At 74.2% G+C, this 101,414-nt stretch carries 97 protein-coding genes and 1 riboswitch; of the genes, 81 read left to right on the top strand and 16 right to left on the bottom strand.

Annotated features, from left to right (window positions below; all coding sequences use genetic code 11):
• The first annotated feature begins 166 nt into the window (after positions 1-166).
• The 24 genes from K7640_RS26125 to nusB all read left to right on the top strand — a co-directional run bounded on the left by K7640_RS26125 (position 167) and on the right by nusB (position 26,416).
• Complete coding sequence (locus tag K7640_RS26125) at positions 167-790, top strand: hypothetical protein (RefSeq protein ID WP_222957578.1); 624 nt, start codon at positions 167-169, stop codon at positions 788-790.
• Positions 791-933: 143 nt separating this feature from the next.
• Positions 934-1,395, top strand: a complete 462-nt coding sequence (locus K7640_RS26120; RefSeq protein ID WP_222957568.1) for a DUF948 domain-containing protein — start codon at positions 934-936, stop codon at positions 1,393-1,395.
• Between the two features lie 25 nt (positions 1,396-1,420).
• Positions 1,421-1,726, top strand: coding sequence for a hypothetical protein (locus K7640_RS26115; protein ID WP_222957567.1), 306 nt, complete (start codon positions 1,421-1,423; stop codon positions 1,724-1,726).
• On the top strand, positions 1,723-4,401 hold the full coding sequence (gene alaS / locus K7640_RS26110) for an alanine--tRNA ligase (RefSeq protein WP_222957566.1): 2,679 nt from the start codon (positions 1,723-1,725) through the stop codon (positions 4,399-4,401). The genes K7640_RS26115 and alaS overlap by 4 nt, the downstream gene beginning before the upstream one ends.
• A gap of 72 nt (positions 4,402-4,473) precedes the next feature.
• On the top strand, positions 4,474-4,935 hold the full coding sequence (ruvX, locus tag K7640_RS26105) for a Holliday junction resolvase RuvX (RefSeq protein WP_222957565.1): 462 nt from the start codon (positions 4,474-4,476) through the stop codon (positions 4,933-4,935).
• Positions 4,932-6,161, top strand: a complete 1,230-nt coding sequence (mltG, locus tag K7640_RS26100) for an endolytic transglycosylase MltG (RefSeq protein WP_222957564.1) — start codon at positions 4,932-4,934, stop codon at positions 6,159-6,161. Before ruvX ends, mltG begins: the two co-directional genes overlap by 4 nt.
• Positions 6,158-6,970, top strand: coding sequence for a shikimate dehydrogenase (locus K7640_RS26095; RefSeq protein ID WP_222957563.1), 813 nt, complete (start codon positions 6,158-6,160; stop codon positions 6,968-6,970). Before mltG ends, K7640_RS26095 begins: the two co-directional genes overlap by 4 nt.
• 144 nt (positions 6,971-7,114) lie before the next feature.
• Positions 7,115-8,638, top strand: coding sequence for a glycoside hydrolase family 16 protein (locus tag K7640_RS26090; RefSeq protein ID WP_222957562.1), 1,524 nt, complete (start codon positions 7,115-7,117; stop codon positions 8,636-8,638).
• Positions 8,639-8,714: 76 nt separating this feature from the next.
• Positions 8,715-9,947 (top strand): hypothetical protein, encoded by a 1,233-nt coding sequence (locus tag K7640_RS26085; RefSeq protein WP_222957561.1) that lies wholly within the window; start codon positions 8,715-8,717, stop codon positions 9,945-9,947.
• Positions 9,948-10,252: 305 nt separating this feature from the next.
• On the top strand, positions 10,253-11,083 hold the full coding sequence (locus K7640_RS26080) for a phosphatase PAP2 family protein (protein WP_222957560.1): 831 nt from the start codon (positions 10,253-10,255) through the stop codon (positions 11,081-11,083).
• 72 nt (positions 11,084-11,155) lie between these two features.
• Positions 11,156-12,097 carry a glycosyltransferase gene (locus K7640_RS26075; protein WP_222957559.1) on the top strand — a complete coding sequence of 314 codons (942 nt, stop codon included), beginning with the start codon at positions 11,156-11,158 and terminating at the stop codon, positions 12,095-12,097.
• A gap of 98 nt (positions 12,098-12,195) precedes the next feature.
• Positions 12,196-14,151 (top strand): delta-60 repeat domain-containing protein, encoded by a 1,956-nt coding sequence (locus K7640_RS26070; RefSeq protein ID WP_374198126.1) that lies wholly within the window; start codon positions 12,196-12,198, stop codon positions 14,149-14,151.
• Between the two features lie 192 nt (positions 14,152-14,343).
• The gene (locus K7640_RS26065; protein WP_222957558.1) at positions 14,344-15,993 is read left to right on the top strand and encodes a hypothetical protein; all 1,650 of its coding nucleotides are present in this window, start codon (positions 14,344-14,346) and stop codon (positions 15,991-15,993) included.
• Entirely contained in the window at positions 15,986-16,915 is a 930-nt protein-coding gene (locus K7640_RS26060) for a glycosyltransferase family A protein (protein ID WP_222957557.1), read from the top strand. The genes K7640_RS26065 and K7640_RS26060 overlap by 8 nt, the downstream gene beginning before the upstream one ends.
• Complete coding sequence (locus K7640_RS26055) at positions 16,908-18,413, top strand: O-antigen ligase family protein (RefSeq protein WP_308042732.1); 1,506 nt, start codon at positions 16,908-16,910, stop codon at positions 18,411-18,413. The genes K7640_RS26060 and K7640_RS26055 overlap by 8 nt, the downstream gene beginning before the upstream one ends.
• Positions 18,410-19,948 carry a lipopolysaccharide biosynthesis protein gene (locus tag K7640_RS26050; RefSeq protein ID WP_222957556.1) on the top strand — a complete coding sequence of 513 codons (1,539 nt, stop codon included), beginning with the start codon at positions 18,410-18,412 and terminating at the stop codon, positions 19,946-19,948. The genes K7640_RS26055 and K7640_RS26050 overlap by 4 nt, the downstream gene beginning before the upstream one ends.
• Positions 19,949-19,961: 13 nt before the next feature.
• Positions 19,962-20,855, top strand: a complete 894-nt coding sequence (locus tag K7640_RS26045; protein WP_222957555.1) for a sulfotransferase domain-containing protein — start codon at positions 19,962-19,964, stop codon at positions 20,853-20,855.
• A gap of 61 nt (positions 20,856-20,916) precedes the next feature.
• Complete coding sequence (locus K7640_RS26040; protein ID WP_222957575.1) at positions 20,917-21,585, top strand: class I SAM-dependent methyltransferase; 669 nt, start codon at positions 20,917-20,919, stop codon at positions 21,583-21,585.
• Positions 21,586-21,643: 58 nt separating this feature from the next.
• Positions 21,644-22,822, top strand: coding sequence for a chorismate synthase (gene aroC, locus K7640_RS26035; protein WP_222957554.1), 1,179 nt, complete (start codon positions 21,644-21,646; stop codon positions 22,820-22,822).
• Between the two features lie 56 nt (positions 22,823-22,878).
• Positions 22,879-23,403, top strand: a complete 525-nt coding sequence (locus K7640_RS26030; RefSeq protein WP_222957553.1) for a shikimate kinase — start codon at positions 22,879-22,881, stop codon at positions 23,401-23,403.
• A complete protein-coding gene (aroB, locus tag K7640_RS26025; RefSeq protein ID WP_222957552.1) occupies positions 23,400-24,479 on the top strand; it encodes a 3-dehydroquinate synthase in 1,080 nt (359 codons plus the stop codon). Before K7640_RS26030 ends, aroB begins: the two co-directional genes overlap by 4 nt.
• Complete coding sequence (aroQ, locus tag K7640_RS26020) at positions 24,476-24,922, top strand: type II 3-dehydroquinate dehydratase (RefSeq protein WP_222957551.1); 447 nt, start codon at positions 24,476-24,478, stop codon at positions 24,920-24,922. Before aroB ends, aroQ begins: the two co-directional genes overlap by 4 nt.
• A 502-nt stretch (positions 24,923-25,424) precedes the next feature.
• Complete coding sequence (gene efp, locus K7640_RS26015) at positions 25,425-25,982, top strand: elongation factor P (protein WP_222957550.1); 558 nt, start codon at positions 25,425-25,427, stop codon at positions 25,980-25,982.
• A gap of 23 nt (positions 25,983-26,005) precedes the next feature.
• Positions 26,006-26,416: a transcription antitermination factor NusB gene (nusB, locus tag K7640_RS26010; RefSeq protein WP_222957574.1), complete on the top strand. Its 411-nt coding sequence runs from the start codon at positions 26,006-26,008 to the stop codon at positions 26,414-26,416.
• 70 nt (positions 26,417-26,486) lie between these two features.
• Here nusB and K7640_RS26005 read toward each other — a convergent pair whose 3' ends face one another.
• Positions 26,487-26,975 (bottom strand): transcriptional regulator, encoded by a 489-nt coding sequence (locus K7640_RS26005; RefSeq protein ID WP_088970952.1) that lies wholly within the window; start codon positions 26,973-26,975, stop codon positions 26,487-26,489.
• A gap of 284 nt (positions 26,976-27,259) precedes the next feature.
• Here K7640_RS26005 and pyrR point away from each other — a divergent pair, with 284 nt between their 5' ends.
• From pyrR to K7640_RS25910, 19 genes are all read left to right on the top strand, one after another.
• A complete protein-coding gene (gene pyrR / locus K7640_RS26000; protein ID WP_222957549.1) occupies positions 27,260-27,844 on the top strand; it encodes a bifunctional pyr operon transcriptional regulator/uracil phosphoribosyltransferase PyrR in 585 nt (194 codons plus the stop codon).
• Positions 27,841-28,767, top strand: a complete 927-nt coding sequence (locus K7640_RS25995) for an aspartate carbamoyltransferase catalytic subunit (protein WP_222957548.1) — start codon at positions 27,841-27,843, stop codon at positions 28,765-28,767. The genes pyrR and K7640_RS25995 overlap by 4 nt, the downstream gene beginning before the upstream one ends.
• Positions 28,764-30,041 (top strand): dihydroorotase, encoded by a 1,278-nt coding sequence (locus K7640_RS25990; RefSeq protein ID WP_222957547.1) that lies wholly within the window; start codon positions 28,764-28,766, stop codon positions 30,039-30,041. Before K7640_RS25995 ends, K7640_RS25990 begins: the two co-directional genes overlap by 4 nt.
• The gene (carA, locus tag K7640_RS25985; protein WP_222957546.1) at positions 30,038-31,213 is read left to right on the top strand and encodes a glutamine-hydrolyzing carbamoyl-phosphate synthase small subunit; all 1,176 of its coding nucleotides are present in this window, start codon (positions 30,038-30,040) and stop codon (positions 31,211-31,213) included. The genes K7640_RS25990 and carA overlap by 4 nt, the downstream gene beginning before the upstream one ends.
• Complete coding sequence (gene carB, locus K7640_RS25980; protein ID WP_222957545.1) at positions 31,206-34,553, top strand: carbamoyl-phosphate synthase large subunit; 3,348 nt, start codon at positions 31,206-31,208, stop codon at positions 34,551-34,553. Before carA ends, carB begins: the two co-directional genes overlap by 8 nt.
• Entirely contained in the window at positions 34,550-35,608 is a 1,059-nt protein-coding gene (locus K7640_RS25975; protein WP_222957544.1) for a quinone-dependent dihydroorotate dehydrogenase, read from the top strand. Before carB ends, K7640_RS25975 begins: the two co-directional genes overlap by 4 nt.
• Positions 35,609-35,918: 310 nt before the next feature.
• Positions 35,919-37,193, top strand: coding sequence for an adenosylmethionine--8-amino-7-oxononanoate transaminase (locus K7640_RS25970; RefSeq protein WP_222957543.1), 1,275 nt, complete (start codon positions 35,919-35,921; stop codon positions 37,191-37,193).
• Between the two features lie 78 nt (positions 37,194-37,271).
• Positions 37,272-38,111 carry an orotidine-5'-phosphate decarboxylase gene (gene pyrF / locus K7640_RS25965; protein ID WP_222957542.1) on the top strand — a complete coding sequence of 280 codons (840 nt, stop codon included), beginning with the start codon at positions 37,272-37,274 and terminating at the stop codon, positions 38,109-38,111.
• A 174-nt stretch (positions 38,112-38,285) separates the two neighbouring features.
• Positions 38,286-38,603 (top strand): integration host factor, actinobacterial type, encoded by a 318-nt coding sequence (gene mihF, locus K7640_RS25960; protein ID WP_222957541.1) that lies wholly within the window; start codon positions 38,286-38,288, stop codon positions 38,601-38,603.
• Positions 38,604-38,629: 26 nt separating this feature from the next.
• On the top strand, positions 38,630-39,124 hold the full coding sequence (locus K7640_RS25955; RefSeq protein WP_222957540.1) for a guanylate kinase: 495 nt from the start codon (positions 38,630-38,632) through the stop codon (positions 39,122-39,124).
• Between the two features lie 33 nt (positions 39,125-39,157).
• Positions 39,158-39,424, top strand: a complete 267-nt coding sequence (gene rpoZ, locus K7640_RS25950) for a DNA-directed RNA polymerase subunit omega (RefSeq protein ID WP_091341624.1) — start codon at positions 39,158-39,160, stop codon at positions 39,422-39,424.
• Positions 39,425-39,440: 16 nt separating this feature from the next.
• Positions 39,441-40,649 carry a bifunctional phosphopantothenoylcysteine decarboxylase/phosphopantothenate--cysteine ligase CoaBC gene (coaBC, locus tag K7640_RS25945; RefSeq protein WP_222957539.1) on the top strand — a complete coding sequence of 403 codons (1,209 nt, stop codon included), beginning with the start codon at positions 39,441-39,443 and terminating at the stop codon, positions 40,647-40,649.
• A gap of 126 nt (positions 40,650-40,775) precedes the next feature.
• Positions 40,776-41,966 (top strand): methionine adenosyltransferase, encoded by a 1,191-nt coding sequence (gene metK, locus K7640_RS25940; RefSeq protein ID WP_222957538.1) that lies wholly within the window; start codon positions 40,776-40,778, stop codon positions 41,964-41,966.
• A 53-nt stretch (positions 41,967-42,019) separates the two neighbouring features.
• Complete coding sequence (locus K7640_RS25935; RefSeq protein ID WP_222957573.1) at positions 42,020-44,152, top strand: primosomal protein N'; 2,133 nt, start codon at positions 42,020-42,022, stop codon at positions 44,150-44,152.
• Between the two features lie 97 nt (positions 44,153-44,249).
• On the top strand, positions 44,250-45,233 hold the full coding sequence (locus K7640_RS25930; protein ID WP_222957537.1) for an AAA family ATPase: 984 nt from the start codon (positions 44,250-44,252) through the stop codon (positions 45,231-45,233).
• An 84-nt stretch (positions 45,234-45,317) separates the two neighbouring features.
• Entirely contained in the window at positions 45,318-46,589 is a 1,272-nt protein-coding gene (locus K7640_RS25925) for a cytochrome P450 (RefSeq protein WP_222957536.1), read from the top strand.
• Positions 46,590-46,632: 43 nt separating this feature from the next.
• Positions 46,633-47,193: a peptide deformylase gene (gene def, locus K7640_RS25920; RefSeq protein WP_222957535.1), complete on the top strand. Its 561-nt coding sequence runs from the start codon at positions 46,633-46,635 to the stop codon at positions 47,191-47,193.
• Positions 47,194-47,197: 4 nt separating this feature from the next.
• Positions 47,198-48,124 carry a methionyl-tRNA formyltransferase gene (gene fmt, locus K7640_RS25915; RefSeq protein WP_222957534.1) on the top strand — a complete coding sequence of 309 codons (927 nt, stop codon included), beginning with the start codon at positions 47,198-47,200 and terminating at the stop codon, positions 48,122-48,124.
• Complete coding sequence (locus K7640_RS25910; RefSeq protein WP_222957533.1) at positions 48,121-49,743, top strand: RsmB/NOP family class I SAM-dependent RNA methyltransferase; 1,623 nt, start codon at positions 48,121-48,123, stop codon at positions 49,741-49,743. The genes fmt and K7640_RS25910 overlap by 4 nt, the downstream gene beginning before the upstream one ends.
• Before the next feature lie 107 nt (positions 49,744-49,850).
• Here the strand turns inward: K7640_RS25910 and K7640_RS25905 are convergent, their stop codons facing one another.
• Positions 49,851-50,738, bottom strand: a complete 888-nt coding sequence (locus K7640_RS25905) for a septum formation family protein (protein WP_222957532.1) — start codon at positions 50,736-50,738, stop codon at positions 49,851-49,853.
• Positions 50,739-50,996: 258 nt separating this feature from the next.
• Here K7640_RS25905 and rpe point away from each other — a divergent pair, with 258 nt between their 5' ends.
• From rpe to ribH, 7 genes are all read left to right on the top strand, one after another.
• Positions 50,997-51,674 (top strand): ribulose-phosphate 3-epimerase, encoded by a 678-nt coding sequence (gene rpe, locus K7640_RS25900; RefSeq protein WP_222957531.1) that lies wholly within the window; start codon positions 50,997-50,999, stop codon positions 51,672-51,674.
• A gap of 1 nt (position 51,675) precedes the next feature.
• The gene (locus K7640_RS25895; protein WP_222957530.1) at positions 51,676-52,632 is read left to right on the top strand and encodes a response regulator; all 957 of its coding nucleotides are present in this window, start codon (positions 51,676-51,678) and stop codon (positions 52,630-52,632) included.
• An 81-nt stretch (positions 52,633-52,713) separates the two neighbouring features.
• Positions 52,714-52,885, top strand: a riboswitch (FMN riboswitch).
• A gap of 162 nt (positions 52,886-53,047) precedes the next feature.
• Entirely contained in the window at positions 53,048-54,109 is a 1,062-nt protein-coding gene (gene ribD / locus K7640_RS25890; RefSeq protein ID WP_222957529.1) for a bifunctional diaminohydroxyphosphoribosylaminopyrimidine deaminase/5-amino-6-(5-phosphoribosylamino)uracil reductase RibD, read from the top strand.
• Position 54,110: 1 nt separating this feature from the next.
• Positions 54,111-54,722 carry a riboflavin synthase gene (locus K7640_RS25885; protein WP_222957528.1) on the top strand — a complete coding sequence of 204 codons (612 nt, stop codon included), beginning with the start codon at positions 54,111-54,113 and terminating at the stop codon, positions 54,720-54,722.
• Positions 54,722-55,417: a nicotinamide riboside transporter PnuC gene (gene pnuC, locus K7640_RS25880; protein ID WP_222957527.1), complete on the top strand. Its 696-nt coding sequence runs from the start codon at positions 54,722-54,724 to the stop codon at positions 55,415-55,417. Before K7640_RS25885 ends, pnuC begins: the two co-directional genes overlap by 1 nt.
• Entirely contained in the window at positions 55,414-56,685 is a 1,272-nt protein-coding gene (locus tag K7640_RS25875; protein ID WP_222957526.1) for a bifunctional 3,4-dihydroxy-2-butanone-4-phosphate synthase/GTP cyclohydrolase II, read from the top strand. Before pnuC ends, K7640_RS25875 begins: the two co-directional genes overlap by 4 nt.
• 3 nt (positions 56,686-56,688) lie before the next feature.
• The gene (gene ribH, locus K7640_RS25870) at positions 56,689-57,189 is read left to right on the top strand and encodes a 6,7-dimethyl-8-ribityllumazine synthase (RefSeq protein WP_222957525.1); all 501 of its coding nucleotides are present in this window, start codon (positions 56,689-56,691) and stop codon (positions 57,187-57,189) included.
• Between the two features lie 714 nt (positions 57,190-57,903).
• Here the strand turns inward: ribH and K7640_RS25865 are convergent.
• The 3 genes from K7640_RS25865 to K7640_RS25855 are packed head-to-tail and all read right to left on the bottom strand — an operon-like array spanning position 57,904 to position 60,360.
• Positions 57,904-58,647 carry an amino acid ABC transporter ATP-binding protein gene (locus tag K7640_RS25865; protein ID WP_222957524.1) on the bottom strand — a complete coding sequence of 248 codons (744 nt, stop codon included), beginning with the start codon at positions 58,645-58,647 and terminating at the stop codon, positions 57,904-57,906.
• A gap of 1 nt (position 58,648) precedes the next feature.
• Complete coding sequence (locus K7640_RS25860) at positions 58,649-59,485, bottom strand: amino acid ABC transporter permease (RefSeq protein WP_222957572.1); 837 nt, start codon at positions 59,483-59,485, stop codon at positions 58,649-58,651.
• A 5-nt stretch (positions 59,486-59,490) separates the two neighbouring features.
• Positions 59,491-60,360, bottom strand: coding sequence for an ABC transporter substrate-binding protein (locus K7640_RS25855; protein ID WP_222957523.1), 870 nt, complete (start codon positions 60,358-60,360; stop codon positions 59,491-59,493).
• A gap of 131 nt (positions 60,361-60,491) precedes the next feature.
• On the opposite strand from K7640_RS25855, the gene K7640_RS25850 reads away from it, so the two are divergent.
• From K7640_RS25850 to K7640_RS30905, 22 genes are all read left to right on the top strand, one after another.
• Complete coding sequence (locus K7640_RS25850) at positions 60,492-60,755, top strand: phosphoribosyl-ATP diphosphatase (RefSeq protein ID WP_088973679.1); 264 nt, start codon at positions 60,492-60,494, stop codon at positions 60,753-60,755.
• A gap of 45 nt (positions 60,756-60,800) precedes the next feature.
• Positions 60,801-61,646 (top strand): ATP phosphoribosyltransferase, encoded by an 846-nt coding sequence (gene hisG, locus K7640_RS25845; RefSeq protein WP_222957522.1) that lies wholly within the window; start codon positions 60,801-60,803, stop codon positions 61,644-61,646.
• The gene (locus tag K7640_RS30660) at positions 61,643-62,611 is read left to right on the top strand and encodes a DMT family transporter (RefSeq protein WP_222957521.1); all 969 of its coding nucleotides are present in this window, start codon (positions 61,643-61,645) and stop codon (positions 62,609-62,611) included. The genes hisG and K7640_RS30660 overlap by 4 nt, the downstream gene beginning before the upstream one ends.
• Positions 62,608-63,093 (top strand): PH domain-containing protein, encoded by a 486-nt coding sequence (locus K7640_RS25835; RefSeq protein ID WP_222957520.1) that lies wholly within the window; start codon positions 62,608-62,610, stop codon positions 63,091-63,093. The genes K7640_RS30660 and K7640_RS25835 overlap by 4 nt, the downstream gene beginning before the upstream one ends.
• Before the next feature lie 357 nt (positions 63,094-63,450).
• Positions 63,451-64,101: a translation initiation factor IF-3 gene (gene infC / locus K7640_RS25830; RefSeq protein WP_222957519.1), complete on the top strand. Its 651-nt coding sequence runs from the start codon at positions 63,451-63,453 to the stop codon at positions 64,099-64,101.
• 18 nt (positions 64,102-64,119) lie between these two features.
• Positions 64,120-64,314, top strand: coding sequence for a 50S ribosomal protein L35 (gene rpmI, locus K7640_RS25825; protein ID WP_091436665.1), 195 nt, complete (start codon positions 64,120-64,122; stop codon positions 64,312-64,314).
• A gap of 32 nt (positions 64,315-64,346) precedes the next feature.
• The gene (gene rplT, locus K7640_RS25820; protein ID WP_222957518.1) at positions 64,347-64,739 is read left to right on the top strand and encodes a 50S ribosomal protein L20; all 393 of its coding nucleotides are present in this window, start codon (positions 64,347-64,349) and stop codon (positions 64,737-64,739) included.
• Positions 64,740-64,771: 32 nt separating this feature from the next.
• The gene (locus tag K7640_RS25815) at positions 64,772-65,653 is read left to right on the top strand and encodes an RNA methyltransferase (RefSeq protein ID WP_222957517.1); all 882 of its coding nucleotides are present in this window, start codon (positions 64,772-64,774) and stop codon (positions 65,651-65,653) included.
• Positions 65,654-65,822: 169 nt separating this feature from the next.
• Positions 65,823-66,902 carry a phenylalanine--tRNA ligase subunit alpha gene (gene pheS / locus K7640_RS25810; protein WP_222957516.1) on the top strand — a complete coding sequence of 360 codons (1,080 nt, stop codon included), beginning with the start codon at positions 65,823-65,825 and terminating at the stop codon, positions 66,900-66,902.
• Between the two features lie 39 nt (positions 66,903-66,941).
• Entirely contained in the window at positions 66,942-69,485 is a 2,544-nt protein-coding gene (gene pheT, locus K7640_RS25805) for a phenylalanine--tRNA ligase subunit beta (protein ID WP_222957515.1), read from the top strand.
• A gap of 192 nt (positions 69,486-69,677) precedes the next feature.
• Positions 69,678-70,679, top strand: a complete 1,002-nt coding sequence (gene argC, locus K7640_RS25800; protein WP_222957514.1) for an N-acetyl-gamma-glutamyl-phosphate reductase — start codon at positions 69,678-69,680, stop codon at positions 70,677-70,679.
• Positions 70,676-71,848 carry a bifunctional glutamate N-acetyltransferase/amino-acid acetyltransferase ArgJ gene (argJ, locus tag K7640_RS25795; RefSeq protein WP_222957513.1) on the top strand — a complete coding sequence of 391 codons (1,173 nt, stop codon included), beginning with the start codon at positions 70,676-70,678 and terminating at the stop codon, positions 71,846-71,848. The genes argC and argJ overlap by 4 nt, the downstream gene beginning before the upstream one ends.
• A 53-nt stretch (positions 71,849-71,901) precedes the next feature.
• Positions 71,902-72,783, top strand: a complete 882-nt coding sequence (argB, locus tag K7640_RS25790; protein WP_222957512.1) for an acetylglutamate kinase — start codon at positions 71,902-71,904, stop codon at positions 72,781-72,783.
• Positions 72,780-74,093 carry an acetylornithine transaminase gene (locus K7640_RS25785; RefSeq protein WP_222957511.1) on the top strand — a complete coding sequence of 438 codons (1,314 nt, stop codon included), beginning with the start codon at positions 72,780-72,782 and terminating at the stop codon, positions 74,091-74,093. The genes argB and K7640_RS25785 overlap by 4 nt, the downstream gene beginning before the upstream one ends.
• Complete coding sequence (gene argF, locus K7640_RS25780) at positions 74,090-75,016, top strand: ornithine carbamoyltransferase (protein WP_222957510.1); 927 nt, start codon at positions 74,090-74,092, stop codon at positions 75,014-75,016. Before K7640_RS25785 ends, argF begins: the two co-directional genes overlap by 4 nt.
• Positions 75,013-75,528, top strand: coding sequence for an arginine repressor (locus K7640_RS25775; RefSeq protein ID WP_222957509.1), 516 nt, complete (start codon positions 75,013-75,015; stop codon positions 75,526-75,528). The genes argF and K7640_RS25775 overlap by 4 nt, the downstream gene beginning before the upstream one ends.
• Positions 75,525-76,736: an argininosuccinate synthase gene (locus K7640_RS25770; protein WP_222957508.1), complete on the top strand. Its 1,212-nt coding sequence runs from the start codon at positions 75,525-75,527 to the stop codon at positions 76,734-76,736. The genes K7640_RS25775 and K7640_RS25770 overlap by 4 nt, the downstream gene beginning before the upstream one ends.
• 8 nt (positions 76,737-76,744) lie before the next feature.
• Positions 76,745-78,211 (top strand): argininosuccinate lyase, encoded by a 1,467-nt coding sequence (argH, locus tag K7640_RS25765; protein ID WP_222957507.1) that lies wholly within the window; start codon positions 76,745-76,747, stop codon positions 78,209-78,211.
• Positions 78,212-78,431: 220 nt separating this feature from the next.
• Complete coding sequence (locus K7640_RS25760; protein ID WP_222957506.1) at positions 78,432-79,619, top strand: helix-turn-helix domain-containing protein; 1,188 nt, start codon at positions 78,432-78,434, stop codon at positions 79,617-79,619.
• A 172-nt stretch (positions 79,620-79,791) separates the two neighbouring features.
• Positions 79,792-79,956: a hypothetical protein gene (locus K7640_RS25755; protein ID WP_222957505.1), complete on the top strand. Its 165-nt coding sequence runs from the start codon at positions 79,792-79,794 to the stop codon at positions 79,954-79,956.
• A 52-nt stretch (positions 79,957-80,008) separates the two neighbouring features.
• Positions 80,009-81,151 carry a helix-turn-helix domain-containing protein gene (locus K7640_RS25750; RefSeq protein ID WP_255609955.1) on the top strand — a complete coding sequence of 381 codons (1,143 nt, stop codon included), beginning with the start codon at positions 80,009-80,011 and terminating at the stop codon, positions 81,149-81,151.
• Positions 81,152-81,219: 68 nt separating this feature from the next.
• Positions 81,220-82,053: an arginase family protein gene (locus K7640_RS30905; RefSeq protein WP_222957504.1), complete on the top strand. Its 834-nt coding sequence runs from the start codon at positions 81,220-81,222 to the stop codon at positions 82,051-82,053.
• Between the two features lie 21 nt (positions 82,054-82,074).
• Here the strand turns inward: K7640_RS30905 and K7640_RS25740 are convergent, their stop codons facing one another.
• From K7640_RS25740 to K7640_RS25725, 4 genes are all read right to left on the bottom strand, one after another.
• A complete protein-coding gene (locus K7640_RS25740; protein WP_222957503.1) occupies positions 82,075-82,422 on the bottom strand; it encodes an MmcQ/YjbR family DNA-binding protein in 348 nt (115 codons plus the stop codon).
• A gap of 281 nt (positions 82,423-82,703) precedes the next feature.
• Positions 82,704-83,165 (bottom strand): DNA-binding protein, encoded by a 462-nt coding sequence (locus tag K7640_RS25735; protein ID WP_222957502.1) that lies wholly within the window; start codon positions 83,163-83,165, stop codon positions 82,704-82,706.
• Between the two features lie 17 nt (positions 83,166-83,182).
• Entirely contained in the window at positions 83,183-85,693 is a 2,511-nt protein-coding gene (locus K7640_RS25730) for an AMP-binding protein (RefSeq protein WP_222957501.1), read from the bottom strand.
• Positions 85,694-85,842: 149 nt separating this feature from the next.
• Positions 85,843-86,307 carry a hypothetical protein gene (locus K7640_RS25725; protein WP_222957500.1) on the bottom strand — a complete coding sequence of 155 codons (465 nt, stop codon included), beginning with the start codon at positions 86,305-86,307 and terminating at the stop codon, positions 85,843-85,845.
• Positions 86,308-86,517: 210 nt separating this feature from the next.
• Between K7640_RS25725 and K7640_RS25720 the strand changes: the two genes are divergently transcribed.
• The 3 genes from K7640_RS25720 to K7640_RS25710 all read left to right on the top strand — a co-directional run bounded on the left by K7640_RS25720 (position 86,518) and on the right by K7640_RS25710 (position 88,965).
• Positions 86,518-87,135, top strand: coding sequence for a DNA-3-methyladenine glycosylase (locus K7640_RS25720; RefSeq protein ID WP_222957499.1), 618 nt, complete (start codon positions 86,518-86,520; stop codon positions 87,133-87,135).
• 115 nt (positions 87,136-87,250) lie between these two features.
• Positions 87,251-88,342: an LLM class flavin-dependent oxidoreductase gene (locus tag K7640_RS25715; protein ID WP_222957498.1), complete on the top strand. Its 1,092-nt coding sequence runs from the start codon at positions 87,251-87,253 to the stop codon at positions 88,340-88,342.
• A complete protein-coding gene (locus K7640_RS25710) occupies positions 88,339-88,965 on the top strand; it encodes an FMN reductase (RefSeq protein WP_222957497.1) in 627 nt (208 codons plus the stop codon). Before K7640_RS25715 ends, K7640_RS25710 begins: the two co-directional genes overlap by 4 nt.
• A 40-nt stretch (positions 88,966-89,005) precedes the next feature.
• Here K7640_RS25710 and K7640_RS25705 read toward each other — a convergent pair whose 3' ends face one another.
• A complete protein-coding gene (locus tag K7640_RS25705; RefSeq protein ID WP_255609954.1) occupies positions 89,006-89,875 on the bottom strand; it encodes a universal stress protein in 870 nt (289 codons plus the stop codon).
• A 281-nt stretch (positions 89,876-90,156) separates the two neighbouring features.
• Here K7640_RS25705 and K7640_RS25700 point away from each other — a divergent pair, with 281 nt between their 5' ends.
• Positions 90,157-90,627 (top strand): cyclic nucleotide-binding domain-containing protein, encoded by a 471-nt coding sequence (locus K7640_RS25700; RefSeq protein WP_222957496.1) that lies wholly within the window; start codon positions 90,157-90,159, stop codon positions 90,625-90,627.
• A 47-nt stretch (positions 90,628-90,674) separates the two neighbouring features.
• Here the strand turns inward: K7640_RS25700 and K7640_RS25695 are convergent, their stop codons facing one another.
• Together K7640_RS25695 and ppdK are read right to left on the bottom strand one after the other, a co-directional pair.
• Positions 90,675-91,133, bottom strand: coding sequence for a hypothetical protein (locus K7640_RS25695; RefSeq protein WP_222957495.1), 459 nt, complete (start codon positions 91,131-91,133; stop codon positions 90,675-90,677).
• A 12-nt stretch (positions 91,134-91,145) separates the two neighbouring features.
• Positions 91,146-93,806 (bottom strand): pyruvate, phosphate dikinase, encoded by a 2,661-nt coding sequence (gene ppdK / locus K7640_RS25690; protein WP_222957494.1) that lies wholly within the window; start codon positions 93,804-93,806, stop codon positions 91,146-91,148.
• Between the two features lie 132 nt (positions 93,807-93,938).
• Here ppdK and K7640_RS25685 point away from each other — a divergent pair, with 132 nt between their 5' ends.
• From K7640_RS25685 to K7640_RS25675, 3 genes are all read left to right on the top strand, one after another.
• Positions 93,939-94,442: a GNAT family N-acetyltransferase gene (locus tag K7640_RS25685; protein ID WP_222957493.1), complete on the top strand. Its 504-nt coding sequence runs from the start codon at positions 93,939-93,941 to the stop codon at positions 94,440-94,442.
• Positions 94,443-94,452: 10 nt separating this feature from the next.
• On the top strand, positions 94,453-95,082 hold the full coding sequence (locus K7640_RS25680) for a YgjV family protein (RefSeq protein ID WP_222957492.1): 630 nt from the start codon (positions 94,453-94,455) through the stop codon (positions 95,080-95,082).
• A 245-nt stretch (positions 95,083-95,327) separates the two neighbouring features.
• Positions 95,328-96,698 carry a hemolysin family protein gene (locus K7640_RS25675; protein WP_222957491.1) on the top strand — a complete coding sequence of 457 codons (1,371 nt, stop codon included), beginning with the start codon at positions 95,328-95,330 and terminating at the stop codon, positions 96,696-96,698.
• Positions 96,699-96,736: 38 nt separating this feature from the next.
• Here K7640_RS25675 and K7640_RS25670 read toward each other — a convergent pair whose 3' ends face one another.
• The 4 genes from K7640_RS25670 to K7640_RS25655 all read right to left on the bottom strand — a co-directional run bounded on the left by K7640_RS25670 (position 96,737) and on the right by K7640_RS25655 (position 99,151).
• Positions 96,737-97,054, bottom strand: a complete 318-nt coding sequence (locus K7640_RS25670) for a PRC-barrel domain containing protein (protein WP_222957490.1) — start codon at positions 97,052-97,054, stop codon at positions 96,737-96,739.
• Entirely contained in the window at positions 97,041-97,421 is a 381-nt protein-coding gene (locus tag K7640_RS25665) for a hypothetical protein (RefSeq protein WP_222957489.1), read from the bottom strand. The genes K7640_RS25670 and K7640_RS25665 overlap by 14 nt, the downstream gene beginning before the upstream one ends.
• Entirely contained in the window at positions 97,418-98,644 is a 1,227-nt protein-coding gene (locus K7640_RS25660) for an NRAMP family divalent metal transporter (protein ID WP_222957488.1), read from the bottom strand. Before K7640_RS25660 ends, K7640_RS25665 begins: the two co-directional genes overlap by 4 nt.
• A gap of 135 nt (positions 98,645-98,779) precedes the next feature.
• A complete protein-coding gene (locus K7640_RS25655; RefSeq protein ID WP_222957569.1) occupies positions 98,780-99,151 on the bottom strand; it encodes a PaaI family thioesterase in 372 nt (123 codons plus the stop codon).
• 141 nt (positions 99,152-99,292) lie between these two features.
• Here K7640_RS25655 and K7640_RS25650 point away from each other — a divergent pair, with 141 nt between their 5' ends.
• Positions 99,293-99,640 (top strand): VOC family protein, encoded by a 348-nt coding sequence (locus tag K7640_RS25650; RefSeq protein WP_222957487.1) that lies wholly within the window; start codon positions 99,293-99,295, stop codon positions 99,638-99,640.
• Between the two features lie 94 nt (positions 99,641-99,734).
• Positions 99,735-101,018 (top strand): tyrosine--tRNA ligase, encoded by a 1,284-nt coding sequence (gene tyrS, locus K7640_RS25645; RefSeq protein ID WP_222957486.1) that lies wholly within the window; start codon positions 99,735-99,737, stop codon positions 101,016-101,018.
• The last annotated feature ends 396 nt before the right edge of the window (positions 101,019-101,414 follow it).

The following is a 101,414-nucleotide window of genomic DNA, read 5'->3' as shown; positions in this document are numbered from 1 at the left end:
TGAGCCGCCCGCGGTGGCCAGGGCCGCGGTCGCCGTACCACCGGCCGGCCCGACCGGCCCCGAGCCGACCAGCGGTCCGCCGCTGCGCCCCCGGGTCGAGCCGGAACCGGCCGCGCCGGCCGCCGCCGGTGGGCTGCGCGGCGCCCGGTCCGAACTGCGCCGCCAGATGCGCGAGCGGCGCCGGCTGCGGATGGGCATCCTGGCCCTGGTCAGCCTGGTCATCCTGGGGGCGGTGCCGCTGTTCTTCGGCATCCGGACGCTCAGCCACGACCCGGTCTTCGACTCCCTCGACGAGTTGGGCGTGCCCGACTGGGCGGCGACGAAGACCGTCGACGACGTCAGTGGCAGCCGCTGGTGCCTGCTCGACTGCCGGTTGCGGGAGCGCACGGTGGACTCGCAGCGACCGGTCAAGGAGACCGCGCAGGTCTACCAGCGGGCGTTGGCCGACGACGGGTGGCGGCCGTGGAAGGTCAGCCGGTGCCCGGAACAGCCGGCCAACGGCAGCTACACCTGCTGGCGCCGGGACGAGCTGACCCTCGACCTGTGGGTGCGCGAGCCGGCGTGCGTACCGCCGCCGGTCAACGGTGAGCCGGCGATCCCGCCGTCCCCGCAGCCGAAGGCCGCTGCGGGCAAGTGCGCCGGGTCGTTGGTGTCGGTGAAGGTCCGCAACGCGATCGACGACGAGCGGACGCAGCCACAGCCGAGCACCGACCCGTCACTCACCGGTGAGGATCCGTACCCCACCCTGACCGACGATCCGCTCGGCGAGCTGACACCTTCACCGTCCTGAGCCGGTTTTCATCACGGACGGTAGGGTCTGGGGCTGGCGGACCCGTCCGCACCCGTCGGCGTGCCGTCGGCGGGGTGCGGCCGGGCAGGACGGTCGCGCGTCCCGGGCGTCGGGCCACGGGGCACTGCTGGAGGAGGACAGGCGTGGGCTTTTTGGAGGTCGCGGCACTGGTCGCGGCGATCGCGTTCGCGATGCTGGTGCTGATCCTGACGCTGCCCATCCTGCGGCTGCGGCACACGGTGGACGCCGCCACCCGCATGATCAACGACCTCAACGACCGCTCCGGGCCGCTGCTCGGCGACGTCAACACCACCGTGAAGAACGTCAACACCGCCCTGGAGCAGGTGCAGACCTCCCTCGACGGGGTCAACCTCCAGCTCGCCAAGGTGGACACCATGACCACCCACGCCCAGAACGTCACCGCCAACGTCGCGAACCTGGCCACCGTGGTCTCCGCCGCCGCGGCCAACCCGCTGGTCAAGGTCGCCGCCTTCGGCTACGGGGTGCGCCGGGCCGCCTCGGCCCGCCGGCACGCCGAGACCGAGCGGGAGGTGCGCGACACCATCAAGCAGCAGCGGCGCGCCGCCCGGCGCGGCAACCGCTGACCCGGCCGAGCAGGAGGAGGAGAAGATGAGGCGGCTGTTCTGGCTGGGCATCGGACTGGCCGTGGGCGTGGTGGTGGTCCGCAAGGTCACCCGCACCGCCCAGGCGTACACCCCGGCCGGCATCGCCAGCGGCCTGTCGGAATCCGCTGGCGGCCTCGTCGAGTCGATGCGTAGCTTCGTGGAGGACGTCCGGCTCGGGATGGCCGAGCGGGAGCAGGAGATCCACGAGGCCTTCGCCCGCGGCGAGGCGTTCGACGACCAGTTCGCCGAGTTGCGCGAGGACCCGCGCATCGGCGACCGAGAGATTTTCCCGGAGGAACACCAGCGATGAAGACGGCGGAGATCAGGCGGCGGTACCTCGCCCACTTCGAGGCGAACGGCCATGCCGTGGTGCCGTCCGCTCCGCTGCCCGCCATCAGCGACCCGAACCTGCTGTTCGTCAACGCCGGCATGGTGCAGTTCGTGCCCTACTTCCTGGGCCAGCAGAAGCCGCCGTACTCGCGCGCGGTGAGCGTGCAGAAGTGCATCCGGACGCCGGACATCGACGAGGTCGGCAAGACCAGCCGGCACGGCACGTTCTTCCAGATGAACGGCAACTTCTCCTTCGGCGACTACTTCAAGGACGGGGCCATCCCGCTGGCCTGGGAGCTGTCCACCAAGTCGGTCGACGCCGGTGGGTTCGGGCTGGACCCGGAGCGGATCTGGCCGACGGTCTACCTCGACGACGACGAGGCGTACGCGATCTGGCGCTCGGTGGGCGTGCCGGAGGCGCGGATCGTGCGGCGGGGCAAGAAGGACAACTTCTGGTCGATGGGCATCCCCGGCCCGGCCGGCCCCTGCTCCGAGCTGTTCTACGACCGTGGCCCGCAGTACGGGCGCGAGGGCGGTCCGGAGGTCGACGAGGACCGTTACCTGGAGTTCTGGAACCTCGTCTTCATGCAGTATGAGATCGTCGACGTGCGCAGCAAGGAGGAGTTCCGCATCGTCGGCGAGCTGCCGGCGAAGAACATCGACACCGGCATGGGCCTGGAGCGGATGGCCTCCATCCTCCAGGGCGTCGACAACCTCTACGAGATCGACGAGGTCCGGCCGATCCTCGACCGGGCCGCCGAGCTGACCGGCAAGCGCTACGGCGCGCACTCCGGCCACGTGGCCGCCGAGTCGCACCCGGACGACGTGCGGCTGCGGGTGATCGCCGACCACGTGCGCACCGCGCTGATGCTGATCGGCGACGGGGTGACCCCGAGCAACGAGGGCCGCGGCTACGTGCTGCGCCGGATCATGCGCCGGGCGATCCGGGCGGTGCGGCTGCTCGGCTGGCAGGACCGGGCGCTGCCCGAGCTGCTGCCGGTGGCCCGGGACTGCATGTCCCCGTCGTACCCGGAGCTGTCCGCCGAGTTCGACCGGATCTCCCAGTACGCGTACGCGGAGGAGGACGCCTTCCTGGCCACCCTGCGCGCCGGCACCACCATCCTGGACACCGCGATCTCCGAGACGAAGTCGGCGGGCAAGCCGGCGCTCTCCGGTGACAAGGCGTTCCAGCTGCACGACACGTACGGCTTCCCGATCGACCTGACCCTGGAGATCGCGGCCGAGCAGGGCCTGCAGGTCGACGCGGAGGGCTTCCGCCGGCTGATGGCCGACCAGCGCAACCGGGCCAAGGCCGACGCGCGGGCCCGCAAGACCGGGCACACCGACGTGTCGGCGTACCGGTCGGTGCTGGAGGACGGCGGCGACGTCGAGTTCACCGGCTACAGCGAGCTGAACCGGGAGTCCCGGGTGCGGGCGCTGCTCTCCGGCGGCGGGGCGGTCGGCGCGGCGGTCGAGGGGGACACCGTCGAGCTGGTGCTCGACACCACCCCGTTCTACGCCGAGGGCGGTGGCCAGCAGCCGGACCAGGGTCTGATCACGGTCGGCGGGGGCCAGCTCGAGGTCTTCGACGTGCAGCAGCCGGTGCCGGGTCTGATCGTGCACCGGGCCCGGGTGCTGCGCGGCGAGGTGCGCGCGGGCGAGACCGGGTACGCCGAGATCGACGCGTCCCGGCGGCGGGCCATCTCCCGGTCGCACACCGCGACGCACCTGGTGCACCAGACCATGCGTAACTTCCTCGGCGAGTCGGCGACCCAGGCGGGCTCGCTGAACGCGCCGGGCCGGCTGCGGTTCGACTTCAACACCCCCACCGGGGTGGCGCCGAGCGTGCTGCACGACGTGGAGCAGCAGGTCAACGAGGTGCTCCTGGCCGACCTGGAGGTGCACGCCTTCATCACCACCCAGGACGAGGCGCGCCGGATCGGCGCGATGGCGCTGTTCGGCGAGAAGTACGGCGAGCGGGTGCGCGTCGTCGAGGTCGGCGACTACGCCCGGGAGCTGTGCGGCGGCACCCACGTGGCCCGCTCGGCCCAACTGGGCCTGGTGAAGATCCTCTCCGAGGCGTCGGTCGGCTCCGGCGTGCGCCGGATCGAGGCGCTGGTCGGCATGGACGCCTTCGGCTTCCTGGCCCGGGAGCACCTGCTGGTGTCCCGGCTGGCCGAGCTGTTCCGGGTGCCGGGCGAGCAGGTGGCCGACCGGGTGGAGCAGACCGTCACCCAGCTCCGCGACGCGGAGAAGGAGCTGGAGAAGCTGCGCGCGCAGCTGGTGCTGGGCGGTGCGGCGAGCCTCGCGGCGGGGGCGAAGGACGTGCGCGGGGTCGCGTACGTCGGCACCGAGGCGCCGGAGGGCGCGGCCGGCAACGACGTGCGGACCCTGGCCCAGGAGATCCGCGGCAAGATCGACCCGGCCCGGCCGGCGGTGGTCGCCGTGGCGGCCCGGTCGAACGGCAAGGCGTCCCTGGTGGTGGCCGTGAACGCGGCGGCCCGGGGCCGGGGGCTGGCGGCGTCGGACCTGGTCAAGGCGGCCTTCTCCGGCCGTGGTGGCGGCAGCCCGGACCTGGCCCAGGGTGGTGGCCTGCCGGCGGCCGAGGCGCCGAACCTGCTGGCCACCGTCGAGAAGGCGATCGCCGAGGCGTGAACACCAACCGCGTGGGCCAGGGCGGACCGATCCGGTCCGCCCTGGCCCTTACCGGGGCGACGGTGACCGGTTGTGGCTGACCTGACCCGTGGTGTCCGACTCGGCGTGGACGTCGGGCAGGTCCGGGTCGGGGTGGCCCGGTCCGATCCGCACGGCGTGCTGGCCACCCCGCTGGTCACCCTCGCCCGGGACCTGACCGCCGCCGAGGACGCCGTGCCGACCGACCTGGCGGAGCTGGCCCGGCTGGTGGCCGAGCACGAAGCGGTGGAGGTCGTCCTCGGCCTTCCGGTCAACCTCGCCGGCAGACACGGCCCCGCCGCCGTGCACGCGAAGGCGTACGCCGACCGTTTGGCCGATGTAATAGCGCCGGTTCCGGTAACGCTCACCGACGAGAGGATGTCGACCGTGGTGGCTTCTCGTAGGCTTGCCGAGCGCGGCGTCCGAGGAAAACGTCAGCGCGCGGTGGTCGACCAGGCCGCCGCAGTCGAGATCCTGCAGGGCTGGCTGGACGCGCAGCGGAGGCAGACGCGATGATCGACGATCTTGATCTGGGGTTCGACGAGCCGGACCGGGGGGAGAAGGGCCGGCACCGCAAGGGCTTCAAGAAGCGCCAGCAGGGCGGTGGCAGCGGTCGGGGCAAGACGGTCTTCGCCCTGCTGATGGCCCTCGTCCTGCTCGGCGGCATCGGCGGTGGCGCGTACGTCGGGTTCGACCGGGTGCGCAACTACTTCGTCACGCCCGACTTCGACGGACCGGGCAGCGGCGAGGCGCAGGTCGAGGTCAAGCGCGGTGACACCGCCACCGACATCGGCGTCACCCTGCACGACGCGGGGGTGGTCAAGAGCGTCAAGGCGTTCATCAACGCCGCCGAGGAGAATTCGCGCAGCAAGAACATCCAGGTCGGCCGGTACAAGGTCCGCAAGGAGATGAAGGCCGCCGACGCGCTGGTCATGCTCCTGGACCCGAAGAACCGGGTGGTCAACGGCGTCACCATCCCGGAGGGGATGATCACGCTGGCGATCTACGACAAGCTGTCCAAGCAGACCAAGATCCCGGTGGCCGAGTTCAAGGCGGCGGCGAAGGATCCGGTGGCGCTGGGCGTGCCGGCTTCCTGGTTCGTGCGCAAGGACGGCAAGAAGTCGACGAAGAGCCTGGAGGGCTTCCTCTACCCGGCGACGTACGAGATCCCGCCGAAGGCGACCGCCGAGCAGATCCTGTCGATGATGGTGGACAAGTTCCTGACCGTCACCGACGAGATGAAGTTCGTCGAGACGGTGGAGGCCAAGCGCGGCGGCATCACCCCGTACGAGGCGCTGATCACCGCCTCCATCGCGCAGGCCGAGTCGGTCAACCACAAGGACATGGGCCGGGTGTCCCGGGTGCTCTACAACCGGGTGTACACCGACAAGTACCACTGCAAGTGCCTGGAGATCGACAGCGCGCTCAACTACTGGCTGCGGTTGCAGGGCAAGGACCCGAAGGACTCGGACGTCCTGCTCAGCAGCGAGCTGTTCGACCCGAAGAACCCGTACCGGACGCACGGCAAGGGCGCCGACGGGCTGCCGATCACGCCGATCAGCAACCCGGGCTCGGACGCGCTCAAGGGCGCGATGGACCCGCCGGACACCGACGACATCTACTTCATGACCATCGACAAGAAGGGCACGATGGGGTACGGGCGCAACGCCGACGAGTACCGGCAGCTGATCCGGACCATGTGCGCCAACAAGGTGCTCACCGGCAAGAACTGCAACGTGTGAGGGCGGCGGTCGTCGGCAAGCCGATCGCCCACTCGCTCTCCCCGGTGCTGCACAACGCCGGGTACGCGGCGGCGGGGCTGACCGGGTGGTCGTACACCCGGATCGAGTGCGCCGCCGACGAGCTGGCGGCGTTGGTCGCCGGCCTGGGCCCGGAGTGGGCCGGGCTGTCGGTGACCATGCCGGGCAAGGAGGCGGCGCTCGCCGTGGCCGGCGAGGTCTCGCCGGTCGCCGCCGCCGTCGGTGCCGCCAACACCCTGGTACGCCGCCCCGACGGCACCTGGTACGCCGACAACACCGACGTCACCGGGATGGTCGAGGTGCTCACCGCCGCCGGGGTGGCCCGGGGCGCCACGGTGGCCGTGCTCGGCGCCGGTGGCACCGCCCGGGCGGCGCTGGCCGCGGCGGCCCGGCTCGACGCGGCGGCGGTGACCTTGCTGGCGCGGCGGGCCGCGGCGGTGGCGGAGCTGGCGCCGGTGGCGACGGCCGTCGGGGTGCCGCTGACCGGCGCGGCCTGGCCGGCGGCGGCCGAGCTCCTGGGCGGCGCCAACGTGGTGGTCTCCACCGTCCCGAAGGGGGTGGCGGATCCGCTGGCCGGGCAGGTGCGGTGGCGCCCCGGCGCGGTCTGCTTCGACGCCCTGTACGACCCGTGGCCCACCCCGCTCGCGGCGTCGGCCGCCGCCGCCGGGTGCCGGGTGGTGTCCGGGTTGGACCTGTTGCTCGCCCAGGCGCTGGGACAGTTCGCGCAGTTCACCGGCGTTCCCGCGCCCCGGGCGGCGATGGCCGCCGCGCTGGCCGCGGCCGCCGGCTGACCCGAACGGCGGCGCGCTCGGTCGGCGTGGGTGACGGTGTGGTGGGCGTACGGTAGCTAGGCTGGCGCGGACAGCCGTCGTCGAGCCGGGGGAGCGGGCCCAGTGATGACCCGACACCGAAGGCGGAGGCCGGTTCGCCGGCGCGTGCTGGGGCTCGGCGTGTTCTGCGCCGGCCTGGTCGTGCTGGGGACCGCCACCGTGCCACTGTCGCGGGCGGACGCCGCGCCGATCGTGGTCCCGGTGGCCGCCGACGCCACCGCCAGCCAGGTGCCGGAGGACGGCGACACCACGGCCAGGACCGCGCTGGCCAGTTGCCCGCAGCTCTGCGACGGCAACCCCAACGGGCGCCGCGACGCGGTGTTCGCGTTCGCGGTGGCGGAGCTGCCGCCCGGGGCGAAGCGGATCCGGGCCACCCTGCGGGTGTGGAGCTGGCAACCGTTCCCGGCCCGGGTCGCCGTGCACCGGGCGACCGGCGAGGAGGACTGGCCGGGCGACTGGTCCCGCCGCCCACCGCTGGACGGGGCGCTGGCCCGGGCGGAGCGGGTGGTCACCGGGTTCAACGACTTCGACGTCTCGGACGCGGTGACCGGCAACGGCCCGGTGGCGCTCGCCCTCACCCAGCTCGACCTCGGCTCCCGCATCTACTGGGCGTCCCGGGAGAACGCCGACGCCGCCATCCGGCCCCGGCTGGTGCTGACGTACGACCGGGGCGCCCGGCGTGGCCCGGCCGGCACCCCGGCGCCCGCGCCGGTCGGCCCGGGTCCGGGGTCGCCCGCGCCGCCGCCCACCTCCGCCGGCCCGCCGTCCGCCGACCCGCCGCCCGCCACGCCGTTCGCCCCGTCGGCCACCCCGCCGCCCGCGCCGCCGGCCGCCGCGCCGCCCGCGCCGACCGGAACCCCGGCCGGCCCGCCCGCCGGTGATCCGCAGCGCGCCACCGCCGCCGCGGGCACCCGGGTGCCGGGCTGGCGGCTGGTCTGGTCCGACGAGTTCACCGGCCGCGACCTGGACCGGTCGAAGTGGAACCTGCGCGACCGCGAGGGACGCGACATCGACCGGGGCTGCAACGTGGCCGACCCGGCCAACACGTTCGTCTCCGGCGGGGTGCTCACCCTGCGCGCCGAGCGCCGGACCGTGCCGTGCGGCGCGCAGCCGCGCGCGTACACGCAGAGCTACCTGGACACCATCGGCCGCACGTCGTTCCGGTACGGGCGCTTCGAGGTGCGGGCGCAGTCGCCCAACGGGCCGGGGAACTCCCGCGGCCTGTGGCCGGCGTTCTGGCTGCGCCCGGAGGACGGCGGGCGGGGCGAGATCGACGTGGTGGAGCTGCCCGGCGGCGCGGAGTGGTACCGGGACGCCACCGTGGCGATCTTCCACGACTACAGCCCGGTGAAGCAGGACGTGCGGATCCCGCTGCCGGCCGGCTATCCGGGGGACGGCTTCCACACGTACACGGTGGAGTGGGAGCCGGACGCGATCCGCTGGTACGTCGACGGGCGGCAGGTCTGGCGGCGCGACCGCGCCAGCACCCCCTGGTTCGACGAGGTCTTCCACAAGCCGTACAACCTGCGGTTGAACTTCCAGGTCGGCGGCTGGCTGGGCGACCCGGACGCCGCGACCCGGTTCCCGGCCGACTTCCGGGTCGACTACGTCCGGGTCTGGCAACGCTGACCGCGCCGGCCGCGCCGCGCCGCGAGGCCCTATGGTGTGCCCGGGCGTGATCGCGGCGGCACGGGTGGGAGGCGGCATGGGGGAGGACCCGCGGGGCCGGACCGACGGCATCGGCTGGGTGTGCCGGGCGGTCTTCGGCGATCCCCGGCTGTGGCTGGGCGTGTCGGCCGGCCCGTGCGCGCCGCCACCCGGTCACCGGGTGGCCGCCCGGTACGCGGTGGTGCCCTCGCTGGACCGGGCGAAGTTCCTGCTGCCGTTGGCCTCCCGCCGGGTCGGCGCGGCGGCCACCCTGGCGTACAACGCGCTGCGGCCACCGCGGGTGCGGATGAACCGGCTCGCGGTCGGGGTGCTGGCCGGGCTCGGTGCGACCGGCCGCGCCCGGATGCCGGTGCTGACCGTGGCCGTGCCGGACCGGGTCGACCCGGCCGAGGTGCTGCTCGCCGAGCACCTGGGCCGTGCGGCCGGGCGCCGGTGGCACGCCGCGATCGGGATCCGGCCGCCCGACCCGCACCACAAGCCGACCCTGCAACTCTTCGACGACCGGGGCGCGGCCCAGGGGTACGCCAAGATCGGCTGGAACGACGCCACCCGGGCCATGGTGGTGGCGGAGGCGGCGGCGCTGCGTGCCCTGCCCCGCGACGGCGGTGACCTGCCCGAGGTGCCCCGGCTGCTGGCCGAGACGCGTTGGGGGGAGCTGGCGGTGACCCTGGTGGCGCCGATGCCGGCCCGGGTCCGCGCGCTGCCCCGGCCGGAGCGGCCCCGGGTGGCGGCGATGCTGGCGGTGGCCCGGCGGGCCGGTGCGCCGGCCGAGTCCCGCCCGCTGGCCGGGTCGCCGTTCCTGGCCGGGTTGACCGCCCGCGCCGAGCGGGCCGGCGGGCCGGCGCGGGACGCGGTGGCGGCGCTGGCCGCCCGCGACGGCGCCACCACTGTGGAGTTCGGCCACTGGCACGGCGACTGGGTGCCGTGGAACCTGGGCGGGCACGCCGGCCGGCTCTGGGCCTGGGACTGGGAGAACAGCGGGCCGGACCGGCCGGTCGGCTTCGACCTCGCCCACCAGGGGTTCCAGAGCGCGCTGTCGCTGCGCGGGCGGGCCGTGCCGGAGGCGACCGCCGACATGGTCGCGCTGCTCGACCGGTACGGTGCGGCGTTCGGCCTGGACCCGGCGCGCCGGCGGTTCGTCGCGGACGCCTACCTGGTCGAGCTCTGGCTGCGTACCGCCGAACTGGCCGCCGGTGGCGGCGGGTGGAGCGAGAAGCTGCACCCGGCGTTGCCGCGGGTGCTCGCCGGGCGGCTCACCGCCGGCGGCTGACGCCCGCCCGGCGGCCCGCTCCGGTCGAACTGTCCGGAGACAGACTCACATTCCGCCGAAAAGCCGCAGGGGCGACACCGCCGCTACCGCTCGCACCGGTCGGTCCACTACTGTCACCACTCGATCACGAGCGGCCCGCGGCGCCGTGGTCGCTGAACTCCCGACGTCGTGGGGACGTCACGGGAGCACCGCGGTCCGGGGCCGGCCGGCGGCCGGCACGACAGGGGGACCATGACATCGGCGCGGATCGCCGGGCGAGGGGCAGCCCGGCGCACCGGCAGTGGCACCCGGGGTGGTGCCCGCCCATGCTGATCATCTATGCGTTCGCGGTGCTGGTGGTGGTGCTGCCGGCCGTGCTGGTGCCGGTCGCGGCCACCCGTTGGGTGCCGGCCCTGCGGGCCGGCCGGGCGGCCGAGCGGCTGCGGCTGGCCGTGGCGGCGCTCGACGGCGTCCTGGGCCGGTTCGGCACCGCGCTGGTGGTCCTGCTCGCCGGCTCCGCCGCGGTGGTGGCGGTCTGCTGGCCGCTCGGCGAGGCGCTGTCCCGGCTGGAGCCGCACGTCGACTGGCCCGTCTTCGAGTACGTGCACGCCCGGCGGGTGACCGGTTGGGCCGAGCTGAACGCGTTCGTCACCGCCATCGGCGACCGGTATCCGCTCAAGTGGGTGACCGTGGTCGCGGCGCTGGTGTTCGCCGTGCTGTGGCGGCACCGGCGCTGGTGGGTGCCGCTGCTGGCGATGCCCCTGCAGTTCGCGCTGGAGCAGTACACCCAGGAGATCCTCGCCACCGTGGTGGACCGCGGGCACCCGCCGACCGACCTGGGCACCTATCCCTCCGGCGGCTGCGCCCGGGTGATGCTCACCTTCGGCACCATCGCCCTGCTGGCCGGCCTCACCTGGCGGCTGCCGCGGGCCGGCCGGATCGCGCTGGCCACCGGGGTGGCCCTGCTGGTCGCCGTGGAGGGCTACACCCGCATCTACGCCGAGAAGCACTGGCTGACCGACGTGCTGGGCGGCTGGATCTTCGGCAGCCTGCTGTTCGGTGTCATGGCGCTGGCGTTGCTGGTCGCCGAGGGTCGGATCCGGCCGCCGGCGCGGCGACCGGAACCGGCCCGGCAGGAGGTGCCGGCCGGCGGCTGACCCGGGCCGGGCCCGCGACCCGCAACCGCGACCCCGACCCACCCCTCGCTCGACAACGGAAGACGGCACGACATGACCACCCTTCTCGTCGCCTCCGCCGGCGGTCACCTCGCGGAGCTGCACCAACTGGTGCCCCGGCTCGGCGTGCAGGACGACTGCGTCTGGGCCACCTTCGACTCACCGCAGAGCCGCTCCCTGCTGGCCGGGGAGGAGGTCATCCACGTCCCGCCGGTGCGCACCCGGGACGCGGTGGGCGCCCTGCGTGACTGGCTGGCCGCCCGGCGGGTGCTGCGCGGCGGCCGGTTCGGCCGGGTGGTCAGCACCGGGGCGGCGGTGGCGCTGTCGTTCTTCGTGCCGGCCGCGCGGCGCGGGCTGACCTGCCACTACATCGAGAGCGCCACCCGGATCGCCGGGCCGTCGCTGACCGGGCGGATGGTGGCCCGGGTGCCGCGCGCCCAGCTCTACACCCAGCACGCCGGGTGGGCGGACGAGCGGTGGCGGTACGGCGGCTCCATCTTCGACGGATACCTCGCCCGGCCGGCGGCCGCACCGGGACCGGTGTCCCGGATCGTGGTCGCGCTGGGCACCCAGGCGCGGTTCGGCTTCCCGCGGCTGCTGTCCCGGCTGGTGGAGGTGCTGCCGGCCGAGGCGGAGATCCTCTGGCAGGTCGGCTCCACCCGGATCCCGCGGCTGCCGGCCGGGGCCCGGGACCAGGTGCCGCACGCGGAGATGGCGCAGGCCATGCGGGAGGCGGACGTGGTGGTGACGCACGCCGGGGTGGGTTCGGCGCTGGCCGCGATGCGGGCCGGCCGGCGGGCCATTGTGGTGCCCCGGCGGCGCGCCCACGGCGAGCACGTCGACGACCACCAGGTCGAGCTGGCGCACGGGCTCGACCGTCGGGGGCTGGTGCTGGCCCGCGAGGCGGACGCCATCAGCGCGGCCGACCTGACCGAGGCGGCGTCGTGGCGCATCGACCACGCCGGTGACGTCGGGCCGTTCCGGTGGACCGGATGACCGCGCCGCCGCCCGGGCGGTCCGGTTGGTTGATGGTGCGGTATTTCCGGGCGCAGGAAGCTACACAGGATCTCACTTCGTCATTGGGGGCACCAGTGCTGCTCAGAACGTCGTCCCGATCGGGCCGGGTGCCGGTGCTGCGGCGGTGGCTCGCCGCGCTCGCCGCGTCGGTGCTGGCCGTCGGCCTGCTCGCCGCGCCGGCCCGGGCGGACGGACTCACCCCGGTCGCCATGACCCTCACCTCGGCGGACCCCGCCGACAACATCCCGCACGCGCAGAACGGCGACGTCAAGGCGTTCGCCGAGATCGGCAACACCGTCTTCGTCGGTGGCTCCTTCACCTCGGTCAAGGCCGCCGGCGCCGGGAGCTGGACCGCGCGCAACTACCTGTTCGCCTACGACCGCACGACCGGGGCGCTGAAGACCGACTTCGCCCCGGCCCTCAACGGCGCGGTGCACGCGCTGGCCGTCAACGCCGCCGGCAAGCTGATCGTCGGTGGCGCCTTCAACACGGTCAACGGGGTGAGCCGCAAGAACCTGGTCGCGCTGGAGCCGACCACCGGTGACACGGTGGGCAGCTGGGTCGGCCGCAGCGACGGCGGCCTGGTGCGCCGGACCATCGTGCACAACGGCAAGCTCTACATCGCGGGCGCCTTCCACTGGGTCAACGGCACCGAGCACTCGCTGCTGGCCCGCCTCGACGCCGGCACCGGCGCTATCGACCCCACCTTCCAGATCGACGCCAGCGTCGCGCGGGCCAGCAGCGAACTGGTCTGGGGCCTCGCCGTCTCGCCGCAGGGCGACACCCTCGTCGCGGTCGGCAACTTCACCAAGGTCAACGGCCAGCCGCGCAACCAGGTGGTGATGGTCGACCTGACCGGTACGCCGTCGGTGGCCAACTGGAGCACGCAGCGTTACGTGGCGCCCTGCTACGACTGGTCGTTCCCGTTCTACGCCCGGGACGTGGACTTCTCCGACGACGGCAGCTACTTCGTCATCATCGCCGACGGCGGGCGGGGCACCGGCGCGTACTGTGACGCGATCGCCCGCTGGGAGACCTCGGCGCGGGGCAGCAGCCTCGACGCCACCTGGGTCAACTACACCGGCACCGACTCGGTGACCTCGGTCGAGGTGGCCGACAACGTGGTCTACGTCGGTGGCCACTTCCGCTGGCTGAACAACGCCAACGGCGACGACGCGGCCGGCGCCGGCGCGATCAACCGCTACGGCCTCGGCGCCCTCGACCCGATCAACGGCCTGCCGGTGGTCTGGAACCCGGGCCGGGGCGGCGCCCCTGCGGGCACCACCACCTGGGGCGCCATCGTCTGGGAGCTGTGGCGGGGCAGCAACGGGATCCTCGCCGGGTTCGACTCCGACGGCCTCGGCAACGAGTACCACGGCCGGCTCGGCCTGTTCCCGCTCTCCGGCGGCCGGACGATCCCGGCGGTCAATGCCCCGACTGCCGGCTCCGGCTACCTCTACCTGGGCGCCGGGGACGGCAGCACCACCAAGGTGCCGTTCAACGGCAGCACGCTGGGCACCCCGGTGACCAGCGCCCAGCCGAGCCTCACCGCGGCCGGCGCGTCCTTCTCGGTCGGCAACAAGCTGTACTGGGCCAAGACCGTCTCCGGGGCGCCGAGCGGCAGCTACCTCGAGGTGTCGATGTTCACCGGCGGCTCGATCGGCGCGCCCTGGGTCAGCAGCGGCTACAACGACTGGTTCAACGCCGCGTCGATGAGCGGGGCGTTCTACCTCGACGGGCGGATGTACTACACGAAGGCCGGCACCAACAAGCTGTTCTACCGCTACCTGGAGCCGGACGGCTACATCCTGGGCTGCACCGAGTTCAGCCTGCCGAGCGTCGGCCTGAACTGGGCAAACGTGCGGGGGATGGCCTGGGTCAACGGCAAGATCGTGTACGGCTCGACGGACGGCGCCCTGCGCAGCGTGCCCTTCGACGAGCAGGCGGTCGACGGTGCCGCCGCCGTCGTCGTCGCCCCGGCGTCGGCCGGCGTGAACTGGTCGAACAAGACCCTGTTCTTCGCCACCTCCTGACCGCCCGCCACCACGGCGGTGGCCCGCCGGCGCCCGCGCGGCGCCGGCGGGCCACCGGGTCGGACCGGGCATGACGAACCAGGCTCCCGTTCGCGACAATGGGACCACGTCGCACCCGCGGCGATGGGACCACGTCGCGCCCGGACGCCCGGCCGGGCTCGGCCCACCCAACCCCTCGCGCAAGGACCGCACATGGACGTGACCGACGTCGCCCCCGCCCGGCAACACCCCGTCGGCCTCGCCGAGCTGGCCCGGATACCGGTACGCCGGTGGCGGGAGTCGCTCGCCGCGACGGTGCTGGTCGTGCTGGGCGCGCTGGTCTACCTGTTCGTGCTGCCCGCGTCGTACACCGCGGTCACCGCCGTGGTGGTCCGCCCGGTGGTCACCGACCCGTTCTCCGTCCCCTCGGGGGGCGCCGACCGGGCGGTGAACATGACGGCCGAGAGCGGCATCGCCCGCAGCAACGACGTGATCGACAAGGTCGCCGCCATCACCGGCCGGGAAAGCTCCGACGTGGCCGACGCGCTGGAGGTGGAGACCCCGGTCGGCGGGCAGGTGATGCGCTTCCAGTACGCCGGGCGCAGCGAGTCGGAGGCGGTCGCCGGCGCCAACGGGGCCGCCCAGGCGTACCTGGACCTGCGCCGGGGCCTCTACGAGAACCAGCGCGCGGGGGTGCTCAAGTCGTACGACGAGGCGATCAGCGTGGTGACCGCGCAACGCACCACCACCCAGCGGTCCCTGCCGAGCAACCAGTCGACGACCAACCCGTCCCCGCGGACCAGCGCCCTGCTGGATCAGCTCCGGGCCCTCAACGACCAGCTCGCCACCCTGGCCGAGCAGCGCTCCAAGGTCGCTTCCGCCGATCTGAGCCCCGGCTCGGTGACCAGCGCCGCCCGTGAGCCGGTGCCGTCCAGCCGGGACAGCGCCCCGCTGATCCTCGTCGCCGCGATCTTCGGCGGCCTGCTCCTCGGCGGGCTGGTGGCCTTCGTCCGCGAGACGCTGGACCGGCGGGTACGCACCTCGGCGGAGGCGCTGGCCGCCGTCGGCGCGCCGCTGCTCGGCGCGGTCCGCCGGAACCGGGGCGGGCAGCCCGACGAGGCGGACCTGCGCTATCTGGTGCTCGCCCTGGCCCGCTGGGTGGACGGGCCGCAGGCCGGCCCGCTCGTGCTGCTCTCGGCCGGCGCCGACGAGGGACGCGAGCGGATCACCGCGGGGATCGCCGCGGTGCTGGCCGCCGACGGCCACGAGGTGCACCTCGGGGTCGCGGCGGAGGGCACGGACCGGATGCGCCCGCTGCTGCTGGACGCGCAACGGCGCACCCCGCCGGTGGACCGGGTGGCGCCCAAGGTGCCCCGGCCCCGCCCGGCGCCGGTGAGCAAGCCGGTGAGCACGCCGGTCGCCGGCGCGGGCGGCGGGTCCGGGCCGGAGGACACGGTGGTCATCCCGGCGGTGCGCAAGCCGCGCCCCTTCCCGGCTGCGGACGCCGCGAACGGCGCCGTGTACCGGTCCACCACCACCGACGACCGGACCGAGGTCATCCCCGTCGCCCGCCCGACGGAGCATTCGACGGGGGCCGCCGACCGCCGGGAGGTGCGCATCGGCGCCGGCCGGGTCCACCTGGTCGGCCTGGACGCCGCGCCCGGGACCGGTCTCACCGTGCTCGACGCCCCGCCTGCCCTGCACGACGAGCGGGGGGTGCGGGCCGCCCGGGAGGGCCGGGCGGTGCTGGTCGCCGCGCGGGACCGGACGAGGGTGGCGCAGCTGACCCGGTTGACGGAGCGGCTCCGGGCGGTCGGCGTCGAGCCGTTCGGCCTGGTGCTGACGGGAGACGGCCGTGGCTGACCTCGACCGGGCGACGTACCCGCCGGTGAGCGTGGTGGTGGCCACCCGGGACCGGCCGGGCCTGCTGGAGCGGGCCGTCGGGGCGATCCTCGACCAGGACTATCCGGGCGAGGTCGAGTGCGTGGTGGTCTACGACCACACCGACATCCGCCCGCTGGACCTGCCCGTGCCGCCCGGCCGGGTGCTGCGCCACGTGAACAACACCCACTCCCGTGGCCTGCCGGGTGGTCGCAACACCGGCGCGGCCGAGGCCCGCCACGACCTGATCGCCTTCTGCGACGACGACGACCATTGGCTGCCCGGCAAGCTGCGCCGCCAGGTCGAGCTGCTGGCCGCCCGCCCGGAGGCCGCCGCGGCGAGCTGCGCCATCCGGCTGGAGGGGCCGGGCATCGCCAAGGACCGCCGGCTCGACCGGACCGAGGTGACCCTGGCCGACTTCGTCGAGGACCGGGTGATGGAGGTGCACTCGAGCACCCTGCTGCTGCGCCGTTCCACCTGGGACGCCGTCGGCCCGGTCGACGAGGAGCTGCCCGGCGGCTACGGCGAGGACTACGAGTGGCTGCTGCGCATCGCCGCGCACGGTCCGGTGGCCGTGGTGCCCGAGGTGCTGGTCGCCGTGGACTGGCACGGCGGGTCGTTCTTCTTCGGCCGCTGGGCGGTCATCGTGGAGGCCACCCGGTACCTGATCGACAAGCACCCGGAGCTGGCCGGCAGCCGGACCGGGCTGGCCCGGCTGCACGGGCAGATCGCCTTCGCGCTCGCCTCCGGCCGGCGGCGCCGCGAGGCGGTGCGCGAGCTGGGTCGGGTGCTGCGGCTCAACCCGCGCGAGAAGCGCGTCCTGGTGACCGTGCCGGTGGTGCTCGGCCTGCTCTCCGGCGAGCGGGTGCTGCGGCTGGCCCAGCGGACGGGGCGGGGTGTCTGACCGGGCAGCGGCGACCACGACCGCCGCGCCGGCACCGGGGACCGGGGCGACCCGGACGCCGGGCGCCACGGTCCGGCCCGGACCGCCGCCCCCGCTGCCGGTCTGGCCGCTGACGGTGATGTTCGCGCTGATGCCGCTGTGGTGGGCGCTCGGCGCGTTCTATCTCGGCTGGCCGATCCTCGGCGCGGGGCTGCTCGCCCTGCTGGTCGCCCGGGGCCGGGTGGCGCTGCCCGCCGGCACCGCCTGCTGGCTGGTCTTCCTCGTCCTGGTGCTGCTCAGCGCCAGCCGGCTGGACCGGGCCACCGCCTACCTCACCTTCGGGCTGCGCTTCGGCTTCCTGGTGACCGCGCTGGTGGTCTGCGTGTACGTCTACACCCTGCTGCGGGAGGGCACCCGGTGGGAACGGGTGCTGCGCCCGCTGGGCTGGTACTGGCTGGGTCTGGTGGCCCTGGGCTGGCTGGCCGTGCTCGCGCCCACCCTCGCCCTCACCACCCCGGTGGAGATCGCGCTGCCGCAGGGCATCACCGCCGAGCGGTACATCCAGGCCCTCACCCACGTCCGGGTCACCGAGTTCAACCCGCTGTCCCGGTCGCCCATCTACCGCACCGCCGCGCCGTACCCGTACACCAACAACTGGGGGACCGCGTACGCGCTGCTGGTGCCGTGCGTGCTGGCCTACCTGACGTCGGTGCGTACCGGCCGGCTCCGGGTGCTGCTCTGGATCTCGCTGCCGCTGTCGGTGGTGCCGGCGTTCCTGACCCTCAACCGGGGCATGTTCGTCGGCCTCGGCGCCGGCCTGCTCTACCTGGGCCTGCGCGCCCTGTTCCGGGGCAACGCCCGGCTGATCGTCTCGATCGGCGCGCTGGTGCTGCTGGTCTGGGTGGTCAGCCTGGTGGTGCCGGTGCAGGACATGATCGACGCCCGGGTGAGCACCACCGACACCAACGTCGACCGGATGGACCTGTACGTGCGGACCTGGCAGGCGGTGGAGCGTTCCCCGCTGCTCGGCTACGGCGCCCCGAAGAGCGTGGACACCACGCTGGCCGAGGAGCCGCTGGGCACCCAGGGGCTGATCTGGCAGCTGCTCTACAGCCACGGCATCCCCGCGCTGCTGGTCTTCCTCGGCTGGCTGCTGCTGGTGGCCCGCCGGCTGGCCGCCGCGGTGTCGCCGGCCGGATACTGGCTGAGCACCGTGCCGGTCATCGCGCTGGTGGTCGTGCCGGTGTACGCGTACATCGATCCGAACCTGTCGGTGATCTTCTTCGCGGTCGGCGCGGGGCTGGCCGCGGTCGGCGGGCCGGTGAACCGGCCCTCGCTGGGCGCGTCCAGCCTGGCCCGGCCGGCGCCGCTGACGCCGTGGCGGATCCGGGGCTTCGGTCGGGCCGCGGTGCCGGACCGGCCGCCCCGGCCGGCGGGGGTCGCGGCGGTGCCGCTGCGCACCGCGGGTCCGGCCCGCCCGGCGCCGGACGGCACGGCGGGGCCGGAGGAGGCGTCATGAGCGGTCCGGCCGTCACCACCACCACCGCCACCAGCGGCGACCGGGAGGTCCGCCGGGGCACCCGCAGCGGCCTGGTCGGGCTGGCCGGCGCGGCGGTCAACGGCCTGCTGGGCTTCGTGCTGACCGTGGTGATCGTCCGGGGCCTCGGGCCCGCCGGGTCCGGCGCGATGTTCACCGCGATCGGCGTCGTCGCCATCATGGGCGTGCTCTGCTGCGCCGGCGCGGACACCGCGCTGGTCTGGGCGTTGCCGCGGCGGACCGTGGGCCGCGCGGGCGACGCCGCCCGGCTGCTGCCGGTGGCGCTGGCCCCGAGCCTGCTGTTCACCCTCGTGGTGGCGGCGGCCGGCGTCGCCGCGTCCGGGGCGCTCGCGCCGGTGCTGTTCGACCCCGGCGCGACCGAGGGCGACGACCTGCTCCGGCTGGCGTTCGCCGGGCTGCCGTTCGTGGTGGCGATGACCGTGCTGCTGGCCGCCGTGCGGGCGGTCCGCCCGGTCGCCGCCCTGGTGGCCGTCCAGTACGTGCTGGTGCCCGCCGCCCGCCCGGCGCTGGTGGCCGGCGCCCTGCTCGCCGGTGGCGGGGTGGCGCTGGCCTTCGCCGGCTGGCTCGCGCCGGTGCTGCTGGCCGCGCTGGCCTGCGTGGCCCTGCTCGTCGGGCCGCTGGGGGTGGGCGCGGGGGCGCGGCTGCGCCCGGCGCGGGCGGACTGGCGCACGCTCTGGGGCTTCGCCCTGCCTCGGGCCGCGTCCGCGACCATCGACGCCAGCAGCATGTGGCTCACGGTGCTGCTCACCGCCGCCCTGGCCGACCAGGCGGAGGCCGGCGTCATCGGCGCGGTCGGCCGGTACGCGCTGGCCGGGTTGCTGGTCATGCAGGGCCTGCGGGTGGCGGTCGCCCCGCAACTGTCCCGGCTGCTGGGGCAGGGGCGCACCGCCGAGGCGGCGGCGGTCTACCGGCGGATCACCGCGATGATCATCGCGCTCTCCTGGCCGGGGTACCTGCTCCTCGCGTTCTTCGCCCCGGGCTTCCTGCGGCTGTTCGGGGCGGAGTTCACCGCCGGGGACGCGGCGCTGGTGGTCCTCGCCGGGGCGATGCTGGTCAACTCCGGCACCGGCATCGTGCAGACGCTGCTGCTGATGAGCGGCGGCAGCGGCCGGCACCTGCTCGCCGCCGCCACCGGCCTGCTGCTCAACGTGGGGCTGGCCGTGGCGCTGATCCCGCCGTACGGCGCGCTGGGCGCCGCCGTAGCCTGGACCGTCGGCATCGTGGCGGAGAACGTGATCGCCACCGTCGCCGCCCGCCGGGTGATCGGCGAGCCGCTGGTCACCCGGGTCGTGGCGCGGACCGCGGCGGTCGCCGCCGCCGGCACCACCGTGCTGGCCGCCGCCGGTGCGGCGGTCGCCGGCCGGGACGTCGCCGGACTCTTCCTGACCCTCGGGGTGATCGCGCTGCTGGCCGGCGCGTCCCTGCTGCACCCCGGGGTACGCCGACGGGTGCGGGCGACGGCACCCACCCTGCTGCCCGGCCGGGCGCCGCGATGACGAGGAGGACGCGATGACGACGTTGCGGGACCGGGTGAAGGCCCTGGTGCCTGCCCCGGTGGTGACCGGGGTACGGGACGGCCTGGCGCGCTACGGCGAGCGGACCAGCGACCGGCGTCCGCTGCCGGACTTCCTGATCATCGGCACCAAGCGCGGCGGCACCACCTCGCTCTGGCGTTACCTGCTGGAGCATCCGCTGGTGCCCCGGCTCTTCCCGGCGTGGAACACCAAGACCTCGCACTACTTCGAGGACACCTTCGGCCGGGGCGAGGCGTGGTACCGCTCGCACTTCCCGACCGCGCGGCAGCGGCAGGCGCTCGAACGCCGCCACGGCGGCCCCACCCGGGTGGGGGAGGCCGCGCCGCTGTACATGTTCCACCCGCTCGCCCCGGGCCGGGTGGCCGAGCTGCTGCCGGCGGTGAAGCTGATCGTCCTGCTCCGCGATCCGGTGCAGCGGGCGTACTCGCACTGGAAGGAGCGGCGCGCCGAGGGCGTGGAGCCGCTCGGCTTCGCCGAGGCGCTGGCGGCGGAGCAGGAGCGGACGGCGGGCGAGCGGGAGCGGCTCGCCGCCGACCCGACGTACGTGAGCAACGCCTTCGACTGGTACAGCTACCGGGCGCGGGGCCGCTACCTGGAGCACCTGGAGCCCTGGCTGGACCGGTTCGACGCCGGGCAGCTGCTGATCCTGCCCAGCGAGACGCTGTACCGGGAACCGGCCGCGACGTACGCCCGGGTGCTGGACTTCCTCGCCCTGCCGCCGCACCGGCTGGACCGGTTCGAGGTCTTCAACGACCGGCGCAGCAGCGCCATGGACCCGGCGGTCCGGGACGAGCTGACCCGGTACTACGCGCCGCACAACGCCGCCCTCGCCGCCCGGCTGGGCCTGACCTTCGACTGGGAGAGCTGACCCCGTGACCGGTGCGACCCGAACCGACGACCCGTCCGCCCGCCGGCAGGGCCGGTCGGCGTTGAACTCGCTGCGTTTCCGGCTGGTCGACTCCCCGGACTCGTACGGGGCGAAGCGCCGGGCGCGGCGCGCCCGCTGGCTCTCGGACACCTTCCCGGACCTGGCGGAGATGTCCGTGCTGGACCTGGGCGGCCGGGTGGACAGCTGGTCCCGGGTTCCGGTCCGGCCCCGGCACGTGCACGTGGTCAACCTGGAGCCGCTGCCGGCGGAGCTGCCCGCCGGGATGGAGGCGGACCACGCCGACGCCTGCGACCTGCCGCCGGCCATCCTGAGCCGCCGCTACGACCTGGTGTTCAGCAACAGCGTGCTGGAGCACGTGGGCGGCCACGAGCAGCGCCGCCGGATGGCCGAGGCGATCCGGGAGCTGGCCCCCCGGCACTGGGTGCAGACCCCGTACCGGTACTTCCCCGTCGAGCCGCACTGGGTGGCGCCGGGGATGCAGTTCCTGCCGGTGCCGGCCCGGGTCGCGGTGGCCCGCAAGTGGCCGCTGGCGTACACCCCCGGCAAGTCCTGGGAGCAGGCGATGAAGCAGGTGCTGACCACCGAGCTGATCGGTCGGGCGGAGCTGCGCTACCTCTTCCCCGACTCGACGATCCGGGCGGAGCGGATGCTCGGCCTGACCAAGTCGATCATCGCGGTCCGCACGGCCGGCGCGGACCCGGGTCCGTAGGGCGGGACGGGCCGGGCGCGGCGCCGCGCCGGCCACCCGGCGTGAAAGACTGACCGTCGTGTTGCGCTGGCTGACCGCAGGTGAATCGCACGGACCCGCCCTGGTGGCGATGATCGAGGGGGTGCCCGCCGGGATCGAGGTGACCACCACCGAGATCGGCCGGGAGCTGGCCCGCCGCCGGCTCGGCTACGGCCGGGGCGCCCGGATGTCGTTCGAGCAGGACGAGGTCGAGGTGATCGGCGGCCTGCGGCACGGGGTCACCCTGGGCAGTCCGGTGGCGATCCGGGTCGGCAACTCGGAGTGGCCCAAGTGGCGCACCGTGATGGCCGCCGACCCGGTGGACGCCGAGGAGTTGGCCGGGCAGGCCCGCAACACGCCGCTGACCCGCCCGCGTCCGGGCCACGCCGACCTGGCCGGCATGCAGAAGTACGGCCACACCGACGCCCGTCCGATCCTGGAGCGGGCCAGCGCCCGGGAGACCGCCGCCCGGGTCGCCGTGGGGACGGTCGCCAAGGCGCTGGTGAAGCAGGCGCTCGGCATCGACATCGTGTCGCACGTGGTGGAGTTGGGCCCGGTCGCCGCCAAGCCCGGCCTGCGCCCCACGCCCGAGGACGCCGAGCGCATCGACGCCGACCCGCTGCGCTGTCTCGACCCGGACGCCAGCGCCCGGATGGTCGAGGAGGTCGACGCCGCGAAGAAGGCCGCCGACACCCTGGGCGGCGTGGTCGAGGTGCTGGCGTACGGGGTGCCGCCCGGCCTGGGCAGCCACGTGCAGTGGGACCGCAAGCTCGACGCCCGGCTGGCCACCGCGTTGATGTCGATCCAGGCGATCAAGGGCGTGGAGATCGGCGACGGCTGGCAGCAGGCCCGCTCGCGCGGCTCCGCGGCGCACGACGAGATCGTGCCGACGGCCACCGGGGTGCGCCGGGTCACCGACCGGGCGGGCGGCCTGGAGGGCGGCATCACCACCGGTGAGCCGCTGCGGGTCCGGGCCGCGATGAAGCCGATCTCGTCGCTGAACCGGGCGCTGTCCACCGTCGACGTGGCCACCGGCGAGCCGGCCACCGCGATCAACCAGCGGTCGGACGTCTGCGCCGTGCCGGCGGCGGCGGTGGTGGCCGAGGCGATGGTCGCCCTGGTGCTCGCCGAGGCGGCCACCGAGAAGTTCGGCGGCGACTCGGTCGCCGAGATCCGCCGCAACCTGGCCGGCTACCTCGACGCCCTGGTCATCCGGTGAGCGCGAGGAACGCGGCGCAGCGGAGTCCCGCAGTCGCGAAACGAAAGGCGAGCTCAGTGACGCGGCCGGTGTGTGTGCTGGTGGGGGCGCCCGGTTCGGGCAAGACCACGGTCGGCGAGCTGCTCGCCGACGCGCTCGGGGTGGGCTTCCGCGACACCGACGCGGACATCGAGCGGCTGGCTGGCAAGCCGATCCCGGAGATCTTCGTCGACGAGGGGGAGGAGCACTTCCGTACCCTCGAACGGGCGGCGGTGGCCGCGGCCCTGGCCTCGCACGCCGGCGTGCTCGCCCTCGGCGGCGGCGCGATCCTGGCCGAGGAGAACCGGGGCGCACTGATCGGGCACACCGTGGTGCACCTGTCGGTGGAGCTGCCGGACGCGGTGAAGCGGGTGGGTCTCGGGGCCGGGCGGCCGTTGCTGGCGATCAACCCGCGGGCCACCCTCAAGCACCTGATGGAGCAGCGCCGGCCGCTCTACGCGGAGGTGGCGACGGCGACGGTGGTCACCGACGGCCGTGCCCCGGAGGAGATCGCCGGCGAGCTGGCCGCCCTGCTCACGGCCGACGGGCGGGCGGCCCGATGACCGACGAGGTGACCCGGATCGCGGTCGGCGGCGACCGACCCTACGAGGTGTTGGTCGGGCGCGACCTGTTCGGCGAGGTGCCCGGCCTGCTGCCCGGCGCGGGCCGGGTGGCGGTGTTGCACGCGCCGCCGTTGACGGAGTTGGCCGACGCGGTCGCCGAGCGGCTGCGCGCCGCCGGTGCGACGCCGCTGTCGATCGAGGTGCCGGACGCCGAGGCGGGCAAGCGGATCGAGGTGGCGGCCGACTGCTGGGACCGGTTGGGCGCGGCGGGCTTCACCCGGACGGACGCGCTGGTCGGCGTCGGCGGGGGAGCGGTGACCGACCTCACCGGCTTCGTTGCCGCCTGCTGGCTGCGCGGGGTGCGCTGGGTCGCGGTGCCCACCTCGCTGCTCGGCATGGTCGACGCCGCGGTGGGCGGCAAGACCGGGGTCAACACCGCCGCCGGTAAGAACCTGGTGGGCGCCTTCCACCCGCCGGCCGGTGTGCTGGCCGACCTCGCCACGCTGGACAGCCTTCCCCCGGCCGACCTGGCCGCCGGGCTGGCCGAGGTGGTCAAGTGCGGGTTCATCGCCGATCCGGTGATCCTGGACCTGGTCGAGCGGGACCCGGCCGCGGCCGTGGACCCGGCCGGCGCGGTGACCCGGGAGCTGATCGAACGGGCGATCCGGGTCAAGGCCGACGTGGTCTCGGCCGACCTGCGCGAGGCGGGGCAGCGTGAGGTGCTGAACTACGGCCACACCCTGGCCCACGCGATCGAGAAGGTCGAGGACTACCGCTGGCGGCACGGGCACGCCGTCGCGGTCGGCACCGTGTACGCCGGCACCCTGGCCAGGCTGGCCGGTCGGCTGGACCCGGCCACCGCCGGGCGGCACCGCGACGTGCTGGCCGCGCTCGGGCTGCCCACCAGCTACCCGGCCGACGCCTGGCCGGACCTGCTGGCGGCGATGCGGGTGGACAAGAAGGCCCGGGGCAGCCGGCTGCGGTTCGTGGTGCTCGACGGGCTGGCCCGCCCGGCGCTGCTGGAGGGCCCGTCCGACGAGCTGCTGCACGAGGCGTACCGGGAGATCGCGTCGTGACCGCCCGGGTGTACGTGCTGAACGGGCCGAACCTGGGCCGCCTCGGCACCCGCCAGGTCGACGTCTACGGCGTGACCAGCTACGCCGACCTGGTGGACCGGTGCGTGGCCACCGGCCGCGAGTTGGGACTGGACGTGGTGGTCCGGCAGACCGACGCCGAGCACGAGCTGCTCGGCTGGCTGCACGAGGCGGCCGACGAGGGGGCCGCCGTGGTGCTCAACCCGGCGGCCTGGTCGCACTACTCGATCGCCGTACGGGACGCCTGCGCGATGCTGCGCGGGCCGCTGGTCGAGGTGCACATCTCCAACATCCACGCCCGCGAGGAGTTCCGGCATCACTCGGTGGTCTCCGCGGTGGCCACCGGGGTGATCTGCGGCCTCGGCGTGGACGGCTACCGGCTGGCCCTGCACCACCTGGCCGCCCGCCGCACCACCGGCGCCTGACCGTCCCCGCGGTCGCCCGTGCCCGGCGCCTGACCGTGCCCGGCGGTCGCCCGTCCCCGGCGCCTGACCGTGCCCGGCGGCTGACCGTTCTGGCGGCCTGACCCTTCTCCACGCCTGACCGCCTCCCGGTGCCTGTCCCCGCCCGGGCGCGGCCTGGCTCGGGGGGGCGGTCGCGCTCGGTGTCGGGCTACCCCCCGCTGCTCTGCGTGATTGGACCTGCGGCGTCGGTGGACCTACCTTGCCGCCTTTGCTCTGCTGCCCCGACCGCAACACCCTCCCTGAGCTGCGCCGATGGGGTCGGCGCTGGCCCGGCGGCGGCCGGTGCCGGTCACCGTGGGTGCCTGTTGCCTCCGAGGAAGCAGAGCAAAGGCGGCGAGGGGGGAGGGCGGGGCTGCGGGTAGGTCGCGCTGAGTGAGGTGTGGCACCTCGGCCTGGCGGACCCGGTTCGACACAGCGAGTAGACTTCCTGGGTCTGTCCGCCAAATGATGATCAAGGCAGGAAATGGCCTCCACCAACGACCTCAAGAACGGCCTGGTACTCAACCTCGACGGCGAGCTCTGGTCCGTCGTCGAGTTCCAGCACGTCAAGCCCGGTAAGGGTGGCGCCTTCGTGCGCACCACGCTGAAGAACGTGCTGTCCGGGAAGGTGGTCGACAAGACCTTCAACGCGGGCACCAAGGTCGAGACCGCCACCGTCGACAAGCGCACCATGCAATACCTGTACGCGGACGGCGAGGACTACGTCTTCATGGATCTGGAGACCTTCGACCAGATCACCGTCCCGGACGGCACCGTGGGCGAGGCCGCCAACTACCTCCTCCCCGAGGCAGAGGCGACCGTCGCCACCCACGAGGGCGTCCCGCTCTACATCGAGCTGCCGACCTCGGTCGTGCTCGAGGTCACCTACACCGAGCCGGGCCTGCAGGGCGACCGGTCGACCGGCGGCAACAAGCCGGCCACCGTCGAGACCGGCGCGACCGTGCAGGTGCCGCTCTTCATTACCACCGGCGAAAAGATCAAGGTCGACACCCGCGACGGCCGTTACCTCGGCCGAGCCTGATGGCCGAGGCACCGAAGCAGCAGATGCCGGCGCGCCGCAAGGCGCGCAAGCGGGCGCTGGACGTGCTCTTCGAGGCCGACCTGCGGGACCGCCCCCCGGTCGAGGTGCTCGCCGGCTACCTCGAGCGGATCGAGAAGCCCCGACCGGAGCACCTCGGCTACGCGGTCAGCCTGGTCGAGGGGGTCGCCGCCCACCTGGACCGGATCGACGAGTTGCTGGCCAGCTACGCCGAGGGCTGGACGCTGGACCGGATGCCGGTGGTCGACCGCAACCTCGCCCGGATCGCCGTCTACGAGCTGCTCTACGTGGACGAGATCGACGACGCGGTGGCCATCAGCGAGGCCGTCGAGCTGGCCCGGCAGATGTCGACCGACGACTCGCCCCGGTTCCTCAACGGGCTGCTGGGCCGCATCGCCGAGTACGCCACCCGCTGACGGCGACCGCCGCCAGCACGACGAGAAGGGCCCGTGCCACGCGGCACGGGCCCTTCTCGGTGCTACCGGGTCAGGACGCGAAGAACGCCCGCGGGTCGGCGACCAGCACACCGTGCTCGGTCAGCCGCTCGATCAGACCCGACGGCGAGGCGTCGTAGACGATCGCCAGCGCGCGCAGGTCGTCGGCGCGGATGGACAACACCCGGCCGTTGTAGTCGCCGCGCTGCTGCTGGATGGCGCGGGCGTACCGGGCGACGTAGGCCAGGTCCTCGGATGCCTCGTCGTAGAGCCGCTCCAGGTCCAGCACGATCTTGCTGGTGGCCTCGTGGCGCACGCCACTGCCGTCGGGGAGGAGCTCCGAGACGGGCACCCGGTAGAAGTCGGCCAGCTCGGCCAGGCGGGACACCGTGACGGCGCGGTCCCCGCGCTCGTACGAGCCGACCACCACGGCCTTCCACCGCCCGTTCGACTTCTCCTCCACACCCTGCAGGGACAGCCCCTGCTGCTGGCGGATGGAGCGCAGGCGGGCGCCCAGCGACTTGGCGTATTCAGAGGGCATTCGGACACTCCCAGTGCTGCTCGGGGTTCTCCCAGCTATCGCTACGGAGCGTGACGGTACGGGGATTGCGACACCGGGTCAAGTGGGGGACGTCGTCCGGTTGCGGGCCTGGGGGGAGTTATCCGTATTTGGCCGACCTGATCCGCAGGTCAGTGCCGGCGGCGGGCGGCTGTCCGAGCGCTGGTAACGTGGCGTGAAGCCCCGGTCCGGGCCGTACGCGGTCCGCCGGAGGTGCCAGACGTCCTTTAACGACCCGTCCCGTGAGGCGGGGAAGGAGGTCCGCCGTGGCCTGCCCACCGGCTGCCCACCCGTCGCCACCGCGACAACCCACGGTAAAGGTGATCCTCGCCGCCGCCGACGTGTCGCGGGTGGTCGACCGCATCGCCCACCAGATCCTGGAGAAGACCCAGGGCGCCGCCGACACCGTGCTGCTCGGCATCCCCACCCGCGGAGCGCCACTGGCCCGGCGGCTCGCCGCCCGGATCAGCACCTTCGAGGACGTCGACGTCCCGGTCGGTGTGCTCGACATCACCCTCTACCGCGACGACCTGCGTCGGCACGCCACCCGGGCGATCGGCCCGACCGAGCTGCCGCCCGGCGGGATCGACGGCAAGCGGGTCGTCCTGGTCGACGACGTGCTCTTCTCCGGCCGTACCGTGCGGGCCGCCCTCGACGCGCTCAACGACATCGGTCGCCCGGCCTCCGTGCAGCTCGCCGTCCTGGTCGACCGTGGTCACCGGCAGCTGCCGATCCGCGCCGACTACGTCGGCAAGAACATCCCCACCTCGCTCGCCGAGAACGTCAAGGTCACCCTCGCCGAGACCGACGGCGCCGACGAGGTCAAGCTGGTGGGGGGAGTTCCCGCATGATCAGGCACCTGCTCTCCGGCGCGGACCTGGACGCCGCCACCGCCACCCAGATCCTGGACACCGCCGCCGAGATGGCCACCGTCGCCGGCCGCGAGGTCAAGAAGCTGCCCGCGCTGCGCGGCCGGACCGTGGTGAACCTCTTCTACGAGGACTCCACCCGGACCCGGATCTCCTTCGAGGCGGCCGCCAAGCGGCTCAGCGCCGACGTGATCAACTTTTCGGCCAAGGGCTCCAGCGTGGCCAAGGGCGAGAGCCTCAAGGACACCGCGCTCACCCTCCAGGCGATGGGCGCCGACGCGGTGGTCGTCCGGCACCCCGCCTCCGGCGCCCCGCACCGGCTGGCCGACTGGGTGGACGGGTCGGTGGTCAACGCCGGCGACGGCACCCACGAGCACCCCACCCAGGCGCTGCTCGACGCGTACACGATGCGGTCCCGGCTGGGCCGGCTCGCCGGCCTGCACGTGGCGATCGTCGGCGACGTGCTGCACTCCCGGGTGGCCCGCTCCAACGTGCTGCTGCTGTCCACCCTCGGGGCCAAGGTCACCCTGGTCGGCCCGCCGACCCTCATCCCGGTCGACATCAGCGCGGCGCTCGCGCCGGGCGCCGACGTCTCCTACGACCTCGACGCCGTTCTTCCCGGTGTGGACGTGGTGATGATGCTGCGGGTGCAGCGGGAGCGGATGAACGACTCCTACTTCCCCTCCGCCCGGGAGTACGCCCGCCGCTACGGACTGGACGGCCCGCGCCTGCGCCGGCTGCCGGAGCACGCGATCGTCATGCACCCCGGCCCGATGAACCGGGGCATGGAGATCACCCCCGAGGTGGCCGACTCGCCCCGCTCCACCATCGTCGAACAGGTCGCCAACGGGGTCTCCGTGCGGATGGCCGTCCTCTACCTGCTGCTCGGAGGGAACAACCGGTGAGCGCGTACCTGATCAAGAACGTGAGCGTCGTCGGCGGCGCACCGACCGACCTGCTGATCCGCGACGGCGTCGTCGCCGAGACCGGCGCGGACCTGACCGCGCCGGACGCCACCGTGCTCGACGCCACCGGCCTGGTCGCCCTGCCCGGCCTGGTCGACCTGCACACCCACCTGCGCGAGCCGGGCCGGGAGGACGCCGAGACCGTCGAGTCCGGTTCCCGGGCGGCGGCGCTGGGCGGCTACACCGCGGTCTGCGCGATGGCCAACACCTCCCCGGTGGCCGACACCGCCGGCGTGGTCGAGCAGGTGTGGCGGCTCGGCCGGGAGGCCGCGCTGGTCGACGTGCAGCCGATCGGCGCGGTCACCGTCGGGCTGGCCGGCGAACGGCTGGCCGAGCTGGGGGCGATGGCCGACTCGGCGGCCCGGGTGCGGATCTTCTCCGACGACGGGCACTGCGTCGCCGACCCGAAGCTGATGCGCCGGGCGTTGGAATACGTCAAGGCGTTCGACGGCATCATCGCCCAGCACGCCGAGGAGCCCCGGCTCACCGAGGGCGCGCAGATGCACGAGGGCGAGGTCTCCACCCGGCTCGGGCTGACCGGCTGGCCGGCGGTCGCCGAGGAGGCGATCATCGCCCGGGACGTGCTGCTCGCCGAGCACGTGGGCAGCCGGCTGCACATCTGCCACGTCTCCACCGCGGGCAGCGTCGAGGTGCTGCGGCACGCCAAGGCGCGCGGGGTGCGGGTGACCGCCGAGGTGACCCCGCACCACCTGCTGCTGACCGACGAGCGGGCGACGAGCTACGACCCGGTCTTCAAGGTCAACCCGCCGCTGCGCACCGCCGCCGACATCGCCGCGCTGCGGGCCGCGCTGGTCGAGGGCGTGATCGACATCGTCGCCACCGACCACGCCCCGCACGCGGTGGAGGACAAGGAGTGCGAGTGGGCGTACGCCCGGCCGGGCATGCTTGGCCTGGAGACGGCGCTGTCCATCGCGCTGGACGTGCTCGGCCCGCAGTGGGACCTGATCGCCGAGCGGATGTCGCGCACCCCGGCCCGGATCGCCGGCCTCGACTCCCACGGCCTCGACCCGGCCCCCGGCGTCCCGGCGAACCTGACAGTGGTCGACCCGGCGGCCCGCCGGGTGATCGAGCCGGCGGAGCTGGCCAGTCGCAGTCGCAACACCCCGTACGCCCGCATGACGCTGCCGGGTCGCATCGTGGCGACCTTCCTGCGCGGCGAGCCGACGGTCCTGGACGGAAAGGCTGTCAAGTGAGCAGTAGGCGCAGGAGCGCGATCCTCGTCCTGGAGGACGGGCGCACCTTCCACGGCGAGGCGTACGGCAGCGTCGGTGAGACGTTCGGCGAGGCGGTCTTCAACACCGGCATGACCGGCTACCAGGAGACGCTGACCGACCCGTCGTACCACCGGCAGGTGGTGGTGCAGACCGCCCCGCACATCGGCAACACCGGCGTCAACGGCGAGGACGACGAGTCCGACCGGATCTGGGTGGCCGGGTACGTGGTCCGCGACCCGGCCCGGATCGGCTCCAACTGGCGGGCCACCGGCGGCCTGGAGGACCGGCTCGCCGCCGAGGGCGTGGTCGGCATCAGCGGCGTCGACACCCGCGCGCTCACCCGCCACCTGCGCGAGCGGGGCGCGATGCGGGTCGGCGTCTCCAGCGTCGACGACGACCCGGCGGCCCTGCTGGAGCGGGTCCGCCGGTCGCCGCAGATGACCGGCGCGGACCTCTCCGCCGAGGTGAGCACCGGCAAGCCGTACGTGGTCGAGGCGGAGGGCGAGCACCGGTTCACGGTGGCCGCGCTGGACCTGGGCATCAAGCGCAACGTGCCGCGCCGGCTCGCCGCCCGCGGCGTCACCACCCACGTGCTGCCCGCCGGCTCGACGATCGAGGATCTGCTCGCCACCGGCGCGGACGCGGTCTTCTTCTCACCCGGCCCGGGCGACCCGGCGACCGCCGACGGCCCGGTCGCCCTGGCCCGGGAGGTGCTGACCCGGCGGATCCCGCTGTTCGGCATCTGCTTCGGCAGCCAGATCCTCGGCCGGGCGCTCGGTTTCGGCACCTTCAAGCTCGGCTACGGTCACCGCGGCATCAACCAGCCGGTGCTCGACCGGGCCACCGGCAAGGTCGAGGTCACCAGCCACAACCACGGCTTCGCCGTGGACGTGCCGGGCGTGGGGGCGGCCGTGCCCGACCAGGTGATCGACACCGACTTCGGCGGCGTCCGGGTGTCACACGTCTGCCTCAATGACAACGTGGTCGAGGGGCTGCGGGCGCTGGACGTGCCCGCCTTCACCGTCCAGTACCACCCGGAGGCGGCGGCCGGCCCGCACGATGCGGACTACCTCTTCGACCGCTTCGCCGAACTGATCGAGGGCGCTGGCGCCCGCGACCGGAACCACAGCGAGGGGCGGACCAATGCCTAAGCGCAACGACCTCAAGCACGTGCTGGTGATCGGCTCCGGGCCGATCGTGATCGGACAGGCCTGCGAGTTCGACTACTCCGGCACCCAGGCCTGCCGGGTGCTGCGCAGCGAGGGCATCCGGGTCAGCCTGGTCAACTCCAACCCGGCCACCATCATGACCGACCCGGAGTTCGCCGACGCCACCTACGTCGAGCCGATCACGCCGGAGTTCGTCGAGCTGGTCATCGCCAAGGAACGCCCCGACGCGCTGCTGCCCACCCTGGGCGGGCAGACCGCGCTGAACACCGCGGTCGCCCTGCACTCCGCCGGCGTCCTGGAGAAGTACGGCGTCGAGCTGATCGGCGCCAACATCGACGCGATCAACCGCGGCGAGGACCGGCAGCTGTTCAAGGACATCGTGGCCAAGGCCGGGGTACGCCTCGGGCTGGCCGACCCGTCCACGCTGACCCCGCGCTCGCGGGTCTGCCACTCCATGGACGAGGTCCGGGATACCGTCACCGAGCTGGGCCTGCCGGTGGTCATCCGGCCGTCGTTCACCATGGGCGGTCTCGGCTCCGGGATGGCGCACACCGACGAGGACCTGGAGCGCATCGCCGGCGCCGGGCTGGCGGCCAGCCCGGTGCACGAGGTGCTCATCGAGGAGAGCGTGCTCGGCTGGAAGGAGTACGAGCTCGAACTCATGCGCGACCGCCACGATAACGTGGTGGTGGTCTGCTCGATCGAGAACGTCGACCCGATGGGCGTGCACACCGGCGACAGCGTCACCGTCGCCCCGGCCATGACGCTTACCGACCGGGAGTACCAGCGGCTGCGGGACCTGGGCATCGCGGTGCTGCGCGAGGTCGGGGTGGACACCGGCGGCTGCAACATCCAGTTCGCGGTCAACCCGGCCGACGGCCGGATCGTCGTGATCGAGATGAACCCCCGGGTGTCCCGCTCCTCGGCGCTGGCGTCGAAGGCCACCGGCTTCCCGATCGCCAAGATCGCCGCGAAGCTGGCCATCGGCTACACCCTGGACGAGATCCCCAACGACATCACCCGCAAGACCCCGGCCGCGTTCGAGCCGACGCTTGACTACGTGGTGGTGAAGATCCCCCGGTTCGCGTTCGAGAAGTTCCCCGGCGCCGACCCGGAGCTGACCACCACGATGAAGTCGGTGGGCGAGGCGATGAGCCTGGGCCGCAACTTCACCGAGGCGCTGAACAAGGCGATGCGCTCGATGGAGACCAAGGCATCGGGTTTCTGGACCGTCCCGGACCCGGCGGGGGCGACCCGGGAGAACACCCTCGCGGCGCTGCGGATGCCGCACGACGGGCGGCTCTACACGGTCGAGCGGGCGCTGCGCCTGGGCGCGTCGATCGCCGAGGTGGCCGAGGCCTCCGGCGGGATGGACCCGTGGTTCCTCGACCAGATCACCGCGCTGGTGGAGCTGCGCGCCGAGATCGTGGACGCCCCGGTGCTCGACGCCGACCTGCTGCGCCGGGCCAAGCGGGCCGGCCTCTCCGACCGGCAGCTCGCCGCGCTGCGTCCCGAGCTGGCCGCCGAGGACGGGGTACGCACGCTGCGCCACCGGCTCGGCGTGCGCCCGGTCTACAAGACGGTGGACACCTGCGCCGCCGAGTTCGAGGCGACCACGCCCTACCACTACTCGACGTACGACCAGGAGACCGAGGTGGCGCCGTCGGCCCGGCCGAAGGTGCTGATCCTGGGCTCCGGGCCGAACCGGATCGGGCAGGGCATCGAGTTCGACTACTCCTGTGTGCACGCGGTGCAGGCTCTCCGGGGCGTGGGTTACGAGACGGTGATGGTCAACTGCAACCCGGAGACCGTCTCCACCGACTACGACACCGCCGACCGGCTCTACTTCGAGCCGTTGACCTTCGAGGACGTGCTGGAGGTGTGGCACGCCGAGGACTCCTCCGGTCGGGCGGCCGGCGGTCCGGGCGTGGTCGGGGTGATCGTGCAGCTCGGTGGGCAGACCCCGCTGGGCCTGGCCCAGCGGCTCAAGAACGCGGGCGTGCCGATCGTCGGCACCTCCCCGGAGTCGATCCACCTGGCCGAGGAGCGCGGCGCGTTCGGCGCGGTGCTGGCCCGGGCCGGGCTGCGGGCCCCCGCGCACGGCATGGCCACCTCGTACGAGGAGGCCAAGGCGATCGCCGACGAGATCGGCTACCCGGTGCTGGTCCGGCCGTCGTACGTGCTCGGCGGGCGGGGCATGGAGATCGTCTACGACGACGCCACCCTGGACGACTACATCGGCCGGGCCACCGACATCTCGCCGGACCGTCCGGTGCTGGTGGACCGGTTCCTCGACGACGCCATCGAGATCGACGTGGACGCGCTCGTCGACGCCGACGGCGAGGTCTACCTCGGCGGGGTGATGGAGCACATCGAGGAGGCCGGCATCCACTCCGGCGACTCGTCCTGCGCGCTGCCGCCGATCACCCTGGCCGGCTCGCACCTGGCCCAGGTGCGCCGCTACACCGAGGCCATCGCCCGGGGGGTCGGGGTGCGCGGCCTGCTGAACGTCCAGTACGCGCTCAAGGACGACATGCTCTACGTGCTGGAGGCCAACCCGCGCGCGTCCCGCACGGTCCCCTTCGTGTCGAAGGCGACCGCCGTGCCGCTGGCCAAGGCGGCGGCCCGGATCGCGCTCGGCGCCACCGTCGCCGAGCTGCGCGCCGAGGGGATGCTGCCGCCCGAAGGGGACGGCGGCACCATGCCGGCCGACGCGCCGATCGCGGTGAAGGAGGCGGTGCTGCCGTTCAAGCGGTTCCGCACCCCGTCCGGCAAGGGCATCGACGTGCTGCTCGGCCCGGAGATGAAGTCCACCGGTGAGGTGATGGGCATCGACACCAACTTCGGGCACGCCTTCGCCAAGTCGCAGTCCGCCGCGTACGGTTCGCTGCCGACCGCCGGCAAGATCTTCGTCTCGGTGGCCAACCGGGACAAGCGCGGCATGATCTTCCCGATCAAGCGGCTGGCGGACCTCGGCTTCGAGATCGTCGCCACCACCGGCACCGCCGAGGTGCTGCGCCGGCACGGCATCGCCTGCGAGCAGATCCGCAAGCACTACGAGTCGGGTGCGGGCGAGGACGCCGTCTCGCTGATCCTCGGCGGCGACGTCGCCCTGGTGGTGAACACCCCGCAGGGCTCCGGCGCGAGCGCCCGCTCCGACGGCTACGAGATCCGCAGCGCCGCCGTCACCGCGGACATCCCCTGCATCACCACCGTCCCCGGCGCCGCCGCCGCGGTGATGGGCATCGAGGCCCGCATCCGTGGCGACATGCGGGTGCGCCCCCTGCAGGACCTGCACGCCGCCCTGCGGGCCGCCCAGTGATCTTCGAGCGGGTGGTCCGGCCGCGGCTGTTCCGGATCGGCGGCGGGGACGCGGAGACGGCGCACGAGTGGACGTTGGCGCGGCTGGCGGGGCTGTCCCGCCGGCCGGCCGCCCTCGCCGCGCTGCGCCGCCGGTACCTGCGCTCCGCGCCGCGCACCGTGTTCGGGGTGGACTTCCCCAACCCGGTGGGGCTGGCGGCCGGGATGGACAAGAACGGCGTGGCGCTGCCGGCCTGGCCGGCGCTCGGGTTCGGCTTCGTCGAGGTGGGCACGGTGACCGCGCACGCCCAGCCGGGCAACCCCCGGCCCCGGCTGTTCCGGCTGCCCGACAGCCAGGCCGTGGTCAACCGGATGGGTTTCAACAACGCCGGCGCCGACGCCCTCGCCGCGCGGCTGGCCGCGCTGCCCCGGCCGCTCGGGGTGCCGCTGGGCATCTCGCTCGGCAAGTCCAAGGTGACCCCGCTCGATCAGGCGGTCGAGGACTACCTGGCGTCGTACCGGGCGCTGCGGGGGCACGGGGACTACTTCGCGGTCAACGTGTCCTCGCCGAACACCCCGGGCCTGCGGACCCTGCAGGACCGGTCGCACCTGGACGCGCTGCTCGCGGCGCTGGTGGGGGAGAAGCCGGTGCTGGTGAAGCTCGCCCCGGACCTCACCGAGCCGGCCATCGCCGAGCTGCTGGAGGTCTGCCTGGACCGGGGTGCGGCCGGGGTGATCGCCACCAACACCACGCTGGCCCGCGACGGGCTGGCCCCGACCGACCGGGAGCGTGGCGCGGAGACCGGCGGGCTGTCGGGCCGGCCGCTCACCGGCCGGGCCCGGGACGTGGTGGCCTTCGTGCACCGGGAGACGGCCGGCCGGCTGCCCGTGATCGGTGTCGGCGGCATCCTCGACCCGGACGACGCGGCCCGCATGTTCGACGCCGGGGCCAGCCTGGTCCAGCTCTACACCGGCTTCATCTACCGCGGCCCGGCCCTGGTCCGCGCGGCGGTGCGGGCGGCCGGCACGGCGACGGCGCGGGCCGGCGACCGGTCGGCGGGGGCCGACCTCCGGTGACCGCGCGGCGGGCGGGCGGCCGGTCATCGGTGACCGCGCGTCGGGTCGGCGGCCGGCCTCCGGTGACCGCGCGCCAGGTGGACGGCCGGCCTCCGGTGACCGCGCGCCGGGCGGGCGGCCGGTCATCGGTGACCGTGCGCCGGGCCGAACACCCTCGGCGCAGCCTTTGCTCTGCTGCCCCCGGCGCAACACGGGACGTCCGGTATCCGGACGCCGGGTGTTGCCTCCGCCGCAGCAGAGCAAAGGCTGCGGAGGGACCGCCGGGCCGGCGCGGGCGCGGCCCGCGCGCGCGGAACCGAAGGAGAACACCGTGACGCCCGAGGAGATCCTCGCCGCCGACCGCCGGCACGTCTGGCATCCGTACGCGGCGGTGCCGCCGGCCAGCCCGCCGTACGTGGTGGACAGCGCCCAGGGCGTGCGGCTGCGGCTGGCCGACGGCCGGGAGCTGGTGGACGGGATGTCGTCCTGGTGGGCGGCGATCCACGGCTACCGCCACCCGGTCCTGGACGCGGCGGTCACCGACCAGCTCGGCCGGATGAGCCACGTGATGTTCGGCGGGCTCACCCACGAGCCGGCGGTGCGGCTGGCCCGCACCCTGGTCGAGCTGGCCCCCGACGGCCTCGAACACGTCTTCCTGGCCGACTCCGGCTCGGTGAGCGTCGAGGTGGCGGTGAAGATGTGCCTGCAGTACCAGCGGGCCATCGGCCACCCCGAGCGGCGCCGCCTGGGCACCTGGCGGGGCGGCTACCACGGGGACACCTTCCACCCGATGAGCGTCTGCGACCCGGAGGGCGGCATGCACCACCTCTGGGGCGACCTGCTGCCCCGGCAGGTGTTCGCCCCGGTCCCGCCCGGCGGGTTCGACGACGAGCCGGACCCCGCGTACGTCGCGGCGCTGACCGACGCGGTGGAACGGCACGCGGACGAGCTGGCCGCGGTGATCGTCGAGCCGGTGGTGCAGGGGGCCGGCGGGATGCGCTTCCACCATCCGCACTACCTGCGGGTGCTGCGCGAGGTGACCCGGCGGCACGGCATCCTGCTGGTGTTCGACGAGATCGCCACCGGTTTCGGCCGGACCGGGCGGATGTTCGCCGCCGAGCACGCCGGGGTCAGCCCGGACGTGCTCTGTGTCGGCAAGGCGCTCACCGGCGGCTACCTGACCCTGGCCGCGGCGCTCTGCACCCCGGAGATCGCCCGGGGCATCTCCGCCGGCGGGGTGCTGGCGCACGGCCCGACCTTCATGGGCAACCCGCTCGCCTGCGCGGTCGCCAACGCCTCGCTGGAGCTGCTGACCGGCGGCGACTGGGCGGCGGACGTGGCCCGGGTGGGTGCCGGCCTGCGGGCCGGGCTGGCGCCGCTGCGCGGCGCGCCCGGCGTGGCCGACGTGCGGGTGCTCGGCGCGATCGGCGTGGTGCAGCTCGACCACGAGGTGGACCTGCCGGCGGCGACCGCCGCCGCGGTCGCCGCGGGGGTCTGGCTGCGGCCGTTCCGCGACCTGGTGTACGCCATGCCGCCGTACCTGACCGACGACGCCGACGTGGCCCGGATCGCGGCCGGGATGGCGGCCGCCGTCGCGGCGGGCTGAGCGCGACCGAGCCGAGCGGGCGCGGACACCGTCGGCGCGGCGGGCCGGTGACCGAAAAGGACGAGGAGAGGGGACGCCATGGAGAGTTTCGGAAGCCGGTTGCACCGGGCGGTCGCCGAGCGGGGGCCGCTCTGCGTCGGCATCGACCCGCATCCGGCGTTGCTCGCCCGCTGGGGGCTGACCGACGACCCCCGGGGACTGGCGCGGTTCAGCCGGATAGTCGTGGATGCACTCGGTGACCGGATCGCGGTCGTCAAGCCCCAGTCGGCCTTTTTCGAGCGGTTCGGCGCCCGAGGCGTGGAAATTCTTGAGTCAACTATCCGACAGTTACGCGATGCCGGTTCGCTCGTTCTGCTCGACGTCAAGCGCGGCGACATCGGCTCCACGGTGGCCGCGTACGCCGCCGCGTATCTCGACCCGGCCAGCCCGCTGTACGTCGACGCGGTGACCGCCACTCCTTACCTCGGCGTCGGCTCGCTGGCGCCGATGTTCGAACTCGCGGCCGCGCACGGCGGCGGCGTCTTCGTCCTCGCGCTCACCTCCAATCCCGAGGGCGCGGCCGTCCAGCACGCCCGCCGGGCCGACGGGCGCACCGTCGCGCAGGCCGTCATCGACGAGATTTCCCAGCTCAACCGGGGTGCCGAGCCGCTCGGCAGCATCGGTGCGGTGGTCGGGGCCACGATCGGCGACACGGGTCACGACCTCTCCGCCGTGGGTGGTCCGCTGTTGGCCCCGGGCCTCGGCGTCCAGGGCGCGACCGCGGCGGACCTGCGGACGGTGTTCGGCTCCGCCCTGCCGTGGGTGCTGCCGTCGTACTCCCGCGAGGTGCTGAACGCGGGGCCCGAGACCGGGGCCCTGCGGGCCGCCGCGGACCGGGTGCTGGCCGAGTGCCGGGCCGCCCTGACCCCTCCTGACTGACTGACGGCTCGGTCACTTTCTGTTGATCATGGCGTGCCCACGTTGCCGAAAGCGCCGATGACCGCTAGTTTTCCCCGCGCTGGGAACCAAGGACCCCTTTGGTTGCCAGCGACACCACGTTTCACAGTGCGACGGCGCGTCCGGCCCGTCGCGATAGGGACCTGAGGAGAACTGGTGCCGCTCCCGTCACTGACCCCCGAGCAGCGCGCTGCCGCGCTGGAGAAGGCCGCGGAGATCCGCAAGGCCCGTGCTGAGCTGAAGGAGGAGCTCAAGCAGGGCAAGATCACCCTCGCCGCCGTCCTGGACCGTGCCGAGTCCGACGACGTCGTGGGCAAGCTCAAGGTGTCGGCCGTCCTGCAGGCGATGCCGGGCATCGGCAAGATCCGCGCCACCCAGATCATGGAGAAGCTGAAGATCGCTGACAGCCGCCGGCTGCGTGGCCTGGGTGAGCAGCAGCGCAAGGCGCTGCTTGGCGAGTTCGCCGCCAACTGAACCACGGCGGCGTGTAGAAACAAGCAGTGAGCACGGATGGTGAGGCGCGCCCGGCGGCTCGGCTCACCGTCCTGACCGGACCGTCAGGTGCGGGTCGGGACGGTGTGGTGGGACTGGTCCGGGCGCGTCTTTCCGCCGTGTGGGTGCCGGTGCCGGCCACCACCCGGCCGCCCCACCCCGGCGAGGTGGACGGCGTCGACCGGTGCTTCCTCGCCCCGGCCGACTTCGACCGGATGATCGCCACCGAGCAGCTGCTGGAGTGGACCCGGTTCGGGGCGTACCGCCGCGGGGTTCCCCGCGAACCGTTGCGGGCCCGGCTGGCCGCCGGCACGCCGGTGCTGCTCCCGCTCGACCTGCCCGGGGCGCTCGCGGTCCGCGCGGGCCTGCCGGGCGTACGCCTGGTCCTGCTCGTCCCGCCCGGGCACCGGGCCGACCCGGCCGTCACCGACGCGGCGGAACACACGCTGACCCACGACCTGACCGGTCGGGTGGTGGACGAGCTGGTAGGCTTGCTCGGTTAGACGCACATCTCCCAGACGGTAGAGGTTCAATTCGTGGGATCCATCGCCACCAATCCCGAGGGCATCACCAACCCGCCGATCGACGAGCTCCTGGAGAAGACCGACTCGAAGTACGCGCTGGTGATCTTCGCCGCCAAGCGCGCGCGTCAGGTCAACGCCTACTACAGCCAGCTCGGCGAGGGCCTGCTGGAATACGTGGGCCCGCTGGTGGAGACCACTCCCCAGGAGAAGCCGCTCTCGATCGCCATGCGCGAGATCAACGCGGGTCTGCTCACCGCCGAGCCGACCGACCAGCCGTAGTCCCCGCCGCGCCACGATGACCGCCGAGATCGTCCTCGGGGTCGGCGGTGGCATCGCCGCCTACAAGGCGTGCGAGCTGCTGCGGCTCTTCACCGAGTCGGGCCACCGGGTCCGGGTCGTGCCGACCGCCTCGGCGCTGCGCTTCGTCGGCGCGCCGACCTGGGCGGCGCTCTCCGGTCAGCCGGTCGCCGACGACGTCTGGTCCGACGCGCACGAGGTGCCACACGTGCGGCTGGGTCGCCACGCCGACCTGGTCGTCGTCGCGCCGGCCACGGCCGACCTGTTGGCCAAGGCGGCGCACGGGCTCGCCGACGACCTGCTGACCAACACGCTGCTCACCGCGCGCTGCCCGGTGGTGCTCGCCCCGGCGATGCACACCGAGATGTGGGAGCACCCGGCCACCGTCGCCAACGTCGCCACGCTGCGCTCCCGCGGCGTACGGGTGATCGAGCCCGCCGTCGGCCGGCTCACCGGGGCCGACACCGGCAAGGGGCGGCTGCCCGACCCGGCCGAGATCTTCGCGGTCGCCCGCCGGGCCCTGCTGCGCGGGGCCGACGCGCCGGCCGACCTGGCCGGCCGGCACGTGGTGGTCACCGCGGGCGGCACCCGGGAGCCGCTGGACCCGGTGCGCTTCCTGGGCAACCGCTCCTCAGGCAAGCAGGGCTACGCCTTCGCCCGGGCGGCCGTCGCCCGCGGCGCCCGGGTCACGCTGATCTCGGCCAACGTCGCGCTGGCCGACCCGGCCGGCGCGGACCTGGTCCGGGTCGGCACCACGGAGGAGTTGCGCAAGGCCACCCTCGACGCGGCCGACCGGGCGGACGTGGTGGTGATGGCGGCCGCCCCCGCCGACTTCCGGCCGGCCAGCTATGCCACCGGCAAGATCAAGAAGTCGGAGGGCGGCGACGCGCCGGTCCTCGAACTGGTCACCAACCCGGACATCGCCGCCGAGCTGGGCGCCCGGCGGCGGCCCGGCCAGGTGCTTGTGGTGTTCGCCGCGGAGACCGGCGACGCGGTCGCCAACGGCCGGGCCAAGCTGGCCCGCAAGCGGGCCGACCTGATCGTCATCAACGAGGTCGGCGTCGACAAGGTGTTCGGGGCCGACACCAACGCGGCGACGGTCATCGACTCCGGCGGCGCCGTGCACGAGCTGCCCGAGCGGGGCAAGGAGGAGCTCGCCGACGCGGTGTGGGATCTGGTGCTGCCCCGGCTCACCGGGCAATCCTGAGGTTTCGCCGCCGCCGGGCTTCCTGAAGACTGGTCACATCCCGTGTTGCCGACCCCCGGTCACCGCGAGATGACTAAACTGCCGCCGAACGACACATCACGAGATTTCAAGTTGCTTAGGAGTGCCGTGACACGTCTCTTCACTTCCGAATCGGTCACGGAGGGTCACCCGGACAAGATCGCCGACCAGATCAGCGACGGCATCCTGGACGCCCTGCTGGCACAGGACCCGCACAGCCGGGTGGCGGTCGAGACCCTGATCACCACCGGTCAGGTGCACGTGGCCGGCGAGGTGACCACCAAGGCGTACGCGGACATCCCGACGATCGTCCGGGAGACGATCCTCGGCATCGGGTACGACTCGTCGAAGAAGGGCTTCGACGGCGCGTCCTGCGGCGTGAGCGTCTCCATCGGCGCCCAGTCGGCGGACATCGCGCAGGGCGTGGACAACGCCTTCGAGCTGCGCACCGGCGCGTCGGAGAGCGCGCTGGACGCGCAGGGCGCCGGCGACCAGGGCATGATGTTCGGCTTCGCCTGCTCGGAGACCCCCGAGCTGATGCCGCTGCCGATCGCGCTGGCGCACCGGCTGGCCCGCCGGCTGTCCGTGGTGCGCAAGGACGGCACGATCCCCTACCTGCGGCCGGACGGCAAGACCCAGGTCACCATCGAGTACGACGGCCTGCGGCCGGTGCGGCTCAACACGGTGGTGGTCTCCAGCCAGCACGCCGCCGACATCTCGCTGGACTCGCTGCTCACCCCGGACGTGCGCGACCACGTCATCACCCCGGAGCTGGAGGGCCTCGAGCTCGACACCGAGGGCTACCGGCTGCTGGTCAACCCGACCGGCCGGTTCGAGATCGGCGGCCCGATGGGTGACGCCGGCCTGACCGGTCGCAAGATCATCGTCGACACCTACGGCGGGTACGCCCGGCACGGCGGCGGCGCCTTCTCCGGCAAGGACCCGTCCAAGGTGGACCGCTCCGCCGCGTACGCGATGCGCTGGGTGGCCAAGAACGTGGTGGCCGCCGGCCTGGCCGAGCGGTGCGAGGCCCAGGTCGCGTACGCGATCGGCAAGGCCCACCCGGTGAGCCTGTTCATCGAGACGTTCGGCACCGAGACCGTGCCGGTCACCTCGATCGAGAAGGCGGTGACCGAGGTCTTCGACCTGCGCCCGGCCGCCATCATCCGGGACCTCAACCTGCTCCGCCCGATCTACCAGCAGACCGCCGCGTACGGCCACTTCGGCCGCGAGCTGCCCGACCTGACCTGGGAGAGCACCGACCGGGCCGCCGACCTCAAGTCGGCCGCGGGAGCCTGACCGGCACCAGGCGCAGCGACCGGCGACCCGCGGACGGGTCGCCGGTCGCTCGCATCTGCGTCGACGTTCCGCTGGCCCACCTGGACCGTCCGTTCGACTACCTGGTGCCGGCCGACCTCGACGAGGCCGCCCGGCCCGGCGTGCGGGTGAAGGTCCGCTTCGCCGGCCAACTGGTCGACGGCTGGCTGCTGGCCCGGGTCGACGCGTCCGCGCACCCCCGGCTGGCGTACCTGGAGAAGGTGGTCTCGCCGGAGCCGGTGCTGGCCCCGGAGATTGCCGAGCTGGCCCGCGCGGTCGCCGACCGGTACGCCGGCAGCCTCGCCGACGTGCTGCGGCTGGCCGTCCCGCCCCGGCACGCCCGGGTCGAGAAGGAGGCGGCCACCGCGACCGGGCTGGCCGCCCCGGATCCCGAGCGCGGCGAGCCGGCGCCGACCAGCGGCGTGCCAGCCGCCGGCGACCCCGCCCCGACCACCGGCGTGCCAGCCGCTCAGCCGCCCACCACCGGCGAGGCAGCCGCTCAGGCCCCCACCACCGGCGTGCCAGCCGCTCAGGCCCCCGCCACCGGCGAGCCGGCCCCGGCCGCCGACCAGCCGGCCGACCCGGCCGCCGACCAGCCTGCCGTCGCAGCGCCGGTCGACCCGCGCGGCTGGCGGGACTACCCGGCCGGACCGGCGTACCTGCGGGCGCTCACCGCCGGCCGGGCCCCCCGCGCGGTCTGGTCCGCGCTGGCCGGGGAGGACTGGGCCGCCCGGTACGCCGACGCGGTGGCCGCCACCGTGGCCGGCGGCCGGGGCGCGGTCGTGGTGGTCTCGGACGCACGGGACCTGGACCGGCTCGACGCCGCGCTGACCGCGCTGCTCGGCCCGGGGCGGCACGCCTGCCTCTCCGCCGCGCTCGGCCCGGCCCGGCGCTACCGCGCCTTCCTGGCCGCCCGCCGGGGCGAGGTGCCCGTGGTGATCGGCACCCGGGCCGCGATGTTCGCCCCGGTGGACCGGCTCGGCCTGGTGGCGATCTGGGACGACGGCGACGACCTGCACGCCGAGCCCCGGGCGCCGTACCCGCACGCCCGGGAGGTGCTGCTCACCCGGGCCCAGCTCGCCGGGGCGGGCGCCCTGGTCGGCGGGTTCGCCCGGACCGCCGAGGCGCAGCTGCTGGTGGAGACCCGCTGGGCGCACGAGGTGGTGGCGGACCGGGCGACCGTGCGGGCGCGTACCCCGGCCATCGCGCCGACCGGCGACGACCCGCAGCTGGCCCGCGACCCGGGCGCGGCGACGGCCCGGCTGCCCAGCCTGGCCTGGACCGCCGCCCGGGAGGCGCTGCGCCGGGACGCGCCGGTGCTGGTGCAGGTGCCACGCCGGGGCTACCTGCCCGCGGTGTCCTGCGCCGACTGCCGGACCCCGGCCCGCTGCCCGCACTGCGCCGGCCCGCTCGCCCTGCGCTCCGCCGACGCGCCCCCGGCCTGCCGCTGGTGCGGCCGGGTGGCCGCCGCGTACGCCTGCCCGGAGTGCGGCGGCCGGCGGCTGCGCGCCGCGGTCACCGGGGCCCGCCGCACCGCCGAGGAACTGGGCCGGGCGTTCCCGGACGTGCCGGTGCGCACCTCGGGGCGCGAAGAGGTGCTCGCCGCCGTGCCGGGCGGGGCCGGCCTGGTGGTCGCCACCCCGGGTGCCGAACCGGTCGCCGAGGGGGGCTACGGCGCGGTGCTGCTGCTCGACTCGTGGGCCCTGCTCACCCGGGCGGACCTGCGCGCCGGTGAGGAGGCGCTGCGGCGCTGGCTGGCCGCGGCCGCGCTGGCCCGGCCGGGGTCGGCGGGTGGCCGGGTGGTGGTGGTCGCCGACGGGGCGCTGGCCCCGGTGCAGGCCCTGCTGCGCTGGGACGCCGCCTGGTTCGCCGCCCGGGAGCTCGCCGAGCGGCGGGAGCTGGGGTTCCCGCCCGCGGTGAAGATGGCAAGCGTCACCGGGGGCGCCGACGCGGTGGCCGACCTGCTCGCCGCCGCCGAGCTGCCGGCCGGCGCGGAGCTGCTCGGCCCGGTGCCGGCCGACGACGACCGGGAACGGATGCTGGTCCGGGTGCCCCGGGCCCGGGCGGCGGCGCTGGCCGGCTCCCTGCACGCGGCGGCCGGGACGCGCAGCGCCCGCAAGGCCGCCGACCCGGTCCGGCTCCAGATCGATCCGCTGAGCCTCTTCTGAGGGTGGCCCGCTCCTCGTCGCACTCCGCGTCCGCCGGGGTCCGGGAACCGAGGTGATAGCATCGCCCGTCATGCCGGTGAGCAGGGGTGGGCCAGCCGTGACCGTTCGTCAGTCGATTGTCTTCAACGGTGACCTCGGCAGCGGGAAGAGCACCGTCTCCGTCGAGATCGCCAAGCGGTTGGGCATGCGCCGGGTCAGTGTCGGCGACCTCTACCGGCAGATGGCGCAGGAGCGGCAGATGACCGCTCTCCAGCTCAACCTGCACGCCGAGTTGGACCAGGCCGTCGACGGCTACGTCGACCAGCTCCAGCGGGACATCGCGGCCTCCGGCGAGGCACTGGTGATGGATTCCCGGCTGGCCTGGCACTTCTTCACCGACGCGCTCAAGGTGCACATGATCACCGAGCCGGGCGAGGCGGCCCGTCGGGTGCTGCTGGGCCGGTCCGGCCCGGCGGAGAGCTACACCTCGCTGGAGGAGGCGAAGGCCAAGCTCCGGGAGCGCAGCGAGAGCGAGCGCGGCCGGTTCATCCTCCGCTACGGGGTGGACAAGGCCCGGCTGCGCAACTACGACCTGATCTGCGACACCACCCGGGCCACCCCGGAGCAGGTCATCGAGCACGTCATCGACGTGCACCAGGGTCGCCTCGGCGCGGAGGTGCTGCGCGCGGGCGCGCCGCTGCTGCTGCTCGACCCGCGGCGGATCTATCCCACCGAGGACATCGCCGCCCTGCGCGGGCTCTGGGACTCGGAGTTCGTCGGCGAGGTGGCCGAGGCCGGGGACGAGGCGCTGGAGCCGCTGCGGATCGGCTACACCGGCGAGTACTTCTTCGTGGTCGACGGGCACCGCCGGCTCAGCGCCGCCCTGCAGAGCGACTTCCCGCTGGTCCCGGCCCAACTGGTCGCCGAGGTGGACGAGCCGGTGGTGGGCGGCACGAGCGCGGTGGACTACTTCACCTCGCAGGTCCGGTCGAGCGTGATCCACGACTGGGAGGCGGCGCACGGCAGCACGCTGCCGCTGCCGGCGCACGCCCTGCTCGCCGGGGACGCGGTGCTCGCCGGGGAGCCGGGCACCGGCGCCTGACCTGCCCCGGGCCGGGACGGGATCGCCGGATCGGGCGCGGCGGAGCATGATGGAGCCTTCCGTCCGATTTCCGGGAGGCCGACCGTGGACCCTGCCGACGCCCTCGCGACGCTGCTCTCCCCGACCGGGCGGGTGAACCCGTACCCGGTCTACGAGCAGTTCCGCGCCCACGGCCCGGTGGTCCAGGCCGGGCCGGTCTTCTCCGTCGCCACCGGGTACGCCGAGGTCGACGCGATGCTGCGCGACCCCCGGTTCGGGGTGATGGACGACGCGCTGCGCGACCAGCTGTTGCCGGGCTGGCGGGACAGCCCGGCGGTGCTGTCCATCTCCCGGTCGATGCTGCGCACCAACCCGCCCGACCACAGCCGGATGCGCCGGCTCGCCGCCGGGGCCTTCACCCCGCGCCGAATCGCCGCCATGCGGGACGTGATCGTCGCCCAGGCCGAGGAGCTGGTCGACCGGATGCTCACCCGGGGCCGCGCCGGGGCGCCGATCGACTTCATGGACGAGTTCGCCTACCCGCTGCCGGTGGGGGTCATCTGCGCCCTGCTCGGGGTCCCGGCGGCGGACCGGGGGCTGTTTCGCCGCTGGGCCGCCGACCTGACCGGAGTGCTGGAGCCGGAGATCAACCCGGCGGAGCTGGCGGTGGCCGACCGGGGCGCCACCGAGCTGCGGGCCTACTTCACCGAGCTGGTCGCGGCGCGCCGGCGCAGCCCGGCCGACGACCTGACCACCGCACTGGTGCAGGCGCACGACACCGACGGTGATCGGCTCTCCGGCGACGAGCTGCTGGCCAACCTGATCGTGCTGCTGGTGGCCGGCTTCGAGACCACCACCAACCTGCTCGGCAACGGCCTTGTCGTGCTGCTCGACCACCCCCGGGAGGCGGCGGCCCTGCGCGAGCACCCGGAGCTCGCCCCCGGGTACGTCGACGAGCTGCTGCGCTACGACTCGCCGGTGCAGCTGACCTCCCGGATGAGCACCGAGCCGGCCCGGCACGGCGGGCTGGACCTGCCGGCCGGCAGCTGGCTGATCCTCTCCCTGGGCGCCGCCAACCGGGATCCCCGCCGCTACCCGGAGCCGGACCGGTTCGACCCGTCGCGCCCGCAGATCCAGCCGCTCTCCTTCGGCGCCGGGCCGCACTACTGTCTCGGCGCCGCGCTGGCCCGGCTGGAGGCGCAGGTCGCCTTCCCGCTGCTGCTGCGCCGGCTGCCCGGCCTGGCGCTGGCCGGCGCGCCGCAGCGCCGGGTGCGGCTGACCCTGCGCGGGTACGCCAGCCTGCCGGTCACCGTGGGCGACGAGTCCCCGCTCACCGATCGCGGTACGCCGGCCGGTGCTCCCGGCGCCACTCCGTAGACTGGTACGGCACCGTCCACCCCCGGAGAAGGAGTCTGCCCGCGTGACCGTCCAGCCCATCCGTCTGTTCGGCGATCCGGTGCTGCGCACGCCGGCCGACCCGGTGGTCGACTTCGACGTCGAGCTGCGCAAGCTCGTCGCCGACCTGACCGACACGATGCGTGAGCAGAGCGGCGCCGGCCTGGCCGCGCCCCAGCTCGGCGTGGGCCTGCGGGTGTTCACCTTCGACGTCGACGACGTGCTCGGCCACCTGGTCAACCCGGTGCTGGAGTTCCCCGACGAGGAGGAACAGGACGGCCCCGAGGGCTGCCTGTCCATCCCCGGGCTCTACTTCGACACCAAGCGCCGGCAGAACGTGATCGCCAAGGGTTTCAACTCCTACGGCGACCCGCTCCAGATCGTCGGGACCGGCCTGATGGCCCGCTGCGTCCAGCACGAGACCGACCACCTCGACGGGGTGCTCTTCGTCGACCGGCTCGACCCGGCCGGGCGCAAGGCCGCGATGAAGGCGATCCGCCAGGCCGAGTGGTATGACGACGCCGCCCCGCCGACGGTGAAGCTCAGCCCGCACGCCGCCGGCAACCCGTTCGGCCTGGGGCGGTGACCGGATGCGCCTGATCTTCGCCGGTACGCCGGCCGTCGCGGTGCCCGCCCTGGACGCCATCGCCGCCTCCGACCACGAGCTGCTGGCCGTGGTCACCCGCCCCGACGCGCCCGCCGGCCGGGGCCGCGGCCTGGCCCGCTCGCCGGTCGGCGCCTGGGCCGACGCGCACGGGGTGGAGGTGCTCACCCCGGGCAAGCCGCGGGAGCCGGAGTTCCTGGACCGGCTGCGCGAGCTGGCCCCGGACTGCGTGCCGGTGGTCGCCTACGGCGCGCTGGTGCCGCCGGTGGCGCTGGAGATCCCCCGGCACGGGTGGATCAACCTGCACTTCTCCCTGCTGCCCGCCTGGCGCGGCGCCGCCCCCGTGCAGCACGCCGTGCTGCACGGCGACGAGCTGACCGGCGCCAGCGTCTTCGAGCTGGAACAGGGGCTGGACACCGGCCCCGTCTACGGCACGGTGACCGACGAGATCCGCCCCACCGACACCTCCGGCGACCTGCTGGAGCGGCTGGCCCACTCGGGCGCCGGGCTGCTGGTGGCGGTGCTCGACGCGATCGCGGCCGGCACCGCCCGGGCGCTGCCGCAGCCGGCCGACGGGGTCTCCCTGGCGCCGAAGCTGACCGTGGACGACGCCCGGGTGCGCTGGTCCGATCCCGCCTTCGCGGTGGACCGGCGGATCCGCGCCTGCACCCCGGCACCCGGGGCGTGGACGACGTTCCGCGCCGACCGGGTCAAGCTCGGCCCGGTCACCCCGGTGGCGAACAGCCCGGAGCTGAAGCCCGGCGAGCTGCTGGTGGAGAAGGCCGGGGTGCTCGTCGGCACGGCCACCACCCCGGTGCGACTCGGCGAGGTGCGGGCGGCCGGCAAGAAGGCCATGCCGGCCGGCGACTGGGCGCGCGGCGTCCGGGTCGCCGCCGGCGAGGTGCTCGCGTGACGGGGCCGGTCGAGCCCCGGGACGAGCGCGTCACCGATCGGGGCCGGCGGCCGGCCGACGGTCCGCGCGGCGCCGACGGTCCGCGTGGCGCCGACGGTCCGCGTGGCGCCGACGGTCCGCGCGGTGGCCGCGGCGAACGTCCCCGGGACGGCTTCGGCCGCGGCGACGGACCGCGCGGCGGGTTCGGGCGCGGTGACCGGCCGGAGCGGCGCGGTGACCGGCCGCGCGACGCCGACCGGCGCGGCGGGCCCCGGCGGCCCCCCGTCGACCTGCCCCGCTACGTCGCCTTCCAGGCGGTCGCCGCGGTGCACCGGGACGACGCGTACGCCAACCTGGTGCTGCCGGCGATGCTGCGCGAGGAGGGGCTGTTCGGCCGGGACGCCGCGTTCGCCACCGAGCTGACCTACGGCACGCTGCGCCACACCGGCACCCTGGACGCGATCCTCACCGACGCGGCCGGGCGGGACGTGCAGCGGATCGACCCGCCGGTACGCGACGCGCTGCGGATCGGGGCGTACCAACTCCTGCACACCCGGGTGCCGGCGCACGCGGCGGTCTCCTCGACGGTGGACCTGGTCCGGGCGGTCGGCCCGGGCGCGACCGGGTTCGCCAACGCGGTGCTGCGGGAGATCACCACCCGGGACCACGACGCCTGGGTGGACCGGCTCGCCCCGGACACGGCGGTCGACCCGGTCGGGCACCTGGCGCTGGCGTACAGCCATCCGCAGTGGATCGTGCGGGCGTTCAGCGAGGCGCTCGGCGGTGACCTGGCCGAGACGGAACGGCTGCTGATCGAGGACAACGTACGCCCCCCGGTGCACCTGTGCGCGCGGCCCGGCCGGGCCGATCCGGTGGAACTGGCCGACGAGGTCGGCGGCGCGCCGGGCGCCTTCTCCCCGTACGCGGTCTACCTGCCCGGCGGCGCGCCCGGCGAGCTGCGCGCGGTCACCGAGGGACGGGCGCACGTGCAGGACGAGGGCTCCCAGCTGGTGGCCGCCGCGCTGGCCGACGCCCCGCTGGACGGCCCGGACGGCCGCTGGCTGGACCTGTGCGCGGGGCCGGGCGGCAAGACCGGCCTGCTCGGCGCGCTGGCCGCCGGGCGGGACGCCCGGGTGACCGCCGTCGAGGTGGCCGAGCACCGGGCCCGGCTGGTCGAGCAGGCCACCCGGGGGCTGCCGGTGACCGTGCTGGCCACCGACGGCCGGGAGGTCGGCGCCCACCCGAAGCTGCCCGAGCAGCACTTCGACCGGGTGCTTGTCGACGCGCCCTGCACCGGGCTCGGTTCGCTGCGCCGCCGTCCGGAGTCGCGCTGGCGGCGGCAGCCGTCGGACCTGCCGCCGCTGACCCGGCTGCAACGCGAGCTGCTCGGCGCGGGGCTGCGCGCGGTGCGACCGGGCGGCCTGGTGGCGTACGTGACCTGCTCCCCGCACACCGTGGAGACGCACGTGACGGTGACCGAGGCGGCCCGCCGCGCCGGGGTGCCGGCCGACTTCGTCGACGCCCGCCCGCTGCTGCCGGCCGGAATGCCGGGGCTGGGCGACGGCCCGACGGTGCAGCTCTGGCCGCACCGGCACGGCACCGACGCCATGTTCCTCGCGGTGCTGCGCCGCACCACCTGACCCGCCCGGGCGTCCCGGTCCGCCCGGCGCGGACCGGGTCGCCACGGCGTGGGCCAAGGTCGCCACGCGTGGGCCGGGTCGTCATGGGCGCGGGCCGGGACGCGCGGTCAGCCCGCCGGCAGGCCGGTCGGGCCGGCCCCCTTCATCGACCGGGTCAGCTTCCGGTCGTCGCTCCACAGGAAGCAGCGGACGCCCCGGTCGCCCTCCTCCCACTCCCGCTGCGACGGGGGATAGAAGATCGACCCGGCCCGGTACGGCAACTCGCTGTTGTCGGGCACGGCGGCGAACCGGGCGATCAGCGTCATGCACCGGCGGTGCACCTGCTGGTCGATCCGGAGGAACGCCGCCCAGGGCATGTCCCGTTCCAGATAGACCCCGACGAACTCGGCGCGGTGCGGCTCGCTGCACAGCACCGGCGCCATGTAGTTCAGGTTGTCGTCGATCAGCTTCGGGTCGAAGCAGCGGTGGGTCAGCGGGCTGTCGCCGACCAGCGCCCCGCGCAGGCTGCCGGTGCGGTTCACCGGCCGGGTGTTGTCGATGCTGTCGGTCTCGCTCAGGTCGCAGCGGAACCAGCGGGCGCCGGCCGCCCAGGCCGCGTGGCTGGGCAGCGCCATGGTCAGGGTGAGCCGGGCGGAGTGCCAGTCCCCGCCGAGCACCTCGCGGGCCCGCTGGTCGCACTCGGCGCGGGCGGTGCGCAGGGCGGGGGAGCCGGGCTCGGGTCGCTGGGCGGCGCGGGCCACCGGCCCGGTGAAGGTGCCGACGTGGACGGCCTCGGCGAGGTGGCTGCGGGCGCAGTCGACGGTCTCGTAGGTCGCCGCCTGCACGACCGAGGACATCCGGGGCAGGCAGGCGTCGGTGGCCGGGACGAACTGGGCCGGCGGGTGCAGGGCGGGCCAGTCGTCGGTGAGGTCACCGTCCGCCTGGTGCGGACGTACGCAGCCACCGAGCAGCGCCGTCACCGTGCCGGCCAGCACCAGCGCGAGCCACCGTCGCATCGTCCGTCCTCCCGGGAACTGACGGCCGGAACACCGCGGCCGGCGCGGCGTCGGCCGGCACCGGGCGTGCAGCATATGTCACCGTCCTCGATGGAGTGTTGCCCCGTTTCGGTCGTTCGGCCAGTGGCGCATCGATATTCGTCGCCGCGAGGTCACCGGAACGGTCAATCCTGCACCCCGGGTGACGGTGAAATCACCGTGCGCCCCTGCTGGTGCCGCGCTGCGGACGGCCGGTGGCGGCGTTCGTACACTGGCCTGGTGACCGTACCGCCGCCCATCCTCGCGCCGAGCATCCTGGCCGCCGACTTCGCCCACCTCGCCGACGAGGTCCGGGCCGTCGAGCACGCCGCGGACTGGCTGCACGTGGACGTGATGGACAACCACTTCGTGCCCAACCTGACCATCGGGCTGCCGGTGGTGCAGAGCCTGCGGGCCGCGACCCAGTTGCCGTTCGACGTGCACCTCATGATCGAGGACCCGCGGCGCTGGGCGCCCGGCTACGCCGACGCCGGGGCGTACAACGTGACCTTCCACGCGGAGGCCTGCGACGACCCGGTGGCGCTGGCCAAGGACCTGCGTTCGGCGGGGGCCAAGGCGGGGCTGGCCATCGACCGGGACACCCCGATCGAGCCGTACCTGGACCTGCTGCCCGGCTTCGACACGCTGCTGATCATGACGATCAAGGCGGGCTTCGGCGGGCAGCGGTTCCTGCCGCAGCTGCTGGACAAGGTGCGCACCGCCCGCCGGCACGTCGACGCCGGCCACCTGGAGCTGCGCATCGAGGTCGACGGCGGGATCGCCGCCGACACCATCGAGCAGGCGGCGGCGGCCGGCGCGGACGCCTTCGTCGCCGGCACCGCGGTCTACGGCGCCGACGACCCGGCCGAGGCGGTACGCCGGCTGCGGGGTCTCGCGGAGCGCGCGGCCGGCGGCTGACGTGGACCCGGCCGAGGACCGACCCGACGTCATCCTGGTCGTCGACGACGACGAGGACATCGCCCGCTTCGTCGAGTTCAACCTGCGGCTGCACGGCTTCGAGGTGATCCACGCCAGCGACGGCCAGGAGGCGCTCGAGGTGATCGAGCGGCAACGGCCCGACCTGGCCGTGGTGGACCTGATGATGCCCCGCGTGGACGGCCTGGAGCTGACCCGGCGGCTGCGCGCCGACCCGATGACCTCGGCACTGCCGGTGATCATGCTGACCGCCAAGGGGATGACCGTGGACAAGGTCCACGGGCTCAGCGCCGGGGCGGACGACTACCTGGTCAAGCCCTTCGACACCGCCGAGCTGGTGGCCCGGGTCGCCTCCACGCTGCGCCGCAACAAGGAGTTCCGCGAGGTCTCCCCGCTGACCGGGCTGCCCGGCAACAGCCGGATCCGCCGGGAGATCGCCGACCGGGTCCGCAACGGTGCCGACTACGCCGTCGGCTACGTCGACATCGACCGGTTCAAGAGCGTCAACGACCGGTACGGCTTCGTCCGGGGCGACGAGTTCATCTCCGCCCTGGCCCGCAGCCTGCACCGGGCGGTGGTCTCGATCGGCCTGCCGCCGGCCTTCCTCGGCCACGTCGGCGGCGACGACTTCGTCATCGTCTGCACCCCCGACCAGGTCCGCCCGCTGACCTCCCGGGCGGTGGTCGACTTCGAGAAGGCCGCCGACTCGCTCTACGACCCGACCGACCGGGAGCGCGGGTTCGTGGAGCTCAAGGACCGCCGGGGCAACATCCGCCGGGCCGCGCTGGTCACCCTCTCCATCGGCGTCTCGCTCTCCGACCCCGGCAAGCGGTTCACCGACCCGCTGGAGGCCATCGCCGTCGCGTCGGAGATGAAATCGGTCGCCAAGAGCCAACCCGGCTCGTACGTCGCGGTCGACCGGCGTCGGGGCGTTACGTGATCGTGCGGTCTTTGCTGTGAGGTAGCTCGCCTCGGTGGCGCGACCCCCCGGGACGCGTGTAAGACTTCGGGAGTACCCACCACGCGCTGGCGGGGCTCGGTGAAATTCCGAACCGGCGGTGATCCACGGTCCGACCGTGGTAAGCCCGCGACCCGGACGGCTTCGGCCGGACGGTGGACCTGGTGAGAATCCGGGGCCGACGGTTGGTGGCGGTTCGTCCGCCACCAGAAAGTCCGGATGGGAGACAGCGCGCGGGACGGGGGAGGGCCCTGTGCGCCGGTCGCTGTCCGACCATCGCCGGGGCTCCCCGGGGTCGGCTGTGCCGTCCCCGGATTCTCCGCCGCCTGCCCGCGGCCCCTGTGGCCACCCCTCCCGCACCGCCCGCGCGCCACCGGCGAGTCGAGAGGGCAGGGCGATGGCCAGCGCTGCGGTCGACGAGGCGATGCGGCGTGCCGTCGCGCTCGCCGCCCGGGGCCTCGGCACCGCCAGCCCCAACCCGGTGGTCGGCTGCGTCCTGCTCGACGCGGACGGCACGGTCGTCGGTGAGGGCTTCCACGCGTACGCCGGCGGACCGCACGCCGAGATCGTCGCGCTCGCCCAGGCCGGTCGCCGGGCCAAGGGCGGCACCGCGGTGGTCACCCTGGAACCCTGCGACCACGTCGGCCGCACCGGGCCGTGCAGCCTCGCGCTGATCAACGCCGGGGTGAGCCGGGTGGTGATCGCCGTGCCGGATCCCAATCCGGTCGCGGCCGGTGGCGCCCGCACCCTGCGCGACGCCGGCGTCCAGGTCGAGGTCGGCGTGCGCGCCGCCGAGGCGGAGGCCGGCAACGTCGCCTGGCTGACCTCCACCCGGCGCGGCTGGCCGTACGTGATCTGGAAGTACGCCGCCACCCTCGACGGCCGGTCGGCCGCCGCCGACGGCACCAGCATGTGGATCACCTCCGAGGCGGCCCGGACGGACGTGCACGCGCTGCGCGGCACCGTCGACGCGGTGCTCGCCGGGGTGGGCACGGTGCTCGCCGACGACCCCCGGCTCACCGCCCGCAACCTGCGCGACGGCACCCTGGCCATCCGGCAGCCGCTGCGCGTCGTGGTGGACAGCGCCGGGCGTACCCCGGTCGACGCCCGGGTCCGCGACGCCGCCGCGCCCACCTGGATCGCCACCGCCGCCGAGGTCGGCGCCGGCCCGGACGGCCGGGTCGACCTGCCCGCGCTCCTGGCCGAGCTGCACCGGCGCGGCGTGCGCGCCGCGCTGCTGGAGGGCGGCCCCCGGCTGGCCGGCGCGTTCCTCGCCGCCGGCCTGGTCGACCAGGTCGTCGGGTACGTCGCGCCCCGGCTGCTCGGCGCCGGGCCGACCGCGCTTGTCGACGCCGGCGTGACCACCATCGCCGAGGCCATCGACCTGGAACTCACCGACGTCACCCGGATCGGTCCCGACCTGCGGATCACCGCCCAGCCCCGAAAGAGGGAGAGCTGACATGTTCACCGGCATCGTGGAGGAGTTGGGCGAGGTCGCCGGCGTGACCCCGACCGGGGGCGACTCGGCCCTGGTCGCCGTCCGCGGCCCGCTGGTCACCTCGGACGCCCGGCACGGCGACTCGATCGCCGTCAACGGCGTCTGCCTGACCGTGGTCGACGTCGACGGCGGCGTGTTCACCGCCGACGTGATGGGCGAGACGCTGCGCCGCTCGGCGCTGGGCGCGCTGCGCACCGGCGCCCCGGTCAACCTGGAACGGGCCGCCGCGCTGGGCAGCCGGCTCGGCGGGCACCTGGTCCAGGGACACGTCGACGGGGTCGGCGAGATCGTCGCCCGGGAGCCGGCCGAGCAGTGGGAGACGGTCCGCTTCCGGCTCCCCGCCGAGCTGACCCGATATGTGGTGGAGAAGGGCTCGATCACCGTCGACGGGGTGTCGCTCACCGTCGCCGCGGTCGGCGCCGACTGGTTCTCCGTCGGGCTGATCCCCACCACCCGCCAGCTCACCACGCTCGGCGCCAAGGGCGTCGGCGACCCGGTCAACCTGGAGGTGGACGTGCTGGCCAAGTACGTCGAGCGGCTGCTCGGCGACCGTACGCCGGGGGGTGTGCGCTGATGGGCCCGCTCGGTTGGCTGCTCGACGCCCAGGTCCACGTCGCCGGCTCGCCGGTGCTGGTCCGGGAGATCGTCGGCAACATCTTCGGCCTCGGCTCCGCGCTGCTCGGCCTGCGCCGGGTGGTCTGGGCCTGGCCGGTCGGCATGATCGGCAACGCGCTGCTGTTCACCGTCTTCCTCGGCGCGGTGTTCGCCACCCCGCAGGCCCACGACCTCTACGGCCAGGCCGGCCGGCAGGTCTTCTTCTTCGCGGTCAGCGTCTACGGCTGGTGGCGCTGGTCGCGCAACCGCCGGGGCGGCGCGGGGGAGCAGCCCGCGGTGATCCCGCGCTGGGCCACCGGCCGGGAACGGCTCGGCCTGCTGGCCGCCGCGGCAATCGGCACGGCGGCCGCGTACCCGGTGCTCGCCGCGCTCGGCTCCTGGGGGCCGCTGCCGGACGCCTGGATCCTGGTCGGCAGCCTGCTCGCCACGTACGGCATGGCCCGCGGCTGGGTCGAGTTCTGGCTGATCTGGATCGCCGTCGACGCGGTCGGGGTGCCACTGCTGCTCCAGGGCGGCTTCTATCCGTCGGCGGCGATGTACCTGGTCTACGGCGGGTTCTGCGTCTGGGGCCTGGTCGCCTGGTGGCGCACCTCGCGCCGGGCCGCCGCCCCCGCCGCCCCGATCCCGCCCACCTACTCGGAGGTCGCGGCATGAGCACCACCGCCTTCGGCAGCATCGAGCAGGCCCTGGCCGACGTCGCCGCCGGCCGGCCCGTCGTCGTGGTCGACGACGAGGACCGGGAGAACGAGGGCGACCTGATCTTCGCCGCCGAGCTGGCGACGCCGCAGCTGCTGGCCTTCATGGTCCGCTACACCTCGGGCTACGTCTGCGTGCCGCTGACCGAGAGCGAGTGCGACCGGCTGGACCTGCCGCCGATGCACCACACCAACCAGGACCGGCGGGGCACCGCCTACACGGTGACCGTGGACGCCCGGGAGGGGGTCAGCACCGGCATCTCCGCCGCCGACCGCTCGCACACCATCCGGCTGCTCGCCGACCCGTCGACCGACCCGACCGACCTGGCCCGCCCCGGCCACGTGGTGCCGCTGCGGGCCCGCGAGGGCGGCGTGCTGCGGCGCCCCGGGCACACCGAGGCGGCCGTCGACCTGACCCGGCTGGCCGGGCTGCGGCCCGCCGGGGTGCTCTGCGAGCTGGTCAACGACGACGGCACCATGATGCGGCTGCCGGAGCTGGAGAAGTTCTGCGCCGAGCACGACCTGACCCTGATCACCATCGCCGACCTGGTGGCGTACCGGCGGCGGCACGAGAAGCAGGTCGAGCGGGTCGCCGAGGCCCGGATGCCCACCCCGTACGGGGTGTTCCGGGCGCTGGGCTACCGCGCCGAGCACGACCCGGCCGAGCACGTCGCCCTGGTCTACGGCGACCTCGGCGACGGGCAGGACGTGCTGGTCCGGGTGCACTCCGAGTGCCTCACCGGGGACGTGTTCGGCTCGCTGCGCTGCGACTGCGGCCCGCAGTTGCAGGCTTCGCTGGCCCGGGTGGCCCGGGAGGGGCGCGGGGTGGTGCTCTACGTGCGCGGCCACGAGGGCCGTGGCATCGGGCTGCTGCACAAGCTGCGCGCCTACCAGTTGCAGGACCTCGGCCGGGACACCGTCGACGCGAACCTGGACCTGGGGTTGCCGGCCGACGCCCGGGACTACGGCACCGGCGCGCAGATCCTCTACGACCTCGGCGTACGGTCCATGCGGCTGCTCACCAACAACCCGGCCAAGCGGGCCGGGCTGGAGGGGTACGGCCTGACCGTCACCGGCCGCGAGGGGCTGCCCGTCCGGTCCAACCCGGAGAACGTGCGCTACCTGCGGACCAAGCGGGACCGGATGGGGCACCTGCTGGAGGACCTGGACGAGCGGACCGAGGCGCCGATGGGGCGTGCGGTCGCCGGCGACGAGATCGGAGCGTAGGAGATGGCGGGATTCGGCGAGCCCGGAACGGACGCGGTGGACGCCGCCGGCATGACGGTCGGCGTGGTCGCGGCCCGTTGGCACGGTGAGCTGACCGACCACATGCTGGACCGGGCGGTCGCGGCGGCGCAGGCGTGCGGCGCCCGGGCGGTGGTGGCCCGGGTGGCCGGGTCGGTGGAGCTGCCGGTGGTGGCCCAGGCGCTGGCCCGCCGCTGTGACGTGGTGGTCGCCCTCGGCGTGGTGGTGCGCGGCGCCACCGCCCACTTCGACTACGTCTGCCAGTCGGTCACCGACGGGCTGACCCGGGTGGCGCTGGACGAGGGGAAGCCGGTGGCGCACGGGGTGCTCACCGTCGACACCCTCGAGCAGGCCCGGGACCGGGCCGGGCTGCCGGGCTCGGCCGAGGACAAGGGCTGGGCGGCCACCGTGGCGGCGCTGGACGCCGCCCTGGCCATCCGTGGGGTGGCCGCCGCCAACGCCCAGCGGGTCGGCTTCGGCGGCTGACCTGCTCGGACCGGAGCCGGCCCGGCTCCGGTCCGCCTCCTGCTGGCTGGGGTTGCCGTGCCACCAGGGCGCGGTGCCGCCGGGGCGCTGGCCGCCTGGCGTCGTTCCGTGCCGCGGCGGGTGCCTGGGTGCTGTGCCGTCCGGGTGTCGTTCCGTGCCGTGCTGGGCGCCGGGGTGCTGTCCGTCCGGGTGCCGTTCGTGCCGCGCTGGGCGCCAGGGTGCTGTGGCGCGGTGCGCGGCTTGGGCTCCGCGCTGCGCTGCGGTGTGCGCCTGGGCTCCGCGCCGTACCCCTCTCGGATGGGTCGGCGCGTGGCCTACGAACTTGATGTCGTAAACGAATCAACCGGGGCACGTTTTCCCGGATATCGCGGCCTCGATGATTCGTTCGCGTCATCAAGTTGGTAGGTAGCGGGGAGGGTGTAGCCGGCCGCCCCGGGCAATGGGCGGACGCCCTCCCGACGTGCCGCCAGACCGGGACCGCCCCGCCGCACACGCGGCCCACCTCACCGCCGCGCACCGCGACACGCCGCGCATGGGGCCAATCCGGCCGCCGGACACCGCGACACGCCGCGCATGGGGCCATCCCGCCCGCCGGACACCGCGACACGCCGCGAGTCGGGCCACGGCCGCGCACCGCCCACGCCCAGCGCGCACCGCGCACCGCGCACGGCGAGCGGACCGGCGAGGGTCGGCCCGTCCCGGTGACCGGGGCGGTCAGAGCCGGCCGGCCTCGATGATCCGGCGCAGGAACTGCCGGGTGCGGGGCTGGGTCGGCTCGCCCAGCACCTGCGCGGGCGGCCCGGCCTCGATGACCCGGCCACCGTCGAGGAAGCAGACCTGATCGGCGACCTCACGGGCGAAGCCCATCTCGTGGGTGGCCAGCACCATGGTCATTCCGTCCGCCTTGAGGTCGCGGATCAGGGCCAGTACCTCGCCGACCAGCTCCGGGTCGAGCGCGGAGGTGACCTCGTCCAGCAGCATCAGGCGGGGCGAGTTGGCCAGCGCCCGGACGATCGCCACCCGCTGCTGCTGCCCGCCGGAGAGCCGGTCCGGGTAGGCGGCCACCTTGTCTCCGAGCCCGACGCGGTCGAGCAGCTCCCGGGCGTGGGCCTCGGCGTCGGCCCGGGCCCGCCCGTGCACCCGGCGCGGGGCGAGGGTGATGTTGTCCAGCACGGTCAGGTGCGGGAAGAGGTTGTACGACTGGAAGACCATCCCGATCCGGCGGCGGACCACGTCGGCGTCCACCCGCGGGTCGGAGATCTCCTCGCCGTCCAGCTCGATGATCCCGTCGTCCAGCTCCTCCAGCAGGTTGACGCAGCGCAGCAGGGTGGACTTCCCCGAGCCGGACGCCCCGATCAACGCCACCACCCGGTGCTCGTCGACGGTCAGGTCGAGCCCGTCGAGCACCACGTGGTCGCCGAACTCCTTGCGCAGCCCCCGGCAGGTCAGCACCGGCATCTCAACCCCCGGACTGGCGTCGGGCCGAGCGCAGCGTCACCCAGTCGGTGACCGCGATCAGCGGGATGGCGAGCAGCACGAACAGCACCCCGGCCACGATGTACGGGGTGTAGTTGAACGTCTGGGCGGTGGCGATCTGGGCGGCCCGCACCGCGTCGATCGGACCGGCCAGGGAGACCAGCCCGACGTCCTTCTGCAGCGCCACCACGTCGTTGAGCAGGGGTGGCGCGACCCGCCGGACGGCCTGCGGCAGCACCACGTGCCGCATGGTCTGCCGGTAGGTCAGCCCCAGCGAGCGGGCGGCGGCGAGCTGGCTCGGGTGGACCGACTCGATGCCGGCCCGGAACACCTCGGCCAGGTAGCCGCCGTAGGTGAGCACCAGGGCCAGCCCGCCGAGCACCAGCACCGGCGGCATCCCCTGTAGTCGCAGCCCGGGCACGCCGAGGGTGAGCAGGTACAGCACGATGATCAGCGGCAGCCCGCGAAAGGTGTACGTGTAGCCGGCGGCGAGCGCCCGGACCGGGAAGAAGACCGGGCCGCGCAGGGTCCGCAGCAGCGCGATCACCAGCCCGAGCAGCAGCGCGCCCGCGGCGCAGCAGACCAGCAGCCGTACGTTGAGCCACAGCCCGGTCAGCACCGTGGGCAGGGCGTCCCGGGCGATCGCCGGGTCCAGGAACGATTCGCGGACCCGGTCCCAGCCGGGCGCGCCGGTGACGGCGAGGACCAGCAGCGTGCCGAGCACCGCCGTGGAGGCGGCGGCGACCAGCACGCTGCGGATCGTCTGGCGGCGGCGGTACGCGGCCCGCCGCCGCTGCGCCGTCGACGGGGTGTGGTGCAGCAGGCTCACGTGAGCTCGGTCGCTCCGGCGGCCTCGGCGAGCCAGGTCTGCTCCAGCTCCTTGAGCGTGCCGGCGTCGGCCAGGTCGCCGACGGCGTCGCTGACGCAGCCGGTGAGCGGGGAGTTCTTGTCCAGCAGCAGCCCGAACGCCTCGGGCGCGCCGACCTGCGGCACCTGGCCCACGATGGTGGCGTCGGTGATCTCGGCGCCGGTGATGTAGAAGGCGGTGGGCAGGTCCACCACCAGCCCGTCGAGCTGGCCGTTCTGCAGCGCCTTCTTGGCGTCGTCGTTGCTGTTGTAGACCTGCGGCGGGACGGCCGGCTTGATCACGTCGGTGATCGCCTGGTAGCTGGTCGTGCCGACCTGGGCGCCGAGCTTGGCGTCCTTCAGTTCGGCAAGCGACTTCTTCCCGGCGATCTTCGAGGACTTGAGCGCGATCACGGTCTGCCGCACCAGGTAGTAGGGCGCGGAGAAGTCGACCGCCCGCTTGCGTTCCTCGGTGATGGAGAACTGGTTGATGTCGAAGTCGAAGGTCTTCGGACCGGGGGCGATGGCGGAGTCGAACTTGACCCGGGTCCAGGTGACGTCCTGGCGGGCGTACCCCAGTTTCTCCGCCACCGCGTAGGCGACGGCGGCCTCGAAGCCCTCGCCGCTGTCGGGCTTGTTGTCCTTGAACCACGGCTCGTACGCCGGCTCGTCGGTGGCGATGGTCAACTTCCCCGGGGTGCGGGTCCGCAGGCTCTCCTTGGCGCAGGCGGCCCCGGCGCTGGTGCCGGTGGCCGTGGGCGTCTCGTCCGGCTCGGGGGCGCAGCCGGCCGCCGCGACGAGGACGGCGGTGGCGGCGGCGAGCGCGGCGATGCGTGAGCGGCGAAGCATGGCCGACAGGGTAGGTCGCGAGGGGCCCGCATCTCGACCCTGTCCCACCTGTTAGGTAGGGAAATCTGGCCGGGGCGCCGCCGCCGGGCCGGGCGCGGCGGCGCCGGGGCCGGCTGGAAGAATCGTCTCCCGTGAAGACGTTCGAGGAGTTGTTCGCCGAGCTGCAGGCCAAGGCCGCCGCCGGCACACCCGGCTCGGGCACGGTCGCCGCCCTGGAGAAGGGGGTGCACTTCGTCGGCAAGAAGGTCGTCGAGGAGGCGGCCGAGTCGTGGATGGCGGCCGAGCACGAGGGGCCGGAGCGTACCGCCGAGGAGATCTCCCAGCTGCTCTACCAGGTCCAGGTGCTGATGCTGGCCAGCGGTCTCGAGCTCAAGGACGTCTACCGACATCTCTGAGTGCCCCCATTCGTTGATCACATTCGATCGAAGGAGCACTCCGTCATGCTGCGCGTCGCCGTACCGAACAAGGGCGCCCTGGCCGAGAAGGCCGCCCAGATGCTGCGCGAGGCGGGCTACCGCCAGCGCACCGACCCGAAGGACCTGGTCCGCCGGGACGAGGACAACGACATCGAGTTCTTCTACCTGCGGCCCAAGGACATCGCCACCTACGTCGGCTCCGGCGACCTGGACGTCGGCATCACCGGCCGGGACCTGCTGATCGACTCGGGCGCGCCGGCCGAGGAGGTCATCGACCTGGCCTTCGGCCGGGCCACCTTCCGCTTCGCCGCCCGCCCCGACGACGTGGACGACGTACGGGAGCTGGGCGGGCACCGGATCGCCACCGCGTACCCCGGGCTGGTCGAGCGGTACCTCGCCGAGCTGGGCGTGAAGGCCGACGTGATCCGCCTGGACGGGGCGGTGGAGAACGCCATCCGGCTCGGCGTCGCCGACGTGGTCGCCGACGTGGTGGAGACCGGCGCCACGCTGCGCCAGGCCGGCCTGGTCGTCTTCGGCGAGCCGCTGCTGCGCTCCTCGGCGGTGCTGGTCCGCCGGGCCAGCGCACCCGGCTGCGCCCAGGCCGACCAGCTGCTGCGCCGCCTCCAGGGGGTGCTGGTGGCCCGCCGGTACGTGATGCTCGCCTACGACGTGCCCGCCGGGCTGCTGGATCGGGCCAGCTCGCTGACCCCGGGCATCGAGTCGCCGACGGTCTCCCCGCTGCACCGGGAGGGCTGGGTCGCGGTGCAGGCGATGGTGCTCCGCGACGACGTGCACCGGATCATGGACGAGCTGTACGAGTTGGGCGCGCGGGCCATCCTGGTCACCAACATCCACGCCTGCCGGCTGTGAGGCCCCTGCCGCCGGCGGTCGCGCTCGTCCTGGTCGTCCTCGGCGGGGTGGCCGCGGCTGCCCAGGGCGTGGTCAACGCCGAGTTGGGCGAGCGGGCCGGCAACCCGGTGCTGGGGGCGGTGGCGAACAATCTCGGTGGCTCGCTGCTGATCCTGTTCGGGCTGGTCGCCCTGCCGTCGATGCGGGCCGGGCTGGCCGCGCTGCGCCGGGCCCGGCTGCCCTGGTGGACGTACCTGGGCGGGCTGGGCGGCGCGGCGATCGTGGTGGTGGGCACGTACGTCGTGCCGGTGCTCGGGGTGGCGGTGTTCACCATCGCCCAGGTGGCCGGCGGCAGCCTGGGCGGCCTGGCGGTGGACCGGGCCGGGCTGGCCCCGGTGGGGCGGCTCCGGCTGACCCTGCCCCGGGTGGGCGGGGCGCTGCTCGGGGTGGCCGCGGTGGCGCTGGCCCAGCTGGGCCGGCCCCTCGGCGACCTGGCGGTCGGGCTGGTGCTGCTGGCGGTGGGCGGCGGCGTGGCGGTGGCGGTGCAGTCGGCGTTGAACGGGCGGCTCTCGGCGGCCGGTACGGCCTCGGCCTCGGTGGCGGTCAACTTCGCCACCAGCACCCCGGTCGTGCTGCTGGCGGCGGTGGCCGCCGGCGTCCTGGCCGGCCCCGCACCGGACTGGCCGCCCGTCTGGTACCTCTACCTCGGCGGCCTGCTCGGGGTGGGGATCGTGGCGGCGCTGGTGGTCGGGGTCCGCGCGATGGGCGTGCTGCGCGCCGGATTGGCCCTGGTCGCCGGTCAGCTCGCCGGGGCGCTCCTGCTCGACCTGCTGCTGCCCGGCGGCGCCGGGTTGCGGCTGCCGGTGCTGGCGGGCGCGGTGCTGACCCTGCTGGCCGTGCTGGTGGCCGGCGTCCGGCCGCGCCGGCCGGCGCCCCGGGTGTCCGCTGAACCCGGCCGGGAGCCGGATGGCAGACTGGTGGGGTGAGTGACGACGACCGGGTCAGCCTGCGGCCCCGCCGGATCCGGGTGGTCTGCTGGGCGGGGGCGATCGCCCTGCTGGTGGTCTTCAGCCTGGTGGCCACCTCGCTGACCGGCCCGACCGGCAGCGGCTTCGGCACCTTCCAGCGCGGCGACCAGTTCGCGATGATCGGCCTGGGCGTGCTCGGCGCGCTCGGCATCCTGCTGTTCACCCGCCCCCGGGTGGTGGCGGACGCCCGTGGTGTCCGGGTGCGCAACATCATCGGCTCCTACGAGCTGCCCTGGGAGGTCGTCCGGGGTGTCCGGTTCGACCGGGGCGCCCCGTGGGCCAGCCTCGAACTGCACGACGACGACCTGCTGCCGATGGTCGCCCTCCAGGCGGCGGACAAGGAGCTCGCCGTCGAGGGGGTCCGGGCGCTGCGCCGGCTGCACCAGGCCCACCTCGGCGTGCCCGCCGAGACCGCCGCCACCCCCGAACCCGGCCACTGACCGGTCCCACCGGTCGGCTGACTGCCGGCGGGTGGGCTGCCCCGGTTTGGGACCCAGGTCGCCGGGGGTGTAGTCTTACGGAGTCGACCAGACTGCCCCCGTGTTTCACGAGCGGGCGGTCGTTGAAGTGGAGCGCCTGCTCCCACCCGAGTCGCCGCACGGCGGCCGGGTCCGGTCACCGGTTCCGGGGACATCCCGGTCCCGGATGCGCGACCATGAGGTCGTGCCGACCGGTCGAGTGGGCCCTGGCATGCGCCGGGGCCTTACTGCTTTCCGGGTCGCTCCCACCCGGGAGCCCACGGGGTCGGCACCGCAGGAGACTCGACTCGAGGAGGCCCCATCAGCGTCGAACCACGCGTGAACGAGCAGATCCGGGCACGTGAGGTCCGACTGGTCGGTCCTGAGGGTGAGCAGGTGGGCATCGTCCCGCTGGAGCGCGCCCTGCAGCTGGCCGCGGACGTCGACCTGGACCTGGTCGAGGTTGCGCCGATGGCGCGCCCGCCGGTGTGCAAGCTCATGGACTTCGGCAAGTTCAAGTACGAGAGCGCACTCAAGGCGCGCGAAGCGCGGCGTAACCAGCAGCAGACCGTCATCAAGGAGATGAAGCTCCGGCCGAAGATCGACCCGCACGACTACGAGACCAAGAAGGGTCACGTGGTGCGGTTCCTCAAGGCCGGCGACAAGGTCAAGGTGACGATCATGTTCCGCGGTCGCGAGCAGAGCCGCCCGGAGCTGGGTTACCGGCTCCTGCGCCGGCTCGAGTCCGAGATCACGGACCTGGGATACGTCGAGGCCGCGCCGAAGCAGGACGGCCGAAACATGATCATGGTTCTCGCTCCGCACCGGGCCGTGAAGGCCTCCGCGGTCGCCGCGACGGCGTCCCGTGGTGGGCCTCGGGAACGGGTCGCGGAGGAGTCGACCGCCCCGGCAGGTGGCGAGACCCCGGCGGCCGGCGAGTCCGCAGCAGCCGGTGAGACCGGCACGACCGCTGACACCAGCGGCCAGTAACAGGGAGAGACGTTCCACATGCCGAAGATGAAGAGCCACACGGGTATGGGCAAGCGGGTCAAGGTGACCGGCAAGGGCAAGATCGTTGCCCAGCAGGCCGGCCTCCGCCACAACCTGGAGAAGAAGGCCTCCACCCGGACCCGGCGGCTGACCGGCACGGTCGAGCTGGCCAAGGCCGACGTCAAGCGAATCAAGAAGCTGCTCGGCCGCTGACGCGCGCCACCTGAACCGAAGAAGGAGTTGAGATGGCACGCGTCAAGCGGGCTGTGAACGCCCAGAAGAAGCGTCGTACCCTGCTGGAGACCGCGAGCGGTTACCGCGGTCAGCGCTCCCGGCTGTACCGCAAGGCCAAGGAGCAGGTGCTGCACTCGATGCAGTACTCCTACCGGGACCGTCGCGACCGCAAGGGCGACTTCCGGCAGCTCTGGATCCAGCGGATCAACGCCGGCGCCCGGGCCAACGGGCTCACCTACAACCGGCTGATCCAGGGCATGCGCCTGGCCGGCATCGAGGTCGACCGCAAGATCCTGGCCGACCTGGCCGTCAACGACGCCGCGGCGTTCGCCGCGATCGTCGAGCTGGCCCGCGCCGCCGTGGCGGCCGAGGGCACCGGTGGCGCCGCGGCCCAGGCCGCCTGAGTCACCCGTACCGACAGATCGAGGCGTCTCCCATGCCGTCACCACCGCGCGGGAGGCGCCTCGACGCTGTCTCCGGCCCGTTCACCCCGCGTACCCCCAGGGTCGTCGCGGCCCGCCGGCTCCAGCGCCGCCGGGACCGGGACGCCGCCGGCCGGTTCCTGGCCGAGGGGCCGCAGGCCGTCCGGGAGGCGCTGGCCCGCGCCGGCACCGTGGTCGAGCTGTTCGGCACCCCGGCCGCCCTGGACCGGTACGCCGACCTCGCCGCGACCGCCGCCGGGGCGGACATCCCGGTCTCCGAGGTGACCGACGAGGCACTCGCCGCGCTCGCCGAGACCGTGGCCCCGCAGGGCCTGGTCGCCGTCTGCCGGCACCTCGACGTACCCCTGGAGCGGGCCCTTTCCCGCGGGCCGCGGCTGGTGGCGGTGCTCGCCGAGATCCGCGACCCGGGCAACGCCGGCACCGTGCTGCGCACCGCCGACGCCGCCGGGGCGGGCGCGGTGGTCTTCGCCGGCGACGCGGTGGACCCGTACAACGGCAAGTGCGTGCGGGCCTCCGCCGGCAGCCTCTTCCACGTCGACGTGGTCCGCGCCGCCGACCCCCTCGCGGTGGTCGCGGGGCTGCGGGCCGGCGGGCTGTCGATCCTGGCCACCACCGGGTACGGCGACGCCGACCTGGACGACCTGGCCGACGCCGGCCGGCTGGCCGCCCCCACCGCCTGGCTCTTCGGCTCCGAGGCGCACGGGCTGCCCCCGGCGCTCACCGAGGCCGCCGACGAGCGGGTCCGGGTGCCGCTGCACGGCCGCGCCGAGAGCCTGAACCTGGCTGCGGCGGCGGCGGTCTGCCTGTACTCTTCGGCGAGAGCGCTGCGCCGACCCACGGTCGCGCGGCACACAACAGGGGAGTCCGTCACGTGATGAACGCGCCACGGCGTTCGTTTAGCCAGCCCGCCGGTGCCGGCGGGCGGCGGGCCTGACCTGCTTCCTGCGAACCTCCCACCGGCGGGCTGCGGCACAGCCGCGCGTCCGTAGACTCGCCTAGCCGCCCGGAAGGGCCGGCGCCGCCGTGAGGGAGTGCCCGTACGCCATGAGCTACCGCAACGATCCGTACGATCCGAAGCAGGTCGCCCTGCTCGACCCGGCCGCCCTGGCCGAGGCCGTGGCCGACGCCGAGCAGGCGTTCGCCGCCGCCGCCGATCCGGACGCGCTGACCGCGCTGCGCCCCGCACACCTCGGGGACCGTTCGCCGGTGTCGCTGGCCCGCCGCGAGATCGGCGCGCTGCCGCCGGCCGCGAAGTCCGACGCCGGCAAGCGGGTCAACGAGGCCCGCCGCGCCGTCGAGGCCGCGTACACCGCCCGGCAGGAGGTGCTGGAGCGGGAGCAGGCCGCGCGGGTGCTGGTCGAGGAGCGGGTCGACGTGACCCTGCCGTACGACCGCCGGCCGCGCGGGGCCCGGCACCCGCTGGCCGTGCTGATGGAGCAGATCAGTGACCTGTTCGTCGGGATGGGCTACGAGGTGGCCGAGGGGCCCGAGGTCGAGCTGGAGTGGAGCAACTTCGACGCGTTGAACATCGGCGCCGACCACCCGGCGCGCGGGCTGATGGACACCTTCCACATCGCCGCGCCGCCCGGCGCGGACGGCTCCGGCCTGGTGCTGCGTACGCACACCTCCACCGTGCAGGTGCGCACCATGCTCAGCCGCCGGCCGCCGATCCACGTGATCGTGCCCGGCCGGGTCTACCGCACCGACGAGGTCGACGCGACGCACAGCCCGGTCTTCCACCAGGCCGAGGGCCTCGTCGTCGACAAGGGCATCACCATGGCCCACCTGCGCGGCACGCTGGACCACTTCGCCCGGGCGATGTTCGGCGAGGGGGCGAAGACCCGCTGGCGGCCGCACTACTTCCCGTTCACCGAGCCGTCGGCCGAGTTCGACGTGTGGTTCCCGGAGCACCGCGACGGCCCGCAGTGGGTCGAGTGGGGCGGCTGCGGCATGGTGAACCCGCGGGTGCTGCGCGCCTGCGGCATCGACCCGGAGGTCTACTCCGGATTCGCCTTCGGGATGGGCATCGAACGCACGCTGATGGTCCGGCACGGGGTCAGCGACATCCGCGACCTGTTCGAGGGCGACGTGCGGTTCACCCGGGCGCTGGGCACCGGGGCGTAGGCGATGCGGGTACGGACAACGGAGACGGTGGTCTGAGTCATGCGAGTTTCTGTCAGTTGGCTGCGGGAGTACGTCGACCTGCCCGACCTGCCCACCGGCGACCTGGAGCAGGCGCTCGTCGACCTCGGCATCGAGGTCGAGTCGATCGTGGACCTGCGGGAGACGGTCACCGGGCCGCTGGTGGTCGGCGAGGTGCTGGAGATCGAGGAGCTGACCGGCTTCAAGAAGCCGATCCGGTTCTGCCGGGTCGACGTCGGCGACGCCAACGGCACCGGCGAGCCGCAGGAGATCGTCTGCGGGGCGCGCAACTTCGCCCCCGGTGACCGGGTGGTGGTGATCCTCCCCGGCGGCGTGCTGCCCGGCAACTTCGCCATCGGCGCGCGCAAGACGTACGGGCGCAACTCCAACGGCATGATCTGCTCGGCCAAGGAACTGGGCCTGGGCGACGACCACTCGGGCATCATCGTGCTGCCCCCGTACCTGCCGGCCCGGCCGGGTGACGACGCGCGGCCCCTGGTGGGGCTCGACGACGTGGTGCTGGAGCTGGAGATCACCCCGGACCGCGGCTACGCGCTGAGCCTGCGCGGGCTGGCCCGGGAGCTGGCGCACGCCCTCGGCGTCGGTTTCCAGGACCCGGCCCAGCGGCCCGTGCCGGGGGCCACCGCCGAGCCGGCGTGGCCGGTGGAGGTGCGCGACCCGGTGGGCTGCGACCGGTTCGCGGCCCGGCTGGTGCGCGGCGTCGACCCCACCGCGGCCACCCCCGAGTGGATGCGGCAGCGGCTCACCGTCGCCGGCATCCGCAGCATCTCGCTGCCGGTCGACATCACCAACTACGTGATGCTCTGCCTGGGGCAGCCGATGCACGCCTTCGACGCCGACCGGATCAGCGGCCCGCTGGTGGTCCGCCGGGCCGAGGCGGGGGAGAAGCTGACCACCCTGGACGGTGTGGCCCGGACCCTGTCCGACGAGGACCTGGTGATCTGCGACGACACCGGGCCGATCTCGCTCGCCGCGGTGATGGGCGGCGAGACCAGCGAGGTGGTTGCCGGCACCACGAACGTGCTCTTCGAGGCCGCGCACTGGGATCCGGCCACGGTGGGCCGTACCGCCCGGCGGCACAAGCTGTTCAGTGAGGCCGCGAAGCGGTGGGAGCGGGGCGTCGACCCGGCGCTGCCGCTGGTCGCGCTGGACTTCGCGGTGGGCCTGCTGCACGCCAACGGCGGTGGCACCGCCGGCGCGGAGATCCTGGACATCGACCACGTCCGGCCGCGTACGCCGGTGGCGCTCCCCGCCGACCTGCCGTCCCGGCGGGTCGGGGTGAACTACCCGGCCGACCGGGTGGTGGCCCTGCTGGAGCAGGTGGGCTGCACCGTCGTGCGGGGCGCCGACCGGCTGGCGGAGGACCCGGGCGAGGTCGGCGTGCCCGCCGGCGACGGCGAGGTGCTCAGCGTGACCCCGCCGAGCTGGCGGCCCGACCTGACCGATCCGGCCGACCTGGTCGAGGAGGTGGTCCGCCTCGACGGCTACGACCGGGTGCCGTCGGTGCTGCCGGCCGCGCCGGCCGGCCGTGGCCTCACCTGGCAGCAGCAGCGCCGCCGGGCGGTCGCCCGGTCGCTGGCCGAGCGGGGGTACGTCGAGGTGCTGTCCCACCCGTTCGTCTCGACGGAGCTGGCCGACCAGCTCGGCCTGCCGGCCGACGACCCGCGCCGCCCGGCGGTGCGGCTGGCGAACCCGCTGTCGGAGGAGGAGCCGCTGATGCGGACCTCGCTGCTCGGGCCGCTGCTCGGCACCCTCAAGCGCAACATCGGGCGGGGCCAGCGGGACGTGGCGATCTACGAGATCGGCGCGGTGTTCCACCCGCGTCCCGGCGCCGGCGCCCCGCCCGCGATGGGGGTGGACCGCCGCCCGACCGACGAGGAGTTCGCCGCCGCCGACGCGGTGGTGCCGGACCAGCCGCGGCACGTGGCCACGGTGACCGCCGGTGACCTCGAACCGGCCGGCTGGTGGGGCGCGGGCCGTCCGGCCGGCTGGGCCGACGCCGTGGCGGCCGGCCGGGACGTCCTCGCCGCCGCCGGCATCCCGGCCGACCGGGTCACCGTCCGGGCCGCCGAGCACGCCCCCTGGCACCCCGGCCGCTGCGCCGAGCTGCTGGTGGACGACGAGGTGGTCGGTTACGCCGGCGAGCTGCACCCGGTGGTGCTGGCGACCCTGGAGCTGCCCCGGCGCACCAGCGCCATGGAGCTGAACCTGGACGCGCTGCCCGCCGCACCGCTGGTGGCCGGTCCGGTCATCTCGACGTTCCCGCCGGCGCTGATCGACGTGGCGCTGGTGGTGGACTCCTCGGTGCCGGCGGCCGAGGTGCAGCGCACCCTGGTCGAGGGGGCCGGCCCGCTGCTGGAGGACGTCCGGCTCTTCGACGTGTACGCCTCCGCGCAGCTCGGCACGGGCCGCAAGTCGCTGGCGTACAAGCTGACGTTCCGGGCCCCGGACCGGACGCTCGCCGGCGAGGAGGCGGTGGCCGCCCGGGACGCGGCGGTCGCCCTCGCGGCGCAACGCTTCGGCGCCACCCTCCGCGGCGCCTGACGTGTAAGGAGGGGCCCCCTGTTAACGCATTTTGTATAGCAGGGGGCCCCTCCTAACACCGGTGTCCGGGTCGCACGACTGCGGAGCGGGTGACCCGGATCGCACTGACAACTTCATACAGCCGTCTGCATGACCTTGCATTAGCGGGAGCCGTCTCGGTATCCTTCGTTGCATAGTCATGCGGAGGTGAGTATGGGTATCCGAGTCGCGGTCGCGGGTGCGAGCGGCTACGCCGGCGGCGAGCTGCTGCGCCTGCTCGCCGGGCACCCCGAGTTCGACCTCGTCGCCGCCACCGCGCACTCGCGGGCCGGTCAGCCCGTCAGCGCCGTACACCCGCAGCTCGTCGGCCTGGACCTGGTCCTCGGGGTGACCGAGCCGGCCGCCCTGGCCGACGCGGACCTGGTCTTCCTGGCCCTGCCGCACGGCGAGTCGGCCGCCCTGGCGGCGGCCCTGCCGGAGTCGGCGAAGGTGGTCGACCTGGGCGCCGACCACCGGCTGCGCGACGCCGCCGGGTGGGTCCGCTACTACGGCGGCGCGCACGCCGGGGCCTGGACCTACGGGCTGCCCGAGCTGCCCGGCCAGCGGGCGGCGATCGCCGCCGCGACCCGGGTCGCCAACACCGGCTGCTACGCGGTCGCCATCACCCTCGCGCTCGCCCCGCTGATCGCCGCGGGCGCGGTGCACCCCGCGGACGTCGTGGTGGTCGCCGCCTCCGGCACCTCGGGTGCCGGCCGGGCGGCCAAGGCGCACCTGCTCGGCAGCGAGGTGATGGGCGACCTGTCGCCCTACAAGGTCGGCGCGCACCAACACGTGCCGGAGATCAAGCAGGCCACCGGCGCGACCGGCCTCTCCTTCACGCCGGTGCTCGCCCCCATGCCGCGGGGCATCCTCGCCACCGTCACCGCCGTGCCGACCGGCGACGGCGACCCGCGCGAGATCCTCGCCGCGGCCTACGCCGACGCCCCCTTCGTGCACCTGCTGCCCGAGGGAACCTGGCCGCACACCGCCGCCACCGCCGGCGCCAACTCGTGCCACCTCCAGGCCACCGTCGACGTCGACTCCGGCCGGGTGATCGTGGTCAGCGCGATCGACAACCTCGGCAAGGGCGCCGCCGGTCAGGCGGTGCAGAACGCCAACCTGATGTGTGGCCTGCCCGAGACCTCCGGCCTGCCGGTGTTTGGAGTTTCCCCATGACCGTGACCACCCCTCGGGGCTTCCGGGCGGCCGGGGTCGCCGCCGGCCTCAAGGCCGCCGGGGCGGCCGACGTCGCGCTCGTCGTCAACGACGGGCCGGACGCCACCGTCGCCGGCGTCTTCACCACCAACCGGGTGAAGGCCGCGCCCGTGCTCTGGACCCAGCAGGTCGTCCGGGGTGGGGTGGTCCGCGCCGTGGTGCTCAACTCCGGCGGCGCGAACGCCTGCACCGGCCCCGCCGGCTTCCAGGACACCCACGCCACCGCCGAGCACACCGCCGCCGCGCTCACCGGCAGCACCGCCCGGCTGATGCTCGGCGCGGGCGAGGTGGCGGTCTGCTCCACCGGGCTGATCGGCGAGCGGCTGCCGATGCCCGCCCTGCTCTCCGGCGTACGCCAGGCCGTGCGCCGGCTCTCCCGCGACGGCGGCGCGCCGGCCGCCGAGGCGATCATGACCACCGACACCCGGCCGAAGACCACGGTGGTCCGGAGCAGCGGCTGGACCGTGGGTGGGATGGCCAAGGGCGCCGGCATGCTGGCCCCGGCCATGGCCACCATGCTCTGCGTGCTCACCACCGACGCGGTGGCCGGGCCGGAGGCCCTGGACGCCGCGTTGCGCGCCGCCACCCGGGTCACCTTCGACCGGGTCGACTCCGACGGCTGCATGTCCACCAACGACACGGTGCTGCTGCTGGCCAGCGGCGCGTCCGGCGTGGCGCCGACCGAGGCGGAGCTGACCGCCGCGGTCACCGCCGCCTGCCACGACCTGGCCCAGCAGTTGATCGCCGACGCCGAGGGCGCCACCAAGCAGGTCGCCATCGAGGTGGTCGGCGCGGCGAGCGAGGACGACGCGGTCGAGGTGGGCCGGTCGGTGGCCCGCAACAACCTGGTCAAGACCGCGTTGTTCGGCAACGACCCGAACTGGGGGCGGATCCTCGCCGCCGTGGGCACCACCGCCGCCGCCTTCGACCCGGACGGGGTGGACGTCGCGGTCAACGGCATTTGGGTGTGCCGGGGCGGGGCCGCCGCCGAGGACCGCGCCAAGGTCGACCTCACCGGCCGGGACGTCACCATCCGGATCGACCTGCACGCCGGCGACCAGGCGGCGACGATCTGGACCAACGACCTGTCGCACGCGTACGTGCACGAGAACTCGGCCTACTCATCGTGAGCGCGAGGAACGCAGCGCAGCGGAGTCCCGCAGTCGCGAACAACGGCGGCACGGTGAGCCCCGATCTCGCCCTCGCCCAGACCAAGGCCGCGACGCTGATCGAGGCCCTGCCCTGGCTGGCCCGGTTCTCCGGGGCCACCGTCGTGGTCAAGTACGGCGGCAACGCCATGGTCGACCCCGACCTCCAGCGGGCCTTCGCCGCCGACATGGTCTTCCTGCGGTACGCCGGCCTCAAGCCGGTGGTGGTGCACGGCGGCGGTCCGCAGATCTCCGCCATGCTGGGCCGGCTCGGCATCGACAGCGAGTTCCGCGGTGGCCTGCGGGTCACCACGCCCGAGGCGATGGACGTGGTCCGGATGGTGCTGGTCGGGCAGGTGGGCCGGGAGCTGGTCGGCCTGGTCAACGCGTACGGGCCGTTCGCCGTCGGCCTCTCCGGCGAGGACGCCGGCCTGTTCACCGCGGTGCGCCGCCCGGCGTACGTGGACGGGGAGCCGGTGGACGTCGGGCTGGTCGGTGACGTGGAGTCGGTGAACGTCTCCGCGGTGACCGACCTGATCGCGGCCGGCCGGATCCCGGTCATCTCCACGGTCGCGCCGGACGCCGACGGGGTGCTGCACAACCTCAACGCCGACACCGCCGCCGCCGCGCTGGCCGTCGCCCTGGCCGCGCGCAAGCTGGTCGTGCTCACCGACGTGCCCGGCCTGTACGCGGACTGGCCGGACACGGCCAGCCTGGTCAGCGAGATCACCGCCGACGAGCTGGCGAAGCTGCTGCCGTCCCTGGAGTCCGGGATGGTGCCGAAGATGGAGGCCTGCCTGCGGGCGGTGCGCGGCGGAGTGCCCGCCGCGCACGTCGTCGACGGCCGGGTCGTCCACTCCACGCTGCTCGAGGTCTTCACCTCGGAAGGGTTCGGAACGATGGTGATCGACGGATGAGCACGCTGGTGCAGCGCTGGCAGGCGACCATGATGGACAACTACGGCACCCCGCCGCTGGCGCTGGTCTCCGGCGCCGGCGCCGTCGTGGTCGACGAGGCCGGCCGGGAGTACGTGGACCTGCTCGGCGGCATCGCCGTCAACGCCCTCGGCCACGCCCACCCGGCCGTGGTGGCCGCCGTCAGCCGGCAGGTCGCCACCCTCGGGCACGTGTCGAACCTGTTCGTCGCCGAGCCGCCGGTGGCCCTGGCCGAGCTGCTGCTGGCCCTGGCCGGCCGCCCCGGCCGGGTCTTCCTCGCCAACTCGGGCGCCGAGGCCAACGAGGCGGCCTTCAAGCTCTCCCGGCTGACCGGCCGCACCCAGGTGGTCGCCACGGTGGGCGGCTTCCACGGCCGGACCATGGGCGCGCTGGCGCTCACCGGCCAGCCCGCCAAGACCGACCCGTTCCGCCCGCTGCCCGGCGACGTCACCCACGTCGGGTACGGCGACGTGGCGGCCCTGGAGGCGGCCGTCAGCGACGCCACCGCCATGGTGATCCTGGAGCCGATCCAGGGCGAGCACGGCGTGGTCGTCCCGCCGGCCGGGTATCTGGCGGCGGCGCGGCGGATCACCGCCCGGCACGGTGCGCTGCTGGTGCTCGACGAGGTGCAGACCGGCATCGGCCGCACCGGTCACTGGTTCGCGCACCAGGCCGAGGGCGTCGAACCGGACCTGGTCACCCTCGCCAAGGGGCTCGGCGGCGGCCTGCCGATCGGCGCCTGCCTGGCCTTCGGCCGGGCCGCCGACCTGCTCACCCCCGGCTCGCACGGCACCACCTTCGGCGGCAACCCGGTCAGCTGCGCCGCCGCGCTCGCGGTGATCGCGACCATCGCCAACGAGGGGCTGCTCGACCACGTCAAGCGGATCGGGGAGCGGCTGCGGCGGGGGATCGAGGCGCTCGGGCACCCGCTGGTGCGCGAGGTACGCGGCGCCGGCCTGCTGCTCGGCGTGGTGCTCACCGCCCCGGTCTCCGGCGCGGTGGCCGACGCCCTGCGCGCGGCCGGCTTCCTGGTCAACCCGGTGCAGCCCGGCGTGGTCCGGCTCGCCCCGCCGCTGGTCCTGACCGCCGCGCAGGCGGAGGCGTTCCTCGCCGCCCTGCCCGCCGCGCTCACCGCCGCCGCGCCGACCGACGCGCCCGCCTCGGCGCCGACCGCCGTGGCCGACGCGCCCGTGCCGACCGCCGTGGCCGACGCGCCCGTGCCGACCGCCGTGGCCGACGCGCCCGCCGGGCCCGCACCGACCACCACCAGCCGCACGGAGGCCCCCGCATGATCCGCCACTTCCTGCGCGACGACGACCTGACGCCCGCCGAGCAGTCGGCCGTGCTCGACCTCGCCGCCCGGATGAAGGCCGACCGGTACGCGTACAAGCCGCTCGACGGGCCGCGGTCGGTGGCGGTGCTCTTCGACAAGCAGAGCCTGCGCACCCGGATCTCCTTCGACGTCGGCATCGCCGAACTCGGCGGCCACCCCCTCGTGGTGGACACCCAGGTGACCCACTTCGGGCGGGGCGAGACCCTCGGCGACGCGGGGCAGGTGCTGTCCCGCTACGTCGCCGCGATCGTGCTGCGCACCCACGGCGACGACCGGATCGCCGAGGTCGCCGCGCACGCGACCGTGCCGGTGGTCAACGCGCTCACCGACACCTACCACCCGTGCCAGCTGCTGGCCGACCTGCTCACCGTGCGGGAGCGGTGCGGCGGCACCGCCGGGCGGACCCTGGCGTACGTGGGCGACGCGGCGAACAACATGGCCCACTCGTACCTGCTGGCCGGCGCGACCGCCGGGATGCACGTCCGGGTCGCCGGGCCGGCCGGGTTCCAGCCCGACCCGGAGATCGTCGCCCGGGCCGAGAAGATCGCCGCGAGCACCGGCGGTTCGGTACGCGCGCTCACCGACCCGGTCGAGGCGGTCCGCGGCGCCCAGGTGGTGGCCACCGACACCTGGACCTCGATGGGCCAGGAGTCCGACGGCCTGGACCGGACCACCCCGTTCCGGCCGTACCAGGTCGACGACGGGCTGCTCGGCCACGCCGCGGCCGACGTGATCGTGCTGCACTGCCTGCCCGCCCACCGGGGCGAGGAGATCACCGACGAGGTGCTCGACGGGCCGCGCAGCGCGGTCTTCGACCAGGCGGAGAATCGGCTGCACGCCCAGAAGGCGCTGCTGACCTTTCTCCTGGAGGCCTCCTCATGACCGCCCCGCTGACCCGCGCCGCGCGGCACGCCCGCATCGTCGAGCTGATCCGCGCCAAGGCCGTCCACTCCCAGCCCGAGCTGGCCGACCTGCTCGCCGGTGACGGCATCCAGGTCACCCAGGCCACCCTGTCCCGGGACCTGAAGGAGCTGGGCGCGGTGACCGCGCGCGGCGGCGACGGGCGGGGCGTCTACCTGATCCCGGAGGACGGCCACCGGCCGCTGCGCGACGCCGAGGCCGCGCCGGCCCGGCTGGTCCGGCTGCTGCGCGAGCTGCTCAACGGGGTCGACTCCAGCGGCAACATCGCCGTGCTGCGTACCCCGCCGGGCGCAGCCCAGTACCTGGCCAGCGCGTTGGACCGAGCGGGCCTGCCCGAGGTCGTCGGCACCATCGCCGGCGACGACACCATCCTCGTCGTGGCCCGCGAGGCCGACGGCGGCGCCGCGTTGGGCGACCAGCTCGCCGCGTGGGCCCGCCGGGAAGAAAATGTTGAAGGGAGCACCACACCATGACCGAGCGGGTCGTCCTTGCGTACTCCGGAGGGTTGGACACCTCCGTCGCCATTCCGTACCTTGCCGAGCAGACCGGCGCCGAGGTGATCGCGGTCGCGGTCGACCTCGGGCAGGGCGGCGAGGACATGAACGTCATCCGGCAGCGCGCCCTGGACTGCGGCGCCGTCGAGTCGGAGGTGATCGACGCGCGCGACGAGTTCGCCGCCGAGTACTGCCTGCCGGCCATCCGGGCCAACGCCCTCTACATGGACCGCTACCCGCTGGTCTCCGCGCTGTCCCGGCCGCTGATCGTCAAGCACCTGGTGACCGCCGCGAAGAAGCACGGCGGCACGATCGTCTCGCACGGCTGCACCGGCAAGGGCAACGACCAGGTCCGCTTCGAGGTCGGCCTGGGCGCGCTCGCCCCCGACCTGAAGATCATCGCGCCGGCCCGGGACTTCGCCTGGACCCGGGACAAGGCGATCGCCTTCGCCGAGGAGAAGGGGCTGCCGATCGACGTCACGGCCAAGTCGCCGTACTCGATCGACCAGAACCTGTGGGGCCGGGCCGTGGAGACCGGCTTCCTGGAGGACATCTGGAACGGCCCGATCGAGGACCTGTACGCGTACACCGCCGACCCGGCGCAGGAGCGCGACGCCGACGAGGTGGTCATCACCTTCGACGCCGGCGTGCCGGTCGCCGTCGACGGCGAGACGGTCACCCCGTACCAGGCGATCCTGGAGCTCAACCGGCGCGCCGGCGCCCAGGGCGTCGGCCGGCTCGACATGGTCGAGGACCGCCTCGTCGGCATCAAGAGCCGCGAGGTGTACGAGGCGCCCGGCGCGATCGCCCTGATCACCGCCCACCAGGAGCTGGAGGCGGTCACCGTCGAGCGGGACCTGGCCCGGTTCAAGCGCGGCGTCGACCAGCGCTGGGGCGAGCTGGTCTACGACGGCCTCTGGTTCTCGCCGCTGAAGAACTCCCTCGACGCGTTCATCGACGATGCCCAGCGGCAGGTGACCGGCGAGGTGCGCCTCACCCTGCACGGCGGGCGGGCCGTGGTGACCGGCCGGCGCTCCGAGGCCAGCCTCTACGACTTCGGGATGGCCACCTACGACACCGGCGACACCTTCGACCAGTCCCTCGCCAAGGGCTTCGTGCAGCTCTGGGGCCTGCCGAGCAAGATGGCCGCCGCCCGGGACGCCCGGTTGGGCGGGCCGCAGTCTTGACCTTCACAATGGGTGGGGTGGACGACAAGAGCCTGACCGAGAACAGCGCCGCCACCAACCGGACCAGCCTGTGGGGAGGCCGGTTCGCCGGCGGCCCGGCCGAGGCCCTGGCCCGGCTGTCGGTGAGCGTCCAGTTCGACTGGCGCCTCGCCCCGTACGACATCGCCGGCTCCCGGGCGCACGCCCGGGTCCTCGCCGGCGCCGGCCTGCTCGACCCGGAGGAACTCGGCCGGATCCTCGCCGCGCTGGACGACCTGGAGGCGGCCTGCGCCTCCGGGCAGTTCCGGCCCACCGTCGACGACGAGGACGTGCACACCGCCCTGGAACGCGGCCTGCTGGAACGGCTCGGCAGCCTCGGCGGCAAGCTGCGCGCCGGCCGGTCCCGCAACGACCAGGTCGCCACCGACCTGCGGCTGTATCTGCGCGACCACGCCCGGGGGGTGGCCGGTCGGCTGGTCGAGCTGGCCGAGGCCCTGGTCGAGCAGGCCGAGCGGCACGTCGACACCGCCGCCCCCGGCATGACCCACCTCCAGCACGCCCAGCCGGTCACCTTCGGGCACTGGCTGCTCGCCCACGTGCAGCCGCTGCTGCGCGACCTGGAACGGCTGCGCGACTGGGACGAGCGGACCGCGGTCAGCCCGCTCGGCGCGGGCGCGCTGGCCGGCTCGGGGCTGCCGCTGGACCCGGTGGCGGTGGCCAAGGAGCTGGGCTTCCGGACGTCGTTCGCGAACTCGATGGACGCGGTGGCCGACCGGGACTTCGTGGCGGAGTTCCTCTTCGTCACCGCGATGATCGGCGTGCACCTGTCCCGCCTCGGCGAGGAGGTGGTGCTCTGGACGTCGCACGAGTTCGGCTGGGTCGAGTTGGACGACTCGTTCGCCACCGGCTCGTCGATCATGCCGCAGAAGAAGAACGCGGACATCGCCGAGCTGGCCCGGGGCAAGTCCGGCCGGCTGGTCGGCGGGCTGATGAGCGTGCTCACCATGCTCAAGGGCCTGCCCATGACGTACGACCGGGACATGCAGGAGGACAAGGAGCCGGCCTTCGACGCGGTCGACACCCTGGAACTGCTGCTGCCGGCGCTGGCCGGAATGATCTCCACGATGACGGTACGCGTCGAGCGGCTGGTCGCCGCCGCGCCGGTCGGCTTCTCCCTCGCCACCGAGGTGGCCGACTGGCTGGTCCGCAAGGGCGTGCCGTTCCGCGACGCGCACGAGATCACCGGCCGGCTGGTGGCGCTCTGCGTGGCCCGGGACTGCGCCCTGGACGAGGTGTCCGACGCCGACCTGGCCACGGTCAGCGAACACCTCGACCCGCCGGTGCGTGACGTGCTGTCGGTGCGCTCGGCGCTGGCCGCCCGGATCACCCCGGGCTCCACCGGGCCGGGGCCGGTCGCCGACCAGCTCGCCGCCGCGGCGGACAAGCTGGCCGGCTGGCGGGACTGGGCCGCCGAGCGGGTCGTACCGGGACGATGAGAGCCGGCCGCGGCGCCGCTCGTCGGCGCCGCGGTCGCGGCGGGCACGGCCACGCCTTGCCGCATCTCGGGCCATCCGAGCGTCGGAACACCCCAGTCTGCCGCATTTCGCCACCCGCTTCGGGTTGCACAGTGTCCCGAGGCCGCAGCTCGATGTACTCTGCGTAGCGCCGGTGTCGCAAACTGTCCTGCTCACTTGCTGCTGCCCGGGAGCGTTGCCCGTGTCGCACGTCGATCCGCGCTTCGGAGCCCAGCTGCGCGCGCTTCGGGTTGAGCACGGGTTGTCCCTGCGAGCGCTCGGGCAGCTCGCCCACCGGGGCAAGAGCCACCTGCACGACCTGGAAACCGGTGCAAAGGCTCCCACCTCGGAGACGGCCCGGCACCTTGACGAGGTGCTCCGGGCCGGCGGAGCACTGGCCCGACTTGTCGACCAGCCCGTCAACCACGACGCCGAGGCAGCTGAGTTGCTTGCCAGGGTTCGGGCCAGCGACGTGAGCACCGAGACGCTCGATCGGATCGAGGCGGGTGTGGACGACCTGGCGAGTGCGTATGCGACCACCCGGCCGGGCGAGTTGTTGCCGATGGTCCGGCGGCAGCTGGTCTATGTGGGTCGGCTGCTCGACTCCCGTGGCACGTTGACGCAGCGACGACGGCTCATCGTTGCCGGAGGCTGGTTGACGGTACTGCGGGCGACCGTGCACATCGACCTCTTGCAGCGCGCCGCGGCCGGTGCACACCTGAACGCTGCCATGGCGCTTGCGGAGCACGGTGAGCATCCGGAGATCCAGGCGTGGTGCCTGGAGACGCGGGCATGGGACCGGCTCACCCAGGGCGACTTCCGACGAGCCCTCGATCTTTCCCAGCAGGCGCAGCGGGTCGCCCCTCCTGGTAGCTCGGCGCACATCCAAGCGACGGCCCAGGAGGCGCGGGCCTGGGCGCGACTTGCCGACGTGCGTCGTACTCGTGCTGCGCTGGATCGGCTGGACCGGTTGACGGCGAACCTGCCGGTGCCGGATCGGGCGGAGCACCACTACCGGTACGACCCCACGAAGGCGTTGGCGTACACCGCTACGACGCTGTCCTGGGCGGGCGACCCGGCGGCCGAGCAGATCGCTCGGGCCACCCTCGGCGAGCTGGATCCGCGTGGTGACGGCGGTGACCGTCCGCGGCGCTCCGCTTCCGCGCGTCTGGATCTGGCCATGGCGCTGCTGGCCGCTGATCAGCCGGACGAGGCTGGCGTCGTCGCTGCCGACGCGATCCGCTCCGGTCGAGTGGTGCCGTCCAACTGGTGGCGGGCACGCGAGGTGCTGCGGCGGGTCGAACGTACCGGAGCCGCAGAGGCGTCAATGCTGGGCGAGGTCTACGAGGCGCACCGTCCCCCGTCGGTGGCGGACAGCACGCAGGGCTAGCGGACAGCCGGTGACTTCACGTAACCGCGTCCTCGCCCGATGCTATGGACAGGGGTCGGGAGCAGCACAAACAGACCGTCGGAGACGGTTACGCGCCCGCCCGTAGCCGAGTGCGACGGCAATTGGGCCCTGGCCGGATCAGACCGTCGTGCCCCTGTCAGTGGAGGCGACGATGAGCGGCCAGGACAACGCCGACGCGCCCGGTAGGGGCGACCAGATTGAGGCCGCCGAACGGGAGGCGGCGAGACAGCGGCTGCTCGCCCAGGCCGAGGCGGAGCGGATTCCGGTGGAGGAGACGACGCGGGCGGTGCCGGACCGGCGGTGGCGTCGTGGGTAGTGAGTCGTTGCCGATCGGACGGCGGGTGGCGTACTGGCGTTCTCGACGCCGGATGTCCCAGCAGGTGTTCGCCGACCGGCTTGGGAAGTCGAAAAGCTGGGTGGACAAGGTCGAGCGTGGTGCCCGGTCGCTCGACAAGGTGTCCACCATCGCGGAGATCGCCGCTGTTCTCCGGATCGACCCGGCGATTCTGCTGGAGCGCGACGTTCCACCAGCTGACCCGGTTGAGCGGGCCGACGGCGTGCAGCGGATCCGCGCGGCGCTGTCGACGTACGAAGTGGCTCTGCGGCAATGGGGGACCGGCCGGGATGTGCTTCCGGCGGCGCAGGTCGCCGCCGGCGTCGAGCATGCCTGGACGACCTACCAACACGCGCGGTACCCGCAGCTGATCAAAGGGCTGCCGGAGCTGGTGATCGCGGCGCAGCATGCCTATGTCCGCGATCCCGTGGCCGGGCGGGTGTCCCTGGTGGAGGCGTACCGGGTGACGGCGTCGCTGCTGGTGAAACTCGGTGAGACCGAGTTGGCCTGGCTCGCCACCGACCGGGCGATGACGATCGCCACCGGGGACCGGGTGCTGGTGGCCGCCGCGGCGGTGCAGCTCGGGCAGGTGTTGCGTGATGACCGGGCGCGTTCGGCGATGTCGACGATGCGGGCCGTCGCGTACCGCATCGCCCCGCCGGACCTTGACCGCGGCCCGGCGGCCCACCTCTCGCTCTGCGGCACGCTGCTTCTCCAGGGTGCTCTCGCGGCGGCCCGGCACGGCGACGCCCAGGCCGCGGCGGGACTGATCGACGAGGCGACCGACCTGGCGGCGCGGGTGGGCGACGGCCACGACCACCACCGGACCGGCTTCGGGCCCACCGCGACCGCAGCGGCGCGTACCCTGGCGGCGGTGGAGCTCGGTGATGCGAGCGAGGCGCTGGCCTGGCACGAGAAGACGGTCGGCAGCGATGGCTGGCGGTGGCTGCCGCCGGAACACCGCGCCGCCCACCTGGTCGACGCCGCGCGCGCCCACCTTGAGGCAGACGACCCGGCCGCCGCCGGGCGGCTTCTCCTGGAGGCCGAGCGCGGCGCTCCGGCGGAGGTGCGGCATCGGCCCGCCGCCCGCGAGTTGCTTGCCCAGCTGGTGTGCAAGCCGGACGCGCCGAGCGCGGTCATTCCACTCGCAGCCGCGCTTCGGGTGTCAGCGAGGTGACCCCCATTGTTCCTGGCGCCAACACGCCGGCTGGCGGGATCGGACTGTCGAGCGGTCGTACCGAAGCGGTGCCGACGGCGGGCGGGGCCGGCGCGGCCGAGCGGGTCGCGCTGGTCCGCTACCAGGGGCCGGCGGGCGACCACAACGACCGGGCGGTGCCGGGCGCCGCGCGGGTGGCCGACGAGCTGGCCCGGCGGCTCCGGCTGCCGGTGACGGTGGTCGGTACGCCGCGACCGGCGGCACCGGCCCGCTGGGACGTCGAGCTGCCGGTCGCGCTTCCCGCGCTGCGTGAGCTGGCGGCCACCCACGATGCGATCCTGGCGGCCGACCGGGTGCCGGTGGCCGCCCTCACCCGGTGCGCGGCGGCCCTGGCCACCCTGCCGGTGCTGGCCCGGCACCGGCCGGACGCCTGCGTGGTCTGGTTCGACGCGCACGGCGACCTGAACGTCCCGGACGCCAGCGCCAGCGGCTACCTCGGCGGGATGGTGCTCTCCGCCGCCGCCGGCCGCTGGGAGTCCGGCCTCGGCGCCGGGCTGGAGCTGGGCAACGTGGTGCTGGCCGGGGCGCGCGACCTCGACCCGGACGAGCGGCGGCTGGTGGCCGACGGGACGGTGGCCCTGGCCGGGGTGGGCGCCGACCTGCCCGCCCGGCTGCGACAACTCGTCCGGGGCCGACCCGTCTACGTCCACCTCGACTGCGACGTGCTCGAACCCGGCCTGGTGCCGACGGACTACCGGGTGCCCGGCGGGCTGAGCCTGGCCGACCTGGCCGGCGCCGCCGCAGCGCTCGCCGAGCACGAGATCGTCGGGGTGGAGATCGCCGAGTTCGAGGTCGCCGCTGACGCGGGCACGGCCGACGCCGGCCCGCTGCTCGACGCGCTGGCCCCGCTGCTCGCCGGCTGAGCGGACCCGGGCGGGCGGGGCTCAGGGCCGCTCCCGGCGCGGCAGCCGGGCCACCACCGCGTCGTACGAGCCGTCGACCGCGTCGCGCAGGTCCTCGGCCGGGATCGCGCCGTCCAGCCGCAGCGCGTTCCAGCCGTACCGGCCCAGGTAGGGGGCGGCGGTGGCGTCGCCGGGGAAGCGGCGCAGCCACTCGTCGGCCTCCTCCCGGTCCGGCCCGCACTTGGCCCAGACCCGGGGCTCGCCGTCGGGCGCGCCGAGGAAGGCGAAGATCTTGCTGCCCACCTTGGCCACCTCGTCGGCCTCCCACGGCCGGTCCAGCCAGGCGCCCGGCTTGGCCAGGCAGTACGCCAGCAGTTCCGCGCGGTTCATGCATCCTCCCGTCGAAGCGAGCCTCGCCGGACAGTCTGCCGGCCACCCCCGACACCCAGCTCCGATCCGCCGGCCAGGCGGACCACCGCGCCGTTTGGGACCACGTTGCCGATTCGCGCCGGTCGACAGCGGTGCGCGTCTTGCCGCGTCCTGCGCCTACGCCGCCCCGGGGGTGCGCGTCTTGCCGCACGCCGCGCCCCACCGAGGTACCACCGCGCCCCTGCCGAGGGGCCGGTGTGCTGGCGCGGGGCGGACTGTCGGCCACCCGGCGGCCGGGGCGGTCAGCTCGTCCGGGCGGCCAGCCGTTCGTATCGCTGCTTGGCCGCCTGGGCGCTGCCCAGGCCCAGGCCGAAGGCGATCGCCTGCCAGGTGAGCCCGCGGGCGCGGGCGATGCTGAGCAGGCCCGCCTCGAGCGCGTCGACCTCGGCGCGCAGGTGGGGGAGCAGGGTGAGCGCGGCGATCACGTCCGCGCCGTCGACGGGCTCCTCGCCGGCGGCCAGCTCGGCCCCGCCGGCGGCGAGCGCGGTGACCACGGTGACCGCCTCCCAGGGGTCGGCGACGTACGGGTTGGCCTGCCGGTGCCGGCGGTCGGGGGTGCCGGCGTGCCGTTCGGTGATCCGGTGCAGGGCCGCGTAGGTGCGCTCGGCCCGCGCCCGACCGGCGTCCGGGGCAGCAAACGCGTCCGGGTCAGCAGAGGCGTCCGGGGCGGTGAAGGCGTCGGGAGCAGCGGAGGCGTCGGTCATGGACCCACCTCACCACATCAACGCCGCGTTTTCAACAGCCTGTTTAACTTCAGCCGCCAGACCCGCTCGACCACCGTCCCGTACGCCACGCCCACCGCGAGCGACAGCACCAGCGCCAGCAGCGGCCGGTCCCGTAGGTGCGGGAAGACCTGCCAGTGGGTCAGATAGATGTAGAGCGAGCTGCCGGCGAGCACCCCGGCCAGCCGGTTCACCGGCCCGAGGCTGGGCACCGCCGGCACCCAGGTCAGCAGCGCGAACCCGGCGACGATCAGCGCCTCCCGGGCCGGCTCGCCGAAGAAGCCCGGCACGGTGGCCGCCGCCGCCACGGTCACCAGCAGCCGCTGCCGCACGTCGCGGGCCCGGGCCGCCGCCCAGCCGAGCGCGAAGAGCCAGCCCGCCACCAGGGCGGTGGGCAGCCCGTACCGGGCGTCCAGGCCGAACACGTCGTAGCGGCCGAGCAGGCCCAGGCCAACCAGCGCGACCGGCAGCCCGAACGGGAAGCGCCGTTCCCACCGGTCCACCCGGGGCAGCGCGAGCAGCGCGCCCGCCGCCACCAGGAGATAGACCAGCGCCTCGATGAACCAGAAGTGCCACTCGGTCCCGCCGTCGGCCGGTCCGACCAGGCTGTGCGCCAGCAGCAGGGTGCTCAGCCGGTACTGGTCGGTGACCACCAGCATCGCCGCGATCCAGGCGGTGGTGGGCAGCACGATCCGGGCCAGCCCGGCCCGGATCTGGCGCAGCCGGTCGCGCCGGGGAGCGTCGGTCAACTGGAACCGGGCGAAGTTGAACCCGGCCACCGCCAGCAGCAGGTGCGCGCCGCCGGTCAGGGTGAACAGCGGGATGTGCGAGCCGACGATCAGCACGATCGCCGCGGCGCGCAGCGCCACGCTCGTCTCCAGCGCCCGCCGGCGGGGCCGCCCGGCCGCCGGGGCGGGCAGCGCCGCGATCGGCCGGGTGTGCCAGTCCGGCGGCAGCGTGCCGAGCACCCGCTCCAGGCGCACCGACATCTCCACGTAGGACAGCGAGTCGCCGCCGAGGTCGACGAAGCTCTGCTCCGGGGTGACGTCGTCGCGCTCCAGCACCTCGGCGTAGAGCCGGCAGAGGTCGTCGTCGGCGCTCGTCGGGGGCGGCGCGTCCGGGGTGGCGGCGAGGTCTCGCAGCGCCGGGTAGTCGACCTTGCCGGTGGCCAGCCGGGGCAGCCGCGGCACCGTCCGCACCCGGACCGCCCGCGGTGGCAGGCCGACCTCGTCGGCGACCAGCCGCCGGACCCGGGCCGGCGCGGCGTCGCCGGCGACGGTCACCACCAGTTCGTCGTCCGCGCCGAGGCAGGCCGCCTCGACCGCGTGCCGGGCCAGCAGCGCCTCGACCGCCTGCGGGTCGACCCGCAGGCCGAGGATCTTGGCGAACCGGCTGCGCCGGCCGACGATCTCCCACAGGCCGTCCGGGCCGCGGCGGGCCAGGTCGCCGGTGGCCAGCTCGTCGACGGTACGCCCCGAGGCCAGGTCGGCGGGGGTACGCGCGTAGCCGAGCATCACGTTCGGGCCGGCGTACACCAGCTCGCCGACGCCGTCGGGCTGGCCCGGCGCCGGGGCCAGCCGGAACCGCCCCCCGGGCACCGGCACGCCGATCGCCTCGGGGCGGGTGCGCGCCAGGTCCGGCGGCAGGTACGCCATCCGGGCGGTGGCCTCGGTCTGCCCGTACATGACGAACAGGTCCCAGCCGCGGCGGCGGCCCAACTCGGCGTAGCGCACCACCGTCTCCGGGGCGAGCCGGCCGCCGGCCTGGGTCACGTACCGCAGGTGCGGCAGGTCCAGCTCGGCGAAGCCGGCCCGGTCCAGCAGGTCGAAGGTGTACGGCACGCCGGCGAAGGTGGTGCCCCGGGCGGCGCGGAACAGCTCCCAGAAGCAGCGGTCGGCCACCGACAGGTCGGTGAGGATCAGCGTGGCGCCCCGGGCCAGGTGGCTGTTCACCACGGACAGGCCATAGCAGTAGTGCAGCGGCAGCGTGGTCGCCGCCCGGTCGGTGTCCCGGATGCCCAGGTAGTCGGCGATCGACTCGGCGTTGGCCGCCAGGTTCGCCGCGGAGAGCCGGACCAGTTTCGGCGAGCCGGTCGAGCCGGAGGTGCTCAGCAGCAGCGCCAGCTCGGGGTGCAGCTCGTGGGCGCTGCCGGCCCGCCGTTCCTGGATCGTCCAGGTCCCGTCGACCGGCCCGATCAGCACGTCCGGGTCGTACGCCTCGACCAGTGCCCGGGTCGACGGCCCGGTGCCGGGCACCAGCAGCACCGGGTGGCCGCCGCGCAGCGCGGCCAGGTAGCCCACCAGGGCGTCGACGGTGTTCGCCCCGGCCACCAGGACCAGTCGCCGCCGCGTGCCGAGGGCGCGGGCGACCTCGTCGACCCGGTCGGCCAGCTCGGCGTAGGAGAGCGTGCCGCCGGCGGTGACGACGGCGGGGCGGCTGCCGTGGCGGGCCAGGTCACGGGCGAAGGGCACCGTGCCGGCGGCGGGCAGCAGCTCGGGCGGGGACGTCACGCGGACAGACTCTAAGGTAAGGCTGCCCTAATCTGAAAGCCCCTGTCGGGGAGCCCGGCGTGCCGGGCGGTGCGGATCACACCGCCCGGCGTACCGTGGAATTGCCCGTCGGGACCACCCGCTACGTGGTCCCGGCGGTGCGCGGCCGGTCAGTCGGCGGCGCGCACCAGCCGGGTGACCGCCGTGTCGTCGGCGAAGCTGCACTCGTAGCCCCAGGCGTCGCAGGCCTGGGCGTGCGCGGTGGCGTACACCTCCCGCGGCAGGAACCGCTGGTCCTGCGCGGTCACCGTCACCACCAGGTTCTGCGCGGTGCCGTCGCAGACCAGCCGCTCGCTGCCGTAGGCGGTGATGACGTCCTGCCCGCGGGTCTGGCGGAGGCTGACGCTCACCCCCGAGATCGCCGGCGAGGCGTCGGTGCAGGTGATCGAGACCGGCACGTACGCCACCAGGCCGTTCGCGGCGACGGTCAGCGGGTCGCCGAGCGCGAACGACTGGATCCACCCCGGGTCGGCCTGGGCGGTGACGTCGGCCTGGGCCGGCGCGGCGAAGGAGAGGGACGCCCCCAGGGCGAGGGCGGCGCCGGCCAGCGGGAGGCGGATGCGGGACAGGTTCATGGTGGTCCTTCCTCAACGGATGTGCCGCGACGGCGTGCCCCCGGCCCCGTGCCGGGGCCGTCGTCGGCCCGGTCACCCGCCCGGCGACGTGACGTCGCCGGGGGTGACAGCAGTTACACCACTGGCGGCGGCGCTCGGTTGCGTCGGCTGGCCGACAGTTGGCGGATATTGTCGGGCCATGCCCCGCCGCACCGTCCGGAGCCGGGTCGGATGACCGGCACCGACCTCGCCCCGCTGGCCGACCTGCTCGCCGGTCCCGTCGTGCCCGCCGCCCGTGGGCTGCTCGGCTGCACGCTGGCCGCCAACCAGGTGACCGTCCGGATCGCCGAGGTCGAGGCGTACGCGGGCACCGCCGGCGACCCGGCCTCGCACGCGCACCGCGGCCGTACCCCGCGCAACGCGGTGATGTTCGGCCCGGCCGGGCACGCCTACGTCTACTTCACCTACGGCATGCACTGGTGCGTCAACGTGGTCACCGGGCCGGACGGGGAGGCGTCGGCGGTGCTGCTGCGCGCCGGCGAGGTGGTCGACGGCCTCGACGTGGCCCGGGCCCGCCGCCCGGCCGTACGCCGGGACGTGGACCTGGCCCGCGGCCCGGCCCGGCTGTGCGCCACCCTCGGCATCGACCGCGCGGCGTACGGCGTCGACCTGCTCGGCGACGGCCCGGTGCGGCTGCGCCCCGCGCCGGTCCCGGTCCCGAACGCGGCGGTCTCCGCCGGTCCCCGGGTCGGGGTGACCGGGGCGCACGACGTGCCCTGGCGGTTCTGGCTGACCGGTGACCCGACGGTGAGCGCGTACCGGCGGCACGTGCCGCGCAGCCGGCGCTGAGCGGGTGACCCCGGCCACCCCGGCCACCCTCCGCGACGGAATAGTTGACTCGTCAAATATGTTGTGCGCGGCGTACTGTTCTCCCGACCCCGGTCGGACGCGCGAGGAGCTGGTCATGCAGTTCGGAATCTTCACCGTCGGCGACGTCACGGTCGACCCGACCACCGGCCGGGAGCCCACCGAGCGGGAGCGGATCAAGGCGATGGTCGCCATCGCGCTCAAGGCGGAAGAGGTCGGTCTCGACGTCTTCGCCACCGGTGAGCACCACAACCCGCCGTTCGTGCCGTCCTCGCCCACCACCATGCTGGGCTACATCGCCGCCCGCACCGAGCGGCTGCTGCTGTCCACCTCGACCACGCTGATCACCACCAACGACCCGGTGAAGATCGCCGAGGACTACGCGATGCTCCAGCACCTGGCCGACGGCCGGGTCGACCTGATGATGGGCCGGGGCAACACCGGGCCGGTCTATCCCTGGTTCGGGCAGGACATCCGCAACGGCATCCCGCTCGCCATCGAGAACTACGACCTGCTGCGCCGGCTCTGGCGCGAGGACGTGGTCGACTGGCAGGGCAAGTTCCGCACCCCGTTGCAGTCGTTCACCTCGACCCCGCGCCCGCTCGACGGCGTCCCGCCGTTCGTCTGGCACGGCTCGATCCGCAGCCCGGAGATCGCCGAGCAGGCCGCGTACTACGGCGACGGCTTCTTCGCCAACCACATCTTCTGGCCCAAGGAGCACACCCAGCGGATGGTGGCCCTCTACCGGCAGCGCTTCGCCCACTACGGCCACGGCTCCGCCGACCAGGCCGTCGTCGGCCTCGGCGGCCAGGTGTTCATGCGCCGCAACTCGCAGGACGCCGTCCGCGAGTTCCGGCCGTACTTCGACAACGCCCCGGTCTACGGGCACGGGCCGTCGCTGGAGGAGTTCACCCGGGAGACGCCGCTGACCGTGGGCAGCCCGCAGCAGGTGATCGACCGGACCCTCGGCTTCCGGGAGTACGTCGGCGACTACCAGCGCCAGCTCTTCCTGATCGACCACGCCGGCCTGCCGCTGAAGACCGTCCTGGAGCAGTTGGACCTGCTCGGCGAGGAGGTCGTCCCGGTGCTGCGCAAGGAGTTCGACGCGCTGCGTCCCGCGCACGTGCCCGAGGCGCCCACCCACGCCAGCCTGCTCGCCGCCCGCGACGCCACGGCGGCCACCCGATGAGCCGCCGCATCCTGGCCGTCGTCTCCGCCGGGCTCAACCAGCCGTCCTCCAGCCGGCTGCTCGCCGACCAGCTCGCCGCCGCCGCCCGCGACGAGCTGGTCGGGCGCGGCGCCGACGTCGAGCTGCGGGTGATCGAGCTGCGCGAGTACGCCCACGACGTGGTCAACCACCTGCTCACCGGTTTCCCGCCCGCGGGGCTGCGCCAGGCGCTGGACACGGTGGCCGGCGCCGACGGGCTGATCGCCGTCACGCCGATCTTCAACGCCTCCTACAACGGGCTGTTCAAGGCGTTCTTCGACGTGGTCGACCGGGACGCCCTGACCGGCCGGCCGGTGCTGATCGGCGCGACCGGCGGCACCGCCCGGCACTCGCTCGCCCTGGAGCACGCCGTCCGGCCGATGTTCGCGTACCTGCGCTCCGTGGTGATGCCCACCGCGGTCTTCGCGGCGCCGGAGGACTGGTCCGGCGACCGGGACGAGAGCGCGCTGCGGTCCCGCATCCGGCGGGCCGCCACCGAACTGGCCGAGGAGGTGGCGCGCCGCCCCGCCGCGACCGGCCCGGCGGACCCGTTCGCCCTCACCACCAGCTTCGAGGAGCTGCTCGCCGGCCGCGACCCGGCCTGACCGGCCCGACCCGACCGTCACCGGCGGTCGGGTCGCCGCGTCACGGCCCCGGCTCGACCGGGTGGGCCACCAGCACCGGGCAGTGGGCGTGCTGCACCAGGGCCTGGCTGACCGAGCCCAGCAGCATCCCGGCGAAGCCGCCCCGGCCACGGGACCCGACCACCAGCAGGGCCGCCTCCCCGCTGGCCTCGACCAGCGCCCGCTCGGGCGAGTCGCCCGGCACGGGCCGCCGCAGCACCGTCAGCACCGGATGGTCCGACCGGATCCGGGCCTCCGCCGCGGCCAGCAGCTCGGCCGACTCGGCCTCCCCGGCCGCGGTGTCCTCCGGCGTGCTGGCGTCCCGCTCGGTCGGACGTACGTGCACCAGCACCAGGTCGGCGTCCCGGCGGACCGCCTCGTCGGCGGCGAGCCGGACCGCCAGCGCCGCCGGCTCCGAGCCGTCCACCCCGACCAGCACCGGCCCCGCCACCGGGATCGGCTGCTCGGCCGGGCGCACCACCAGCACCGGGCAGTGCCCGTGCTGGGCCACCTGGGTGCTGACCGAACCGAGCAGCAGGCCGGCGAATCCGCCCACCCCGCGGCTGCCCACCACCACCAGGTCCGCCCGGCGGGACTCCTCGACCAGGGTGGCGCCGGGCCCACCGGCCACCTGCCGCACCGACACCTCCAGCGTGGGGTGCCGCTCGGTGAGGTCGGCGGCGACCTGTTCGAGCATCCGCTGCGCCTCCTCGGTCGGCGCCGGCACCCCCAGGTCGTACGGGTTGAGCGGCACCCCGTAGCCCAGCGGGTGCAGGTAGCCGTGCACCAGGTGCAGCGGCAGGTGCCGCAGCACGGCGGCGCGGGCCGCGTGTTCGGCGGCGACCAGGCTGGACGGCGATCCGTCGACGCCCACCACGACAGGTCGGTTCATCGGCACTCCCACGGTCGGTCCGATCATTGTCGGCGTACCCGGCCCGGGGCGCCGGCATTCGACCGGGACGCGCCGACAGGTCCGACCGCACCGCGCCCGGGGCAGGGCCGACGGTCGACGACGCGTCGCGCGGCAGAGGCGATCCGCCCGGCGCGGCCGGGACCAACGGCCCTGACACCGTGGCCCGCGCCGGAGTCGGATGGAGACAGGACCGAAGCGCTGAGCCGACCACCAGGCCCGGCCGTCCGCCGGGCCCCATCCGTTACCCGGAGGGACCTCGCATGACGCCACTGGAGATGCTCCGTGAACACCCCTTCCTGGCCGGCCTGCCCGCGCAGTGGCTGCCCCGGCTGGACGGGTACGCGCGACCGGTGGTCTGGCACCCGGGCCATCGACTGTTCCGGGCCGGGCAGCCGGCGGAACGGTTCTGGCTCGTCCGTGGCGGCGAGGTGGCCCTGGACTTCCCGGTGCCCGGACGCGGCGACGTGGGCATCGAGACGATCGGCCCGGGCGGGGTGCTCGGCTGGTCCTGGCTCTTCCCGCCGTACCGCTGGCAGTTCGGGGCGGTCGCCGTGCGCCGGACCACGACGGTGGAGTTCACCGCCGAGGGGGTGCGCCGGCTGATGGCCGCCGACGACCGCCTCGGCCGGGAGCTGACCACCCGGTTCATGGCCGTGGTGGTGGACCGGCTCCAGGCGTCCCGGGTACGGCTGCTGGACCTCTACGGCTACCCCACGTCCTCGGCGAGCTGACCCGCCGGTCCGTCCGGGCTCGGTGAGCCCGGACGGCGTCAGCCGGGTCAGCGCTCGACGACCAGCCGGCGGGCCCGCAGCGCCCGGGCCCACCACGGCCGGGGCGCGGCCGACCGCGGCGCCGGGAGGCGGCTGCCGCGCAGGCTCACCCAGCCGCCCGGGCCCATCGTCACCGTGCCGATCGCCGGTGGCCTGCGCCGGCCCAGCACCGCCACGGCGGTGGTCAGCACCGCCACCGCGACCGCGCCGACCGCGGCGGCGAGCACCTGGTCCGGGTCCGGCACCGACCGGTAGCGGACCCGCCCGCCGGCCAGGACGAACGCCCCGACGGCCCGCCCGTCGCGGGTCACCGGCACCAGCGCCGCCGCCGGCGTGCCGGGCAGCTCCAGCACCGGGCCCACCGGCCCCACGGGTACGACCGGGGCGGGCCCCGCCGTCGGCTCCGGGGCCGGCCGGGGCGGCGGGGCCAGCGGTGCGGGTCCGGTCGGGTTGAAGATCGCGGTCATCGCGCTGCCCTCCTATCGGGATTCGGACGTGCCGGTGGTCGGGTCGACGGCGGCCCGTCCGGCCGCCAGCCGGGCGATCGGCACCCGGTACGGCGAGCAGGACACGTAGTCCAGCCCCGCGTCGGCGAAGAACGCCACCGACTCGGGGTCCCCGCCGTGCTCGCCGCAGACCCCGACGGTCAGCCCGGGTCGGGCCGCCCGGCCCTCGGCGACGGCCAGCCGGATCAGCCGCCCGACGCCCGTGACGTCGATGCTCTCGAACGGCGACACCGGGAAGATCCCCCGCTCCAGGTACGCCCCGAAGAACGAGCCCTCCACGTCGTCGCGGGAGAACGCCCAGGTGGTCTGGGTCAGGTCGTTGGTGCCGAGGGAGAAGAACCGCGCCTCGGCGGCGATCTCCCCGGCGGTCAACGCGGCCCGCGGCACCTCGATCATCGTGCCGATCGGGATCTCCGGGGCGCCGTCGACCTCGGCGAGCACCCGTTCGGCCTCGATCCGGACGGCGGCGAGTTCGCGGACGTCGCCGACCAGCGGCACCATGATCTCCGGCCGTGGGTCGCCGCCGGCCCGGATCCGCTGGGTGGCCGCCTCGGCCACCGCGCGGACCTGCATGGCGAACAGCCCTGGGACCACCAGCCCGAGCCGCACGCCCCGCAGGCCGAGCATCGGGTTCGACTCGTGCATCCGGCGCACGGCGGCCAGCAGCCGGCCGTCGTGGCCCGGGTCCGTGCCGAGCGCCTCGGCGCGGGCCACCCGCGCGGTCAGTTCGGGCAGCGGGGGCAGGAACTCGTGCAGCGGCGGGTCGATCAGCCGGATGGTCACCGGCAACCCGTCCATCGCCGCGAGAATCTCCTCGAAGTCCGCCCGCTGCAACGGCAGCAGCGCGTCCAGCGCGGCGCCCACCTCGCCCGGTCCGTCGGCCAGGATCAACCGCTCCACCAGTTCCCGGCGTTCGCCCAGGAACATGTGCTCGGTACGGCACAGTCCGATGCCGGTGGCGCCGAGCCGGCGGGCCCGCCGGGCGTCGGCCCCGGTGTCGGCGTTGGCGCGCACCCCCAGCCGGCGCACCGCGTCGGCGTGGCCGAGCAGCCGGTGCACCGCGGCGAGCAGCGGGTCGGCCTGCGGCTCCAGTTCGCCGGCCAGGTAACGGGCGACGGGGGAGGGCTGCACCGGGACCGCCCCGGCGTAGACCCGGCCGGTGGTGCCGTCGACGGAGATCACCTCGCCGGCCCGGACCACCCGCTCGCCGACGGTGAACCGGCCGCGCTCCGGGTCGATCCGTACCTCTTCCGCGCCGCAGACGCAGGTGCGACCCATGCCCCGGGCCACCACGGCGGCGTGCGAGGTCTTGCCGCCGCGCGAGGTGAGCACCCCGACCGCGGCGATCATGCCCGGCAGGTCGTCCGGGTTGGTCTCCGGGCGGACCAGGATCACCGGTTCGGTGGCCGCCGCCGCGGCGGCGGAGTCGAACACCACCCGGCCGACCGCGGCCCCCGGGGAGGCCGCCACCCCGACGGTGAGCGGCGCCGGCGCGCCCGACAGGTCGAATGCCGGAAACATCAGCTGGCCGAGCTGCGCGCCGCTGACCCGCAGCAGCGCCTCGTCGAGGCTGATCAGCCCCTCCTCGACGAGCTGCGCGGCGATCACGAACGCGGCGGCGGCGGTGCGCTTGCCGACCCGGGTCTGCAACATCCAGAGCCGGCCGCGTTCGATGGTGAACTCGACGTCGCACAGGTCCCGGTAGTGCCGCTCCAGGGTGACCATGATCTCCCGCAGCCGGCGGAAGCTGGCCGGGTCGATCCGTGCCAGCTCCGGCAGCGGCACGGTGTTGCGGATGCCGGCCACCACGTCCTCGCCCTGCGCGTCGGTCAGGTAGTCGCCGTAGACCCCGGGCGCGCCGGTGGCCGGGTCGCGGGTGAACGCCACCCCGGTGCCGGAGTCCGGGCCCAGGTTGCCGAAGACCATCGCCATCACGTTGACCGCGGTGCCCAGGTCGTCGGGGATGCGTTCCCGCCGCCGGTAGAGCCGGGCCCGCTCCGAGCGCCACGACTCGAACACCGCGCGGACGGCCAGGAAGAGCTGCTCGTGCGGGGCCTGCGGGAAGTCGTGCCCGACCTGCGCGGCGAAGATCTTCTTGTACGTCTCCACCAGGTCGCGCAGCTGTGCGGCGCTCGGTCCGCCCGCACCGGCGGTGGCCCGCACCGCCGCCAGCTCCCGCTCGAACTCCTCCGCCGGGACGCCGTGCACGGTGCGGCCGAACATCTGGATCAGCCGCCGGTACGAGTCCCAGGCGAACCGCTCGTCACCGCTGCGCGCGGCGAGCCCGACCACCGTGGCGTCGTTCAGCCCGATGTCGAGGATCGTCTCCATCATCCCCGGCATGGAGTAGCGACCGCCGGAGCGGACGGCCAGCAGCAGCGGGTCGTGCGGGTCGCCGAGCCGCCGGTCGAGCTGGGTCTCCACCTGGCGCAGGTGCGCGTTGACCTCCTCGAACAGCCCCTGCGGGGGCGTGCCGGTGGCCAGGAACGCCCGGCAGGCGTCGGTGCTGACGGTGAAGCCGGGCGGGACGGGCAGCCCGAGCCGGGTCATCTCGGCCAGGTTGGCGCCCTTGCCGCCGAGCAGGTCGGCCCGGCTCCGGTCACCCTCGATGAAGTCGTAGACGTACTTCGGCATGGTCCGGCCTCCTCGGCTGCGTCGTTCCTCCTCCTTCGTATCGGGCGCACCGGCGGGCGCGGCAGGGCCGGACGGGACCGGCACCGGGCCGGAGGTCCCGAGGGTGTCGGTGGGCCCGCGTATCCTCCGGCGGTGACCAGTGAGGTGCGGCTCCGCCCGGTACGCGACGACGACCTGCCCGTCTTCTTCATTCAGGAGCAGGACCCGCAGGCCAACTGGATGGCCGCGTTCGGCCCGAAGGACCCGTCCGACCGGGCCGCCTTCGACGCGCACTGGGCCCGGATCCGGGCCGACGAGCGGATCGTGAACCGCACGGTGACGGTCGACGGCGCGGTGGTCGGGCACGTGGCCGCCTTCCCGGTGGGGGAGCACACCGAGGTCAGCTACTGGATCGATCCGGCCCGGTGGGGTCGGGGCCACGCCACCGCCGCGCTCGCCGCCCTGCTGCGTGAGCTGCCCCGGCGGCCGGTCTACGCCCGCGCCGCCAAGGACAACGCCGCCTCCCTGGCGGTGCTGCGCAAGTGCGGTTTCGTGGTGGTCGGCGAGGACTCCGGGTACGCTCCCGCACGCGGCACCGAGGTGGCGGAATGGCTGCTCCGGCTGCCCGCCGACGGCGCTGAGCTGGGCAACCACTAGTCTCCCCCGGGTGAACTGGCTGGAACTCGTCGGCTGGGCCGGCTCCGCGCTGCTGGTCTGGTCCCTGCTGCAGACGCGCATCCTGCGGCTACGCGCGCTCAACCTGATCGGCTGCCTGATCCTGATCGGCTACAACGCGGCCGTGCACGTCTGGCCGATGGTCGGGCTCAACGTGGTGCTCGCGGTGATCAACGTGTGGTATCTGCGCACGATGCTGGCCACCCGGCACGACGAACAGACCTACCAGGTGGTCGAGGTGGGCACCGGCGACGCGTTCCTGGCCCACACGCTGCGGGTGCACGCCACCGACATCGCCCGGTTCAACCCGGACTTCCGCTGGGACCCGACCGCCGCCGAGCGCTCGGCGTTCCTGGTGGTCCGCGGCGACCAGGTGGTCGGCGTGGTGGTGTCGCACGCCGAGGCCGGCGCGGTCGCCCAGATCGACCTGGACTACGTCACCCCGCCGTTCCGCGACTTCACCCCGGGCGAGTTCGTCTACCGGCGCAGCCGCCTCTTCACCGACCGGGGGTTCCGCCGGGTGGTCAGCCCGCCCGGCATGATCGCCCCGTATTACCACCGGCTCGGCTTCCGCCCCGAGGGCGACGCCTACGTGCTCGACCTCCCCACCCCCACCCGCTGACGGTGTAAGGAGGGTGCCCTTCTTAACGCATTCTGTATAGGAAGGGCCCCCTGTTAACACCGCCGGGGCATCCGGCAGCGGCGGACGGGCCCTGATCGACGCACGGTAGGGGGATCGTGCGGCGCCGGAGGATTTGCCGGGCCCCGCGCGGGGCACAGAGGGGGCCACGCCGTCCGGGATTTCCGGCCGGCGACGTCGGCCCCGCGATGGGCCGGCCCTGGTCGGGTCGAGGGAGAGAACCGGGCGTGCAGAGCTACTGGAGCCAACTGGCCCTGGTCGGAGTTCTGATCATCTTCAACGCGCTCTTCGCGGGCAGTGAGATGGCGCTGGTGTCGCTGCGGGACAGCCAGGTCCAGCGGCTGGAACGCAGCAGCCGGGCCGGCCGGACCCTGGCCCGCCTCGCCAAGGACCCGAACCGCTTCCTGGCCACCATCCAGATCGGCATCACCCTCGCCGGGTTCCTCGCCTCCGCGGCGGCGGCCGTCTCGCTGGCCCGACCGCTCGTACCGTTGCTCGGCGTCTTCGGCAACGCGGCCGAGACCGTCGCCATCGTGGCGGTCACCCTGGTGCTCACCTTCGTCACCCTGGTCTTCGGGGAGCTGGCGCCCAAGCGCATCGCCATGCAGTCGGCCGAACGGTGGGCGCTGGTCGTGGCCCGCCCGCTGGACGTGTTGGCGAGCCTGACCCGGCCGGCGGTCTGGCTGCTCGGCGCCACCAGCGACGTGGTGGTCCGGCTGTTCGGCCTCAACCCGAAGCACGAGCCGGACGAGATCGGCCCCGACGAGCTGCGCGACATCGTCGCCGGCAACCACGGCTTCACCAAGGAGCAGCGGCAGATCATCGCCGGCGCGGTGGAGATCACCGACCGGCAGCTCAAGGCGGTCCTGGTGCCCCGGTTGCAGGTCTTCACCCTGGACAGCGGCACCACCGCCGAGGCGGCGCGGCTGGTGCTGGCCGCCACCGGCCACTCCCGGGCGCCGGTGGTGCGCCACGGCGGCCTGGACGACGCGGTCGGCGTGATCCACCTGCGGGACCTCGTCGGCGTGCCCGACGACCGGGCGGTCGACGAGATCGCCCGCCCGCCGATGCTGCTGCCCGACTCGCTGCCGGTGGTCGACGCGCTGCGCCAGTTCAAAGCCGAACGGCAGCACATCGCCCTGGTGGTGGACGAGCGCGGCGCGGTCGACGGGATCGTCACGCTGGAGGACATCCTGGAGGAGATCGTCGGCGAGATCTACGACGAGACCGACCGGGATCTGCGCTCGGTCCGCACCGAGGCGGACGGCGCGCTGGTGCTGCCCGGCACCTTCCCGGTGCACGACCTCACCGACCTCGGGGTGGAGCTGCCCAACCGGCCGGCCGGCGACTACACCACGGTGGCCGGGCTGGTGCTGATCTGCCTCGGGCACATCCCGATGGTGGCCGGGGAGCAGGTCACCATCGACGGCTGGGAGCTGGCGGTGGCCGACGTCGACCAGCGCGCCATCACCGAGGTGCGCCTCCGGCGTCGCCCGCGCCGCGAGCGGGCCGAGGGCGACGACGACGCGGACGGTGTCGACCCGGCCGACGGCGCCGACCCGGCGGACGCCCCGGCGCTCGACGAGGCACGCCACTGACCACGCCCAGCGCAACCCCGCCCGCCGCCCGGTGGGGTTCAGCGCCGGCCGGCGGGCGGGTCGAACGGAAAGCCGGGCACCCGCGGGTGCAGTTGCACCGCGTCGACCGGCACCTGATGGGTGCTGCGCCCGATCAGCCGGGCGGCGGCCCGCAGCAGCCAGGGCCCGGCGGGGTGCAGCTCCGGCCCGATCAGCCGGCTGGTCACCCGGGTCCACCAGTGCCCGGCGACGATCACGTCGGTGATCAGAAACCGCTCCGGCGGCCAGCCCCCGCGCACCACCACGTCCACCACCCGGCCGAGCCGGCGCCCGTGCAGGTCGTACGCGGTCCGGCCGAGCAGCTCACCCGCTCGCACGGTTCGCCCCCGGGATCCGGTCGATCAGGTGCCGGCGCAGCCACGACTCCACCGGCGATGGTGGCAGCGCGGACGCCGGGCAGCGCAGCCGGACCGCACTGCCCAGGTGGGCGACCTGGTCGAGGGGGATGCGCAGCGGCGGCACCGGCGGGTCGTCGACGAACCGGTCGGCGACCGCCACCAGGATCCGCCCGATCCGGCCGCCGATCCGCTGGCCGAGCGCGCCCTGCCCGGTGAGCAGGCACGCCACGTACGGGAAGCCGTCGTCGTCGACGGCGAAGGCGATGTCGTCGACCCGCCCGACCAGCCGGCCGTCGGAGTCGACGATCTGCCGGTCGAGCAGCTGCTTGGCGAGCTGGATCCTCACTGTCCCATCCTCGTCACGATCGCCAACGGGATCGCCGCGACCGACGCGGCGACGATGACCAGCAGGAACAGCGCGCCGAGCAGGTTGTTCCACCGGCCGTTCACCCGGTCGCCCAGGTAGTCGCGGTCGTTGGCCACCACCAGGATCGGCAGGTACGTCAGCGGCAGCACCACCGCGCTGAGCACCAGCATGTACTCGGTCAGCCGCACCGGGTCGACGGTGGTCATCAGCAGCAGCACCGCGAGCAGCACGCTGACCAGCAGCACGCTGTGGAACCGGGCCGCCTCGCGCGGGCTGACCCGCTTGCCCCACTGCCAGCCAAAGTACTGCGCCACGGCGTACGCGGCGGAGATGCCGGTCTCCAGCGCCGCGCCGAAGGTCACCGCGAAGAACGCCATCGCGGCGATGGCCAGGCCCACCCCACCCAGCACCAGCACCACCGGCTGCGCCACCTGGTCCAGCGAGGTCAGCGACGTGCCGCCCGGGTGGTGGACCACCGCCGCGGCGGCGATCAGCGACAGCGCGAGCAGCCCGCCCACCGGGAAGCCGATCAGCACGTTGGACCGGGACCGGGCCAGGTCGGCCGGGCTCCAGTTCTCCTCCACCCCGCCGGAGGAGAAGAAGAACACCTCGTACGGGCTGACCGTGGAGGCGAACAGCGCCACCGTCACGAACCAGTACGCGGCCCAGCCGTGCCCGCCGGCGCTCAGGTGCAGGGCGCCGTGGCCCAGCCGCGCCCAGTCGGTGGGCAGCAGGAACAGCACCACCGCGAAGACCAGCAGGCTCAGCCCGGCCAGGCCGAAGACCCGTTCCATCAGCTCGAAGCGCATCCGCCACAGCACCAGCCAGACCGCGCCCGCGGCCACCGGCACCCAGATCAGGTAGCCGACCCCGGAGGCCAGTTGCAGGGCCAGGGCCACCCCGCCCAGCTCGGCGGCCAGGGTGATCACCGTGACCAGCCAGGACGCCACCAGGTTGAGCAACGCCACCCGGGGCCCGAGCCGCTCCCGGACCAGGTCGAAGACCGCCCGGCCGCTCACCGCCGCGATCCGGCCGGCCATTTCCGCGTACGCGCAGATGCCGAGCACGCCGACGAGCAGCACCCAGGCGTGCGCCATCCCGAAGCGGGCCCCGGCCTGGCTCGCCGCCACCAGGTCGCCGACGTCGACGAAGCCGCCGATGGCGGAGAGGATCCCGAGGGTGGCGGCCAGCAGCCTTCTCACGGCGCACGGCGGTCGGGTGTCATCGCAGCGACGATATTCCGAACTATCCGCGCTTGTCGGGACAATCGGCACATCCCGCGCCGAGGCGGGTCACGTCCGACCGGTCGCGGCGCGCCCGCCGCGCGTACCGTCCGGTCAGGTGCCGAGGTTCTGCAGGCGGACCTGGCCGCGCGCGACCAGCCGGTCCTCGGCGTCGGTGATCTCCACGTGCCACAACTGCTGGCTGCGCCCCCGGTGCACCGGGGTGCCCACCGCGGTCAGCTCCCCGTCCCGCACCGCGCGCAGGAAGTCGGTCTGGTTCGCCACGCCGACGACGCGGCCCCGCTCGCCCAGCCAGATCGCGCCGCCGATGCTGGCCGCCGTCTCCACCACGGAGCAGTAGACCCCGCCGTGCTGAATGCCGAACGGCTGGTGCAGCTCCGGCCGGACCTGCCAGCGGATGACCACCCGGTCGGCGGTCATCTCGTCCATCTTGAGGCCCAGCAGGGCCGCCAGGCCCGTGTTCATGTCCGGCAGCTCCACCGCTGCTCCTCCTCACCCGGTCGCGGCGCCAGCCTAGTGCGCCGGGCCGCCGCGGTTGCCGGCGGGCGACCGGCCGTAGTAGACCTGGGCCGTCCGGGACCCGCGCCCGTCGCCACGGAGGAATCGATGACCGTACGTCGTGTCATGCCCGTCATCCGGTCCGAGGCCGCCCGGGAGAGCCGGGAGTTCTACGGCCTGCTGGGCTTCGAGGAGGTGATGGATCTCGGTTGGATCATGACGCTCGCCTCCCCGTCCACGCCGGCGGCACAGGTAGGCGTCATGAGCCGCGACCGGACCGCCCCGGTCACCCCCGACATGAGCGTCGAGGTGGACGACGTCGACGCGGCCTACGCGGCCGTGCGGGACAGCGGTGCGGAGATCGTCCACCCCTTGCAGGACGAGGAGTGGGGGGTACGGCGGTTCTTCGTCCGCGACCCCAACGGCCGGGTGGTCAACGTGCTGAGCCACCGCTGACCCGCGCGTCCCGCCGCTCCGGGCCGGGGCCGACGGCGTCGCCCGGCCAAACCCGGTACCTGTCCACCGCCGCGATGGGGGAGAATCGGTGGCCGTGACCGACAGCAACCTCCCGCCCGGGCGGGACTCCCTGACCGAAGACCTGCGGTGGCGGGGCCTGATCCAGGACTCGACCGGCCTCGACGAGCTGCGCGAGCTGTTCGACGCCGGGCCGACCACCTTCTATGTGGGCTTCGACCCGACCGCGCCCAGCCTGCACGTCGGCCACCTCATGCAGGTCATGACGGCCCGCCGCCTCCAGTTCGCCGGGCACCGGCCGCTGCTGCTCGTCGGCGGCGCCACCGGGCAGATCGGCGACCCGAAGGAGAACGCGGAGCGCACCCTCAACTCGCCCGAGGTCGTCGCCGGCTGGGTGCGGCGGATCCGGGACCAGCTGGCCCCGTTCGTGTCGTACACCGGTGAGAACGCGGCCCAGCTGGTCAACAACCTGGACTGGACCGGCGAGATGTCCGTGGTTGAGTTCCTCCGCGACGTGGGCAAGCACTTCCCGGTCAACAAGATGCTGGCCCGGGAGGTGGTCCGGGCCCGGCTGGAGAGCGGGATCAGCTTCACCGAGTTCAGCTACCAGCTGCTCCAGGCCAACGACTTCTTCGAGCTGCACCGCCGTTACGGCTGCCAGCTCCAGTTCGGCGGCTCCGACCAGTGGGGCAACATCACCGCCGGTGTCGACTACGTCCGCCGGCGCGGCGCGGGACCGGTGCAGGCGTTCACCACCCCGCTGGTCACCAAGTCCGACGGCACCAAGTTCGGCAAGACCGAGGGCGGCGCGGTCTGGCTCGACCCGGCGATGACCAGCCCGTACGCCTTCTACCAGTTCTGGGTCAACGCCGACGACCGGGACGTCAGCCGCTACCTGCGCTACTTCAGCTTCCGTTCCCGGGAGGAACTGGAGGAACTGGAGAAGGCGACCGCGGAACGGCCGCAGGCGCGGTTCGCCCAGCGGGCGCTGGCCGAGGAACTCACCACGCTGGTGCACGGTGAGCGGGAGATGGCCCAGGCGGTCGCGGCCAGCCAGGCGCTCTTCGGCCGTGGCTCGCTGGCCGAGCTCTCCGCCGAGACGCTGCGCGCCGCCTTGACCGAGGCAGGCCTGGTGCACCTGACGGAGCTGCCGGACGTCGCCGGCCTGCTGAAGGAGTCGGGCCTGGTCCCGAGCATGAAGGAGGCCCGCCGGGTGATCACCGAAGGCGGCGCCTACGTCAACAACGAGCGGATCACCGACGTGGCGGCCACGGTGTCCACCGACGAGCTGCTGCACGGCCGATACCTCGTGCTGCGCCGTGGCAAGCGCTCCTTCGCCGGGGTTGAGCTGGCCAGATAGCCCCCGATCAACAGTGTGACGCGGGACGCGTCCGGTGGATTTGACGATCAAACCACCGGGCGCGTAACTTTTTCTCTGCCAGCGCGGAACGGACGAAACAGGCGAAAGACCTGGAAGGCCGGAGCGCAGGACCTGAAACGGGCGGTGCCCCGGATTCGCCGAGAGGCGGATTTGGCGAGGCGAGACCGACCGGGTAAGGTTACCGGCCGGCAGGGAAACGGACGAGCGGGTGACCGCGGCGGCCGTCCCGCCGAATCCACGACGGGGCCCGGCGGGAGCCGGTTCAATCGTGGTGCCCGGAATCGGGTTGAAGCACGACAAACCGCGAAACAGCGGTTTGACACGGCGGAAACCACCGGGTAACGTAGTAAAAGTGCCCGGCGCGAGAGCGGCGGA

The sequence above is a fragment of the Micromonospora sp. PLK6-60 genome (assembly GCF_019890675.1).
GTDB lineage: Bacteria > Actinomycetota > Actinomycetes > Mycobacteriales > Micromonosporaceae > Micromonospora.
Note: the sequence above shows the minus strand (reverse complement) of the source record. Positions and strands in the feature narration are given on the sequence as shown.

What these genes read in the sequence shown, in the direction of transcription:
- K7640_RS26125 (WP_222957578.1), top strand. Translation starts at nt 167, where the DNA reads ATGCGCGAGCGGCGCCGGCTGCGGATGGGCATCCTGGCCCTGGTCAGC.
- K7640_RS26115 (WP_222957567.1), top strand. Translation starts at nt 1,421, where the DNA reads ATGAGGCGGCTGTTCTGGCTGGGCATCGGACTGGCCGTGGGCGTGGTG.
- alaS (WP_222957566.1), top strand. Translation starts at nt 1,723, where the DNA reads ATGAAGACGGCGGAGATCAGGCGGCGGTACCTCGCCCACTTCGAGGCG.
- mltG (WP_222957564.1), top strand. Translation starts at nt 4,932, where the DNA reads ATGATCGACGATCTTGATCTGGGGTTCGACGAGCCGGACCGGGGGGAG.
- K7640_RS26085 (WP_222957561.1), top strand. Translation starts at nt 8,715, where the DNA reads ATGGGGGAGGACCCGCGGGGCCGGACCGACGGCATCGGCTGGGTGTGC.
- K7640_RS26080 (WP_222957560.1), top strand. Translation starts at nt 10,253, where the DNA reads ATGCTGATCATCTATGCGTTCGCGGTGCTGGTGGTGGTGCTGCCGGCC.
- K7640_RS26075 (WP_222957559.1), top strand. Translation starts at nt 11,156, where the DNA reads ATGACCACCCTTCTCGTCGCCTCCGCCGGCGGTCACCTCGCGGAGCTG.
- K7640_RS26065 (WP_222957558.1), top strand. Translation starts at nt 14,344, where the DNA reads ATGGACGTGACCGACGTCGCCCCCGCCCGGCAACACCCCGTCGGCCTC.
- K7640_RS26050 (WP_222957556.1), top strand. Translation starts at nt 18,410, where the DNA reads ATGAGCGGTCCGGCCGTCACCACCACCACCGCCACCAGCGGCGACCGG.
- K7640_RS26045 (WP_222957555.1), top strand. Translation starts at nt 19,962, where the DNA reads ATGACGACGTTGCGGGACCGGGTGAAGGCCCTGGTGCCTGCCCCGGTG.
- aroB (WP_222957552.1), top strand. Translation starts at nt 23,400, where the DNA reads ATGACCGACGAGGTGACCCGGATCGCGGTCGGCGGCGACCGACCCTAC.
- efp (WP_222957550.1), top strand. Translation starts at nt 25,425, where the DNA reads ATGGCCTCCACCAACGACCTCAAGAACGGCCTGGTACTCAACCTCGAC.
- nusB (WP_222957574.1), top strand. Translation starts at nt 26,006, where the DNA reads ATGCCGGCGCGCCGCAAGGCGCGCAAGCGGGCGCTGGACGTGCTCTTC.
- K7640_RS26005 (WP_088970952.1), bottom strand. Translation starts at nt 26,975, where the DNA reads ATGCCCTCTGAATACGCCAAGTCGCTGGGCGCCCGCCTGCGCTCCATC.
- K7640_RS25995 (WP_222957548.1), top strand. Translation starts at nt 27,841, where the DNA reads ATGATCAGGCACCTGCTCTCCGGCGCGGACCTGGACGCCGCCACCGCC.
- carB (WP_222957545.1), top strand. Translation starts at nt 31,206, where the DNA reads ATGCCTAAGCGCAACGACCTCAAGCACGTGCTGGTGATCGGCTCCGGG.
- pyrF (WP_222957542.1), top strand. Translation starts at nt 37,272, where the DNA reads ATGGAGAGTTTCGGAAGCCGGTTGCACCGGGCGGTCGCCGAGCGGGGG.
- coaBC (WP_222957539.1), top strand. Translation starts at nt 39,441, where the DNA reads ATGACCGCCGAGATCGTCCTCGGGGTCGGCGGTGGCATCGCCGCCTAC.
- fmt (WP_222957534.1), top strand. Translation starts at nt 47,198, where the DNA reads ATGCGCCTGATCTTCGCCGGTACGCCGGCCGTCGCGGTGCCCGCCCTG.
- K7640_RS25905 (WP_222957532.1), bottom strand. Translation starts at nt 50,738, where the DNA reads ATGCGACGGTGGCTCGCGCTGGTGCTGGCCGGCACGGTGACGGCGCTG.
- ribD (WP_222957529.1), top strand. Translation starts at nt 53,048, where the DNA reads ATGGCCAGCGCTGCGGTCGACGAGGCGATGCGGCGTGCCGTCGCGCTC.
- K7640_RS25885 (WP_222957528.1), top strand. Translation starts at nt 54,111, where the DNA reads ATGTTCACCGGCATCGTGGAGGAGTTGGGCGAGGTCGCCGGCGTGACC.
- pnuC (WP_222957527.1), top strand. Translation starts at nt 54,722, where the DNA reads ATGGGCCCGCTCGGTTGGCTGCTCGACGCCCAGGTCCACGTCGCCGGC.
- K7640_RS25875 (WP_222957526.1), top strand. Translation starts at nt 55,414, where the DNA reads ATGAGCACCACCGCCTTCGGCAGCATCGAGCAGGCCCTGGCCGACGTC.
- ribH (WP_222957525.1), top strand. Translation starts at nt 56,689, where the DNA reads ATGGCGGGATTCGGCGAGCCCGGAACGGACGCGGTGGACGCCGCCGGC.
- K7640_RS25865 (WP_222957524.1), bottom strand. Translation starts at nt 58,647, where the DNA reads ATGCCGGTGCTGACCTGCCGGGGGCTGCGCAAGGAGTTCGGCGACCAC.
- K7640_RS25855 (WP_222957523.1), bottom strand. Translation starts at nt 60,360, where the DNA reads ATGCTTCGCCGCTCACGCATCGCCGCGCTCGCCGCCGCCACCGCCGTC.
- hisG (WP_222957522.1), top strand. Translation starts at nt 60,801, where the DNA reads ATGCTGCGCGTCGCCGTACCGAACAAGGGCGCCCTGGCCGAGAAGGCC.
- rpmI (WP_091436665.1), top strand. Translation starts at nt 64,120, where the DNA reads ATGCCGAAGATGAAGAGCCACACGGGTATGGGCAAGCGGGTCAAGGTG.
- rplT (WP_222957518.1), top strand. Translation starts at nt 64,347, where the DNA reads ATGGCACGCGTCAAGCGGGCTGTGAACGCCCAGAAGAAGCGTCGTACC.
- K7640_RS25815 (WP_222957517.1), top strand. Translation starts at nt 64,772, where the DNA reads ATGCCGTCACCACCGCGCGGGAGGCGCCTCGACGCTGTCTCCGGCCCG.
- pheS (WP_222957516.1), top strand. Translation starts at nt 65,823, where the DNA reads ATGAGCTACCGCAACGATCCGTACGATCCGAAGCAGGTCGCCCTGCTC.
- pheT (WP_222957515.1), top strand. Translation starts at nt 66,942, where the DNA reads ATGCGAGTTTCTGTCAGTTGGCTGCGGGAGTACGTCGACCTGCCCGAC.
- argC (WP_222957514.1), top strand. Translation starts at nt 69,678, where the DNA reads ATGGGTATCCGAGTCGCGGTCGCGGGTGCGAGCGGCTACGCCGGCGGC.
- argJ (WP_222957513.1), top strand. Translation starts at nt 70,676, where the DNA reads ATGACCGTGACCACCCCTCGGGGCTTCCGGGCGGCCGGGGTCGCCGCC.
- K7640_RS25785 (WP_222957511.1), top strand. Translation starts at nt 72,780, where the DNA reads ATGAGCACGCTGGTGCAGCGCTGGCAGGCGACCATGATGGACAACTAC.
- argF (WP_222957510.1), top strand. Translation starts at nt 74,090, where the DNA reads ATGATCCGCCACTTCCTGCGCGACGACGACCTGACGCCCGCCGAGCAG.
- K7640_RS25775 (WP_222957509.1), top strand. Translation starts at nt 75,013, where the DNA reads ATGACCGCCCCGCTGACCCGCGCCGCGCGGCACGCCCGCATCGTCGAG.
- K7640_RS25770 (WP_222957508.1), top strand. Translation starts at nt 75,525, where the DNA reads ATGACCGAGCGGGTCGTCCTTGCGTACTCCGGAGGGTTGGACACCTCC.
- argH (WP_222957507.1), top strand. Translation starts at nt 76,745, where the DNA reads ATGGGTGGGGTGGACGACAAGAGCCTGACCGAGAACAGCGCCGCCACC.
- K7640_RS25755 (WP_222957505.1), top strand. Translation starts at nt 79,792, where the DNA reads ATGAGCGGCCAGGACAACGCCGACGCGCCCGGTAGGGGCGACCAGATT.
- K7640_RS25750 (WP_255609955.1), top strand. Translation starts at nt 80,009, where the DNA reads ATGTCCCAGCAGGTGTTCGCCGACCGGCTTGGGAAGTCGAAAAGCTGG.
- K7640_RS25740 (WP_222957503.1), bottom strand. Translation starts at nt 82,422, where the DNA reads ATGAACCGCGCGGAACTGCTGGCGTACTGCCTGGCCAAGCCGGGCGCC.
- K7640_RS25735 (WP_222957502.1), bottom strand. Translation starts at nt 83,165, where the DNA reads ATGACCGACGCCTCCGCTGCTCCCGACGCCTTCACCGCCCCGGACGCC.
- K7640_RS25725 (WP_222957500.1), bottom strand. Translation starts at nt 86,307, where the DNA reads ATGAACCTGTCCCGCATCCGCCTCCCGCTGGCCGGCGCCGCCCTCGCC.
- K7640_RS25720 (WP_222957499.1), top strand. Translation starts at nt 86,518, where the DNA reads ATGACCGGCACCGACCTCGCCCCGCTGGCCGACCTGCTCGCCGGTCCC.
- K7640_RS25715 (WP_222957498.1), top strand. Translation starts at nt 87,251, where the DNA reads ATGCAGTTCGGAATCTTCACCGTCGGCGACGTCACGGTCGACCCGACC.
- K7640_RS25710 (WP_222957497.1), top strand. Translation starts at nt 88,339, where the DNA reads ATGAGCCGCCGCATCCTGGCCGTCGTCTCCGCCGGGCTCAACCAGCCG.
- K7640_RS25705 (WP_255609954.1), bottom strand. Translation starts at nt 89,875, where the DNA reads ATGAACCGACCTGTCGTGGTGGGCGTCGACGGATCGCCGTCCAGCCTG.
- K7640_RS25700 (WP_222957496.1), top strand. Translation starts at nt 90,157, where the DNA reads ATGACGCCACTGGAGATGCTCCGTGAACACCCCTTCCTGGCCGGCCTG.
- K7640_RS25695 (WP_222957495.1), bottom strand. Translation starts at nt 91,133, where the DNA reads ATGACCGCGATCTTCAACCCGACCGGACCCGCACCGCTGGCCCCGCCG.
- ppdK (WP_222957494.1), bottom strand. Translation starts at nt 93,806, where the DNA reads ATGCCGAAGTACGTCTACGACTTCATCGAGGGTGACCGGAGCCGGGCC.
- K7640_RS25655 (WP_222957569.1), bottom strand. Translation starts at nt 99,151, where the DNA reads ATGAACACGGGCCTGGCGGCCCTGCTGGGCCTCAAGATGGACGAGATG.
- K7640_RS25650 (WP_222957487.1), top strand. Translation starts at nt 99,293, where the DNA reads ATGACCGTACGTCGTGTCATGCCCGTCATCCGGTCCGAGGCCGCCCGG.